This window comes from Nonomuraea marmarensis (assembly GCF_043197025.1).
Lineage (GTDB): Bacteria > Actinomycetota > Actinomycetes > Streptosporangiales > Streptosporangiaceae > Nonomuraea > Nonomuraea marmarensis.
This window is the reverse complement of record NZ_JBICRM010000015.1, coordinates 114060-213670: the sequence shown is the minus strand read 5'-3', so window position 1 is coordinate 213670 and position 99611 is coordinate 114060. Positions and strand designations below refer to the sequence as shown.

At 68.9% G+C, this 99611-nt stretch carries 103 protein-coding genes, 3 tRNA genes and 4 pseudogenes (1 of these 110 only partly in view); 54 read left to right on the top strand and 56 right to left on the bottom strand.

The window, feature by feature from the left end:
- The first annotated feature begins 130 nt into the window (after positions 1-130).
- The 4 genes from ACFLIM_RS25305 to ACFLIM_RS25290 all read left to right on the top strand — a co-directional run bounded on the left by ACFLIM_RS25305 (position 131) and on the right by ACFLIM_RS25290 (position 2399).
- The gene (locus ACFLIM_RS25305; protein ID WP_393169423.1) at positions 131-481 is read left to right on the top strand and encodes a hypothetical protein; all 351 of its coding nucleotides are present in this window, start codon (positions 131-133) and stop codon (positions 479-481) included.
- 229 nt (positions 482-710) lie between these two features.
- A complete protein-coding gene (locus tag ACFLIM_RS25300) occupies positions 711-1859 on the top strand; it encodes an SMI1/KNR4 family protein (RefSeq protein WP_393169421.1) in 1149 nt (382 codons plus the stop codon).
- A gap of 50 nt (positions 1860-1909) precedes the next feature.
- Positions 1910-2155 (top strand): recombinase family protein, encoded by a 246-nt coding sequence (locus ACFLIM_RS25295; RefSeq protein WP_393169419.1) that lies wholly within the window; start codon positions 1910-1912, stop codon positions 2153-2155.
- Between the two features lie 10 nt (positions 2156-2165).
- On the top strand, positions 2166-2399 hold the full coding sequence (locus ACFLIM_RS25290) for a hypothetical protein (protein ID WP_393169418.1): 234 nt from the start codon (positions 2166-2168) through the stop codon (positions 2397-2399).
- A gap of 47 nt (positions 2400-2446) precedes the next feature.
- Here ACFLIM_RS25290 and ACFLIM_RS25285 read toward each other — a convergent pair whose 3' ends face one another.
- The 4 genes from ACFLIM_RS25285 to ACFLIM_RS25270 form a co-directional block, all read right to left on the bottom strand.
- The gene (locus tag ACFLIM_RS25285) at positions 2447-3136 is read right to left on the bottom strand and encodes a winged helix-turn-helix transcriptional regulator (RefSeq protein ID WP_393169416.1); all 690 of its coding nucleotides are present in this window, start codon (positions 3134-3136) and stop codon (positions 2447-2449) included.
- Between the two features lie 111 nt (positions 3137-3247).
- Positions 3248-4771: an IS1182 family transposase gene (locus ACFLIM_RS25280; protein ID WP_393169414.1), complete on the bottom strand. Its 1524-nt coding sequence runs from the start codon at positions 4769-4771 to the stop codon at positions 3248-3250.
- Between the two features lie 71 nt (positions 4772-4842).
- Entirely contained in the window at positions 4843-5532 is a 690-nt protein-coding gene (locus tag ACFLIM_RS25275) for an alpha/beta fold hydrolase (protein WP_393169412.1), read from the bottom strand.
- Positions 5529-6485 (bottom strand): LLM class flavin-dependent oxidoreductase, encoded by a 957-nt coding sequence (locus ACFLIM_RS25270; RefSeq protein WP_393169411.1) that lies wholly within the window; start codon positions 6483-6485, stop codon positions 5529-5531. The genes ACFLIM_RS25275 and ACFLIM_RS25270 overlap by 4 nt, the downstream gene beginning before the upstream one ends.
- Positions 6486-6586: 101 nt before the next feature.
- On the opposite strand from ACFLIM_RS25270, the gene ACFLIM_RS25265 reads away from it, so the two are divergent.
- Both ACFLIM_RS25265 and ACFLIM_RS25260 read left to right on the top strand, forming a co-directional pair.
- Complete coding sequence (locus ACFLIM_RS25265; RefSeq protein ID WP_393169409.1) at positions 6587-7021, top strand: organic hydroperoxide resistance protein; 435 nt, start codon at positions 6587-6589, stop codon at positions 7019-7021.
- A gap of 650 nt (positions 7022-7671) precedes the next feature.
- Positions 7672-8139, top strand: a pseudogene (locus ACFLIM_RS25260) (DUF4158 domain-containing protein); the annotation flags it as partial.
- A 173-nt stretch (positions 8140-8312) separates the two neighbouring features.
- On the opposite strand, the gene ACFLIM_RS25255 reads toward ACFLIM_RS25260, so the two are convergent.
- A complete protein-coding gene (locus ACFLIM_RS25255) occupies positions 8313-9206 on the bottom strand; it encodes a LysR family transcriptional regulator (protein ID WP_393169407.1) in 894 nt (297 codons plus the stop codon).
- Positions 9207-9322: 116 nt separating this feature from the next.
- Here ACFLIM_RS25255 and ACFLIM_RS25250 point away from each other — a divergent pair, with 116 nt between their 5' ends.
- A complete protein-coding gene (locus ACFLIM_RS25250; RefSeq protein WP_393169405.1) occupies positions 9323-10480 on the top strand; it encodes an FAD-dependent monooxygenase in 1158 nt (385 codons plus the stop codon).
- A 205-nt stretch (positions 10481-10685) separates the two neighbouring features.
- Here the strand turns inward: ACFLIM_RS25250 and ACFLIM_RS25245 are convergent, their stop codons facing one another.
- Entirely contained in the window at positions 10686-10928 is a 243-nt protein-coding gene (locus ACFLIM_RS25245; RefSeq protein WP_393169403.1) for a hypothetical protein, read from the bottom strand.
- 8 nt (positions 10929-10936) lie between these two features.
- Here ACFLIM_RS25245 and ACFLIM_RS25240 point away from each other — a divergent pair, with 8 nt between their 5' ends.
- Complete coding sequence (locus ACFLIM_RS25240; RefSeq protein ID WP_393169401.1) at positions 10937-11569, top strand: GNAT family N-acetyltransferase; 633 nt, start codon at positions 10937-10939, stop codon at positions 11567-11569.
- Between the two features lie 81 nt (positions 11570-11650).
- Here ACFLIM_RS25240 and ACFLIM_RS25235 read toward each other — a convergent pair whose 3' ends face one another.
- The gene (locus ACFLIM_RS25235; protein ID WP_393169439.1) at positions 11651-12283 is read right to left on the bottom strand and encodes a TetR/AcrR family transcriptional regulator; all 633 of its coding nucleotides are present in this window, start codon (positions 12281-12283) and stop codon (positions 11651-11653) included.
- 134 nt (positions 12284-12417) lie between these two features.
- On the opposite strand from ACFLIM_RS25235, the gene ACFLIM_RS25230 reads away from it, so the two are divergent.
- The 6 genes from ACFLIM_RS25230 (at position 12418) to ACFLIM_RS25205 (ending at position 18714) form a co-directional block, all read left to right on the top strand.
- Positions 12418-13278 carry an SDR family oxidoreductase gene (locus ACFLIM_RS25230; protein WP_393169399.1) on the top strand — a complete coding sequence of 287 codons (861 nt, stop codon included), beginning with the start codon at positions 12418-12420 and terminating at the stop codon, positions 13276-13278.
- Between the two features lie 263 nt (positions 13279-13541).
- The gene (locus tag ACFLIM_RS25225; RefSeq protein WP_393169397.1) at positions 13542-13949 is read left to right on the top strand and encodes a hypothetical protein; all 408 of its coding nucleotides are present in this window, start codon (positions 13542-13544) and stop codon (positions 13947-13949) included.
- A gap of 181 nt (positions 13950-14130) precedes the next feature.
- Entirely contained in the window at positions 14131-16011 is a 1881-nt protein-coding gene (locus tag ACFLIM_RS25220) for a CocE/NonD family hydrolase (protein WP_393169395.1), read from the top strand.
- Between the two features lie 112 nt (positions 16012-16123).
- Complete coding sequence (locus tag ACFLIM_RS25215) at positions 16124-16495, top strand: hypothetical protein (protein WP_393169393.1); 372 nt, start codon at positions 16124-16126, stop codon at positions 16493-16495.
- A complete protein-coding gene (locus ACFLIM_RS25210) occupies positions 16495-18027 on the top strand; it encodes an FAD-dependent monooxygenase (RefSeq protein ID WP_393169392.1) in 1533 nt (510 codons plus the stop codon). Before ACFLIM_RS25215 ends, ACFLIM_RS25210 begins: the two co-directional genes overlap by 1 nt.
- A gap of 105 nt (positions 18028-18132) precedes the next feature.
- Positions 18133-18714, top strand: a complete 582-nt coding sequence (locus ACFLIM_RS25205) for a VOC family protein (RefSeq protein WP_393169390.1) — start codon at positions 18133-18135, stop codon at positions 18712-18714.
- Here the strand turns inward: ACFLIM_RS25205 and ACFLIM_RS50365 are convergent.
- From ACFLIM_RS50365 to ACFLIM_RS25190, 3 genes and pseudogenes are all read right to left on the bottom strand, one after another.
- Positions 18711-18851: pseudogene (locus tag ACFLIM_RS50365) on the bottom strand (IS982 family transposase); the annotation flags it as partial. The gene ACFLIM_RS25205 and the pseudogene ACFLIM_RS50365 sit on opposite strands and share 4 nt — an antisense overlap.
- Before the next feature lie 439 nt (positions 18852-19290).
- Positions 19291-19515 carry a hypothetical protein gene (locus ACFLIM_RS25195; protein ID WP_393169386.1) on the bottom strand — a complete coding sequence of 75 codons (225 nt, stop codon included), beginning with the start codon at positions 19513-19515 and terminating at the stop codon, positions 19291-19293.
- 66 nt (positions 19516-19581) lie between these two features.
- Entirely contained in the window at positions 19582-20313 is a 732-nt protein-coding gene (locus tag ACFLIM_RS25190; RefSeq protein WP_393169384.1) for a GNAT family N-acetyltransferase, read from the bottom strand.
- A gap of 291 nt (positions 20314-20604) precedes the next feature.
- Between ACFLIM_RS25190 and ACFLIM_RS25185 the strand changes: the two genes are divergently transcribed.
- Both ACFLIM_RS25185 and ACFLIM_RS25180 read left to right on the top strand, forming a co-directional pair.
- On the top strand, positions 20605-21273 hold the full coding sequence (locus ACFLIM_RS25185; protein ID WP_393169437.1) for a helix-turn-helix domain-containing protein: 669 nt from the start codon (positions 20605-20607) through the stop codon (positions 21271-21273).
- Positions 21274-21733: 460 nt separating this feature from the next.
- Positions 21734-21952, top strand: a complete 219-nt coding sequence (locus ACFLIM_RS25180; protein ID WP_393169382.1) for an EF-hand domain-containing protein — start codon at positions 21734-21736, stop codon at positions 21950-21952.
- Positions 21953-22573: 621 nt separating this feature from the next.
- Here the strand turns inward: ACFLIM_RS25180 and ACFLIM_RS25175 are convergent.
- From ACFLIM_RS25175 to ACFLIM_RS25135, 9 genes are all read right to left on the bottom strand, one after another.
- Positions 22574-23086, bottom strand: coding sequence for a hypothetical protein (locus ACFLIM_RS25175; RefSeq protein ID WP_393169380.1), 513 nt, complete (start codon positions 23084-23086; stop codon positions 22574-22576).
- Positions 23083-23436: a hypothetical protein gene (locus tag ACFLIM_RS25170; protein WP_393169379.1), complete on the bottom strand. Its 354-nt coding sequence runs from the start codon at positions 23434-23436 to the stop codon at positions 23083-23085. The genes ACFLIM_RS25175 and ACFLIM_RS25170 overlap by 4 nt, the downstream gene beginning before the upstream one ends.
- Before the next feature lie 53 nt (positions 23437-23489).
- Entirely contained in the window at positions 23490-23876 is a 387-nt protein-coding gene (locus ACFLIM_RS25165) for a hypothetical protein (RefSeq protein ID WP_393169377.1), read from the bottom strand.
- Positions 23877-24000: 124 nt separating this feature from the next.
- Complete coding sequence (locus ACFLIM_RS25160) at positions 24001-24231, bottom strand: hypothetical protein (RefSeq protein WP_393169375.1); 231 nt, start codon at positions 24229-24231, stop codon at positions 24001-24003.
- Positions 24232-24291: 60 nt separating this feature from the next.
- Positions 24292-25074, bottom strand: coding sequence for a phosphotransferase (locus ACFLIM_RS25155; protein WP_393169373.1), 783 nt, complete (start codon positions 25072-25074; stop codon positions 24292-24294).
- Positions 25071-25871 carry a class I SAM-dependent methyltransferase gene (locus ACFLIM_RS25150; protein ID WP_393169371.1) on the bottom strand — a complete coding sequence of 267 codons (801 nt, stop codon included), beginning with the start codon at positions 25869-25871 and terminating at the stop codon, positions 25071-25073. Before ACFLIM_RS25150 ends, ACFLIM_RS25155 begins: the two co-directional genes overlap by 4 nt.
- A 29-nt stretch (positions 25872-25900) precedes the next feature.
- Positions 25901-26410, bottom strand: a complete 510-nt coding sequence (locus ACFLIM_RS25145; RefSeq protein ID WP_393169370.1) for a topology modulation protein — start codon at positions 26408-26410, stop codon at positions 25901-25903.
- 56 nt (positions 26411-26466) lie between these two features.
- Positions 26467-27297 (bottom strand): radical SAM protein, encoded by an 831-nt coding sequence (locus ACFLIM_RS25140; protein ID WP_393169368.1) that lies wholly within the window; start codon positions 27295-27297, stop codon positions 26467-26469.
- Entirely contained in the window at positions 27294-28145 is an 852-nt protein-coding gene (locus tag ACFLIM_RS25135) for a hypothetical protein (RefSeq protein ID WP_393169366.1), read from the bottom strand. The genes ACFLIM_RS25140 and ACFLIM_RS25135 overlap by 4 nt, the downstream gene beginning before the upstream one ends.
- Positions 28146-28641: 496 nt before the next feature.
- Here ACFLIM_RS25135 and ACFLIM_RS25130 point away from each other — a divergent pair, with 496 nt between their 5' ends.
- Both ACFLIM_RS25130 and ACFLIM_RS25125 read left to right on the top strand, forming a co-directional pair.
- Entirely contained in the window at positions 28642-30447 is a 1806-nt protein-coding gene (locus tag ACFLIM_RS25130) for a hypothetical protein (RefSeq protein ID WP_393169364.1), read from the top strand.
- Positions 30444-30860, top strand: coding sequence for a hypothetical protein (locus ACFLIM_RS25125; protein ID WP_393169362.1), 417 nt, complete (start codon positions 30444-30446; stop codon positions 30858-30860). Before ACFLIM_RS25130 ends, ACFLIM_RS25125 begins: the two co-directional genes overlap by 4 nt.
- A gap of 175 nt (positions 30861-31035) precedes the next feature.
- On the opposite strand, the gene ACFLIM_RS25120 is transcribed toward ACFLIM_RS25125, so the two are convergent.
- Both ACFLIM_RS25120 and ACFLIM_RS25115 read right to left on the bottom strand, forming a co-directional pair.
- On the bottom strand, positions 31036-32034 hold the full coding sequence (locus ACFLIM_RS25120) for a CU044_5270 family protein (protein WP_393169360.1): 999 nt from the start codon (positions 32032-32034) through the stop codon (positions 31036-31038).
- Positions 32031-32606, bottom strand: a complete 576-nt coding sequence (locus ACFLIM_RS25115; protein WP_393169358.1) for an RNA polymerase sigma factor — start codon at positions 32604-32606, stop codon at positions 32031-32033. The genes ACFLIM_RS25120 and ACFLIM_RS25115 overlap by 4 nt, the downstream gene beginning before the upstream one ends.
- 477 nt (positions 32607-33083) lie before the next feature.
- On the opposite strand from ACFLIM_RS25115, the gene ACFLIM_RS25110 reads away from it, so the two are divergent.
- The 5 genes from ACFLIM_RS25110 to ACFLIM_RS25090 are packed head-to-tail and all read left to right on the top strand — an operon-like array spanning position 33084 to position 35309.
- Positions 33084-33311, top strand: a complete 228-nt coding sequence (locus ACFLIM_RS25110; protein ID WP_393169357.1) for a hypothetical protein — start codon at positions 33084-33086, stop codon at positions 33309-33311.
- A 2-nt stretch (positions 33312-33313) separates the two neighbouring features.
- The gene (locus ACFLIM_RS25105) at positions 33314-34486 is read left to right on the top strand and encodes a nucleotidyltransferase domain-containing protein (RefSeq protein WP_393169355.1); all 1173 of its coding nucleotides are present in this window, start codon (positions 33314-33316) and stop codon (positions 34484-34486) included.
- A complete protein-coding gene (locus tag ACFLIM_RS25100; protein ID WP_393169353.1) occupies positions 34458-34895 on the top strand; it encodes a hypothetical protein in 438 nt (145 codons plus the stop codon). Before ACFLIM_RS25105 ends, ACFLIM_RS25100 begins: the two co-directional genes overlap by 29 nt.
- Before the next feature lie 37 nt (positions 34896-34932).
- Positions 34933-35127: a hypothetical protein gene (locus tag ACFLIM_RS25095; protein ID WP_393169351.1), complete on the top strand. Its 195-nt coding sequence runs from the start codon at positions 34933-34935 to the stop codon at positions 35125-35127.
- Positions 35112-35309: a hypothetical protein gene (locus tag ACFLIM_RS25090; protein ID WP_393169349.1), complete on the top strand. Its 198-nt coding sequence runs from the start codon at positions 35112-35114 to the stop codon at positions 35307-35309. Before ACFLIM_RS25095 ends, ACFLIM_RS25090 begins: the two co-directional genes overlap by 16 nt.
- 73 nt (positions 35310-35382) lie before the next feature.
- Here ACFLIM_RS25090 and ACFLIM_RS25085 read toward each other — a convergent pair whose 3' ends face one another.
- Together ACFLIM_RS25085 and ACFLIM_RS25080 are read right to left on the bottom strand one after the other, a co-directional pair.
- A complete protein-coding gene (locus ACFLIM_RS25085) occupies positions 35383-35592 on the bottom strand; it encodes a hypothetical protein (RefSeq protein ID WP_393169347.1) in 210 nt (69 codons plus the stop codon).
- Positions 35593-35753: 161 nt separating this feature from the next.
- Positions 35754-36857 (bottom strand): hypothetical protein, encoded by a 1104-nt coding sequence (locus ACFLIM_RS25080; protein ID WP_393169346.1) that lies wholly within the window; start codon positions 36855-36857, stop codon positions 35754-35756.
- A gap of 269 nt (positions 36858-37126) precedes the next feature.
- Here ACFLIM_RS25080 and ACFLIM_RS25075 point away from each other — a divergent pair, with 269 nt between their 5' ends.
- Positions 37127-40813 (top strand): NACHT domain-containing protein, encoded by a 3687-nt coding sequence (locus ACFLIM_RS25075; RefSeq protein ID WP_393169344.1) that lies wholly within the window; start codon positions 37127-37129, stop codon positions 40811-40813.
- Positions 40814-41831: 1018 nt separating this feature from the next.
- Positions 41832-43397 (top strand): tyrosine-type recombinase/integrase, encoded by a 1566-nt coding sequence (locus ACFLIM_RS25070; protein ID WP_393169342.1) that lies wholly within the window; start codon positions 41832-41834, stop codon positions 43395-43397.
- Between the two features lie 209 nt (positions 43398-43606).
- Here ACFLIM_RS25070 and ACFLIM_RS25065 read toward each other — a convergent pair.
- Positions 43607-43680, bottom strand: a tRNA-Arg gene (locus tag ACFLIM_RS25065).
- A gap of 532 nt (positions 43681-44212) precedes the next feature.
- On the opposite strand from ACFLIM_RS25065, the gene ACFLIM_RS25060 reads away from it, so the two are divergent.
- Both ACFLIM_RS25060 and ACFLIM_RS25055 read left to right on the top strand, forming a co-directional pair.
- Positions 44213-44995 carry a phosphotransferase gene (locus tag ACFLIM_RS25060; protein ID WP_393169341.1) on the top strand — a complete coding sequence of 261 codons (783 nt, stop codon included), beginning with the start codon at positions 44213-44215 and terminating at the stop codon, positions 44993-44995.
- Positions 44979-45917: a cobalamin biosynthesis protein gene (locus tag ACFLIM_RS25055; protein WP_393169339.1), complete on the top strand. Its 939-nt coding sequence runs from the start codon at positions 44979-44981 to the stop codon at positions 45915-45917. Before ACFLIM_RS25060 ends, ACFLIM_RS25055 begins: the two co-directional genes overlap by 17 nt.
- Positions 45918-45977: 60 nt before the next feature.
- On the opposite strand, the gene ACFLIM_RS25050 is transcribed toward ACFLIM_RS25055, so the two are convergent.
- From ACFLIM_RS25050 to ACFLIM_RS25040, 3 genes are all read right to left on the bottom strand, one after another.
- Positions 45978-46211 (bottom strand): hypothetical protein, encoded by a 234-nt coding sequence (locus tag ACFLIM_RS25050; RefSeq protein ID WP_393169337.1) that lies wholly within the window; start codon positions 46209-46211, stop codon positions 45978-45980.
- 89 nt (positions 46212-46300) lie between these two features.
- On the bottom strand, positions 46301-47095 hold the full coding sequence (locus ACFLIM_RS25045) for an exodeoxyribonuclease III (protein ID WP_393169335.1): 795 nt from the start codon (positions 47093-47095) through the stop codon (positions 46301-46303).
- A 97-nt stretch (positions 47096-47192) separates the two neighbouring features.
- Positions 47193-47816 (bottom strand): hypothetical protein, encoded by a 624-nt coding sequence (locus ACFLIM_RS25040; protein ID WP_393169435.1) that lies wholly within the window; start codon positions 47814-47816, stop codon positions 47193-47195.
- Between the two features lie 20 nt (positions 47817-47836).
- On the opposite strand from ACFLIM_RS25040, the gene ACFLIM_RS25035 reads away from it, so the two are divergent.
- Positions 47837-47992 (top strand): hypothetical protein, encoded by a 156-nt coding sequence (locus tag ACFLIM_RS25035; protein ID WP_393169442.1) that lies wholly within the window; start codon positions 47837-47839, stop codon positions 47990-47992.
- Positions 47993-48009: 17 nt separating this feature from the next.
- Here ACFLIM_RS25035 and ACFLIM_RS25030 read toward each other — a convergent pair whose 3' ends face one another.
- Complete coding sequence (locus ACFLIM_RS25030) at positions 48010-49575, bottom strand: ABC transporter substrate-binding protein (RefSeq protein WP_393169333.1); 1566 nt, start codon at positions 49573-49575, stop codon at positions 48010-48012.
- Between the two features lie 167 nt (positions 49576-49742).
- On the opposite strand from ACFLIM_RS25030, the gene ACFLIM_RS25025 reads away from it, so the two are divergent.
- Complete coding sequence (locus ACFLIM_RS25025; protein WP_393169331.1) at positions 49743-51629, top strand: sensor histidine kinase; 1887 nt, start codon at positions 49743-49745, stop codon at positions 51627-51629.
- Positions 51622-51978, top strand: a complete 357-nt coding sequence (locus tag ACFLIM_RS25020; protein ID WP_393169329.1) for a DUF742 domain-containing protein — start codon at positions 51622-51624, stop codon at positions 51976-51978. Before ACFLIM_RS25025 ends, ACFLIM_RS25020 begins: the two co-directional genes overlap by 8 nt.
- Here ACFLIM_RS25020 and ACFLIM_RS25015 read toward each other — a convergent pair.
- Complete coding sequence (locus tag ACFLIM_RS25015) at positions 51956-53362, bottom strand: MFS transporter (protein ID WP_393169327.1); 1407 nt, start codon at positions 53360-53362, stop codon at positions 51956-51958. The two genes, ACFLIM_RS25020 and ACFLIM_RS25015, sit on opposite strands and share 23 nt — an antisense overlap.
- A 74-nt stretch (positions 53363-53436) precedes the next feature.
- Here ACFLIM_RS25015 and ACFLIM_RS25010 point away from each other — a divergent pair, with 74 nt between their 5' ends.
- Positions 53437-53904, top strand: a complete 468-nt coding sequence (locus ACFLIM_RS25010; protein WP_393169325.1) for a MarR family winged helix-turn-helix transcriptional regulator — start codon at positions 53437-53439, stop codon at positions 53902-53904.
- Here the strand turns inward: ACFLIM_RS25010 and ACFLIM_RS25005 are convergent.
- Genes ACFLIM_RS25005 through ACFLIM_RS24975 form a run of 7 tightly spaced genes read right to left on the bottom strand, consistent with a single transcriptional unit; the run spans position 53897 to position 61795 of the window.
- On the bottom strand, positions 53897-54769 hold the full coding sequence (locus ACFLIM_RS25005) for an ABC transporter ATP-binding protein (protein ID WP_393169323.1): 873 nt from the start codon (positions 54767-54769) through the stop codon (positions 53897-53899). The two genes, ACFLIM_RS25010 and ACFLIM_RS25005, sit on opposite strands and share 8 nt — an antisense overlap.
- A complete protein-coding gene (locus ACFLIM_RS25000; RefSeq protein ID WP_393169321.1) occupies positions 54766-55587 on the bottom strand; it encodes an ATP-binding cassette domain-containing protein in 822 nt (273 codons plus the stop codon). The genes ACFLIM_RS25005 and ACFLIM_RS25000 overlap by 4 nt, the downstream gene beginning before the upstream one ends.
- On the bottom strand, positions 55584-56504 hold the full coding sequence (locus ACFLIM_RS24995; protein ID WP_393169319.1) for an ABC transporter permease: 921 nt from the start codon (positions 56502-56504) through the stop codon (positions 55584-55586). The genes ACFLIM_RS25000 and ACFLIM_RS24995 overlap by 4 nt, the downstream gene beginning before the upstream one ends.
- Entirely contained in the window at positions 56501-57517 is a 1017-nt protein-coding gene (locus tag ACFLIM_RS24990) for an ABC transporter permease (protein WP_393169317.1), read from the bottom strand. The genes ACFLIM_RS24995 and ACFLIM_RS24990 overlap by 4 nt, the downstream gene beginning before the upstream one ends.
- Positions 57518-57520: 3 nt before the next feature.
- On the bottom strand, positions 57521-59140 hold the full coding sequence (locus ACFLIM_RS24985; RefSeq protein ID WP_393169315.1) for an ABC transporter substrate-binding protein: 1620 nt from the start codon (positions 59138-59140) through the stop codon (positions 57521-57523).
- Between the two features lie 23 nt (positions 59141-59163).
- Positions 59164-60732 (bottom strand): hydantoinase/oxoprolinase N-terminal domain-containing protein, encoded by a 1569-nt coding sequence (locus ACFLIM_RS24980; protein ID WP_393169313.1) that lies wholly within the window; start codon positions 60730-60732, stop codon positions 59164-59166.
- Positions 60725-61795, bottom strand: coding sequence for a DUF917 domain-containing protein (locus ACFLIM_RS24975; RefSeq protein ID WP_393169311.1), 1071 nt, complete (start codon positions 61793-61795; stop codon positions 60725-60727). Before ACFLIM_RS24975 ends, ACFLIM_RS24980 begins: the two co-directional genes overlap by 8 nt.
- A 217-nt stretch (positions 61796-62012) precedes the next feature.
- On the opposite strand from ACFLIM_RS24975, the gene ACFLIM_RS24970 reads away from it, so the two are divergent.
- The 6 genes from ACFLIM_RS24970 to ACFLIM_RS24945 all read left to right on the top strand — a co-directional run bounded on the left by ACFLIM_RS24970 (position 62013) and on the right by ACFLIM_RS24945 (position 67815).
- Positions 62013-62085 (top strand) — tRNA-Met (locus ACFLIM_RS24970).
- A gap of 3 nt (positions 62086-62088) precedes the next feature.
- Positions 62089-62161 (top strand) — tRNA-Arg (locus tag ACFLIM_RS24965).
- 16 nt (positions 62162-62177) lie between these two features.
- On the top strand, positions 62178-62612 hold the full coding sequence (locus tag ACFLIM_RS24960; RefSeq protein ID WP_393169309.1) for an RpiB/LacA/LacB family sugar-phosphate isomerase: 435 nt from the start codon (positions 62178-62180) through the stop codon (positions 62610-62612).
- A gap of 379 nt (positions 62613-62991) precedes the next feature.
- On the top strand, positions 62992-64155 hold the full coding sequence (locus tag ACFLIM_RS24955) for an amidohydrolase (protein WP_393169307.1): 1164 nt from the start codon (positions 62992-62994) through the stop codon (positions 64153-64155).
- Between the two features lie 27 nt (positions 64156-64182).
- Positions 64183-66678 (top strand): Tex family protein, encoded by a 2496-nt coding sequence (locus ACFLIM_RS24950; RefSeq protein WP_393169304.1) that lies wholly within the window; start codon positions 64183-64185, stop codon positions 66676-66678.
- Between the two features lie 114 nt (positions 66679-66792).
- A complete protein-coding gene (locus ACFLIM_RS24945) occupies positions 66793-67815 on the top strand; it encodes a hypothetical protein (protein WP_393169302.1) in 1023 nt (340 codons plus the stop codon).
- Between the two features lie 33 nt (positions 67816-67848).
- Here the strand turns inward: ACFLIM_RS24945 and ACFLIM_RS24940 are convergent, their stop codons facing one another.
- The gene (locus ACFLIM_RS24940; RefSeq protein WP_393169300.1) at positions 67849-68577 is read right to left on the bottom strand and encodes a TetR/AcrR family transcriptional regulator; all 729 of its coding nucleotides are present in this window, start codon (positions 68575-68577) and stop codon (positions 67849-67851) included.
- A 97-nt stretch (positions 68578-68674) separates the two neighbouring features.
- Here ACFLIM_RS24940 and ACFLIM_RS24935 point away from each other — a divergent pair, with 97 nt between their 5' ends.
- Together ACFLIM_RS24935 and ilvD are read left to right on the top strand one after the other, a co-directional pair.
- Entirely contained in the window at positions 68675-69889 is a 1215-nt protein-coding gene (locus ACFLIM_RS24935) for a saccharopine dehydrogenase family protein (RefSeq protein WP_393169298.1), read from the top strand.
- A 73-nt stretch (positions 69890-69962) separates the two neighbouring features.
- Positions 69963-71612 carry a dihydroxy-acid dehydratase gene (gene ilvD, locus ACFLIM_RS24930; RefSeq protein ID WP_393169297.1) on the top strand — a complete coding sequence of 550 codons (1650 nt, stop codon included), beginning with the start codon at positions 69963-69965 and terminating at the stop codon, positions 71610-71612.
- 212 nt (positions 71613-71824) lie between these two features.
- On the opposite strand, the gene ACFLIM_RS24925 is transcribed toward ilvD, so the two are convergent.
- The 7 genes from ACFLIM_RS24925 to ACFLIM_RS24895 form a co-directional block, all read right to left on the bottom strand.
- Entirely contained in the window at positions 71825-72265 is a 441-nt protein-coding gene (locus tag ACFLIM_RS24925; RefSeq protein ID WP_393169295.1) for a hypothetical protein, read from the bottom strand.
- A 153-nt stretch (positions 72266-72418) separates the two neighbouring features.
- Positions 72419-73312: a sigma-70 family RNA polymerase sigma factor gene (locus ACFLIM_RS24920; RefSeq protein ID WP_393169293.1), complete on the bottom strand. Its 894-nt coding sequence runs from the start codon at positions 73310-73312 to the stop codon at positions 72419-72421.
- Positions 73313-73321: 9 nt separating this feature from the next.
- Positions 73322-73708 (bottom strand): STAS domain-containing protein, encoded by a 387-nt coding sequence (locus ACFLIM_RS24915; protein ID WP_169789150.1) that lies wholly within the window; start codon positions 73706-73708, stop codon positions 73322-73324.
- A 44-nt stretch (positions 73709-73752) separates the two neighbouring features.
- Positions 73753-74730: a phosphotriesterase family protein gene (locus ACFLIM_RS24910; protein WP_393169291.1), complete on the bottom strand. Its 978-nt coding sequence runs from the start codon at positions 74728-74730 to the stop codon at positions 73753-73755.
- Between the two features lie 58 nt (positions 74731-74788).
- Positions 74789-76207: a methionine--tRNA ligase gene (locus ACFLIM_RS24905; protein ID WP_393169289.1), complete on the bottom strand. Its 1419-nt coding sequence runs from the start codon at positions 76205-76207 to the stop codon at positions 74789-74791.
- 146 nt (positions 76208-76353) lie between these two features.
- The gene (locus ACFLIM_RS24900; RefSeq protein ID WP_393169287.1) at positions 76354-76812 is read right to left on the bottom strand and encodes a universal stress protein; all 459 of its coding nucleotides are present in this window, start codon (positions 76810-76812) and stop codon (positions 76354-76356) included.
- A 79-nt stretch (positions 76813-76891) separates the two neighbouring features.
- Positions 76892-77518: a DUF998 domain-containing protein gene (locus ACFLIM_RS24895; RefSeq protein ID WP_393169285.1), complete on the bottom strand. Its 627-nt coding sequence runs from the start codon at positions 77516-77518 to the stop codon at positions 76892-76894.
- Between the two features lie 217 nt (positions 77519-77735).
- Between ACFLIM_RS24895 and ACFLIM_RS24890 the strand changes: the two genes are divergently transcribed.
- Both ACFLIM_RS24890 and ACFLIM_RS24885 read left to right on the top strand, forming a co-directional pair.
- The gene (locus ACFLIM_RS24890; RefSeq protein WP_393169283.1) at positions 77736-78086 is read left to right on the top strand and encodes a MerR family transcriptional regulator; all 351 of its coding nucleotides are present in this window, start codon (positions 77736-77738) and stop codon (positions 78084-78086) included.
- Positions 78083-79057, top strand: a complete 975-nt coding sequence (locus tag ACFLIM_RS24885; RefSeq protein ID WP_393169281.1) for an aldo/keto reductase — start codon at positions 78083-78085, stop codon at positions 79055-79057. Before ACFLIM_RS24890 ends, ACFLIM_RS24885 begins: the two co-directional genes overlap by 4 nt.
- A gap of 8 nt (positions 79058-79065) precedes the next feature.
- Here ACFLIM_RS24885 and ACFLIM_RS24880 read toward each other — a convergent pair whose 3' ends face one another.
- Positions 79066-79986 carry an anti-sigma factor RsbA family regulatory protein gene (locus ACFLIM_RS24880; RefSeq protein ID WP_393169279.1) on the bottom strand — a complete coding sequence of 307 codons (921 nt, stop codon included), beginning with the start codon at positions 79984-79986 and terminating at the stop codon, positions 79066-79068.
- A 182-nt stretch (positions 79987-80168) separates the two neighbouring features.
- Here ACFLIM_RS24880 and ACFLIM_RS24875 point away from each other — a divergent pair, with 182 nt between their 5' ends.
- Positions 80169-80723, top strand: coding sequence for a DUF1707 SHOCT-like domain-containing protein (locus tag ACFLIM_RS24875; protein WP_393169277.1), 555 nt, complete (start codon positions 80169-80171; stop codon positions 80721-80723).
- Here ACFLIM_RS24875 and ACFLIM_RS24870 read toward each other — a convergent pair.
- The 4 genes and pseudogenes from ACFLIM_RS24870 to ACFLIM_RS24855 all read right to left on the bottom strand — a co-directional run.
- A complete protein-coding gene (locus ACFLIM_RS24870; protein WP_393169275.1) occupies positions 80693-81805 on the bottom strand; it encodes an aromatic ring-hydroxylating oxygenase subunit alpha in 1113 nt (370 codons plus the stop codon). The genes ACFLIM_RS24875 and ACFLIM_RS24870 overlap by 31 nt on opposite strands.
- Before the next feature lie 63 nt (positions 81806-81868).
- Complete coding sequence (locus ACFLIM_RS24865) at positions 81869-82111, bottom strand: hypothetical protein (protein ID WP_393169440.1); 243 nt, start codon at positions 82109-82111, stop codon at positions 81869-81871.
- Positions 82112-82240 (bottom strand): annotated as a pseudogene (locus ACFLIM_RS24860) (FAD-dependent monooxygenase); the annotation flags it as partial.
- 268 nt (positions 82241-82508) lie between these two features.
- A pseudogene (locus ACFLIM_RS24855) lies at positions 82509-82964 on the bottom strand (FAD-dependent oxidoreductase); the annotation flags it as partial.
- A 51-nt stretch (positions 82965-83015) separates the two neighbouring features.
- On the opposite strand from ACFLIM_RS24855, the gene ACFLIM_RS24850 reads away from it, so the two are divergent.
- The 3 genes from ACFLIM_RS24850 to ACFLIM_RS24840 all read left to right on the top strand — a co-directional run bounded on the left by ACFLIM_RS24850 (position 83016) and on the right by ACFLIM_RS24840 (position 85604).
- A complete protein-coding gene (locus ACFLIM_RS24850) occupies positions 83016-83579 on the top strand; it encodes a TetR-like C-terminal domain-containing protein (protein ID WP_393169273.1) in 564 nt (187 codons plus the stop codon).
- Positions 83580-83668: 89 nt separating this feature from the next.
- Complete coding sequence (locus tag ACFLIM_RS24845; RefSeq protein WP_393169271.1) at positions 83669-84043, top strand: hypothetical protein; 375 nt, start codon at positions 83669-83671, stop codon at positions 84041-84043.
- 91 nt (positions 84044-84134) lie between these two features.
- Positions 84135-85604 (top strand): DUF2079 domain-containing protein, encoded by a 1470-nt coding sequence (locus tag ACFLIM_RS24840; RefSeq protein ID WP_393169269.1) that lies wholly within the window; start codon positions 84135-84137, stop codon positions 85602-85604.
- On the opposite strand, the gene ACFLIM_RS24835 is transcribed toward ACFLIM_RS24840, so the two are convergent.
- Positions 85580-86677, bottom strand: a complete 1098-nt coding sequence (locus tag ACFLIM_RS24835; RefSeq protein ID WP_393169267.1) for a glycosyltransferase — start codon at positions 86675-86677, stop codon at positions 85580-85582. The genes ACFLIM_RS24840 and ACFLIM_RS24835 overlap by 25 nt on opposite strands.
- Positions 86678-86715: 38 nt before the next feature.
- On the opposite strand from ACFLIM_RS24835, the gene ACFLIM_RS24830 reads away from it, so the two are divergent.
- From ACFLIM_RS24830 to ACFLIM_RS24820, 3 genes are all read left to right on the top strand, one after another.
- A complete protein-coding gene (locus ACFLIM_RS24830; protein WP_393169265.1) occupies positions 86716-87534 on the top strand; it encodes a PIG-L deacetylase family protein in 819 nt (272 codons plus the stop codon).
- Between the two features lie 49 nt (positions 87535-87583).
- The gene (locus ACFLIM_RS24825) at positions 87584-88645 is read left to right on the top strand and encodes a lysylphosphatidylglycerol synthase domain-containing protein (RefSeq protein ID WP_393169263.1); all 1062 of its coding nucleotides are present in this window, start codon (positions 87584-87586) and stop codon (positions 88643-88645) included.
- A 78-nt stretch (positions 88646-88723) separates the two neighbouring features.
- On the top strand, positions 88724-92119 hold the full coding sequence (locus ACFLIM_RS24820) for a BTAD domain-containing putative transcriptional regulator (protein ID WP_393169261.1): 3396 nt from the start codon (positions 88724-88726) through the stop codon (positions 92117-92119).
- Here the strand turns inward: ACFLIM_RS24820 and ACFLIM_RS24815 are convergent.
- Positions 92088-92603, bottom strand: a complete 516-nt coding sequence (locus ACFLIM_RS24815; protein ID WP_393169259.1) for a hypothetical protein — start codon at positions 92601-92603, stop codon at positions 92088-92090. The two genes, ACFLIM_RS24820 and ACFLIM_RS24815, sit on opposite strands and share 32 nt — an antisense overlap.
- 133 nt (positions 92604-92736) lie before the next feature.
- Between ACFLIM_RS24815 and ACFLIM_RS24810 the strand changes: the two genes are divergently transcribed.
- On the top strand, positions 92737-93252 hold the full coding sequence (locus ACFLIM_RS24810; RefSeq protein WP_393169258.1) for a DedA family protein: 516 nt from the start codon (positions 92737-92739) through the stop codon (positions 93250-93252).
- A 13-nt stretch (positions 93253-93265) separates the two neighbouring features.
- Here ACFLIM_RS24810 and ACFLIM_RS24805 read toward each other — a convergent pair whose 3' ends face one another.
- The gene (locus ACFLIM_RS24805) at positions 93266-93481 is read right to left on the bottom strand and encodes a YegP family protein (protein WP_393169256.1); all 216 of its coding nucleotides are present in this window, start codon (positions 93479-93481) and stop codon (positions 93266-93268) included.
- Positions 93482-93621: 140 nt separating this feature from the next.
- Here ACFLIM_RS24805 and ACFLIM_RS24800 point away from each other — a divergent pair, with 140 nt between their 5' ends.
- Positions 93622-94428, top strand: coding sequence for a D-alanyl-D-alanine carboxypeptidase family protein (locus ACFLIM_RS24800; protein WP_393169254.1), 807 nt, complete (start codon positions 93622-93624; stop codon positions 94426-94428).
- A gap of 15 nt (positions 94429-94443) precedes the next feature.
- Here the strand turns inward: ACFLIM_RS24800 and ACFLIM_RS24795 are convergent, their stop codons facing one another.
- Positions 94444-94965: a hypothetical protein gene (locus ACFLIM_RS24795; RefSeq protein ID WP_393169252.1), complete on the bottom strand. Its 522-nt coding sequence runs from the start codon at positions 94963-94965 to the stop codon at positions 94444-94446.
- A 43-nt stretch (positions 94966-95008) separates the two neighbouring features.
- Between ACFLIM_RS24795 and ACFLIM_RS24790 the strand changes: the two genes are divergently transcribed.
- Positions 95009-95215 (top strand): hypothetical protein, encoded by a 207-nt coding sequence (locus ACFLIM_RS24790; protein WP_393169250.1) that lies wholly within the window; start codon positions 95009-95011, stop codon positions 95213-95215.
- A gap of 197 nt (positions 95216-95412) precedes the next feature.
- On the top strand, positions 95413-95694 hold the full coding sequence (locus tag ACFLIM_RS24785; protein ID WP_393169248.1) for a hypothetical protein: 282 nt from the start codon (positions 95413-95415) through the stop codon (positions 95692-95694).
- Positions 95695-95698: 4 nt separating this feature from the next.
- Here ACFLIM_RS24785 and ACFLIM_RS24780 read toward each other — a convergent pair whose 3' ends face one another.
- The 3 genes from ACFLIM_RS24780 to ACFLIM_RS24770 all read right to left on the bottom strand — a co-directional run bounded on the left by ACFLIM_RS24780 (position 95699) and on the right by ACFLIM_RS24770 (position 97780).
- Positions 95699-96136 (bottom strand): group II truncated hemoglobin, encoded by a 438-nt coding sequence (locus ACFLIM_RS24780; RefSeq protein ID WP_393169247.1) that lies wholly within the window; start codon positions 96134-96136, stop codon positions 95699-95701.
- Between the two features lie 71 nt (positions 96137-96207).
- Positions 96208-97017: a TrmH family RNA methyltransferase gene (locus ACFLIM_RS24775; protein ID WP_393169245.1), complete on the bottom strand. Its 810-nt coding sequence runs from the start codon at positions 97015-97017 to the stop codon at positions 96208-96210.
- Positions 97010-97780 (bottom strand): DUF4184 family protein, encoded by a 771-nt coding sequence (locus ACFLIM_RS24770; RefSeq protein WP_393169243.1) that lies wholly within the window; start codon positions 97778-97780, stop codon positions 97010-97012. The genes ACFLIM_RS24775 and ACFLIM_RS24770 overlap by 8 nt, the downstream gene beginning before the upstream one ends.
- A 260-nt stretch (positions 97781-98040) precedes the next feature.
- Between ACFLIM_RS24770 and ACFLIM_RS24765 the strand changes: the two genes are divergently transcribed.
- Complete coding sequence (locus tag ACFLIM_RS24765; RefSeq protein WP_393169241.1) at positions 98041-98595, top strand: hypothetical protein; 555 nt, start codon at positions 98041-98043, stop codon at positions 98593-98595.
- Between the two features lie 201 nt (positions 98596-98796).
- Positions 98797-99611: the 5' portion of a substrate-binding domain-containing protein gene (locus tag ACFLIM_RS24760; protein WP_393169239.1), read on the top strand. 955 nt of this gene lie beyond the right edge of the window; only the first 815 of its 1770 coding nucleotides appear in the window; it begins with the start codon at positions 98797-98799; the stop codon falls past the right edge of the window.

The following is a 99611-nucleotide window of genomic DNA, read 5'->3' as shown; positions in this document are numbered from 1 at the left end:
TCGCGTTAAACCTGATCCGGCTGGACGCCTGGTGGAACGACCACCCACTCGATCGGACCCGCACCAGCCACCTCGCCCGGCTGGAACTCGCCCTTGCCTCGTGATCACGAATAAGCCACCAGGGTCCCTGGTGGAGACAAAACACACCCCGGTGCCCCGCTTCATCGCCTTCACCAGCCAAGGCGGCATTCCCCAAGATCTCAACGCTCGGCTGACCAAACTGAATTTCACGATCTACAAGGCGTCCGCGGCACTTCCGAGAAGCGTGGACGGCCACGCCGAGCAAGCGGCGGCGGGGTTACGGCAGAACGTCCCAGCGCAGATCAGGGACTTAGGCGGCCGGATCACCAATGTCGTCAGCGCTTTCTCCACCGTACAGATCTGCTCGCGGGTATGCGCGGACAGGCTGAACAAGTTCATCGCCGACCCCCGCAAGAATGTTCAGCCAACCACGAATGGAATGATCGCGGGAGGCAGATAGACAAAGAATTCCTGCGCAAGGCGAGGGAATTCTTCGGTATCCGGGGACTCGTGGCCACCACGGTCGCGTCCCAGGCTTTCATCGCGGGATTCTTCCAGGGCAGGGGCGGCTCGGCCGGGAGGGTGAGAGGACGATAGGCAAGGACTCGCCCAGGCCGTGCGACCGACCGTGGCCGCACGGCCCGGACGTGTCCTTGACCCCACCGGCCACGGTCCCCAGGATGGAGCGCATGACCGAGGACGAGCTCGTCGAAGCGATCCGCACGACCCCTGAGCTCCTGCCTCCCGCGGCGCCGGAGGCGGTCGCGGAAGCGGAGCGGGCCATCGGGCACCCGCTTCCCCCGCTGCTGCGCCGCCTGTACCTCGAGGTGGCCAACGGCGGCTTCGGCCCCCGGGATGGGATATTGGGGGTGGCCGGTAGCGAGTACGAGCACCATGGCGAAGTCGCCGACATCGTCGAGATGTATCAGGGCACCCGCGCCGATTGGCCCGGCAGGTTGTGGCTTTTCGACTGGGGTTGCGGGATCTGGTCCGTCGTGGATTTACGGGATCCGGCCGGCCCGATGTGGATATGGGACCCGAACATCGATGCATCCGTCTATCCCGATGAATCTCCGATGACTCCGCAAAACATGACGCTGGCCGAATGGCTCGCCGAGTCCGTCAAGGGCAATCTGGTGAAGGCCTTCGAAACCTCGGATCTCGGCGCCGTCGCCGAACGCAGGCGCCAGTTCGACGCGCGTCCCGGCGAGCTGGACTACACCCCGCCGGAGTGCCTGGACGACGACGAGATCGTACGCATGATCTCCGGGCTGCCCGGCCTGACCCCACCGGCGCCGGAGGCCGCGGTCACCGAGGCGGAACGGGTCTTGGGATTCTCGCTGCCGCCCTTGCTGCGCAGAATCTACCTGGACGCGGCCAATGGAGGGATCGGGCCGGGCCGCGGCATCCTCGCGCTGCGCACGGCGGACACCGATCCCCTCACCGATATCGTCACCTGCCATCGGACCTGGATCTCCGGCCCGGACCCTTTCGTCCCTCCGGGCCTGATCTGGCTCTGCCCGTGGGAGCCGGCGATCTGGTCTCTCGTGGACTGCCGTGATCCGGTGGGGACCATGTGGATCTGGGATCCCATGGGCCCGCACCTCCCGCCGGACCGGCCCGGCGAGGAGACGGCGGCCGGAGCGTTGTCGCCGCACCACATGACGCTTGCCGAATGGCTCACCGAATGGCTGACGGGCTCGTTCACGAAGGATTTCCGACCCGCCGACCTGCGCGCCGTCGCAACCCGCAGGGCCCCTGATCACGGGCGAGCTCCTGCCTCGATCGCCCCGATGCAGGTCAGCAGCCATCATCGCGCAGAGTGTCAAATCATGTGACAGCAACCCCGGTTCATCATTCCACTAGTACTGGGAGGCCTCAGATCGACGTGCTCCTGCGGGCTGGCGTCGACCGGGCCAACAGCCATCTCGACAAGGCGTCCGGCGCGAAGGCCTCCCGCCCGAAACTCGATCTCGTCCTGCAGTTGCTGCGCGAGGGCGACGCGTTGAAGGTCACCCACCTGGACCGGCTGTCTCGGTCAATGCTGCATCTGGTGACGCTCGGCGCGGAGCTACGGGAACGGAAGATCGGCCTGCACGTGATCGAGCCAGGGCATCGACACCGACACCGCTGAGGGCCGAGCGATGTTCGGGATGCTCAGCGTCCTGGCCGAGCTGCAGCGTGAGCTGATCCTGGCGAACACGATGGACGGGCTCGCCTCAGCGCGGGCCCGCGGCCGGGTCGGCGGCCGTCGACCTCGGTTGAGCGAGGACCAGGCGGCGCTTGCCCAGGAGCTGTACGACGCGGTGTACGGACACCTGAACAAGGAGACCACCGTGCCGCAGCAGCCGAAGACCTCGTCAGCGGGGCGAGGATGATGTAGGCCTCCTCTTCTGGCCCCTTTGCGCAGGTCGCAGGGCCAGCTTCATGACGCGGGGGCTTGTGCCGCTGATCGGGTTTGCGGGCGTGGGAGGCGGAACAGCTGGTGCAGTCGGCGCAGGGACTGTTGGTCGCCGGAGGCGGAGGCGGTGCCGTTGTTGATCGCTTCGGCGAGGGTTGAGCGGCCGGCGGCGAGGTCGCGGAAGACCGCGCCGCCGATCGTGATGATCACGTCGGGGTGCTGGGCCGGGCCGTGCACCGTTTCGATGGTGCCGTCGTCGATACGGGCGTGGAAGATCTCCTCCTCGACGCGAAACTCATACAGTGCGTGCAGGCCGGCAGCCGCCTCGGCGTCGAAGCACGCTCTCAGGCCGAGTACGGCCCAGCCGGGGTGGAAGGTCTCCTGTTCGAGGGGTTCGTCCATCGCCCATTTGAGGCCCCACCGGGCCAGCGCCAGCACTGCGGGGCCGAGCTCCTCGCCGGCCTGGGTGAGGGCGTAGGCGGGGGTGCGGGCCGGTGGAGGGAGGGTGACCTTGTGGATGAGTCCTTCGCGTTCGAGGTGCTTCATCCGGGCGGCCAGCAGGCCGGTGCCCAGGCCGCGCAGGCTGTGTTGCAGGTCGCCGAAGCGTTTGGGGCCGGTCAGCAGCTCACGGATGAGTAGAAGGGTCCAGCGTTCCCCGATGAGGTCGAGGGTGCGCGCGGTTGCGCAGTATTGGTTGTAAGTTCGCTGTTCCACTTCAGCATTCTAATCCTGAAGCTTCTCGTTATTGAACTGGCCTGCGTGGGCCTCTAGGAATGTCCTGAAGATCTTGCTGGTTGGGTCGGCGTGAGCTGGCTCACCCTCTTGCTATGCAGTGATCGGTTTGAGGGTCCAGGTGTTGTTGGTGTGGGTGAGTCCGAGGTTGATCAGGCGGCGGAGGTTGAGGGCGGCGGCGCGGTGGTGGAGCCAGCGGTCGTTGGCAGCGGTGCCGCGGTAGGGCAGGCGGCGGTTGCCGCGGGCGACGAGCCAGGCCACGGCGCGTTCGACCATGGGTCGCCAGCGTCGGTAGTCGTCTTGCCAGGCGGGGTCGGTGGCGGCTTGGTGGCGGGCGGCGGCCTGCAGGTCGTGGTGCGGGCGGATGGTCAGGATGCGGCCGGTCGTGGCGGTGGTGCAGCGATCATGCAGGGGGCAGGTGGCGCACAGGCCGGTGAAGGTGGCGCGGCGTTGCTGGTAGCGGCCCGAGGGGGCGGCGAGGGGGACGGTGTGGCCGGCGGGGCAGGTGACCGTGCCGGCGGCGGTGTCGATGGCGAAGTCGTCCAGGGTGAACCCGCCGGCCACGGCGGGCTTGAGCGCGGGTGGTTTGATCAGCAGATGGTGCCCTGCGGCGGTGAGGGTGGCGCGCAGTTCGGCGGCGGCGTAGGCGGCATCGGCCAGAATCTGCAGCACTCCGCGCTCGCCGGCGAGCAGGTCGGGGGCAACAGCGGCCTTGTGGTGGACGGCTCCAGCACCGGGGCGTAACGCCACCGCGGTGAACAGTCCGGTCTCCGGTTCGACGGCCAGGTGGGCCTTGTAGCCGTCCTCGCGCTGCTGACCGCTCTTGTGGATGTGCCGGGCCTCGGGATCGACGGTGGAGATGATGCGGTCGGGTGCGGTGCGGCGAGCGATCCGCCACCGTCCGTCGGTGCCGTCAGAGCCATCGGCGGGCTCGACATCCTGGCCCGCGATCAGGGCCAGCAGGCCGACCGCCCCTGCGGCCGGCTCGTCCAGGTCCCGGCCCCTCAGCCGCTCCAGCAGGGTGAGCGCGTCGGTGACCAGCCCGCTGACCAGGGCATTCTTGGCTTCCTCGTCGTCCCAGGCGATCTTCGGCTTGCCCGGGTCGGTGTAGTCGTGAGCGTGACAGTGCGCCGCCACCAGCGCACTCGCGCCGGGCACCTGGCGGGCCACCCGGCGGATCGCAGCGATCAGCTGGGTGATGGTGTCCTGGGTGGCGACCGCATCCAGCAGCACCGCCGAGTCCAGCGCCCGCCGCGTCCGGCCGGCCAGCACCCCGGTCTGCTCCACCACGGCGCGGACGGTCTGAAAGATCCGGTCCGGATCCGAGGAGCGGGCCAGCCGACGCCGGAAGTAGGTCAGCAGAGACGGATCGAACCCCTGGTCATGCAGGCCAAGCCCGCAGGCGGCTTTCCACCGCAGATCGAACCGCAGCGCTCCGACCGCCTCCTCATCCGACAGGCCGTGCAAAGCCTGCAACACCACCACCGTGGCCAGCAGGCCCGGCGGCACCGACGGACGTCCGTTGACCGGCGCGTACATATCCGCGAACGCCTGCGACGGAAACAACACCCGTCGGTGCTCGGCCAGGAACGCGAACACGCTCCCGGCCGGGATCATCTCCCGGCATACGACCCATCATGACCCGAGTCTGAATCCCGAAACTCCGCCTGACCAGACCGCCAAGATCTTCAGGACATTCCTAGAAGGAGACGGGCCAGCGCCTGCGGGTCGGTGAGCATCACGTCGTGCGGGCCGTCCAGGGCGATGGACTGGTAGCCGATCGCTGCGGCGAACTGGCCGAAGGCATAGGTCTGCGGTCGGCAGTAGATGCCTGTGCCCGGTATCCGGTTGACTGCTCCGCTCAGCCGGGTCGTCTCGGCGAAGGTGCGCAGCGGCTGGGGCCGCAGGCGCTGGGCGAGCCAGGCCGCGTCGTCGGGGTCGGTGATGCCGAACATCGCCGGAGCCGGGGCAGGGATCTGGTCGTCCACGGTGGTGCGGGCGGCGGCCTGGATCGCGTGGACGAAGGTCTCAGGTGCCAGGCCGAACATGCTGGCGCCGTCGTCGCCGGCCCAGCCGTCCACCAGGATGACGTGGTCCACCAGATCGGGCCGCAGGTCGGCCGCCTGCCGGACGACCAGGCCCGCGTAACTGTGCCCGACCAGCACCAGATCGTCTCTCAGGGCGTCTGCCAGGGTGTCATCGGCTGCGGCGTCGAGGGCCGCGATGACCTCTTGGACGTGCGTGTGCAGGCCGACGTCGCCGTCCAGGGTGAGGGCAGGAGCGATGGTGCGCGCTCCGGCTTGGTGCAGCAGCGGGGTGAGGCGGTCCCAGGCCCAGGGGCCGTGCCAGGCGCCATGCACGAGGACGAAGGTGGTCACGGGTGTCCTTCCGTACCGATCATGGGGCGAATCAGGGGCAGGACGCAGCTGGCGAACCCTTCCATGCCCGCGTGGTGGTCGTCGACGGCCAGGCGGATCACCACGTGGCGTGCTCCGGCACTGGTGTAGGCGTTGAGCCAGTCGGCGGCCTCGTGTGCCGTACCGGCGAACATGGCCTGGACGGTCTCGACAACCTCCAGCGGGGCGTTGTAGTAACGCTCGATACTCGTCCGCAGACGCCTGCGCGCCCGCTCAGGGTCCTCGTCCAGGCACAGCGTCGCGTACAGCGCGGGGGTGAGCGTGCGGACCGCCGCCTGCTGGATGACGGCCAAGTCGCGAGCATAATCCTGCGCGGCGGGCGGATAGGGCAGCCAGCCGTCGGCCAATCGCGCCACCCGCCGCAGCGCCGGTTCGCCGCCTCCGGCCAGCCAGATCGGCGGACCTGTCGGCCGGGTCGGCGCAGGAGCCAGCCTCACGTCGCGGAAGTTGAAATGCAGCCCGGTGAAGGAGACCGCTTCTGCGGTCCACAGCCGTCGCATCGCCTCGATCGACTCCTCTAGGCGGCTGATGCGGCGCGGGAAGGCGACACCGACAGCGGCGAATTGGGCCTCGGTGTGGGGGTTGGGGAATCCGCCACCCATACCGACGATCAGGCGGCCGTCGGCGAGCCGGTCCAAGGTGGCGAGTTGGTGCGCCAGCAGGATCGGATGGCGCAGCGCGGGCAGCAACACCGCGGTACCGAGCGTGATGCGCCGGGTGGCGATGGCCACGGCCGCCAGCAGGAGCAGCGGGTCGGCGCGTGGCCTGGTCACGGGGCTGTCGCCGGCCCAGACGGAGTCGAAACCCAGTGATTCGGCGCGGCGCGCCTGATCGATCAGATACTCCGTTTCGTGGTCGCCGCGGACGGCCTGATCGCGTGTCGGTAGCAGGTAGCCGATTTTCAATGGAGCCATGTGGTCACCTCTCATGGTCGTCAGGTTTCCTGATCTTAGATGTTGACTTCCTATTTTTGAAGTCTAAGATTCACTTTCAGGAATCTAGAGAGGAACGTGTCATGACGAACGCGCTTTACACTGCACAGGCCTCCGTGACCGGCGGCCGAGCGGACGGCCACGGGCGTACCGCTGACGGCAGGCTGGACGTGAACCTGCGCCAGCCCAAAGAGTTGGGTGGGGACGGTGAAGGAACCAACCCCGAGCAGCTGTTCGCCATCGGCTACGCCGCCTGCTTCGCCGCCTCACTGGCGCTGGTGGGGCAGCGCAGGCAACTACGCGCGGATGACGCGGCGATCGACGCGAAGGTCATGCTCATCCCTGCCGGCAACGGCGGATTCAAGCTGGGTGTCGAACTCGAGATCGGGCTGCCGTCGATCGCCGACGCCGCCCAGGCCTGCGACCTGGTCCGGGTGGCGCACCAGGTGTGCCCCTACTCCAACGCCACCCGCGGCAACATCGACGTGGGCTTGGTCGTCAACGGCACGCGACTGTGACACCCCGCCGTGCGGTGGGGTTCGCCTTCATAGGCAAGCGCACCCGCCGCACGGCGTGTGCGTGCTTCACCACTATGGCTGACCTGCAGAAACAGGCTTAGCGTACGGTTGCGTTCGCTGGACCGGAACCGACCGGCCCATAGGCGCGCCGATCCGCTCTGGGGGTGCGCAGGTAGCCATTGAGCGTGGTGCGCTTGACGCTGATCTCGTTGGCGATCTGCTGGACGGTGTACAGCCGTTAACCATCAAGATCTTTCTCACCTACCAGTATCGCCCCGGGAACCTGCTGGACGACGTCCGCGGCCGATGGCTCACCGGTGGGTCTTCCCGCTGTACGGGGCGCGTGCCTTCATCCGCGACGACGGCGCCATCAACCTGCGGCGCGGCACCTGGAAGGCGACCTTCCGCTGAACGGCCCCCGCGACCGGCCGCCCCGAAGATCACGATTGGTGATCAGTGCGACTGGACTGCTCCGGTATGGATCTTCGGGTGGGGGCTGACCTGCGACAATTCCGCCGATAGCTGGATAATGCGGGTTCGCCCGTCCGTCCGCTGAACATATGTCGGCTGCGCCTTCACCCCTGCGGGGTGGGGCGCGCTGTCGTCTGTCATAGGGGGCTTCGCGATGGCCGGTCAACTTTCTCACTGAGGAACAACGGAGCCTGTGGGGCCGCTACAACGCTGTCCCCGACATCACCCAGCTCGGCGGGTTCTTCCACCTCGACCCGACCTCGCGGCGGCGGGCGATGGCCGCCAACGGCGCCCGTAACCAGCTCGGCTACGCCGTCCAACTCGGCACCGCACGGTTCTTGAACTGCTTCCTGGACGACCCCGAGGACGTCCCGGCCGCGGTCGTCGACTACGTCGCCGAACAGCTCTACTCGCGGCACATGTTCATCTGGCTGACCTTCTCCCAGACGCTGGAGGCGGTGATCGCCGGCTGCGAGCAGGCGTGGCGGTTCTTCGGCGGAGTGTTCCAGGTGCTCATTCCCGACAACCTGAGCCCGGTTATCTGCGATGCCGACGCCATCAACCCGACCTTCACCGCAGGCTGTGGGCGATCGCCCCGCAGAGGGAGTGACATGCTCAAGCGGCCCGTAGTCAGACGGCCGTGGTGAGCTACGCCCACGGCAGTTCTTTCGTCACGGTCGCCCGGACGACGTCGGCCCCACCGCTCCCGCCATGCCGTCGATCTGCTGATATGGCCTGCAGCTTCTCCAAGGCGGGCTGAACATGCTGTCGTACGTCCGGTCCGCCGAGGCGCTTGTGGGTTCTCCGTATTGTTCGGCGATCAGCTCTTCTGCGCGAGGGGGCCGAGATCGCGGACGACCTCGGACAGGGCCCGGATGAGCTCGTTCTCCGTCTCGCTGCGCCACACCAGCGCGTACGGCAGCGCCCCTATGTCGGTGATGGGCAGGTAGGCGATGTCCGGCCGTACCCAGTAGCGGGTCATGTGGGCGGGGAAGAGGGTGACGATCTCGGCCATGCTGGTGAGGGTGATGGCCTCTTCGGCGTCGCGTACGGAAGGGCCGCGCTCGATCGGGCGGCCACGGCGAGTCTGTGGCGGCGCGTAGGCGTCGAACCAGTAGTCAGGCCCGGCTTCGCTGTCAGGGTGGGAAAAATCGGCGACCATCTCCAGTGAGACCGACGTGCGCCGGGCAAGCTCGTGGTCGACGGAGACGGCCAGCACCCGTGGCTCGGCGAACAGGGCCGGGCCCACGATGATGTCGGGCTCCTCGACGGGCAGCCAGGTGACCACGACGTCGACGTCCCCGCGGCGCAGCGCGGCGAAGGCGTCGCTGAACTGTGTGCGCTGGATGCGCAGCCGCCACTGCGGGTGACGGATGCGGAAGACGTCCCAGTAGGGGCGCAGATCGTAGGCGTTCATGGGGAGCATGCCGACGCGCAGCGTGCCGGTGATGCCCTGGGCGGCCAGTTGGGCGCGCTGCACGCTGTCTTTCAGCCCGGCGTAGAGGGGCCGCAGGTCGTCGCGGAGCTGGCGGCCGACCGGGGTCAGCCGTACCGTGCGGTTGTTGCGCTCGAACAGCGGGGCGCCGATCTGCCGCTCCTGCTTCTGGATCGCCTGGGTGACGCGGGCAGGCGACAGGCACAGCCGGGCGGCGGTGCGGCCGAAGTGCAGCTCCTCGGCCAGGGTCAGGAAGATCTCGATGTCGCGCAGTTCCATGCCTGTGCTTCGTTTACTCCCACTGAAGATGATCTTTCGGGATTCGTCGTTGTTCCGGGTGCTCACCGTACTTGATCCTCGGAGCGTACGGATCGCTCGTTCGATGGAGCATGTTGATGGACGTCCTCATTTCCGGCGCCGGCGTCGCCGGGCCCGCTCTGGCGTACTGGCTGCGCCACCACGGTGTCATCCCCACCGTGGTCGAGCGCGCCCTCCAGGTGCGCGCGGGTGGGTACGCGGTGGGCTTGCGCGGCGAGGCGTTGGACGTGCTGGACCGCATGGCCCTGCTGGAGCAGGTCAAAGCGCTGGACACGCACATGGGCGACGCGGCGTTGGTGGACCGTGACGGCAACCAGTACGCCACCCTCCCCGCGGCGATCTTCGCGGGCGACCTGCAGATTCTCCGGGGTGACCTGACTGGCCTGCTGTATGAGGCCACCCGCCTGGAGGTGCAGTACGTCTTCGGCGACTCGATCGCCGGCCTGGAGCAGGACGCCGGCGGCGTGCGGGTCACCTTCGAACGCGGCCGGCCGCGCCGCTTCGACCTGGTGGTCGGCGCCGACGGGCTGCATTCGCGCACCCGCTCGCTGCTGTTCGGGCCGCAGGCGCGGTTCGTCCGGCACCTGGGCATCTACACGGCGATCTTCAGCCTGCCCAACCACCTCGGCCTGCGAAACACCGGCCGACTCCACAGCATGCCGGGCAAGGCGGCTGGCATCTTCAGCGCCCGCGACAACACCGAAGCGCGGGCGGCGCTGCACTTTGCCTCCGGGCCGCTGGCCTGCGACCGCTACGACGCCGAGCAGCACAAGCGCATCGTGGCCGAGCAGTTCGCCGGAGAAGGCTGGCAGCTCCCGCGACTGCTGGAGGAGATGAGCAGGGCGCCGGACCTCTTCTTCGACGCCAACGCCCAGGTCGAGATGGAGTGCTGGTCCTCGGGCCGGGTGGTGCTGCTCGGGGATGCCGGCTACGCTGCGGCGCCGACCTCGGGCCGGGGCGCCTCCCAAGCGCTGATCGGCGCCTACATCCTGGCCGGCGAACTGGCCGCGGCCGGCGGCCACCATGTGGCGGCCTTCGCCGCCTACGAGCGGGAGATGCGCGGCTTCGTCGCCGAGCACCAGCAGATGGGGCGCGAAGGGGCCGACCGGTTCTTCATGGGCACGCCCAACCAGCAGGTGCTCGACATGCTCGCCGCCAACGTACCGGAGGTGACCCGCGCGCAGATCGTCAGGCTCAAGGACTACGCTCCCAGCTTCTCGGCGAAGTGCCCGTGACCGATGGGAACCATGAAAGCCCATCGCCACCAGCAATCACGCAGAACAGGGCGCATCTGCCACCGCGGGCAGCAGGGCGGTACCGGAGGCCGCTGTCCTCCGCTGCTCCTCCAGCCCACCGCTGACCCCCTCACGGGCGTCCTCGATCCAGCTGACTCACCCTCGTGCTCGCCGTCGACCATGCGGCGGCGTGTCAGCGGCCGCGTCAGGATGGCAACGGCCCGGTATCAAAGCGGTCGGCGATGGTGGCTGCCATGCACGATTCAGCGATTGCAGCCTCGGGCTGCGACAAGCATACGAAGACAAGATCGTGCTCGATGGCATCTAGCTGGATGTCCGGTGGGGAAGTCGAGCCGGAGCATAAGCGCCACGGGCTCACCAGGCCCAACTCGCCGCGGCCATAGGCGTCAAGCCGGGACAGGTCTTGAAGATCGAACACTGTAGACAAGGAGATTGATGATGGGACACAGCGGCGGCGTCTCCGAAACGGGGCTGCGCAGGCTGCGTGAGGGGCTAGCGCGGTATGTCGATTTCGGGAAGATTCCCGGGCTGGTGGCCCTGGTCGGCCGGGGCGGCCAGACGCACGTGGAAGCGATCGGGACGATGCGTCATGACGGTGGTGCGCCGATGCTCCGGGACACGATCTTCCGGATGGCTTCCACGTCCAAGCCGGTCACTATGGCGGCGGCGATGGTCCTGCTCGATGAGTGCCGGCTGCGGCTGGATGACCCGGTCGATGAGTGGCTGCCGGAACTGGCCGACCGCGGTGACCTCCTGCTGACCGTGGCCGCACTGCACGGGAACGTGATGGCCGGTTTCACCGAGATCCTCATCCGGGCCGGTGAGCAGCGGCGGGCGCTGCAGTACGACACCGCGGTGGTGCCCAAGCACCGCGGGCACGGGCTCGGCAGATGGTTGAAGGCCGCGATGGTGGGGCGGCTGCGGGCCGAGCAGCCCGGGCATCACCGAGATCGAGACGGACAACGCCCAGGACAACGTCCACATGCTCCCGTCAATCAGCACCTCGGCTTCCGCGAGCATCGCCGCAGCCACGAGTACCAGCTGGACGTGCAAGCAGGGATGAGATGACCGCCGAGAACCGGGCCGTACCATCACCTTCGGAGGTCCCCTGACCCCGACCACTCGATGATCGAACAAGATCGAGAGAACTCAAGGAAGGCTTCGCAAGCCTTCCCGACGCGGACGCAGACCGTTGAGAGCGGTCTCGACGATGCTGTCGGCATAGTCGGGGGTGAGCGCTCCGCTGCGCTGGAGCCATCGGTTGAGCAGTGGTCCCCAAAGCATGTCCACGGCCACGTCGAGGTTGAGGCCCCCGGCCAGCTGCCCTGCCCGCTGGGCGCTGCGCAGTCGTTGTTTCTTCAGCTCTCTCATCGGGCCGTCCAGTCGTTCCGCGTAGAGTGCGGCGAGCGCCGGATCATGGGTGATCTCCGTGTTCAGGGCGCGCATCGGCTCGTCGTAGCGCGGATCGTTGAGTTCTTCGATCGTGGCTCGGAGCACTGTCTTCAGGTCTGCCTCCAGATCACCGGTGTCGGGCAGGGCACTCCCTTCGCCGTCTGGTCGCTCGCTGAGCATGAGGAAGGCATCGAAGAGGACCGCCCCCTTGGAGGGCCACCAGCGGTAGATCGTCTGCTTGCCGACACCGGCCCGTGCCGCGATGCCCTCGATGCTCAGCCTGGCGTATCCCACCTCCTGCACCAGCTCGAATGCCGCGGTGAGGATGGCCCGCCGGGAGACCTCGTTCCGGCGCGTCGTAGTGGAGAGGGGCTTGCGCTGTGTCGTCATGCCGTCGAATCTAACAAAGAACGAGACGAGACGGTCCGTCTTGACCTGGGAAAGAGAAGCCGCTACCGTCATCACTCGTCGAGTCGAGACGGATCGTCTCGACTGGATACGTGCAACCGATTGGAATTCTGCATATGCATACCCCGCCGACCGTCTCTTCCCGCACCTGGTTCATCACGGGAGCCAGCCGCGGCCTGGGCCGTGCGTTCGCTCTCGCCGCGCTGGAGGGCGGCGATCACGTGGCCGCAGCCGCCCGCACCATCACGCGACAGGACTTCGACGACCGGTACGGAGACCGAGTCCTTGCCCTTCCCCTGGACGTGACCGACCGCGACGCGGTGTTCACCGCCGTCAACACCGCCGTCGAGCACTTCGGCCGGCTCGACATCGTGGTGAACAATGCCGGGACCATGTCCTCGGGCATGGTGGAGGAATTCACCGAGGCCGAGGCACGCGCCCAACTGGAGGTCAATCTCTTCGGGGCGATGTGGGTCTGCCAGGCCGTCCTGCCGCACCTGCGTACCCAGGCATCCGGTCACATCGTGCAGGTCTCCAGCATTGCCGCCCTGGGCGGCTTCCCGAGCACCGGCCTGTACAGCGCGAGCAAGTTCGCGCTGGAGGGCATGAGCGAAGCACTGGCGATGGAGGCCGCGCCGTTCGGCGTCAAGCTCAGCATCGTTCAGCCCGGCGGCTACTGGACCGACCTGTACACCAGCATGACGACGACGTCGCCTTTGGCGGAGTACGACCCGTTGCGCGCCGAGCTGGAAAAGCAGTGGGCCGAGGGCTCGATCGACAGCGAGCCGCGTCTGGCCGCCGAGGCACTGCTGAAGCTGGTCGACAGCGAAGACCCGCCGCTGCGGCTGCTACTCGGCAGCATGGTCTACGACCTGGCCTTCGACATCTCCCGCCGGCGGATGGAGACCTGGGCCGCCTGGGAGCAGGTCAGCCGCGCCGCCGAACACGCCGTACCCGCCCCCGAAACCGCCGGTTGACCGGCGGACCGGTGTCACGCGCCCGGTACGCCCGCGCCTGACATGCCCGCCCTCAACCCACGACACCCGACGCGGAGCCCTGGTGGGCGAACCGACGACCGTTTCCGCGACGTTTGGTCTTGGTCCTGTCTGCCTCAGGCCGGGGCCGCCCTCCCGCAGGCGGCTCAACCTGGGCAATCTCGATACCCCGGGCACCAGAAGGACCGCATTCCACCATCCATCCGTTCAACTGCGTTTCGTACATATTCAAGGAGCACACCACCATGTCCATCACCCTGACCGAGCAGGACCAGCTCACCCTGCGCACCGCCGCTTACGGCGCCGTCACGCTGCTGGCCGCCGCCGATGCCGCCGGCAAGCCCCACAGGATCGCCACCAACGGCTCCATCGCCCTGTACTCCGCCACCGGCCTGGTCGGGCACGTGCTCGCTGACAAGTCAACGGGCGTGAACCTGAACGGCAAGTCCGTAGCCGCAATCGCCGACCATGTGCTACCGGCCCTGACGGCAGCCATGAGTCTGCTCAAGGAGCAGGATCCGGTAGAGGCCGACAACTTCCGCAGCACCGTCATCGTCGCCGTCGAAGCAGCCGCCCGCACCCACCAGGGCGAGCCCAGCCCCACCCTGGCCGACATGACCCGCAAGATCACCGAAGCCCTCGACGCCGCTTGAGGGCATGCCGACCCGCGCAGCTACAGCTTGTCACGCGGTCCTGTCCGGACCCCGTGACACGGCGGCGTGGCGGGTCGGGGAGGGGGCGAACCCCGCCGGGGCGGCCAAGCGCTGTGCCGGGCCATGCCCGGCGGATTCGACCTCGATGACTTCGCCATCGACACCGCTAGAAGGGGTACACATGTCAATCTCGCAGCGGCGAGGGTCCTTCGCCGCGGTCGCACTCGCGACCGCGCTCGTGGTCGTGGTCGCCAATGCTCCCGCCGCATCCGCGACGGCGAAGTCGGCGATCGAAGTCTCCGGCGGGCTGACGCAGCCCGTCTTCTCCTACCAAGACGCGATCCGCGAGCACGTCCGGGTGCAGTCGCCGGTCGACAGCGACGGCGACGGCAAGAAGGACCTGGTCCGGGTGGACATCATCCGCCCGAAAGAGTCCGGTTCCGGGCTCAAAGTCCCGGTGATCATGCACCAGAGCCCGTATTACGACCAACCGGGCGTCGGCTTCGAGCTGGATCACAAGAAGTACGACGCGGACGGGAACCTGACGAAGTTTCCGCTCTTCTACGACAACTACTTCGTGCCGCGCGGGTACGCGTTCGTGTCCGTCGACATGGCCGGTACCAGGTTGTCGGACGGCTGCCCGACCTCCGGCGGTCCGTCCGACGTGCTGGGCGGCAAGGCGGTCATCGACTGGCTGAACGGCCGGGCGACCGCCTACGACGCCAAGGGCGCCGCGGTGAAAGCCTCCTGGACTACCGGACGCACCGGGATGATCGGCCATTCGTACGAGGGATCGCTCGCCATCGGCGTCGCCGGCACCGGCGTGCGGGGGCTGGAGACCATCGTGCCGCTCGCGGGCCCCAGCAGCTGGTACGGAATGTGGCGCGCGAACGGCACCCTCACGGATTTCAAGGGTGGGCAGGAATGGTTGGCCGAACTGGTCGACGAGGACCCGGACGAGAAATGCGGGGCGGTGCACCAGCGCATGAGCGAGGGCTCGGATGACGCCACCGGCAACTACAACGCCTACTGGCACGAGCTCGACTACCGGACCGGGCCGGTGTCGAAGGTGCGCAACGTGCGCGCCAGTGTCTTCTCGGTGGTGGGGATGCAGGATCGGAACGTGATGGCCGACCAGTTCTCCACGTGGTGGGCCGGGCTGCCCCGCACGGTGCAGCGCAAGGTGTGGGTGACGCAGTACGGGCACCTCGACCCGTTCTGGGCCCGCCGCGAGGTGTGGGTCAACACCCTGCACCAGTGGTTCGACCACGAACTGATGGGCATCGCCAACGACATCATGCGCCAGCCCCGCGCCGACGTGCAGCTCGGCCCCGACCGCTGGATCACCCAGGCCGACTGGCCGGCACCGACCCGGACGCGGACCTTGCGACCGCAGCAGGACGGCTCACTCGCCGGCGCGCCCTCGAAGGGAAGCGGCAGCTATCTCGACACCAAGCAGACCGAGATCGCGATGGCCGGCGACCCCGCCACCTCCAACCCCAACCGGCTGGCCTTCCTGACCCCGCCGCTGAACAATGCGCTGCGGCTGTCCGGAACGCCGTCGGTGAGCCTGCGCCTGAAGCTGGACAAGCCGACCGCCAACCTGGGCGTCATGCTCGTCGACTACGGCACCGACACCCGCATCCACGGCGTCGACCCCAACAAGGGGCAGGGCCTCAAGCTCATCGACGGCGAAGACTGCGTCGGCCAGAGCACGGCAGATGACGACGGCTGCTACCAAAGGGCTGCCGACAACACGGTGACCTCCGGCTTCCAGGTGGTCACCCGAGGTATCATGGACGCGCAGAACCACAGGTCGCTGAGCCACCCGACCCCGCTGATGCCGGGCAAGGCGTACCAGATCACCTGGAAGATGCTGCCGCAGGACTACGAGTTCAAGGCCGGGCACCGGCTCGGCCTGGTGCTGACCGGAACCAACGCCGATCTCGGCGAGCCCGCCCTCGGCGACGCCGAGACCGGCACCGGGACCAAGGTCACCGTCGACCTGGCCGGCACGTCAGTCTCGCTGCCGCTGGTCACCGGTACGCCCCGCGGGAAATAGCCCGATCGATCTGCACGTACGGCCGGCTTCGCCACCGGGCGTGTCATCCGCGTCCCGGCCGGCATCGCCCACGGCAACCGGGGCCGGGGCCGGCCACAGCCCCGACCCGAACGTGGAGGTGGTCGCTCGCGACCCCGTGAAGGACGTCAGGCAGCTCAAGACGGAGACCGGCAAGGGCATCCAGCTCGTGGGCGGAGCCGAGCCGGCCGGCGCCCTTCACCACATCAAGGTGAACCCGGTCACCGCTGCGACAGGCATCCCGCTGGTCGCGGGCAAGAACGGCGCCGGCCGGCGCCGCTTCGCCTTGACCGACCACATGATCCCCGACAGCGGAGTGGCCATCCTCACCTACAGAACCGCCCCAGCGCCACCGCCTGACGAGACGTCGCAACAATCGTCAGCCAAGGCCAGAACCTACCGAAATGGGAGTAACAAAATGCGTGTGTTGTTGTCGACGAAAAACCGCGAGGGGAGTGGCCAGTAATGGACGCCGATGTGATCATTGTGGGTGCCGGCCCGACCGGGCTCATGCTGGCTGCCGAACTGCGTCTGGCAGGTGTGCGGCCGCTGGTGCTGGAGCGGCAGCCGCAGCGCCGCGAGACCCCGAAGGCCGGTGGTCTCGGCGGGCAGATCCTGGAGCTGCTGCGCTACCGAGGCCTGCTGGAACGCTTCGAAGCAGCCTGCACCGACCCTGCCCCAGCTCCCCGCTTCCCGTTCGGCGGCGTGCATCTGGACTTCACCCAGCTGGCCGATCCGCCGATGCACGCCCTGCCGCTGCCGCAGCAGCTGCTCGAGCGGCTGCTCGACGAACGCGCCGGCGAGCTCGATGTCGACATCCGCCGCGGACACGCGGTGACCGGGGTGAGCCAGGACGCCGCCGCGGTGACCGTGGACGTGCGCGGCCCGGACGGGCCGTACCAGGTGATCGCCCACTACCTCGTGGGATGCGACGGCGCACGCAGCCGGGTCCGCGACTGGGCCGGCATCGGCTTCCCCGGCACCACTTATCCGGAGGTCAACCGGCTGGCCCAGGTCACCCTGCCCGACACGGTGACCGTACTCGGCAGCGGCGGCCTCGACGTCCCCGGCTTCGGTGCGATCCGCGCGGGTTTCACCCGTACCGATCACGGTTTGTTCGGCATCGGAGCATCGCCTGACTCCCAGGTCGTCTCCCTCTACACCATCGAAGACGAGACCACCGAGTACGACGACGACACCCCGATGACCGTCACCGAACTCCAAGACAGCCTCCACCGCGTGCTCGGCGTGCACCTGCCCGTGGCAGAGGCGATCCGGCTGTCGCGGTTCACCTTCAAGGCCCGCCAGGCCGAGCGATACCGCCACGGGCGGATCCTGCTGGCCGGTGATGCGGCGCATCTGTTCCCGGCCACTGGGGTGGCACTCAATGCCGGCATGCTGGACGCGGTCAATCTGGCCTGGAAGCTGGCCGCCGATCTCCACGGCCACGCGCCGGCCGGCCTGCTGGACACCTACCACGACGAACGCCACCTCGCCGGCGCCCGCACCATGCTGCACACCCGAGCTCAGGTCGCATTGCGGCGCGGGCATGATGCGGCCGCCGAGGCGCTGCGGCAAGTCTTCCAGGAACTGCTCGCCGACGAGCAGCCGCTGCGCCGCATGGGCGCGCTGGTCGCCGGCACCGACATCTGCTACCCGATGCCCGGCCCCAACCACCACGCGCTGGCCGGCACCTTCGCCCCCGACCTCACCCTGCACACCGACCAGGGCGTCACCAGCGTCGCCGACCTCCTGCACCCCGCCCGGCCCATTCTCCTCGACCTCGCCGACCGTCCGGAACTGCGCGAGATCGCCCGCGATTGGGGGCAGCGCGTGGATATCCACACCGCCAAGACCGACCAGCGACCGGCCGACGCCCTGCTGATCCGCCCCGACGCCCACATCGCCTGGGCCGTACCCATCGACGAATCCGCCGACAGCGCCACGCCCGCGCTGCGACAAGCACTCTCGGGCTGGTTCGGCACGCCCCTGAGGTGAGCCAAGCATCGGCCGGATGCAAGACAGGCGGCCTGACCGCGCCCGGCGATATGGGGCGGGGCCACCTGCTTAGCAGTTAGATGGTCGATACACGGCCTCCGGCCGATGCGACCGACCCGCAAGGGCGAACCGAAGCGGCCCGGAGCCGAGCTGTTCAGACCACTGCGGCAGGTCATTGAGTCGGTCAACGAGACCTTCAAGGGCCAGTTCAACCTCGAACAGCACCACAGCACCACAGCCGCACACCCGTCCGCACTGCCTGGGGGAGTAATGACCAGTAGGTTCACCGAGTTGGTTGTCGACTGCCACGATCCGGAGCGCCTCGCGGCCTTCTGGTGCGCGGTCCTGGACTTCAAGGTGATCGACCGGAGCGAGGGCAAGGTCGAGATCGGCTCCTGGGAGCCGACCGTCGAGGAGGTCCGGGCCCGCCAGATGCCGCCCACCCTGATGTTCATCCGGGTGCCCGAGGGCAAGACCGTGAAGAACCGGCTCCACCTCGACGTCAGCCCGATCGACGGCAGTACCGACGACGAGGTGGCCAGGCTGCTCGGCCTCGGCGCCGCCAAGATAGACGTGGGCCAGGGCCCCGGCTGGAGCTGGGTGGCCATGGCCGACCCCGAGGGCAACGAATTCGATGTCGTGCGCACCCTGGCACCGTCCAACTACATGATCGGTCCCAAGGGTTAGTGGTCGTAGGCGGTCAGTGAGCGCAGGACGGGCTGTCCGCTCTGGTCGTTGTGCCAGATGGCGGTGGTCAGCGTGAGGATGCGCTGTATGACGCGGGCGACGACGCCGGCGGGTGTGCGGCCGTGGTGCCGTAGCAACCGGATCACCTTCACCCCCGCCACCCGCGCCGAGCAGGTTCGCCACGCCCTGACGATGCGGCTGCGGGTGCTCCTCGGCAACGCACGGCTGAGCCAGCTCCTGGGAGGAGCAAGCAGATGCGCCTGCGCAATGAGGCCTTAGCCGCCGCCTGACCCGCCACGACAATCTGAGGTGACCTCGCGACGGCACCCACGACCCGTCCCCGCTCAAGGCCCAGCACCGTCCACGCGCTGATCAGCTCATCCTGCTCCCATTCGGTACGCATCACGGAGCTCCCCTCCGGTCGATGGCCATGAACAGCCCGTTCATAGTCGAGAAGGCCGAGGTGGTTACCGCGAGGTATGCACTATTGAGATCGCTACGTTCTGAAACTGATAGCTAACTCTTCGCATTACGCGCGAGCGATCCGCAGGACTCGTAGGGGTGGCGGCTCGCCAGCTATAGGAGGTCCAGGCCGTGTCGTCGGTCACCGGGCCGGCGGCCCGGCAGGTCGGGCACAGGCGGGTCACGGTCGCCGACTCGCTGGCGGTCATGCTCCCACCCCCGAGCGGGGTAGCGCGCAGGTACGGGTGCGCCATCCTGCCCCGCTTCGTCGTGCAGGGCCTCGATGAGGAGCAACGCCACCATCACGTCCTCCTCCAAACCGTCGTTCAGAACTTTCACAAACGCCTCCTGATAAACAGACGCCCAAAGCTCCAAACGTTGACAACGGGCGCACGGCGAACTCGGTTACCCGCCGCGGTGCACGCTGCCTGGCTGGAAACGGCGGAAGAAGAAGCGCTCGTCGGCGCCGGGCAGGATGCTGGAATGAACGCCGAAGACCATCCACATGTCCATCGGCGCTCTGGCCTCCATCACGTCGAAGCCCTGGCAGCGGTAGAAGGCGCTCAGCCCGGGCGTGGGCGGCATCGCGCCGTACAGCAGCAGGTCGCCGCAGTGGACGTAGATCTGCTGGCAGCGCTTGAGCAGCGCCGCGCCGATCCCGCGGCGGCGTTCGGTCTCGGCCACCGCCACCGCCTTGATCTTCGCCAGGCCGATCGCACCGAGCATCACCACCCGCCGCTGCGCTTCGGTCGGATCAGCGCGAGCCGGAATGACCTGCAGGTGATCGTCGGCCACGTTGAGGGGCGGGTAGGCGATCAGCGTGCCGACGATCCCGCGGTCGCGATGCTCGGCGACCAGCACCAGCGCGGCGTGCAGATATGCCTGCAGCGGATCGTCGAAGTGGCGGGCGAACTGCTCGGCCAGATGCCGATGGAAGGCGCCGGCGCCGCCGCGCAACCCGCTGCGCAGGGCGGCGCCCGCGATGTCGGCCGTCACCGCCTCCCGTAGCACGTCCTCGATCCGGACGCCGGCCAACGGGACCAGTTCGGCCATGGCCGGCAGGTCACCGGCCCGGGCCTGCCGGATCCGAACACCGGCGGCGTCGGACCAGCCGTTGATCAAAGCCTTCTCGCTCAAGGCCTCGGGCTTCTTGCGTGCCCTCAACCGGCTCCCCTTGCTCACCGCGTCGCCCTTCAGACGTCTGTTGCCGCAACCCTGCCGGAAGGTCTCGGCCGTTCTCACTCGCCTGGAGCGAGATCCGGCAGGGTGTGGGTGGGCATGGGCCGTACCGCGATGCCCGGCCCGTCGAACCGCTCGGCCCTGTGATGTGCCAATACTCGTACAGGGCTGTTGACCTGCGGTTTATCCTCGCTACACGTGTGCTTCCGCTTGCTGTATCTGATCTTCGTTCGGGGTGTGCGCTGGCTGATGTTGCCAGCTCGCAGCGACGCCTCCAAGGAAGCGGAGATCCTCGTACTTCGGCATGAGGTGTCGGTACTGCGCCGTCAGGTCGCTCATCCCAGGCCTGACTGGGCCGACCGAACGATCCTGGCCGCGCTCATCCGGCACCTTCCACGGCGGCTCCGGGGGCATCGGATCGTGACGCCGGGCACTTTGCTGGCCTGGCATCGCAGGCTGGTCCGCCGACATTGTAGGCATCCGAACAACACGGGTCGGCCGCCGATACCTGACGATGTGCGTGAGCTGGTCATACGCTTGGCGAAGGAGAATCCCCGATGGGGGTATCGAAGGATTCAGGGTGAGCTGGCCGGGCTGGGGCATCGCGTGGGAGAGGGGACGATCCGCCGGATCCTGGCCGCGGCCGGGGTCGGCCCGGCGCCACGCAGGGACTCACCGACCTGGCGACAGTTCATGGTCTCCCAGTCCTGTGGCCTGGTACAGCGCCGAGTTGTTGGCCCGAAAGAGCTCTGCACCCCACAGGAGAGGAACGCCGCACGTCATCTGCACCAACAGGAGGGACCCGACCACCAAGGCAGTCCAACGGTGAATGGCCGCGAAAGATCAACGAACCGGCTCTGGACGCCGACCGCGGCCTCCCTTGGTTCCAACCTTCGCCGTTGGCGTGGGCGCGGGTGAGCTCTGGGGGGTACCAGCATCAGTCCCGGCGACGATCTTGCCTTGATCGTCGCCGAGGCCATCACCGATTCGGCCCGGTCCGCCGCCTATATTCTGCATGTCCCATAGGAGACACCGCAGCGGTCAAATCCGTCTATGCCCGGGTACTGCTTATCGTCTGAGATCCTAGACATTTTACCTTTCCCATGCTTTCCACCAGGAGGTGACCCGCGCAGGCAGCCGCCCATGGCCGTCTTCGACCCTGGCGAGCGCAGGTTGTCCAGATAGGTGCGGTACGGGTTCCGGATCGGGTCCACCCGCACCACGGAGTCGCCGGCGAGCAGCTCCCCGCCAACGGGGACGACGCGGGCGGGCAACCGGTCAGTGGTCGTCACAGGTTTCTCCTCGCGCGGGGTACAAGCTCGTGCTTCGATGTTGCTTTGTCCGTACATCGCATGAATCGCATGATGAGAGGTCACCCATGCCAGATCTTGACGACCCGACCGCCACGTTCCAGAAGTTCGACAGCGACGGGGACGGATACATCACCCGCGAGGAGTTCGCGCTCGCCATGAACGCGCTTGGCGAGGAGGTCACCGCCGCTGAGCTCGACTCGATCTTCCATGCCTCGGACCAGCGCGATGGGGACGCGGACGCGCGCATCTCGTTGGCGGAGTTCCTGGTGGCCTGGAACAAGTGACGGCGCGCCTGCCGGTCGTAAACGATCAACCGGTTGCCCCGGCAGGCCAGCACTCGGTAGTCCGGCGCACTCCGCCTGAGACCTGCCGTCTCAGCCCGCCCACCAGGTCTCGCGCGTGCGCGCGCGTTAGCCTCCCGAAACTCCCGGGGCAGGGTCTGACCTTTGGTCAAAGGGTCCTGGGTGGTGGGGGTCATGAGGGTCTCCGTGGGGTCATGGCGGCGATGTGGACGCCGTAGGCGAGTACGCAGGCTGCTCGGACTACTGGGGTCGTCTCGCGCTCCATGGCGGGGCGGATGAGGGTTCCGCAGGTGCAGGTGATGTTGCCGGTGTCGCGGTCCATTGCTTCGGGTGCGTGGAGGAAGGTGGTGCCGTCTGGGGTGACCGTGGGGGCGTGTCTGGGGCAGACGTTGGTGCCGCCGAGGTGTCCTCTCTGGAGCGCCAGCCTGGCTCCAGTTCGCCGGTCTCGTACATGTCGATGACGTCGTATGACTTTGGGGCAACCTGCGGCGACGCAGCGGCGGATACCGGGCGGCGCGATGGTGATCTTGTTGAGGGCGGCGTTGATCGCGGTGGTGCGGTACTGGAGGGGGTTGGAGCCGTCTGCGCGGAGGACCTGGCCGGCTAACCAGATGTCGCCTGGCGGGTATTCGCTTGGGCCTGCGTCGCGAGGTACATAGCGAGAGGGCGGACGCGTTGGGGGGAGGCGCCGGCGGGGATGTAGACGAGGCGGCCGGGCTGGAGTTCGTCGAGTGTGGGCGTGGTCAGTCCGTATCGCACGTTCTCGTGGGTTCGTTCGGGGTGTCCCGCTGACAGGGAGCAGATGATTTCGCCGGGGTATGGCGGCCCCGGGGAGTCCCACGCTTCGCACGAGGGGCCGCCCTGGCGGGCGGACTCCTCCTGGTCTTCCAGGTCACGCTGGAGGTCCTCTGCCGCTTGGGCTTCGGCGCGGTATTTGGCCCAGGCCCGTTTCGCGCTGGCGGAGCGGCGTTCGCGGGTGGCGGCCCGCTTGGCGACCTGCTCCGGGGACGCCAGATGCGCCTCACGTTCCTGCCTCTGCTGCTCGGAGAAGGCTTCGACGGCGCGGATGATCCCGGCCATCATGTCGCCGGGTGGGGGCGGGGATGCTTCGCTCACTGCCGCTCCTTTGCATGGTTCTGGGCCTCCTGGGCGTCGATGTGCTGCCTGACGGCGTCGTCCTTCGGCGGGGTGGGGCAGTAGTGCTCGTTGAACGGCGTGACGGGGATCGTGTCTACTCGTCCGGCGTGGCGTATGTCTGTGGTCAGTCGGACACTGCGGGTGCAGCCGCAGGGCAGTTGCCAGAGGACCACGCCGATCCCTGCTCCGGAGGTGGCGAGTTGGTCGGCGTGTTCGGCGATGAGGGCGACGTGGGCGTGGTCGAGCACGGTTGCGTGGGTGGCGCCAAGGTCGGTGACGGCGCGGATGGCTCGGCGGGGGATGCCGAGGGCGGCGATGGCGTCCTTCATGCGCTTCGTTCCGGGGTTGCATGGTGGGCTCCGGGTCGGCCGGGGCGGCTGAACTATTCGGGTTCGACCTGGCCGCTGGCGAGGAGGGCGATGGGGCCTCCGGGGTCGGCGAGTTGGTAGATGGCGGCCAGGCGTTCGATCAGGATGGAGGATTCGTCCGGAGCCCGGAGTTCCACGGAGTTGATCGTGTAGGCGGCGGTGATGCAGAGCTGCTCGTCGTCCGCCCAATAGCCGTCGTTCTTGGGCAGGGTGATCGCGGTGGCCATGGGGTGGAAGCCGTAGCGCTCCACTGCGACGTCGGGGCGGATGCGCCACTTCAGGTACGGGCGGCCGTTGGGGATGTTGAGCCGCTGCCACGCGGGGTACTCGTCGAGGTATGCGGTAAGGGTGGCGCGGTCGGCGTCGAAGGGGACGAGCGCGGGGGCGTTGCTGTGGGTCACGTCGTGCTTTCTTCCGGTGGTCGCATGGGGACCATATGGGCGATTAGTTCCTGGAATCTTTCATTCCAGCTACTAATGCTGTGGGGCTTGTGAGGACGTTGAGACGAGCGATTGCCTACAGATTTCAGGCGTTGTCGAGGCGTCGCCGCACGCCGTCTACGAAGTCGGCGGGGGCGGTCAGGTAGATGGGCGTCCCGTGGGTGTCAGTGCCGATGGAGACGCGGGGGTTGGCGGCGCTCGCAGCGGCGTTGCGGCGCTGGTTCCGGCGAGTGAGGAAGACGAAGAGAAGCGTGGCCGCCTTGATCGTCAGGGTGATGGCGATGGTGGCGATCTGGAGTAGCGGCGATGGTGTCACGCTCCTGGTTGTGCACGATCACGCAGACCACGTTGCGCCTGTTCATGACGGCGGCGTTCGTCACGGTGCGGGCTCCTTCCCTCCGCGGCGCAGGAGGTGTTCGGTGATCCAGGCCGGTCGGACGGTGTGCCAGCCGAACCGGTATCCGTTGGTCCCCATGTACGGCGTGGTCAGGATGTGGTGGAACTCGGTCCATGTCGCGAACTGGCGGGCAGAGCACCGCCTCAGCTCTCGGTCTCGCAGGCGGCGGTTGTAGGTATCCACGGCCTGCCGGACGATGTCCCCTGGGAGGGGGCCCACGGTCATGGCGGTGGTGACGATGAGCTTGGCCAGGTCGTATCCGAAGGGCGCCAGAGTGAGGGAGTCGAAATCGACTACGGCGATGGCGGTGCCGGTGATGAGGAAGTTGCGCGGGTTGGCGTCCTTGTAGAAGGCGGCCGGTAGGTCGGCTGCTTCCTGAAACCAGGCGTCGGCCGCCTCAGGAGTGAGTAGGGATTGCGGTATCGCGCCGGAGGCGAGCAGTTCATGAAGGCGCTCGCGGCGGCCTTGGGCGAAGGCGGCGATGGTGATACCGCTCATAGTGTGGGGTTTGTCCAGGTGGGCCCCGTGGAGTGCGCGAGTGTAGGCGGCCGCGTGCTGGCGGCCGAGTAGGTCAGCCAGGGGCAGCAGATCGCCAGGGCCGACGTGTCGTCCCGGTAGATGCTCGAAGTCGATCTCGGTGGAGCGGACATCGACGATTGCTGGAATGCGGATGCCGGGGATGGCGTGCGCGATCCACCGGTAGTGGTCCTGGGCCGTCTGCCGGACCTGGGTGCCGGCGTACGTCTTGGTGAAGACCTTCATGGCCGCGTGGCCACAACGTAGGTGACGGTGGAGGTGGTTTCGAGCGGGCCGTTGCCGATGGTGGTTTTCAGCTGTCCGGCGATCTCGGCGGGGGTGCCGGGAAGCTGGAATCTGGGGGTGGTGGCGGCGTAGGCGGCGATATGGTCGGCGTCGGCGAAGCGGAAGTGGTGCTCGTCGTGGATGACTTGCTGCACGTGAAGAGAAGTGGCGACGATGTCGGCCTGGTTGTCGCTGTGGAAGGTCTCATACAAGCTCGGCCGGTTCCCAGCGTCGAGGTCCAGGCCGCTGGTGGCGATCACCTCGCTGAGGGTTTGGTAGCTGTCGGCGGACTTGGTGACCGTGATCGACATCCCGCCGGGGACTAGGCAGCGGGCGATCTCGGCGATGGCCGTGGCCGGATGGGGCGAGTGGTAGAGGCAGAACGCGGCCACGATCACCATGGCGCTAGCGTCGGCGAGCCCGATGGCATGGAAGTCGCCTTGCAGAAACTCCACACCTGCGTGTCCGGCGAGCCGATGTTCCGCGTCGGCCAGCAGGGCCGCGGACTGGTCGAAGGCGATCAGCCGGGGCGGGGCGAGCCGCCTGGCCAAGGCGAGGGTGCTGGTGCCCCTCCCGCAACCGATGTCCACAACGGTGCCTCGAGGTCCAGCGGAGGCGAGATCGGCGATGACGGTAGCGGGGTGGCGGCCGCTGATCTTGGCTCGCCTGAGCGCGCTGGTGCGCTGGGCGATGCGGGCGGCATCGCCGTATAGAGCGTCGCGGATGCAGTCGGGGTCGAGGAACGGGTTGGCGATCATGGGGCCTTCCCGGTGCAGAGGGGATTAGGTCATGTCTGGTCGGCGACCGTGGTCAGGAAGCGGCGAGCGGCCCGGCGGCTGGTCAGGGTGACGATGCGGGCCTGGGTGGCGTGCTCGGCGATGAGTGCCCGGACTCTGGGCCGCATCTGGCGCCGGTAGCCGAGGACGTAGCGGATGAAGCCCCAGTGGATGCGGTCGTAGACGCCCTGTTCGGTGTGCTGGCCGCCGCGGTAGCGCAGGCGGCGCTGGAGGATGCCCCACAGGCACACGAGTGGGGGGATATCGAGGAAGACCACGGTGTCGGCGCTCGCCAAGCGGATGGGCAAGGTGGAGGCGAAGTTGCCGTCGATCACCCATTGGGGTTCGGCGACGAGCTTCTCTTGGATCGCGGCGAATTCCTCCGGCGGCAGTGGCTTCCAGTCGGCGTCGTAGTAGATGCCGTCGAGGTGGGTCATGGGGGCGTCGATGAGGGCGGCGAGCTGGCGTCCCAGGGTGGTCTTGCCGCTGCCGCCACAGCCGATGATGGCGATCCTCTGCATGTCGTCACAGGTTACCGAGGTGGGAGACGGGCGGAGTCGAGGCTGCATCGTGTCGTTCATGCGGTGACCAGGGCGGCGCTGTCGAAGTCGAAACGGACAGCGCGGCCAGGACCGGCGACTTCCGCGCAGGACAGGTAGACCCGGCCATCGGGTGAGATCTCCAGTTTTTCGATGACGTCGCTGGGCGGTGGGCATCGCTCCGGCAGGAGGATGTCGGTGTTCACCGACAGGGGCGCCAAGTCCATCGCGGTCAGCTGCTCGTGCAGGTGCTGAGTCTGGTCCCAGGTGACTGGCGTGACGCCGTTGGTGGCGGCGTTGCCGACCGGGCGGACCCGGTGCAGGGTGAGATCGCGGGCGCCCAGATCCCGCAACCGCTCGGCTAGCGCGGGCACAGTCCCGATGTTGTCCGCGGTAAGGGTGCAGGTGGCACCGATCGACGTGCGCTGGGCGGCCCAGGTCAAGGTGTCGAACGCCGCGTCGAAGGAACCGGGGCGGCGAATGCGGTCGTGGATCTGTGCCGTGCCGCCGTCCAGGGACACCCGCAGCATGTCCAGGTGATTGGCGCATCGTGTCAGCATCGCCCGGCGTTTGTAGCCGTTGGTGCAGATCTCGGTCCGATAGCCGAGCAAGCGAGCGGCGCCCAGCACCGTCGGTAGCCCCTCGAACAGCAGCGGCTCGCCGCCCAGCAGGCACACCCAGTGGCAATCGAAGGCAGTCTGGAAGTAGGCGAGAGCAGCGCTGGCCTGCTCGATGGTCACGGTGTCGGGCCGCTTGAGGTCCTCGCCGTGGTAGCAGATGGTGCACGAGAAGTTGCAGCGGAACAGTAGCTCCAGGTACAGCTTGTCCACTCGCTTGATACCGGGCAGGACGGACATCGGGGTGTTCATACGAAGCCTCCTTCGAGGAGCAGCTGCGGGATGGGACGGCCGGCCAGGACAGCCGAGATGGTGCGGATCTGGTGAGAGAGCCGGAACGGGTCCAGCCGCTTGACGCATCCAGCGATCAGGTCAGCGTGGGTCCTGCTCCTGGCGATACGGGTCAGTGTCGTGAGGGTGGTTATGAGCTCGTGTGCGTCCGCGATGATCAGCTCACGTGGTGCCACGATGTCGGCCGAGCGCAGGCTGGCAGGAACAAGAGGAAGGCACCCGGCGAGGACGGCCTCGAACAACCGTTGAGTGAACTGGCCGCTGCATGCGTACCGGTCGGGTGCCAGCAGCACCGTCGCCACTGACGAGCGGTAGGTGGGGCCGACTTCGGTGAAGGGGATGCGGCCGGTGAAGTTCACGTGGGGCCAGCGGGCGGTGTCGGTCCATTTGCCGGCCACCCGGTGGGCGACGCGGGCGGCGGCTGGCGCGAAGTAGGTCGTGAAAGCGGTATCGCGGCCGTACTGGTTGCCGATGTAGATCAGCGGCAGCGGCCGGTGCTCTGCCGCCAGCGCGGCGGGGTCGGCCTGGTCGATGGCGTCGTCGGCGATCGGGAACAGCAGGCTCACCGCGCCCGGCGAGGGATGTAGTGCCGCCTCGCACACGGTGACGTGCCCGAGGCTCCGCAGCCTGTCATCGGGCGGCAGTTGCTGGTCTTTGTCCCACAGCACGGTTCGGATGGAGAGTCGGTGGGTGTAGTGGTCGAGAAGCTCCTGCTGCCGGTGCAGGTCACAAGTGTGAGTGGCCGCGCCGCATGGGGTGGTGTTGCGGCCGGGGATGGGCCAGCGCCATTCGAGGAACAGGGCGTCCACTGCGGGGAACCCGGCATCCCACGTGTAGGAGGCGGTCAGGTCGGTGTCCGCCTCGTTCAGGTCGCGGTTGGCCTGGAGGAAGACGATCTCGTGCCCAGCGCGTCAGCGACGCCGACCACACCGTTGTCCGCCTCCTGGTGAAGAAGGATCTCGCTCCGTGACTAGCCTCGCCGTCGAGAACGACCCGTATGTCCTGGACCTACCTGGCTCGGACACCCTCGTGGTGCTGTCCCAGTGGATCAGCCGCGGGAACACACACCCGAACTCCCGCTACGGCGATCCCACCTGGTCTCTGGCTCCGCTCGTCGACAATCCCAGCACCAGCCTGCGCAAGATCCATTGGAAGCACTGCCCGGCACCCCTGCTCGGCCAGGTGAAGTTGGCGGCCTGGACGATGATCAACGGTCGGCTCCGGCCCACCTATCTCCAGGACCGAGGAGGCCAGGCCCGGCCTCGGACGTCCGCCGCAGACATGCGGGAGACCTGCAGCACATGGTTGTGGCTGGCGCGCTGGCTGCATGAACGCCGGATCACCAGTCTCGCCGACTGCACCGAAGATGTGTGGCGGGCCTACCTTGCCGAGCGTTGGCAGGGTGGTGTGTCCCGCGACCACGCGAAAAGGGTTTGCACCTATTTGACGGACCTGTGGGCATTCGACCATCTCAGTGCCCAGCCCGCGGGCATCTCCCGGCCGCCGTGGGACACCGAGGGGGTCGACGACTTCCTCCCCGCGGCCGACGGCTCAGCTCGCGGGGAGAACAACACGGAGCCGCTGGACCCGCATGTCCTCGGTCCGTTGCTGGTCTGGGCGATCCGGTTCGTCGACGACTTCGCCGACGACATCCTCGCGGCCTGGGCTGAGAGGCGTCGCATGTTCACCGTCGCCGAAGCCAACCAGGCCACACCGGAGGGCCGGGCAGCTCTCGCGGAGTTCCTCATGCCTCGCGTCCGGTCGGGCCAGGCGCTTCCTGCTGTCCGGTGGCAAGGCCAGCCGAGGCTGGCCCGCACCTACGTCTCCGCCCTCACCGGCGCAAGCCTCAGGCAGGTCGAATGGTTCAACGACCACCACCAGTTCCCCGCCCAGGTCGCCGAGCGGCCGGGGCCGTGTCCTTTGGGGGTGCCGGTTACCGGCCGGATTGGCGATAAGCCCTGGCGCGAGCACATGGACTTCGACGAGGTCGCCGAGCTGATGCGACATCTCGGCACCGCTGCCGCAATCACCTGTTGCTATTTGACCGGCATGCGTCCGCAGGAGATGCAGGGTTTGCGGTCCGGCTGCTGCCCCGACCCCGAGCCGGCAACTGACGGCACACCCGGACGGCATCTGATTCGCAGCCGGCACTACAAGAACGTCGCCGACAACGACGGCAACCACATCTCCGCAGGTGACGAACGCGAGGTTCCGTGGGTCGCCATCACCCCGGTCGTCCGCGCGATCCGTGTCCTGGAGCGTATGGTCCCCGAAGGAGAGCTTCTGTTCAGTGCCGCTCACCACGACTTCACCGCGCAGCGTGGTCACCACGGAGCGCTGAAGAACGGCGCGTTGAACCACCGGATCGATGACTTCGTGGCCTGGGTGAACCGCGAGGCCGAGGGCCAGGGTATGCCGGAGCAGATCGTTCCCGAGGACTCGCACGGGGCGATCGGAATGTCCAGGTTCAGGCGAAGCCTGGCCTGGCATATCGCCCGGCGGCCGGGCGGACTGATCGCGCTCGCGATCCAGTACGGCCACATGCGCACCGTCCTGGACGCCCGGGTCTCCAGCGGTTACGGATCCCGCAGCCGCGGGGGAATGCATTCCGTCCTCGACGTCGAGACCGCTCTCGCGGCGGCCGACACTGCGGCGAAGCTCCGCGACCAGGCCGCGGCCGGGGAGAAGATCTCCGGCCCTGCCGCCCGCCGGGCTCTGACCGCCGCCGCTGACACCCCGCGGTTCGAGGGGCGGATCGTCCCCGCGACGTTCGCGAGGAAGGCTGCCAAGTTCCTCGCCCGGGATGGCGTGGTCCTGTTCGACAACCCGGACGCGATGCTGATCTGCGCGTTCAAGCGGGACAACGCGCTCTGTGAGCCTGCCCCGGGAGCGAACGCGCCGAGGCAGCACGACTGCCGGCCCGGTTGCGGGAACGCCGTCCGCACCGACACCCACGCCCGTCTCCTGCGCGAGCGCGCGGACGAGATCGACCAGCTCGCCGACGCCTCACCAGGTCCGCTCAGTCGACGGCTCAGGGCGAACGCCGAGCGAGCCCGCGCCATTGCCGACACCCACGACGCCACCGCCCAGACCGCGAAGGCCCTCACATGACCACACAGCCCCGGCACGACGACGAGCGGACCCGCATCCGCGAGGCGATGGACCGGCTCCTCGCTGGGCAGCCCATCGCCTCTGACGGGAGTCTCACCGTCAAGACTCTCGCCGCCGAGGCCGGCGTGCACCGCATGGCCCTCATGAAACGGCATGCCGATCTGAAGAACCACTTCTACGAACGCGTCCGGAATGAGACCCCGCAAGTCCCCGAATCCGAGAGGAAACTGCGGGAAACCGTCACCCAGCTCAAGACAACCATCAAGAACCAGAAAGCCGAAATCGAAGAACTCCGCCAGCAGGTCACCCGACTCACCCTCGCCAGCGCCGTTCTCACCCAAAGGAAGGAGACCCTGCCACCGCCCACCCTGGACGGTGACAATGTCATCGCGTTCCGCCCACCCATCACATAACCGCCACAGCGAAGGAGCCGCCGCAAGCAGGCGCCTCCAGGCAAGCCGCTGGGCGGGCCCGGGCGGAGGCCCTCGGCGCTAATGCCTCGGCCGGTCCGTCCGCTACTCGTGGACGGACCGGCCGAGGCGTTGATCGAAGATCAGCGACTCTAGCCTGAGCGCGACACGCAAGGGGTCATGGCCGCTCCCCGGCCTGGTCCACGACGCCGATCGCGACGCGGGTGAAGATCGACCAGGTCGTTCCCTTCTCGATGCTCCACTCCAGATGAGGGGGAACGGGAACCTGCTTGCCGTCCTTCATGGTGAACCTCAGGGGGCCGTTCGGCTTGGGGTAACGCTCCTCGTGGTCGGTGATCGCCGTCTCCCGCCGCGCCCGGTAGGCGTAGGTCACGGGATCCAGGAGAATTTCGACCTTGCGCCAGCCTTCGGCGACCTGCGAGACCGACACCGCCGGACGTCCCTCGGTGTCGGTCGCCGTCTCGTCCACTGTCACCCCGGGCAGCTTGGCTATCGCCCGGAAGATCGCGGCTTCATGCTCCGGAGAGACGAGGTTCTGGCTGAGGGTCACGGCGAAGCGCAGGAAGATCCACTCGTCGTCGGCAGGGCCCGCATCCTGGTAGAGCTCACGGTATTTGGCCAGGAGTGCGTCAGGGTCGGTCGGCAGCGAGGCCAGCAACGCGTAGGTGTTCTCCGGCGTCCTCTCACCGGGATTGGAGGTCCGCAGCTCACCGTCCACCAGATAACCCACCCGCTTGCCGTCGGCCCGGGTCCAGAACGGTTCGACCGTCTCCGGCAGCGGTGTCTGCGGGGTGATCCGTTCGCCCTGGCCGATACGGCCGATACCCTTGCCCCAGACCACGACACGGCTCTCGGTGTAGATCCACTGATCGCCGCGGGGCGGCGTGAACTCCTTCTCCTGTACGGCCGCCGCGATCCTGGTCAGCACCACCTGAGCGTTGGCGGCGGGCAGCGTGCGCTCTCCCTGGAACACGCTCACCCCGGTCGTGATGATCACGGCGGCGGCGGCCACCGCCAGCGCCCGGACCGCCCATCCGCGCCTGGGGCGTGGACGGCCGGCGCGGGCCAAGAGAGCCGCCCGGGCTGCGGCTTGGGCGTCGGGGGCTGGCGGCGCCGGGCGCGCCCAGTCATCGCGCAGCCTCTCCAGGTCGTTCATGATCCGTCCCTTTCCAGTGCGGCTTGGACTTTTCTGCGGGCCCGGTGCAGCCGTGAGCGGGCCGTTCCGGCCGGGATGCCGAGCGCGCTGCCCGCTTCCTCCGAGGTCAGCTCCGCCCAGGCGACCAGGAGCAGCACGTCCCGATCGCGATCGGCGATCTCAGCCAGTGCCTCGGCGAGCCGGCGCGTGCGGGCTCCCGCGTCGACGGCCCCGGCGACCTGGTCGGCGTGGTCCTCCACGGGGCTGTCGGCGCCCGCCTTGGCCAGGGCCCGGTACTGGCGCACTTCGGCGCGATGATGGCGGGCGATGAGGTTGGAGGCGATGCCGTACAGCCAGGGCCGCGCGTCGGCGCGGGAGACGTCGTAGCCTGCCCGTTTGTCGAAGGCGATGAGGAACGTCTCCGCGGCGACGTCGTCGGCCAGGCCCTCGCCTAACCTGCGCGCGGCATAGCCGTGGATCTCGGGGTAGTAGCGGTCAAATATGGCGGCGAAGCGCTCCGGCTCCCGCCGGGACTGTTCGATGATCACGGCGTCCGCTGCTTGGGCCGGCAGCGCGCGTGACATCGAAGTCATCTCTCGATCCCTGGGTTCACACCGGTTCTTCACCGATCAGGAGACAAGTGTTCACGACGTCCACTCACCGGACCCTGGCTGAGGTAGAACTCATCGGGGCCGGGCCACCCTATGGGACGGCGTCCGGAACGCGATCCGGGGCCACGCCCCACGGGCGCGGCCCCGGATGGAGATCGGCCGGATGCCAGTCGGCGCAGATGGCGAAGACCTTACCCAGCGGGCGGCGAGGGTCGGAGATGAAGGCGTCGGGGCCTCCGAATGCCCGTATGAGCACCCGGCCCGGCCCCCGCAACACGCTGTGAGAGCTGGTCAACGTGCCATACGTGCCTGAAAAGCTCATCTTGCTCTGAACTGCAAGAAGCGGGGGACAGAGGTCAACAATCCCAAATAACAGTGCCCTCACCCCGTCCCAGGACCTCCCAATCAACCCGAGAAACTGAACATAAGAACTTGACAGGGAAGGGGACGGTGTCGGTGATGCCGTCCCATTCGGCCACGGTCCGGCACTTCGTCGGCAAGGAGAACGTGCTCCGCATCAACCCGACCGTCCCGACCGGGGCTGTCGCGCTCGACAAGATCGACATCCAGACCCTCTACGGACTCGCCGGCCACGTCAGCCGCGACGCCTCCCCGGCCGTCCACCGTCGCTTCTGCGACCACAGCGCGCCGGTGTTCGCCCCCTACTACTCCGCACGCGAGGAATGACAATGGACGCGCTGATCAAGGCGCCGAACCTGGACACGCTCTCCGGGATGCTCTCCGATCTGATCAACGGCGCCGTCGAACTGCTCGACATCTCGCCGCACCTGCACGAGACGGCCGTCGAGCGGTACGAGGAGGTCGGCGCCTGGCTGGCCGACAACGGCGGCACCGACTGGAAGATCTACCCGCAGGGCTCGTTCCTGCTGGGCACGGTCGTCCGTCCCTTCCGCCTAACCGGCGAGTACGACATCGACCTGGTGTGCTGGCTCCCGCTGGCCAAGGAGAGCACCACCCAGCAGGAGCTCAAGGATCGCGTCGGCGGCCATCTGACGGCCTACCGCAGGTGGAAGGTCCGCCAGGGGCACGCCGACAGCCCCCTCAACATCGAGTCCAGCCGCCGCTGCTGGCAGCTCGGCTACTACGGGTTCCATCTGGACGTCCTGCCCTCCATCGCCGACATCGAGCGCCCGCCCACCGGGATCCTGCTGACCGACAAGAACCTGCGGGCGTGGCAGCGCAGCAACCCTCGGGGCTACGCCGCCTGGTTCCAGGATCAGGCGAGGCCGCGGCGCGTCATCGAGGCCAAAGGCCATCCCGGCGTCGCGGACGTCCCGGCCTGGCAGACCCGCAACACTCTCCAGCGGGTCGTGCAGGTCCTGAAATGGCACACGATGCTCATGTTCGAGGACGACCCCGACAATCGGCCGCCGTCGATCCTGGTCACCACCCTGGCCGCCCACGCCTACCAGAGCGACATCGACCTCTTCACCGCCCTGCGCAACGTCCTGGACGGGATGCCGCACTTCATCACGAAGCCCGGCGGCACCTGGTGGGTGCCCAACCCAGCGCACCAGGGCGAGAACTTCACCGACAAGTGGAACGAATACCCCGAGCGGAGGGTCGCGTTCTACCGGTGGTTCGACGAGATCAGGAGGCTCGTCGACGGGCTGGCCGCCATGGAGGGCAAGGGCTACCGGGACGTGTTCGCTCGCATCACCGAGTCGTTCGACCGTGCGCCGATGCACGCCTCGGTCCAGCGGGTCGCCGCCCGCCTCGGCAGCCACAGCAGTGACCTCCGGCTGGACCGGACCGGCGCCCTGTCGGCGTCCGCCACGGCGACCGGCCCCCACACGGGCCGCCACACCTTCTATGGCCAGCACCCCGCGCCGCGCAGTTAACCTGGGGCGGCAGGCTGCAGCCATTCACGCAGTCCTGCCGCACGCCCAGACCCGCATCCACAAGGGCCGCCTGTGGTGCAGCGTCACCCTGCAGCCCGCGCCGATCTGCCGGGTCTACACAGTGCAGGTGACCTACCGGCACCGGGGGCGGCCTCATGTGATCGTCACCGACCCTGAGCTGGAGCTGCACCCGCGCGCCACCGCGCTGCCCCACGTCTACCCGGGCGGCGATCTTTGTCTCCACCTGCCTGGGGAATGGAACGACAGTATGTACCTCGCCACGACGATCCTGCCGTGGACGAGCGAATGGCTTCTCCACTATGAACTCTGGCTCGTCACCGGCCGATGGTCGGGTAGCGGCCACGATCACGCCGTCGCGAACGAAGACGCGGCCTGGCCGGGCGGATGAACGACCTGGCGCATCGCGGAGCGCCTCTTCGGAGGAGTTGCCCGCCTCGCCATCCGGCTTCGAGATCGGCTCCCTCTGGGGACAGATCCCTGTCGAGCACCTGCAGGTAGCACTCAAGGCTCTCGAACCCCAACTGAAGCGCGAGCACGAGTTCCGCATGAAGCAGCTCGACAAGAAGGAGAACGAAGTGGCTGCCCGGCGGCGCACGCGCTCCAAATGGCCGGGATCGTAGCCGGGCTTGTCCTGGCGGCCAGCATGCTCGGCATCAATGGGCAACCGGGGCTCGCTGCCCTGCTCTCCGGCCCGAGCATCATCACCCTGATCAAGGTGTTCATACTGCGGAAGTCGGACAAGAGCGACGCTGCAGCAGCCGCCGAAGCGAGCAAGGCAGCCGTCCGGAATCTTGCCCCGTAACGGCCGTTTGTAGCTATGTCGAGAACACGGCCATATCTGGCATTGCACCTGCCGATGATTACATCCGCCCAGATCACGGCCATGTGGACGCCGCGTGGCGTGCGCGAGCTCCGACCACCCGCAGAAGAAGACGTGCGGCATGGTGATCGGTCGTGCTCCTTCGTCTGGCCCACTTGCCCGTCACGAACGCCTTCGCGCGTTGCGGTTGCTGCCCCTGGGCGATCGGGACAAGGACGTCGAGATTCTCGCCCTGCACCACCAGATCGCCGTCCTGCACCGGCAACTCGGCGACGACACCAAGGTGAGATCGCGCCCGAAGACCGGGCCTTTCTCTAGCAGCACCTGCGCGATCAGACGCCGTCACCGCCATCCGTCAGCCAAGCTGGCACCACACTGCCGCACGGAGCGCCGCCAGGAAGAGCCGCGACCTGGCGCGCCGAAGGGCTAGGGCGCGGACGTCTCGTTCGAGGCCTGCAGCACGATGAGGAGTTCCTGAAGCAGCGCGTTGATGTACGAGCGCGGCGGCAGGTCGTCCATGCCGATCCGGCTAGGGCCGGTACGGATCTGCCGGTGCAGGACGTCGTCGCTTGGGTTGCGGTATTCGGTGAGCCTCTTGACGTACCTGGCGTCGGTCGTGCCCCATTTGTGGTTGGCAACGACATGGGCGAAGGTCGTGCGCCCGAATGCCGGGGGAATGTGGTCGAGGATTGCGCGGAGCAGCATGTGGCAGGCATAAGGTTGGTTGGCCGCGTAGTTGCCGTTGAGCTCCCGGGCTAGGCCCACCAGCTTGTCCAAGCTCCAGTGGCAGACGGAGTCCAGTTCCTCGAGTTCCCTGATGAGATCGAGGTTGACGTAGGTCGGCTTCGGCAGGGCGATCGGCTGAGCAGCCCGGCCGATCGGTGAGGCGGGTGTGGTGGGGGCGTCTAAATGGGTGCCCCAGTCGGTGACGATCTCGCTGGCCTTCGCGACGTACCCCTGCAGGTCGGTTGCCTGCCGGTACTTGAGGATCTCACGGGAGATGTCGCGGGTCCATGAACCGCCAGGGGTACGTGAGGAAGAGGCTCCCCAGGTCGCGGGCTCGCCGTCCAGGATGTCCGGCAACCCGGCGAGGAACCCGGGCGGCAGGTTCGGGAACGTCAATCCGACCTCAACCGCCTCCAGCATCGGCCGCGCGGATTCCGTGGGAGTTGGGGTCGACTGCCGAAGTCTCGCGATCATGTGGTGCAGCACGCGCAAGAACGGGTCCGCGATGAGCGGACGCAGCTCGGGCAGAGGCAGCGCTGCCGCGACGGTCAATCTGATGATGTCGGCGTCACCGATGTGATGCTGGGGCGCGGAGGTGAATCCGTAGGACGGACCGGTCATGCCTGCGAAACCGACGCGCGGCAGAGATTTGAGGAGCTGCTGAGCATCGAGATCCCGGCGATCGAGCTGGTTCTGTACGAAGTACCAGGTCGGCCAGGCACTCGAATCCGCATATGCCTGGGCGATCGTGAACAGCAAGAGGATCTGATCGTCGGTCAGCTCGGAATGAAGATTGCTCACCATGTCCTTTCTTGCTCGCCGGCCCCGGTGCGCGGCCACGTCGCGTAACTCTAGCTATCGGCAGCTGTGAGTGTGTAGACATGCATCGTCCGATGCCTCGTCGGACAGCAGGGCGCGACCTCCAGGACAAACGACTCTTTCGTGCGTCGTAGTACATCTACATACCTTGATCTTGGCTGAGGCGTCCTTGTGATCCATCACGATGATGCAATGCCGCTTTCTCCCTACACTGAAGGGTCTCAACAGTGCCGTAGGGACGGTCGAGCCGGAGCATGACGGATCGCAGAAGCAGTAACTCGTGGAAGTACCTGTATGAGCGGCTGGGCGAGAAGCGGTTTCAGCAGTTGTGCGCGGCCCTGCTGAAGGAGCGCTCCCCGGAGGTGACCTGTTATCCCGTGGGACAGCGCGACGGCGGTCGCGACATCACGCACTTAGGACCCGAGAGGTTCCTCATCTACCAGGTCAAGTGGACGTCTGACCGGCTGCAGGATCCAGTGCCCTGGCTGGAGTCCGCCATTACGGGCGAGGCGGCCAACATCAGGCGCTTAGTCGCCGCGGGGGCGCGCGAGTACCTGCTGATGACCAACGTGGCCGGTACCAGTTACCCAGGGCGTGGCACGATGGACCGGCTTGAGGAGAAACTCGACAACCACTCGCGGACGTTCGGGATCGCGATGAGATGCGAGTGGCAGAGCGATCTCGACGCCCGGGTGGATGCCGCCTCCAGGGAAGTGAAGTTCGCGTACGGCGACATGCTTGCGGGCTATGACCTCGTGCGATATCTGCTGGAGTGCGACCGGCTGGAGGTGCGTGAGCAGGAGCTGCGCAATCTGCTAGTGAAGGTCATCGCCACCCAGTGGGAGCAGGACGCGAAGGTCAAGTTCAAACAGGTCGAACTGGACTCCCATCGCCTAGTCGACTTGTTCGTCGATGTGGAGGCGCGCCAGATCTCGGCGCCCCGCCCCATCGCGCCCTCGGGTGGGTCCGTGGCAGGCCAGCTCTCGTTCGACGATGACGAGGGCCAGATCGTGGGAGGCGCCGCACAGTATCTGGTGGACAAGCAGCACCCGTTGACGTTGATCCGTGGAGAACCCGGTCAGGGCAAGTCGACCCTGGGGCAGTTCGTGTGCCAACTGCATCGCGCCGCCTACCTGGACCGAGCGCCGTATGTCGGCGACAACGGCCAGTTCACCATCATCGATCCACGGCTGCCGCTGCGGGTCGACCTGAAGGATTACGCGGCTTGGCTGGAGGGTGATTCCCCCTACGCCACCAGCGACACCCCACCGGCGGCCAGGCCTCGAGGGGCGGCCTCCTCCTCGCTGGAGTCCTTTGTGGCCTACCTGCTGTACGCGCACAGCGGCGGGCTTGCCGTCAGCGTGGCAACGGTCAACGAGATCTTCAGCCGCTTCCCGCTGCTCCTGGTGCTGGATGGGCTGGACGAAGTCGCCAAATCGCGCATCCGCAGGCAGACCGTCGTCGAGATCGAAGCGTTCGCGGCCCGTCTCTCCGTCAACCGGATCAGCCCTCAACTGATCGTCACGACCCGGCCCAATGCCTCCGGGCTACCTGAACCCTCCTCGGAGCTTTTCCGCGTGCTGGCATTGGTCCGGCTGAATCCAGCTCTGCGCACGGCCTACCTGCGTAAATGGGCCGATGCGCGCGGTATCTACGGGGCTGAGCGCCGCGCGCTGCAACGGACTTTCGATCACCGGTCCGCCGAGCCGCACATCGCCCAGCTCGCCGAGAACCCCATGCATCTGACGATCTTGCTCTACCTGATGTACAAGCGCGGCGAGTCGGTCCCCAGCAAACGCACCGAACTTTATCGCTCCTACATGGAGACCTTCCTGGATCGAGAAACCGAAAAGAGCCGTGTGGTCCAGACCTACCGCAGCGAATTGGAGCGGGTGACGGCCTTCCTGGGCTGGCACATGCACAGTAACGCCGCGCGCGGCAACACTCGCATGACCGCGAAAGAGATCAAGAAGACGCTCAACGCGCACCTGTACGACATCGACGCTGATACCTCGCTGGTGGAGCAGCTGTTCACCGGCGTGACCGACCGCGTGTGGGCACTGGCCAGCAAGGTGCAAGGCACCTTCGAATTCGACGTGCAGCCGGTCCAGGAGTACTTCGCCGCCAAGTACCTATATGAGGTCGCCAACGCTCCCGGCGGACGATCAGCCCTCCTGGGGTACCTGCTCCGCCGCCCGTTCTGGTGGAACACCGCTCGGTTCTACGCCGGGTTCGCCACCATCAACGAGCTTCCCGCCCTCTTAGAAGAACTCCAAGAACAGCAGGAAGCTGGCCAACACCCGGGACAGATCCGCCAGGCGATCTGGTCTCTGCTGGCTGACGGCGTGTTCACCCCGCGCCCGCGAACCCAACAACGCACCGCCCGACTACTGCGCGACGACCTCAGCATCCAACTGCTGATCCATGCTCTGGACACGGGCGGCCAGTTGGTGGCGCTGCCAGCCGACCGGGGCGGAGCTGACCTGGTAGAGGTGCTGTGGCAGGACGTGGCAACCGATCCGACCCGGCCGCTGACAGCCGAGCGGATGCGATTGGCGCATTGGCTTCAGCCCGATCGCGACGCCTTCGGCACCTGGTGGCTGCCCTACCTGGATCAGGCACTGGGCACAGGCAACGAGATGCCCTGGTTGGAGGCGGCCATCCCGTGGAACGGCGGGCGGCTATTGAGCGCTGACCATGCCAACCGACTCGTGATGGACGACGCACAGGCTCCTGCGACCGCACTGGCCGCAGGTGTCCAGGCCATCCCCGACTCGCCGCTGGAACATCGACTGGTTACTGCGGTGCTGGGCGGCTTGTGCTCACATCGGGTGAGCGAGCAGGTAGCCGGGTTCGCTGGCGATCTCCTCAAAGCCCTCGATCCCCGCAATTTCCTCATCATGGCGGCCCGGGACCGCAACGCCCCACTCGACGCCGGCCGCTCCCGGAACCCGGCTCATCTGAGCCAAACCCAGATCACGGCGGCCTGGCGACGACTCATCGCCCGCGACCCGCGCTTTGAACGAGTTCGTGAGGCGCGTCGGTTCCTCAAGGGGCAAAAGGACACCACCTCGCCGTGGGGGAACACCGCCCGCGAGCTGGCGGGCATTGTCGGGCCGTGCTGGCTGGCGGCCGAGATCGCCATCATCGGCGCCGCCGCCTCCCGCCAACGCTGGATGACAGGTGGCGACATCTCCTCCGGCTCCCAGCCCTTCGGCGCCGCCCCCGACTACGGGCGGTTGCTGCAAAACCTTCGAGCGGCGCATACCGATCCTGAGTGGTGGCGCGAACAACTCCGAACCCACCCCGACCCACTCTCGCGCGGTGCGTGGGCTCTCGCGCTGGTGTCGGTCGCCGACGGCGCCGTCGTTCGAGAGTGCTTAGCTGATCTCGATGCAACAGTCGGTGTGCTGCCACGTGCTCTGAGCACCGCGCTGATGCTGAGCTCCAGCCGCCTGGGCGCGGCCTACTTTGCCCGGCGGCTCTCCGGCCAGATTCTCGCCGATACCGTCGCGCTCTCAGCGCAGACTTCCCTGTTGATCGCCCACCATGAAGACCTCTCCGCTACGCGCTGGCCCCCTTGTCAGCCACTGACCACGTCGCGGCTGATAGAGATGGTCAGCTATGGCGCTGCTGCTTGGCCCGCTCATTACGCGCTGACGGCGCGGATGGTGCACGACGCCACGTCCGAACACCTGGACGGACTCAGCACACTAGGGCCCACGGACCTGCACATTGGCGATCTGTCGAGTCTCTCACTTCAACTTCCCGACCTCGTCGCCACACCGATTCCCTTGGGGCACATAAAGATCATACTAGAAGACCCCGGACACTATCCTCGATCCTGGGTCAACGCCGCCGACCTGCAGCTGTCCCGGCGGGATCAGGCCCCCCACCTGGGACAAACAGCAGAAAGCGAAGGCTGGTTCAGCCTCGACTGATGGTTAGCCGATGCGCTCCCCCAACTAGCGGCCAGCCATGGAGACACAAAAGCTGGCGACTTTAATCCGCAGGCGCGCTGACTCCCCAATGACCGTCGCTCGCATCCTGCTGGCCGCCATGGCCGTTCGCTCACCGGGTCGAAGCAGGCAACCGCCGGTCGAGGACGGGGAGTGTGCACCGGATACGGATGCTTTGTCCGGTGATCATGATTGAACCTTTGCTTCGCCCGCGGTCCGAATCCGGGCCTGATCGCGGGTATTTATATAGGTGACAGGGATCAGGTGGTCCAGGTGATCGGGCCACACCGACATGACTTCACCGCACGACACCGCAACACCACCGAGCCACATCATCCGCCGTGCCACGCGAACCGCGGACCATAACGTTCAGCACGACCGACGGCGCTCATCTGCCGATCGAAGCGCCCCATCGGGCAGCGGCTGCGCGGTCATTCCAGGCCGGCGCCCTGGAAACGGCTTCTCATCTCGCTCGCGCGCATGGGTGCGTTCCTGCGGCGAGAGCCGTCCTTGCTCTGTGGCGACTCGAAGCGAAGAGTGCTGAGCCGGCGGCGACGCCGTGCGGAGACCGCCGACGCCCCCGGCCCGGCGATGACCGTCGGATTCGGCCTTGACCATTGCCATCCAGGTGGGCGTCGATACGCCCTGTCCGGCACGGCCATCGATGCGGCGGGGTGACGACCACAGGCGTGCTCGCCCGATTCACACCACCGCATCGGCCGCGCCGGACGGGAACACGGCGACCCCGGCGCTCCACACCGCACAGACGGCGGCACGGGCGACAGGACCGCCGTGCACCCGTAGCCAGCCACCACCGGGGCCATGGCTGAACGGGATAGCGCGGGATGCGTGTCTGGAACAGGACTACCGAAGGCACGCCCTTCGAACAGGGCGATCAGTCCCTTCACCGGCCACTTCCAGAGCTGAGCGCCACCCGCCCCTGCTCACCACGACACCGGCCCCGCCCGACAGCACCGAAGAGAACAGGACAGGCACCACCATGGCCGAGGGACGCACCTTCAAACGCTGCTCCTGCCGCGACGCCAACGGCAAGGCACTCGGGCAGCAATGCCCCAAGCTGCGCCGCGCCGACGGCGGATGGAGCTACCGGCACGGCATCTGGAACTACCAAATCGAACTCCCACCCGCACCCGACGGCAAGCGCCGCGGACCGCTGCGCCGCGGCGGCTTCGCCACCCAGGACGCCGCCAAGGACGAACTCAGCCGCGTGCGTGACCTCCTCGCGCTGGCCGACCCTCGCGAGCCCGCCACCCGTACCCAGATCGCCGACCTGATCAAACGCACCCTGGCCGAGACCGACACCCTCCCGGACGCGGAAACAATCCGCCGCAAGATCAAGACCGGGCAGCATCTCACCCAGGAGATCACCGTCGAGCAGTGGCTGGCCGAGTTCCTCAACCGCAAACGGAAGATCGAGAAAACCACCCGACGCTCCTACGAAGGCCACATCCGCCTCTACCTCACCCCGTATCTCGGGCGGCTGCGGTTGGACCAGCTCAAGGTCAGCGACATCGCGTTGATGTTCGAGCAGATCGAGGAGTTCAACGACACCATCGCCGAACGCCGCGCCGACCCCGACCCGAAGGTCCGGGCCACGGTGAAGTACCGGCGGCCGATCAGCATCGCCACCATGCACCGCATCCGCGCCACCCTGCGCCACGCGCTCAACATGGCCATGCGCCAAGACCGCCTCATCGACTTCAACCCCGCCGCCGTGCTGGAGATGGCCGCCTACACCCGGCCCAGGCCGCTGGTGTGGACCGAGGACCGGGTCCGCGGCTGGCAGGAAGACTTCCGCACCTACCGGGAGGCGGAGAAGCAACGCCGAGGTGGGCGTCGGGTCGATCCCATCGACGCCTACACCAGCGTGCCGCGCCCATCCCCGGTCATGGTGTGGACGCCCGCGCACACCCGCCGGTTTCTCAAGGAAGCCAAGGCTCACCGCCTGTTCGCCCTCTACCAGCTGATCGCGCTGCGCGGCCTCCGCCGGGGCGAGGCGTGCGGGCTGCGCTGGAAGGAGGTCGATCTCGACCGCCACACCCTGACCGTGAACTGGCAGCTCGTACAGCTGGCCTGGCAGGTTCATGAGGGCACCCCGAAGACCGACGCCTCGGTCCGAACCATCGCCCTGGACACCGACACCGCGCAACTGCTGCGTGCCCATCGGCAGCAGCAACTCCAGGAACGCCTGGCCATAGACGAAGCGTGGACCGACAGCGGGTTCGTCTTCACCCAGCCCGACGGCAACCGGCTCCACCCCCAGCACATCTCCGACCAGTTCCTCTGGCTGGCCTACCTCGCCGGCCTGCCACCCATCCGCCTTCACGATCTCCGCCACGGCGCGGCCTCACTGATGCTCGCGGCCGGGGTGGAGATGAAGGTGGTGCAGGAGACCCTGGGCCACACGTCCAGCGCGTTCACCGCCGACACCTACACCTCCGTCTACCCGCAGGTGGCCATGGCCGCGGCCGAGAAGACCGCCGCCCTGCTCTTCGGTAAGGAAGATCAGGCCGAACCGGGCAAAGTCATCTCGCTGAGGAGCTGAACAGTCGGATTAAGCATCCGGCCCCGCATTCGCCGCCTGCTCGCGGCGAGGCGGGGCCGCTGCTCTTCCCGCAGCAGTCGGACATGGTGAATGGATCATGGTGTGTGCGGGGTTGGTGCGCGCGAGCACGCATGGAGCACGCAAACGCCAGAAGAAAGTTCTAGAACGCATCCGATCCCGCATCACCGCAGGTCAGAGCATGATCAAAGCGCGCCCTGCAGGATTCGAACCTGCGACCGTCGGATTAGAAGTCCGGTGCTCTATCCAGCTGAGCTAAGGGCGCTCCCGCCTTATTGTGCATGATCCGGCGACTTGTCATGCACACGTTTTCCCCGTGTCAGTCTGTCAGGCCGATCACACCCCACATACAGCATCCCCAGGGCAGCCGGTGGCATGTCTGGCCGTGTGGCTTCAAGGAGGATATCGGAGGTTGCCAGGTAGAGGAGGAAACGGGAGAAAGCCCTAGGTTCGTCCGATTGGTACGCGGTGTCGATCAGGGCCCTGGCCATCCACAGCCTCCTGACCGGGTGGTGCTGGTGGTCAGGCCGAGGTCTGGCCGGGCGTGGTGGTGAGTGGGCATCGTTGGTCGTGGGCGTTGTGTGTGTCCATCCGGCTACGCCCGGCATCACGCATGTGGCGGTGCTCACGGATGGGTGGTTGCGGTCGGTGAACAGGCCGCGCAGGAGCCTTGTGGGGAACGTCGCCGGCGGGAGCTGGGTGGGCATGAAACGCCAGGCTGGTGGGTCGATGGTGTGGCATCCGGGATGGGAAAAGCCCGGGCGGGGGTGGCGCAAAAGGGTTTAAGCTCTCGTGGCATGGTCGCGACGCTCCTGCATGAGATTCCCCTGCAGGGCGGGGACGTGACTGACGGGGTGGTGCGGGTCGGAGACACCGTGCGCAGACCGGCCAGTACGTCGACACCCGCCGTGCACGCCCTGCTCAGGCACCTTGAGGCCGCCGGGTTCGAAGGTGCGCCGAGGGTGGTGGGGATGGATGGGCTCGGGCGGGAGATCCTGACCTTTGTTCCTGGTACGACCGGGCTGTGCCTGGCCAGCGTGACCGATGAGGCTCTGATCGGGCTGGCCCTCTTGCTGCGCGAATACCACGATGCGACTGCCGGGTTTCCGCTGACGGCAGAGGGCTGGGCGGGCGGATCAAATGACGACAAAGCGCCAGAAATCATCGGTCATTGTGATCTAACGCTAGATAACGTGATTTTTCGGGCGGGGCAGCCCCACGCGCTGATCGATTTCGACTTGGCCCGCCCAACTACCCGGCTCTTCGACATTGTCACCACCCTCAGGCACTGGGCCCCCATCGCCGACCCCGTCGACCGCCCTCCGCTCCTCCGCAATCTCGACGTCGGGGCTCGGCTGCGGCTGTTCTGCGACGCGTACGGCGTCCTCCCCCGCGACCGCCGCCGCCTGCTCGAGCTGGCCAGGATCCGCTTCCACCGGTCCTACACCGCCATGCGCACCCGCGCCGCGGCAGGCGGCAACTGGGCCATGATGTGGGCGGGCGGCGCGGGCGAGCGCATCCGCCGTGCGGCCTCCTGGCTGGACGTGCACGAAGATGAGCTTCATGCCCATTTGGTATGACCCCCTGGGCCTCGCCCTCGGCGTGGCCCTCGACCAGTTCCTCGCCGACCCCCGCAGCACCGCCCACCCGGTCGCTCTGTTCGGACAAGCCTCAGCAAAACTGGAAAAATCCCTATATAAGGACAAAAAAGCGCGCGGAGTCGTACATGTCGTCGTATGTGTCGGCGGCGTCACCGCCCTCGGCGTGCTGGCCCAGCGGGTTCCGAGCCGCGCAGCCCGTACGGCCGTGACCGCCGTCGCCACCTGGGCCGTGCTCGGCGGCACCACGCTCGCCCGCGAGGGCGCCTACATGGCGGACGCCCTCGAACGCGACGACCTGGAACGAGCCAGGGCCAGGCTCCCGCACCTCTGCGGCCGAGACCCCGCCCACCTGGAGGCGCCGGAGCTGGCGCGGGCCACGGTCGAGTCGCTGGCCGAGAACACCTCCGACGCCGTGGTGGCCCCGCTGTTCTGGGGCGCGGTGGCGGGGGTGCCGGGGCTGCTGGCGTACCGGGCGATCAACACGCTGGACGCCATGATCGGCCACCGCTCCCCCCGCTACGAGCGCTTCGGCTGGGCCGCGGCCAGGCTCGACGACGTGGCGAACTACCTGCCTGCCAGGGTGACGGGCCTGCTCACGGCCCTGACCGGCCCGAACCCTGGGCGTGCGCTGACCGTACTCAGACGGGACGGCCACCGGCACCCCAGCCCGAACGCGGGCAGGTGCGAGGCCGCGTTCGCCGGCGCGCTCGGCGTCACGCTGGGCGGCACGAACGTCTACAGCGGCCGCACCGAACACCGCCCCACCATGGGCGAAGGCCCCAAGCCCGACGTCAGGGACATCCGCCGCGCCGTCCGCCTGACGCGGGCGGTGAGCCTCGCCGCCGCGGGCGTGGCCGTACTGACCGCATGGACCTTACGACGCGCCCGCGCTCCGCATTAGGGAATTGCGCCGCCAGTGCCACGCCGCGCAATTGCGCGGTAATTAGCAAATGGCCGCTACTCACATTACGCGGTTCAGGTTGAGTACGATCCAGATCACGAATATCGCGACCAAGGTAATCCCGATCATCGACCTGGCCGCGTTGTGCGCGACCTCCTTGCGTGTCGTGACCTGCCTAGCGCTCTGCTTCCAGACCTGACGCATAATGATCATGGTCTGGAAGCGGCGGCCGAGGGCGAACACGGCGAGAGCGATGATGATGAATAAGATGACGCGACCGTCTGCAGGTGCCACGGAGATCCCCCTGTGGGCCTTGAAGAGTTAATGCCCCCGAAACTTTTGAGAACTCAGGATACTCGGACGGCCGCGGTTTGTAATTGAATTTATGGTCCGAGATCCACCACGATCGGCGCGTGATCGGACGGGCCTTTCCCCTTGCGGGCCTCGCGATCGACGTACGCCGCCCGCACCCGCCCCGCGACGTCCGCACTCGCGTAGACGAGGTCGATGCGCATCCCCTTGTTCTGGTGGAACATCCCGGCCCGGTAATCCCAGTACGTGAACGGATGCGGCCCCTTCATCGGCGTCGGCACCACGTCGTGCAGCCCCAGGGCCCGCAGTTCGGTCAGCGCCTGGCGTTCGGCGGGCGTGACGTGGGTCGAGCCGGCGAACAGCGCGGGATCCCACACGTCGGCGTCCGTCGGCGCCACGTTGTAGTCACCGCAGGCCACCAGCGGTGAGCCGAGCTCGGCCGCCAGCGCGTCCCGCAGCGCCGCGAACCAGGCCAGCTTGTAGGCGTAGTGCGGCGAGTCGACCGTGCGCCCGTTGGGTGCGTACAGCGACCACACCCGGATCCCGCCGCAGGTCGCGCCGATCGCGCGCGCCTCGGGCCGGGCCGCGCCGACCCCGTCGAGGTCCCCGAATCCGGGCTCGCCGGGGAAGCTCGGCGTCACCTCGTCCAAGCCCACCCTGGACAGGATCGCGACGCCGTTCCACCGCCCGTCGCCGTGGGCCGCGGCGGCGTACCCCAGCGCGCCCACCTCGGCGGCGGGGAACGCCGCCACGGAGCATTTGGTCTCCTGCAGGCAGACGATGTCGGGCTTGACCTCGGCCAGCCATTCGAGCAGGCGGGGCAGGCGTGCCTTGACCGAGTTGACGTTCCAGGTAGCCAGGCGCATGCCCCTTAGCCTGCCACCGCCGACCCGGCTACGGCACCCGGACTCGAAGCCGCGAGCCTTCGCACACCTCGACCGGGCCGGGCACCGGCCTATCAGGTCAGGCCCGGGTGCGCTCCACCCCCACAGTGATCTCGTTGCCGAGGCGGCGGCCGGTGAGCAGGTCGAGGTCGTCGCCGCTCCAGAACCTGCCCGGGTCGTACCAGTTGGGGCGGCGACCGCCGGCCAGCAACCCCATCTCCTCGTAGGTGACGGCCACGACCTCGGCGCAGTAGGCGCTCTCCAGCGTCGCCTCCCCGCGGCTCCTGCGCGGGACGCGTCCTCTGGCCCAGCGGGCGGCCAGCCTGGCGGTGGAGGGGAACGGGGTGCCGTCGAGCCGGGCGACCGTGCGCAGGGCCGCGTCCTCCATCTCCGGCGTCGCCTGCGGTTCGAGCTGGCGCAACCAGGCCCGCTGGTGGTATCGGTCGGCCCACACCGTCACCGCGTCCCGCAGGTCGTGCAGCTGCACGCCGCGGTGGTGGGTGCCCGCCCACAGGTCCGGCAGCGACCTGCCCAGCTCGGCGTGCCACATCATCGGCGGCAGGTCCTCGATCACGATGGCCATGCCGACGTGGTTGACCGGGCTGTTGGTCATGGTCTGGATGGCGCGGTCGGGCACCGAGCGCCCGCGGAAGACCCACAGATCGCCGGTCCTCGTCACCTTGACGGCCTCGTCGAGAGTCAGCACACCATTAGCCTAGGCACATGCGCTGGTGGAAGATGCTGGGACTGGCCGGGATCATGGGTGTGGCGGCCACGGGAGTGGTGATCGCGCGGGCCGAGCGCCGCCGCCGCGCCTACACCCCCGAAGAGATCAGGACGCGCCTGCGCGAGCGGGCCGAGGGAGCGCCAGGAGCGTAACGAGGCCGTGAACACGGTCAGCCGGAGGGCCGCAGGTCGTAGACGAAGACCACGTCCGGATAGGCCGGGTTGTCGTCGTATCCCTGGACCCCGCCCAGGTAGGCGCGCTGGTAGTTGACCACCCAGGGCATGGCCGCCGCCGCGCGCTGGTCGAGCACCCGTCTCGTGGCCTGCTCGTACGCGCGTTGCGCCGCCGTCCTGTCGGTCACCGTCAGCTCGGGCACCGTGTCGAGCAGCGCGTCCAGGCCCTGGTCGTCGAGGTAGGCCAGGTTGAAGGCGGGCGGGTTCCCGCTGTGGAAGACGTTGCCGAACCACGAGTAGCCGTCGGCGTAGTCGGGCCACCAGTACATGACGAAGATGTCCTGGCCGCGTTTCTTGCCCAGCTCCCATTGGGCGTTCCAGGGCATCGGCCTGGCCTCGATCGTGACGTTGAGCGGCTGCAGCGCCGTCGCCAGCTTCGTGGCGAGCAGCCGCCAGTCGGTGTCGCCCTCGCCGTACGTCAGGCGCAGCCGCAGCGGCCTGCCCCCGGGACCGTAGCCGGCTTTCTGCAGCAGCTGGGCCGCCCCGTTCAGGTCCTGCCGGGGCACGCGGCCGGGCACGTGGCCCGTCAGCCCCTCCGGGATGACGCCGCTGACGGGTGCGACGGCGCCCTTCAGCTCCTTGATCAGCCCCTGGTAGTCGACGGCCTTCTGGACCGCGCGGCGCACGCGTACGTCCTTCATCGGGCCGCTCGCGGTGTTGAACAACATCATCGCCGTCTGGAACGACGGCCGCTGCGACGTGCGCACGCCCGGCGCGGCCGAAGCCCTCGCGAACAGGCGCGGGCTGAGCCGCGCCACGAAGCTCGCCTCGCCGCGCTGCAGCAGCCGGTACGCCTTGTCGGGATCGGGCACGACCCGGAACTTCACCGTGCTGTAGTGCGGCCTGCGCCACCCACCCCAGTATTCGTCGTACGCCTTGAGCGTGAGCTCCTGCTCCTTGCCCTTCTGCCAGCTCGCCACCGTGTACGGCCCCGACCCCGCGTCCTTGCCGGCCTGGAACCACTTCCCGAGGTCGGGCGCCGCCTTCGTGTCGTAGATGTAGGCCGCGTACGTGGAGGAGGCCACCAGGTCCAGGGGCACGGAATACTTCAGCGCGAACGTCACCGTGGCCGGGCCCTCCACTCTGATCGAGGAGACGGCGTCCCAGATGTAGGAGGCGCCGGTCTTGGCCTTCATGGTGCGCTCGATCGACGCCTTGACCGCCTCGGCGTCCAGCGGCCTGCCGGTGTGGAAGGTCACGCCGCGCCGCAGGTTGAACGTCCACGTCCGGCCGTCCGACGACGCCCGCCACGACGTGGCCAGCCGCGGGGTGGACTTCTTGGTGACCGGGTTCCAGAGGGTGAGGGTCTCGTAGATGTTGTGGAAGGCGATGATCTCGCTGGAGTAGGACCTGCTGGGGTCCCACTCGGTGACGATGTCCAGGTTCTTGACGTAGACGAACGTGGACTCGCCCGCCGGCGCCTGGCGTGCCTCCTCTGGGGGAGGCGAGGAGCATGCCGCGAGGATCATGAGCGCGGCTGCCGCTACGAGACGACGGCGCAACGCATCTCCCTCTGTCGGCTACCCGGGGAAACCTACTCCAAGATCAAGCAAACGGGGGCGCCGCGTCCAAAAGTCCCGAAAAATTGGGCAATCTGGTGATCAATTGCTATCCTCGGGGCTTGTCCCGTCCGGGGTTGCCAGCAGGGGACCGACCGGAGTGAGGTGCCATGGGTCGTAGCCGAACGATCCGCATGAAGATCATCGGACTACTACTGGTGCCGCTGACCTCCATGGTGGTGTTGTGGGGGGTCATCACCGCCGTCACTGCCAGCGAGAGCTTGGAACTGCGCCAATACAAGACACTCTGGACGAACCTCCGCGTTCCCGCGTACAAACTGATCAACGAGATCCAGAATGAGCGTCTTGTCTCGGCCGAGCTTCTGCGGAACACGGTGGGCAAGTCAGCCGTGACCGCCCAGCGCAAACGTACCGACTCAGCCAGTGACTCGTTCAAGCAGCTCTCCAGCAACTCCAAGGACAGATCGGAAGAGATCCGCACACAGGTGGACGCGGTGTACACGCAACTCGACAGGCTCGATGCGATCCGAGGAGAGATCGACACGGGTCTGTCCGACCGTCTGCACAGCTCCGAGGCCTACAACGCGGTCATCGACACGATCTTCGGCCTGCACCGGCGGGTCGCGTTCATCGACGACATCCCGATCTACGAGCAGTCCCGCGTGCTTATCGACATCGCCTATGCGAGGGAGCTGCTCACCAGGGAGCAGGCCATCGCGTTCGGGCCCACCACGCCCGCGGAGCGCCGGCAGTTCACGCAGTTCGTCGGCAACCGGCGCTTCCTGATCGACCAGGCGCTCGGCGAGCTCGACCCGACCCTGCGCGACACCCACGTCACCCTGATCACCTCGCCCGCCTACCAGCGGATGCGGATGATGGAGGACCAGATCGTCGCCGGCGCCGCGCCGCAGAGCTGGCTCAAGACCACGGAGGGGCTGGCCAAGGCGTTCCTGGACGCGCAGATGCGGGCCAGCGCGATGCTGAACGGGCGCGCCGACCCGGTGGCCGACCAGGTGCTGTCGAGGGCGTTCCTGCTGACAGGCACGGCCCTGGTGCTCGTGCTCGTGTCCATCGCGTTCTCGTTGCGCATGGGCACCCGGCTGTCGAAGGAGCTGGGCGCGCTCAGGCTGGCCGCGCTGGAGGTGGCCCAGGAACGGCTGCCGCACGTGGTCGCCAAGCTGCGCAAGGGCGAGACGGTCGAGATGCCTGAGTTGTCGGTGGCGAGCACCACGGTCGAGATCGCCGACGTCGGGCAGGCCTTCTCCACCGTCCAGCAGACCGCCGTGGAGGCCGCGGTCGGCCAGGCGCAGCTCAGCGAGGGTGTCGGCCACGTGTTCCGCAACCTGGCCAGGCGCAGCCAGACGTTGCTGCACCGCCAGCGCATCCAGCTCGAGGACATGCAGCACCGGGCGACCGACCCGGACGCCCTCGACGACCTGTTCCGGCTGGACCACCTGACCACCCGCATGCGCCGGCACGCCGAAGGCCTGATCATCCTGTCGGGCGCCACTCCCGGCCGCGGCTGGAGCAAGCCGGTGCCGCTGCTCGACGTGGCCCGCGGCGCGGCGGCCGAGGTGGAGGACTACCAGCGGGTCACCGTCGAGCCGATGTCCGGCCAGCGCCTGGCCGGACCCGTGGTCGGCGACGTGATCCACCTCATCGCCGAGCTCATCGAGAACGCCACCGTCTACTCGCCCGTGCACACCCCGGTCATCGTGCGCGGCGAGGAGGCGGCCCGCGGCTTCATCTTCGAGGTGGAGGACCGCGGACTCGGGATGAGCCCAGAAGAGCTGGCCGAACTCAACGAGCGGCTGGCCAGCCCACCGGAGTTCGACCTGGCCGACAGCGACCGGCTCGGCCTTTTCGTCGTCTCCCGCCTGGCCGCCAGGCATGACATCCGCGTGACGTTGCGCGGTTCACCATATGGAGGGACCACCGCGATCGTGTTGATCCCGGATGAGCACGTGGCCGAACCAGAGGCCCCCGTGAACGTACAAGAGCCCGCTCGACCCATGCGGGTGGTGCGAAGTGACTGACGAGCGCTGGCTGGACGAGGACGCCGGTCCGATCGTCCCCGCCTACCTGCTGACCAGGGGCCGTACCGTGCCCGCGAGCGAGGCCATCGACCTCATCGCGGTGATCATCACGTCCGGCGGGCTGACGCCGCCCATCGGCCTCGGCCCCGAGCATCTGATCATCCTGCAGAAGTGCACGAAGCCGACGCGGCTCGTGGACGTGGCCGCCGAGCTGAACCTGCCCATCGGCGTGGTCAGGGTGCTGGTCGGCGATCTGCACGCGCAGGAGCTCGTGCAGGTCGAGCTGCCGCCGCCCGCCCCGGACGCCAAGGTCCTGCTGGAGGTGATCAGCGGGCTGAAGGCGCTGTGACCACTCTGCGGTTCAGTACGCCGAACACGGCCGCGAACACGGCGGCCACCGCGCCCGCCACAGCGGCGACGCCGAAGACCCACTGGTAGCCGTGTACGCCCGGCTGAGCGGCCAGCACGGCGGCGATCACCGCGCCCGCCGTACTGGCGCCCACGATGCGCACGAGCGCGTTCACGCCCGCCGCCACGGCCGTCTTCGCCGGGGCCACATGCTCGACCGCCATCGTGCCCAGTGCCGCGTACCCGATGCCCAGGCCGATGCCCAGCAGCGAGGACGCCACGTACAGGTCGGCCGGGTGGTCGTGCGCCACCACCAGCCACACGGCCGCCAGGCCCGTGACCAGCGAGCCCGCCGCCACCATGGACGAAGCCTGGAACCTGCGCATGATCCGGCCCGCGAACAGCGAGATCACCAGCATGAACAGCGTGCTCGGCAGCAGGTAGAGCCCGACCTGCAAGGTGGATGCGCCGAAGCCGTACCCGGTGCCCTCGGGCACCTGGGCGAAGCCGGAGACGCCGGTCATGGTGGTGAAGAACGTGAAGCCGAGCAACATCGAGGCCACCGTCGCGCCGACCGTGCCCCTGTGCACCAGCATCGACATCTCGACCAACGGCTCCGCCACCTTGCGCTCAACCGCGACCCAGACGGCCACCAGCACCACCGCGGCCGCGAAGAGGCCGAGCACGCCCGGCGAGGTCCAGCCCCACGAGCCGCCCTCGCTGATGGCCAGCAGGAGCGCGACCAGCCAGGCGGTCAGCAGCGCGGCGCCGATCAGGTCGGGGCGGCCCTTGACGGCCGGGGCGCCGTCGCGTACGAGGAAGGCCACGATGACGGCGGCCACCAGCGAGATGCCACCCGTTATCCAGAACACCAGGTGGAAGTCGCCGGAGGCGAGCCCGGCCAGGATCATCCCGCCGCCGCTGCCGAAGCCCATCGTCGCGCTGAGCACGCCGATGCCGCTCGCCAGTTGGTGCCGCGGCAACGTGTCGCGCACCACTCCGATCGACAGCGGCACCAGCGCTGACACGAAACCCTGGAGCACACGCGCCACGATGAGCCAGGCCAGCGACGTCGCCAGGGCGGCCATCACCGAGCCGATCACCAGGAGCGCCAGGGCGCCGAGGATCATGCGGCGCCTGCCGTACATGTCGCCGAAGCGCGACAACAACGGCGTGGAGACCGCGGCGACCAGCAGGCTCAGCGTGAGTGTCCAGGTCACGGCGGTGAGCGAGGCGTTCAGCTCGCGCTGCAGCACGGGAAGCAAGGGGACCACCGCGGTGTTCTGCAAAGCGGCGATGGACGCCGCGAAGGCCAGCGAGACCACCGCGGGCCAGGGATTCTTGGTAGACGTTTCGCTTGTCGGGGGTGCGACTACCGTCGCCATGTCCGGCTCCTTTTAGGTAACTTAGGTAAGTAACGAGAACCGATGATACATACGTAAGTTAGGTAAGCAAACCGATGGACGAAGATCTCAACAGGACGGTGTCGGCCTTTCGCGCGCTCGTGACCACGCTCAACCGCGGCAAGACGCACGAGCGGCTGACCGAGGCGGCGGGCGTCCGGCTGGACCGGCCCGACGTGCAGATCCTCGTCCACCTGCTGGACGCGGGCGAGCCGCGCAGGATCGGCGCGATCGCCGAGGGGCTGCAGGTGGAGAGCCCGCACGTGACCCGGCACGTCGCCGCGCTGGAGCAACGCGAGCTGGTCGAGCGGGTACGCGACCCCGACGACGGCAGGGCCTGGCGCATCGCGCTCACCGAGGAGGGAGCCGAGGTCGCCGCCCGATGCCGCAACGTGACGACGGAGTGGTTCCTGGGTGCGCTGGGCGACTGGTCCGAGACGGATCGGGCGGAGCTGGCCAGGTTGATGGGAAAGCTCTCGGACGACCTGTGCCAGCACCTGCGCGCCCGGCTCGTCATCAAGTGACCAGTACGTCCTCCGCCCGGTGACAGGCCACCTGACGACCCCGTATGTCCCTCAGCGCGGGCGCCTGCTCGCATTCGGGCACCGCCAGCGGGCAGCGCAACCTGAACGGGCACCCCGACTCCGCCGGTACGGCCTCCGTCCTCCCCTTGGCCTCGGGCGGGGAGCCGCCGAGCTTCGGCACGGCGTCGCGCAGGGCCTGGGTGTAGGGGTGGGCCGGGTTCGCCAGGAGGTCGCGCGTGGGGCCCGACTCGACGACGCGGCCCGCGAAGAGCACGTGCGAGGTACGGCAGAGCCGCTCCACCACCGCCAGGTTGTGGGTGATGAGGAGGCGCTCGGTGTCCAGGCCGGCCAGCAGGTCCAGGATCCTGGCCTGGACCGTGACGTCGAGGGCGCTGGTGGGCTCGTCCAGGATGAGCAGGCTCGGGTCCACGGCCAGGGCTCTGGCGATCACCACGCGCTGGCGCTGGCCGCCGGAGAGCTGGTGCGGTTTGCGGGTGGCCAGGTCCGGGTTCAGACCGACCTGTTCGAGGAGGGTTTTCACCCTGTGTCTTGCGCTTCTGGGCAGGGCCTCGGCTATGGAGGTGCCGATGCGCATCCTGGGGTCGAGTGCTTCGGCCTGGAAGACGGGTTGGACGTCTTTGCGGAACTTTCTCAGGTCCGTATTTTTCAGTGTTTGGTCGCCGTACCAGATATTTCCGGACATGGGGGTGAGGAGGCCCAGGAACGCGCGGGCCAGGGTCGTCTTGCCCGAGCCGCTCTCCCCGATCAGGCCGACGCCGCCCTCGGTGATGTCCAGGGTCACCTCGTGCACGACCGGCCGCCTGCCGTACCCGAGCGTCACCCGCTCGGCCCTGAGCACGGTCACGGCAGCGCCTCCAGCAACTCGCGGGTGTAGGGGTGTTGTGGGTCGGCCAGCACCTGGGCGGCGGGGCCCGACTCCACCACCGCGCCGTCCTTCATGACGAGCACCCGGTCGGCGATCGTCGAGACCAGGGCCAGGTCGTGGGAGACGAGCAGGAGCGCGAGCCCGCGTTCCGCGCGCAGCCTGCGCAGGACGCCGACCACCTCGGCCTGCACGGTCACGTCCAGGGCGCTGGTGGGCTCGTCGGCCAGGATCACCTCGGCGCCCAGGGCGATGGCCAGGGCGATGGCGAAGCGCTGGGCCTGGCCGCCGGAGATCTCGTGGGGGTAGCGGCGCAGGATCTCGCGGTCGAGCATGACCGCCTCCACGGCCTCCGCCATCACCTCCTCCAGCCGCCCCTTACCCCTTCCGACGGCGCCCGAGGCGTCGCTCTCCGCACTGCTTCCGTTGCCGCTGCGGGCACCGTTCCCGGGAGCGGCACCGACGCCGTGGAGCTTGAGGGCGCGGCGCATCAGGACTCCGAGCCTGGTGGCGGGGCTGAGCGCGGTCTGCGGGGACTGCATGACGAGCGCCACCCTTGCGCCCCTGATCTCCCGGAGGCGGCGGGGCGAAGCCGTCAGGACGTCGACGCCGCAGACCCGGATGTGTCCCGAAATTTCGGCATCTGGGGCCAGACCCAGCAGCGAGAGCAACGTGGTGGACTTACCTGATCCGCTCTCCCCCACGATCGCGACGCACTCACCCTCGGCCACGTCAAGCCGGGGAACGTCGGCCACGAGCCGCCCGCCGTACCGCACCTGGAGGTCGCGCACCTCGATCATTTCACCGCCCTTCGCGGGTCGAGCGCGTTGCGCAACCCTTCACCGAGCACGTTGAACGCGAACGCCGTCACCAGGATCGCCAGCCCGGGAAAGGTGACGACCCACCAGTTCGTGGTGAACAACGTCTGCCCCTGCTGCACCATCAACCCCCACTCCGCCGTCGGCTCCTGCGCCCCGAGCCCCAGGTACGACAGCGCCGCCGAGGTGAGGATCACGCCACCACCGTCGAGGGAGAGCTGGACCAGGACGGGCGTGAGCGAGTTCGGCAGCACGTGCCGCAGCACGATCAGCGGCGCCGGCACGCCGAGGCACCTGGCGGCGTCCACGTAGCTCCGGGTGGCGATCGAGGCGGCCACGGAGGCGGCCAACCGGGTGTACCAGGGCCACCACGTCACCGCGATGGCCAGGACAACGGTGTTCACGCTGGGCTGCAGCACGACCGCCAGCGCCAGGGACAGCAGCAGCGCAGGGAAGGCCAGGAACACGTCCGTGACCCGCATGATCACGTCTCTGATCCAGCCGCCCGCGTATCCGGCCACCACGCCGAGGCTGACCCCGACCAGCGCCGACATGCCCAGCACCGCCACGGCGATGAACAGCGACGTGCGGCCGCCGTACAGGATCCTGGTGAGCACGTCCCGCCCGACCTGGTCGGTCCCGAACCAGTGCGCGCCGCTCGGCGGCAGCAGCGCCTCCAGCGGCTTCGGCTCGTCCACCGGGTACGGCGCCAGCCACGGCGCCATGATCGCGGCCAGGACGACGAGCACGAGGAGCACGGCCCCGAACGCGGCGAACCGGTCGGGGATCCTGGGCAGCGTGCGGCGCAGCGGCGCGGCTCCCACCTCGGTCATCGGCGCCTCCTCCGTCGTCGGGCCGGCGTCCCTGGGCGTCATCGGGTCCCCGTCCCCGGCCGTCATCGGGCCCTCGTTCGCGGGTCGACGAAGCCCTGGAGGATGTCCACGATCAGGTTGGCCAGCACGTACACCAGGGCGACCAGGAGGGTGACGCCCGCGATGGCCGGGGTGTCCCGCGCTTTGATCGACTCGGCGGCGTAGCGGCCCAGCCCCGGCCAGTTGAAGACCGCCTCGACCAGGAAGCCGTTGACGATCGCGTACGCGAAGACCAGGGCGATCAGCGACAGGACGGGGTTCAGGGCCGGTCTCAGGGCGAATCTGGTCAGAATGGACGTCTCGCCGAAGCCGAGCGCGCGTTCCATCCTGGCGTGGTCCTGGCCGGACTCCTCGATGAGGGCCGCCCTGGTCATCTGGGCGATGACGCCCGTGGGGTAGGCGGCCACGACCAGGGCGGGGAGGATCAGGTGCTGGAGGGTGCTGGTGAAGATGGGCCAGTTGCCGGTGATGAGGGCGTCGACGATGGTGATGTTCGTCCAGAGGGAGAGGGGGCTGGTGGTGTCGAGCGCGGAGTCGTACTCGCCGGCGATCGGGAACCAGTCCAGGTTGCTGGCGAAGACCGTCTGCAGGGCCAGGGCCAGCCAGAAGACCGGTACGGAGACGGCCAGCATGCTGCCGAACCGCACCCCCAGGTCCGGAAATTTCGTCTTGTAGCGGGCGGCGAGCACTCCGACCGGGATGCCCACGATGACCGCGACGAGCAGAGCCGTACCGACAAGCTCAAGAGAAGCGGGGAACGCGAGATACAGGTCGTCGCGCACGGGTTGCCGGGTACGCAGGCTGACGCCCCAGTCGCCGGTGATGAGGTCGCGCACGTAGTTCAGCAGCTGCACGGCGATCGAGTCGTCCAGCCCGAACCGCTCGCGCGCCTCGGCGAGCTGCTCGGGCGTGGCCTTCGGCCCGGCGAACGCGACCGCCGGATCCCCCGGCACCAGCCGCATGACGGCGAACGTGAGCACGACCACGCCGGCCACGACCAGGAGAGCCTGACCGAGCCGGCGGGCCAGATAACGGAGCATGAGTCAGCTTGCGCGCTTCAGGTCGTAGAAGAAGACCACGTTGGGATAAGCGGGATTGTCCACATATCCCTGGACGTCAGCGCTCAGCGCGCGTTGGTATTTCTGCACGTACGGCACCGCCACCGCCGCCTGGTCAGTGATGATCTTCTTCTGCAGGTCCTGGTACGCCTGGTCGGCCTTGAGCTGGTCGGTGGCCGTGAGCTGCGGCAGCGCGTCGATGGCCGAGTCGATCCCGGCGTCCTTCAGGTACGACAGGTTGAACTGCGGCTTGTCCGCACTCTTGAAGACGTTCAGGAACCAGGAGTAAGCGTCCGGATAGTCCGGATACCAGTACATGACGAAGATGTCCTGCCCCTCCTTCTTGCCCAGGTCCCACTGCGCGCTCCAGGTCATGGGCTTGGCCTGCAGGGTCACGTTCAGGTTCTTCAGCGCCGAGCTGAGCAGCGTGACCAGCAGCTTCTGGTCGTCGTCGCCCTGGGCGTAGGTCATGCTGAGCTTGAGCTCGGGGAGGTCGGGGCCGTACCCGGCCTCCGCCAGCAGCGCCTGCGCCTTGGCCAGGTCCTGCTTGGGCTCCAGGCCGGAGGCGTAGCCGAGCAGCCCCTGCGGCACCAGGCCGCTGGCCTTCTGGCCCGCGCCCTTGAGCGCCGCCGCCAGGCCGTCATAGTCGATCGCGTACTGCAGCGCCTGCCGGATCCTGACGTCCTTCGTCGGGCCTCCCGCCGTGTTGAACAGCACCAGCAGGTTCTGGAACGACGGCGACTGCGAGGTCTGCACGCCCGAGGTCGTACCGGCTTGTTCGAAGAGCTGCGGGTTCAGGCGTTGTACGAAGTTCACCTCGCCTTTCTGCAGCAACTGCCACGCCGTGGTGATCTCGGGGGTGACCCTGAAGGCGATCTTCTTGTACTGCTCCGGCTTCCAGCCGCCCCAGTAGCCCTCGAACGCCTTCAGCGTCAGCTCGGTCTCCTTGCCCTTCTGCCAGGAGTCGATCGTGTACGGGCCGGTGCCGGCGGTCGTCTTGCCGTCCTCGTCCACGGCGTCCACGTCGTAGATGTAGGCGGCGTAGCCGGAGGAGGCGACCAGGTCGAGCGGGGTGGCGTACTTGAGCGTGAACTTCAGCGTGGCGGCGTCCACGGCCTCGATCTTGTCCACCGAATCCCAAATGTAGGCCGCGCCCCCCTTCTTCTCCATCGTCCGCTCGATGGCCTTCTTGGCGGCTTCGGCGGTGAGCGTGGCGCCGGAGTGGAACTTCACGCCCTGGCGGAGCTTGAACGTCCACTCCTTGCCGCCGTTCGCCGAGGTCCACTCGGTGGCCAGGCGCGGCTCGGCCTTCTTGGTCTGGGAGTTGTACCTGGTCAGGCCCTCGTAGATGTTCGACATGGCGACGATCTCGTTGGAGTAGGAGGTCGCCGGGTCCCAGTCGGTGACCACGTCGAGGTTCGGCACGTACACGAACGTGCTGTCGTTGGCCTGGGCGGCCTGCGTGGCCGCCGGTTGACTGCCGCCGCTCGACTCCGGCCTGGGCGTGCCTCCGGCGCCGCGCACCTGGCCGCCCGCGCACGCGGATGCGGTCAGGGCCAAGGCACCGGCGACCCAGGCGACTAGCAGACGCTTGTGCCAGCGCATGGTGGGGGGATCCTTTCGATCATTCACCGGGCGAGTGGTCCGGCTGCTTTGACGTGTACCCGCACGGCGGGCTCGGAGAGGTAGCTCAGCGGCACCTCGAGGAGGTCGACGATCTCGACGCCGGCAGGATCCGCCCCCGCCGTCACGGCCCGCGCCGCTGCCTCCTCCTTGGCCCTTTCTATCGCTTCTGACCGGCTATCGCCCGCTGACAAGATCGTATCGACTCTGCCGCTCGCGAGCGCGATTCCGGCACCCACGGCGTTGGCCACTTCGGCGTGTTCCGGGCGGATCACCTGGCTCACGCCGGGGATGCGGTCGGGCAGCAGGAATGCCCCGCCTCCCACCGCGACCAGGGGTCTGTCGGTTTTGCCGAACGCCATCCGGTCCACGGCGTCGACGACCATCTCGTCTGCGATCGCCACCGCCCTTTCCAGGGTGTCTTCGTTTTCTTCCGACATGTCACGTCTTAAGGTTTCCAGGCGCTCGCGCCACCCTTCGGCGTCGCGCGGGCTCCGGCCGGCCGCGACGGCCGCGTCGGTCATCGTCATCGTGTTCCCGCCGAAGACCAGCGCTTCCCGGACGATCCGGTAGCCGACGGAGTCGGGCCCGATGCCATGACTTCTGACCATCGTGCCGCCTCCGAGCGCGATAGCCAGGATGTCGGGCATGCGGAAGTTCGTCAGCACCCCGCCGATCTCGACCGCCGCCGCCGACTCCCTCGGGAACCCCCCGGCCAGCACGCCCAGATCGGTGGACGTGCCGCCCACGTCCACCACGATCGCGTCCGCCACACCGGACAGGAACGCGGCTCCGCGCAGGGAGTTCGCGGGGCCCGAGCCGATCGTCGACACCGGCAGCCGCGCGGCGTGCTCCACCGTCATGAGCGTGCCGTCGTTCTGCGCCAGGTACGGCTTCGCGCCCAGCCCGCGTTCGGCCAGCGCGGTGACCAGGGCGTCGGTGACGTGCCCTGCGACGCCGTACAGGGCGGCGTTCAGCACGGTGGCGTTCTCGCGTTCGAGCAGCCCGAGCGAGCCGATCTCGTGGCTCACCGAGACCGGCAGGCCGTACTCGGCCCCGATCAGCTCCTCGACCAGGCGCTCGTGCTCGCTGCTCGCCGGGCTGAACACGCTGGTGACGGCCACGGCGTCCGCCTCCACGCCGTCCAGGAAGCGGCGGACCGCGTCGAGGTCGGGCCGGCTGATCTCGCGGCCGTCGACGTAGTGGCCGCCGGGCACGATCGCCTCGCCCGCCGAGACGGCCTTGCGCAGGTCGCCGGGCCAGTCGGAGAGCGGGGGCACGGCGGTGGTGGCGGGCGCGCCGAGCCGCAACACGGCGACGCGGCCGAGGCCCCTGCGCTCCAGGATCGCGTTGGTCGCGTGCGTGGTGCCCAGCATGACCCGGCCGATCCGGACGGACTCGTCTCCGAGTTCGGCCAGTACCGCGTCCAGGGCGGCGCGCAGCCCCTCGGTCACGTCCGGGGTCGTCGGCCGCTTGGCCTTGGCGATCACGCGGCCATCGGCGTCCAGCACGACCGCGTCCGTGTTCGTGCCGCCGACGTCGATCCCGATCCTGAGCTCCGGCAGGTCAGCCACGCGTCATCAGCTCCTCGACCGGAACGTAGTCCAGCTCGTATCCGAACGCCCGGGGCCCGGCCGTCTCCAGCCCCTTGGGGGTGCGCCAGAGCGGGTCGCAGGGCCAGGCGAGCACCGTGACGCGCTGGCCGTACCTGAGACTCTCGGTCTGGATGGCGGCGGCGGTCTCGGTGTCCACGACCGTGATGAGGTCTGGCACCATGGCCTTGACCTGGTCGTTCTCGATGGCGACCAGGTTCTCGTTCTGGAGCTCGATGGTCAGGCGGCGGCCCCGGTCGTCGCCGGTGCCCTCGATCGCGGCGGTGCCGCGGACGAAGCCGCCCGTGGTGCGCCGGTTCACGTCGGTCAGCTTGCCGGTGATCAATCTGACGGCTCCCAGCCGGTCCTGGAGTGCGCGGAGCGGGTCCGGCGTGCCCTCTGTGGCCCGGCCGACCTCGAGCGCGCGGGTGACCGTACCCTCGATGACCGCGCCCCGCGCCTGTGCGGCGGTGAGCACGTAGTCGGCCATCAGCGCGTGCGACCCGGCCGCCACGCACACGGCGCGCGCCAGGCGTTCGGACCAGAGGCCGTCGATCGGGCGGATGGTCACCACGTTGCCCACGATGTCAGACATGATCACCAGGTCGGCGGGCAATCCCGCCACGTACATCGACACCATCTGGACCTCGGGAAACGCCCGCCCCATGCCGTCCGCGTCGAGCAGCGGCAACCCGAGCTGGGCGGCCCAGGCGACGGGGGCGACCCCGTTGGAGCCGCCGATCTCGGAGGACATGACCGCGCTCGGCGGCCTGCCGAAGAGCCGCTCCACCTCCTCGGCGATGCGCTTGGGCTCGTCCTCGCTGTGGATCATCTCGTGGCTGACGGTCGGCGCCCCGATCCCGGACAGCGGCACGACCAGCGCGTCGTCGGCCAGATCGGCCAGCTCGACCAGCGGGACCTCGCCGTACTCACGGATGGCCCTGATCGCCGCCAACGATCCGGTACGCACGTCTCCCCCGCCCCCGGTGCCCAGAACGGCACATCCCCGGGCGAGAGCTGGGATATCACTCACACGAATGCTCATATGGGTGCACAACCAAGCACATGCCACCTCATTTCGCCAGTCCGGCGCCTGTTGCGGAGAGTAAAATCAATTGCGAGGCCCTCCCCAGATCGCCATGCTCGATCCAGGCACCGATCTTCTGGAAGGACGTCCTCATGGTCACCCGGCGAATGCGCATGCGGCGCCGTACCGGTGTGTCCTGGGGAGCCTGACCGTCTTCCCTGCTTTGTCACACCAAGGCGGGTGGGGGCGCTGGTGTGCCCACCGGTTTCATAAACCGGACCAGGCGGGTTCGATTCCCGCACCCGCTACGAGCCCCCGTGGCACAGCGGAGAGCGCGCCTGTTTCCGAAGCAGGAGGTCGCTGGTTCGATTCCAGCCGGGGGCGCTGGTACACCTGTGTTATGCGGATCTCGGTGGCGGCGGACAGCAAGGACGGGGTGGCCGAGCGGGTCGTGTCGGAGCTGCGCGAGCGGGGGCACGAGGTGGTGACCCACGGCGCGCTCGACGACGGCGAGCGCGACGACTGGGCGTGGGCCTGCGAACTCGCCGCCAGGGACGTGAGCGAGGGGCGGGCCGACCAGGCCGTCGTCTGCTGCTGGACCGGCACGGGCGCGTCGATCGCGGCCAACAAGGTGCCCGGGGTCCGGGCCGCGCTGTGCGTGGACGCCTACACGGCCGGCGGCGCCCGCAAGTGGAACGACGCCAACGTGCTGGCGCTGAGCCTGCGGCTCACGTCGGACGTGGTGCTGGCCGAGATCCTGGACGCGTGGCTGGGCGGGCGGCCGAGCACGGACTCCGCCGACGTGGCGAACGTTTCCCATCTCGACGAGATCTGACTACCCTCCTTGGGCATGTCGAATTCACGGTGTACGCATTGCGGTGAGGATGGGCTGGAGGCCGGGTTCATCATGGACTCGGGTGATGGGGCCAGAGGGTTCGCCAGATGGGTCGAAGGGGCGCTTGAGCGCGGGGTGTTCGGCGGGGTCAAGCTGGTGGGGCGCCCGAAGTGGCAAATAGACGGATATCGCTGCCGATACTGCTACCACCTTGAACTCTTCGCGGGCCACCCCGCCTGACCGGGCGGGCAGCACTCCGTTCCCGGCCACCGCTCCTGCCCCCTGACCCGCCGGCTTTGTAGCGGACCGCCGCCCGCGATCCAGAACCGTCACACTCGCGGCAGAGAAATCGTCGGTGCCGCCGTTTAGGGTGCTTGGCATGACCGACGTCCTGCTCCGCGGCGGGTTCCCCTGGGGCCTCGACGGACCTGCCGACATCCTCGTCGGCGACGGCCGGATCCACCTCGTCGCCCAGGGCATCGACGCGCCCGGCGCCCTGGTCATCGACATCGGCGGGCAGCTCGTCCTGCCCGGCCTGGTCGAGGCGCACTGCCATCTCGACAAGACCCTCTATGGCGGGCCGTGGGTGCCCCACTCCGCCGACGACACGCTCGCCGGACGCATCGGCAACGACCTCGGCCGCCGGGCCGAGCTGGGCGTGCCGAGCGTCGCGCGGATCGGCGCGCTGCTGGAGCGCATGAGCGCGGCGGGCACCACGCATGTGCGCACCCACACCGACATCGACCCCTTGGTGGGGCTGCGGGGCGTGCAGGCCGTGCGCGAGGCCGCCGCGGGCTCCCCCGTCGACGTGCAACAGGTCGCCTTCCCGCAGCACGGCGTGCTCACCAACCCGGGCACGGCCGAGTTGCTCGAAGAGGCGCTCAAGAGCGGCGTCGAGGCGGTCGGCGGCCTCGACCCGGCGGGCATCGACCGCGACCCCGTGCGCCACCTCGACCTGATCTTCGGGCTGGCCGAGCGTTACGGCACGCATCTCGACATCCACCTGCACGACGGCGGTTCGCTGGGCGGGTGGGAGCTCGAGCTCATCACCGAGCGCACCAAGGCGCTCGGTCTGGGGGGCAGGGTGACGGTCAGCCATGCGTACGCGCTCGGCCAGCTCGACGAGGCCTACCAGGACCGGCTGGCCCAGGGCTTCGCCGAGGCGGGCGTGGCGCTGGCGACCGCCGCCGTCTACAGCTTCCCCGTGCCGCCGATCAAGAAGCTGCGGGCCGCGGGGGTGACCGTCACCTGCGGGCACGACGGCATCCGCGACCTGTGGGGCCCCTACGGCAGCGGCGACATGCTGGAGCGGGCGATGCACGTCGCCTACCGCAGCACGTTCCGCAGGGACGAGGACATCTCACTCGCGCTGGAAGCCGCCACATATGGCGGCGCCCGCGCGCTCGGGCTGGAAGGATACGGCTTGGCTCCGGGTGACCGGGCCGACCTGGTCGTCGTGCCGTCCGGGAGCGCGGCGGAGGCCGTGGTCGTTCACCCTGCGCGCACTCTGGTCATGCAGGACGGCGTAGTCCTGCACAATTGACCGGCGGGACCATCGAAAGGCAGGCAAGTGCTCTCTATTCACCAGCGGATCGCGGCAGAGCTCGACGTACGCGACGGGCAGGTGCAGGCGGCCGTCGAGCTGCTCGACGGCGGCGCGACCGTGCCGTTCATCGCGCGATACCGCAAAGAGGCCACCGGCACCCTCGACGACGCGCAGTTGCGCACGCTCGAGGAGCGGCTGCGCTACCTGCGCGAGCTCGAGGAGCGCAGGGCGGCGATCCTGGAGTCGATCGAGTCTCAGGGCAAGCTCGACGACGAGCTGCGCGAGCAGATCATGGCGGCCGAGACCAAGGCCAGGCTCGAGGACATCTACCTGCCCTACAAGCCCAAGCGGCGCACCAAGGCGCAGATCGCCCGCGAGCTGGGGCTCGAGCCATTGGCCGACCAGTTGCTCGCCGACCCTTCGCTCGACCCGGCGGCGACGGCCGAGGGGTTCGTCGCGGAGGGCGTGGCGGACGCGGGCGCGGCACTGGAGGGGGCCAGGGCGATCCTGATCGAGCGCTTCGCCGAGGACGCCGACCTCATCGGCGGCCTGCGCGAGCAGCTGTGGACCCGCGGGCGGCTGGTGTCGAAGGTCCGGGAGGGCAAGGAGGAGGCGGGGGCCAAGTTCTCCGACTACTTCGAGTTCGGAGAGCCGTTCACGAAGTTGCCCTCGCATCGGATCCTGGCGATGTTCAGGGGGGAGAAGGAGGAGATCCTCTCCGTCGCCCTGGAGCCCGACGACAGCCCCGACTACGAGTTCCGCATCGCCTCCCGGTTCGGCGTCTCCGACCAGGGGCGTCCGGCCGACAAGTGGCTGGGCGAGACCGTGCGCTGGGCCTGGCGCACCCGCATCCTGGTGCACCTGGGCATCGACCTGCGGATGCGGTTGTGGCAGGCGGCCGAGGACGAGGCGGTCCGCGTCTTCGCGACCAACCTGCGTGACCTGCTGCTCGCCGCTCCGGCGGGGACCCGGGCGACGATGGGGCTCGACCCGGGGCTGCGCACCGGGGTGAAGGTGGCCGTGGTCGACGCCACGGGCAAGGTCGTGGAGACGGCGACCATCTACCCGCACGAGCCCAAGCGGCAGTGGGACCAGTCGCTGGCCGCCCTGGGGGCGCTCGCGCAGCGGCACGGGGTCGAGCTGATCGCCATCGGCAACGGCACCGCCTCGCGCGAGACCGACAAGCTGGCCGGTGAGCTGGTCCAGCACATGCCGTCGGTGACCAAGATCGTGGTCTCGGAGGCCGGGGCGTCGGTCTACTCCGCCTCGCCGTACGCCTCGCAGGAGCTGCCCGAGCTCGACGTGTCGCTGCGCGGCGCGGTCTCCATCGCCCGCCGGCTGCAGGACCCGCTGGCCGAGCTGGTCAAGATCGACCCCAAGTCGATCGGCGTCGGCCAATACCAGCACGACCTCGCCGAGTCCAAGCTCTCCCGATCGCTCGACGCGGTGGTCGAAGACTGCGTCAACGCCGTGGGAGTCGACGTCAACACGGCGTCCGCGCCGCTGCTCACGCGCGTGTCGGGCATCGGCTCCACGCTGGCCGAGAGCATCGTGCGCCACCGCGACTCCAACGGCCCCTTCAGGAGCCGCACCGCGCTGAAAGACGTGTCGAGGCTCGGCCCCAAGGCGTTCGAGCAGTGCGCGGGCTTCCTCCGCATCCCGGGCGGCGACGACCCGCTCGACGTTTCGAGCGTGCACCCGGAGTCCTATCCGGTGGTGCGCCGCATCCTCGGCTCGGTCAAGACCGACCTGAAGTCGTTGATCGGCAACACGGCGGCGCTGCGTTCGATCAAGCCGGATGACTTCACGGATGAGACGTTCGGCCTGCCGACGGTCACCGACATCCTGCGCGAGCTGGAAAAGCCGGGCCGCGACCCGCGACCCGCCTTCAAGACCGCCACCTTCAAGGAGGGGGTCGAGAAGATCTCGGACCTGACGTCCGGGATGATCCTGGAGGGCGTGGTCACCAACGTGGCCGCCTTCGGCGCGTTCGTGGACGTCGGCGTCCACCAGGACGGGCTGGTCCACGTCTCGGCCATGTCCCGAAATTTCGTGAAGGACCCGCGCGACGTGGTCAAGCCTGGCGACATCGTCCGCGTCAAGGTCCTGGACGTGGACATCCCCCGCAAGCGCATCTCCCTGACCTTGCGCCTGGAGGACGAAACCACCAAGCAGCCTTCGGGCGACGGCCCCCGCAAGTCAACCGGCCGCCAGGGCAGCCCTCGCGAGGACAGCCCTCGCGGTGAGGGTGGCCGCGGAGGTGGCGGTCGCGGCGACGGCGCCCGGGGTGGCGGCGGTCGTGGAGATGGTGGCCGCGGCGATGGCGGCCGCGGCGACCGTGATCAGCGCGGGCGCGGCCAGGGCGGTCGCGGCGACGGCCAGCGGGGCGATGGTGACGGAGGCCAGCGCGGCCGGGGCGACGGACAGCGCGGTGGCCAGCGCCGCCAGGACCGCCCGGCCCCGACGGGCGCGATGGCCGAAGCCCTCCGCAAGGCCGGCTTGGGCGGCGACAACCGCTAGCCCAACGGCAGCGCGCCGGAGCTCACGATCGGCCGGTACGCATCACGTGCCGGAACGCGCGGACGGGCTCCCGCTCCGCTGATCCCGCAGCCGCAGCGGCGGTACGGTCTAAGGGTGAGCACGACGACGTTCGAGACGGCGGTCAGCCAGGCCCGCGACCTGCTCAGGTGGCGTTCGCCCCTGCGGACGGAGCTCTGGGCCGCCAGGCTCACGGCCGGTCTGGAGCCCGGCGAGGTGGGGCCGTTCCTGCGGCGGTTGGCGGCGGACGGCGGCCCGGAGTCACGCCTCGCCCTCGCCGCCCTGGCAGCGGTCAACCAGGCCGCCGAGTCCGGCTCCGACGCCGGCACACCGCCGGCCGCGGCTGACGACCAAGACCGGGGCGATCGGCCGTACACGACAGCCGGGAGCGGGATGGCGGAGACGCTTCCCGGGTGGGTGCGGCGGATGGGGCGGGTGACGTGCGAGGGCGCGTGGTACGGCAAGGCGGGCCCTTTCGGCGAGCAGACCCTGGCGGCTCTGTCCTTCCGCTACGAGAACGGCAAGGAGCCGCACCTCCTCGTCGTCGGGATCGACCAGGTGAGCGGCGGGCTGGCCGTTGACGCGCTGGTCGAGGAGGTGAAGTTCCTCGACGATCTGGACCTGCGGCCCGCGGACCCGGGGGTGGTCGCGGGGCGGGTGCTGGACGCGTTCGAGCTAGGTGATCGGATCATGGGGGCGCTCGTCGCCGACACGCTGCCCGCCTATCGGCCGATCGCGCTCGCCCGGGCTCTCGTGGTGCCCGATCTCGTACGGCCGGCGCCCGACGACACGGTGAGCCGGTTTAGGGAGCTGCCGGACCTGCCCGGTGCGCGGGAGGCGTTCGAGAAGCTGGCCGAGTTCCTTGGTGATCGTCCTTTGTGGTGGAGTCCGGCGCGGGTCACGCAGTTCCTGACGTCGTGGTTGCCCAGGGAGGCCATCCTGACGGAGGCGGGGATCGCGGCGATGCCGGAGGTGGTGCGGGCCTGGAGCCGATTCTCCGGAGCGCATTCCGCGGTGCTCGGGCAGGTCGAGCTGGACGCACCCCGGCTGCCCGCCCTCATGGCCGACGAGTCCCTGGCCGGTCTGGGCAAACGCATCGCGCAGAACCGCCGCCACTGACTCCGCGCGCACCGCCAGGTCGTGACTGGGTGCTCAGCCGCGGGGGTGTGGCGCTTCTGGCGTCCGTCCGGTGAGCTGGGCGGACGCGCTGGACAGCAGCATGTCGAGTGCCGTCGGGTAGGCGCTGTCGTTCATGCGGGCGACCAGCAGCGGCGCCGTCGCGGCGATGTTCGGGTGGGTACGCGCCGGCAACCGCGCGTACGTGTCCCGCCACACCTCCTCGTCGGCCTCCCGCGCCGCCGGGGGCAGGGCCAGCGTGGCCGCGTCGAGGATGGCGAAGGCCAGGCTCTGGTCGATGAACGCGTGATAGATGCGGACCGCGTCGGCATCGGCGAACCCGGCCCCGCGCAGGATCCCGAGGATCGTCTCGTCGCTCGCCACCTCGTTCGGGCGGCCCGTGACCCGGCTGGCCGTCAGCAGGGCGGCCTGCGGGTGGGCGAGGTAGGCGTGGTGCACGCGCAGGCCCACATCGCGCAGGTCGGCCCGCCAGTCGCCGGTGGGCCGCCAGTCCGCCATCGCGTTGCCGAACAGCTCGTCCGCGATCGCCAGGATCAGGTCGTCCATGCCGCGGAAGTACCGGTAGACGGTGCTGGCGTCGGCGCCCAGGGCGAGGCCGAGGCGGCGGGCGGTCAGCCCCGTCGCGCCGTGCTCGCGCAACATCCGCAGCGCGGTCTCCACGATGAGCCGGTGCGTCAGCACCTGCCCCTGCTTGGTGGGACGCCGCCGCCTCCGTGCCGTCTCCCCTATCACCCGCTTGGCCATATGTCCCCTTATGCCAACACCATTGACGTTGATAACCCTACTGACATTGGATGAACGACACATCCCCAAAAATCCACATAAAAGGGGCTTTATCGTCATGCGTATCCTTCTCGTGGGAGCCGGCGGCGTGGGAACCGCCATCACCCGGATCGCGGCGCGCCGCGAGTACTTCGACCATATGGTCGTCGCCGACTACGACCTCCCCCGCGCCAAGTCGGCCGTCGCCGCCGCGGCTGACCCCAGGTTCACCGCGGCCAGGATCGACGCGGCCGACTCCGCCGCCGTCACCGCACTGCTCACCGAGCACGAGTGCGACATCCTGCTGAACGCCACCGACCCGCGTTTCGTCCTACCGCTGTTCGACGCCGCCCTCGCGGCCGGGGCCGACTACCTCGACATGGCCATGTCGATGTCGAAACCGCACCCCGACCGCCCGTACGAGGAGGTCGGGGTCAAGCTGGGCGACGACCAGTTCGCCCGCGCGGCCGAGTGGGCCGCGAAGGGCAGGCTGGCGCTGGTCGGCATGGGCGTGGAGCCCGGTCTCGCCGACGTCTTCGCCAGGTACGCCGCCGACGACCTCTTCGACGAGATCGAGGAGATCGGCATCAGGGACGGCGGCAACCTGACCGTCGACGGCTACGACTTCGCCCCGTCGTTCAACATCTGGACCACGATCGAGGAGTGCCTCAACCCCCCGGTCATCTACGAGAAGGACCGCGGCTGGTACACCACGGAGCCGTTCAGCGAGCCCGAGGTCTTCGACTTCCCCGACGGGATCGGGCCGGTGGAGTGCGTGAACGTCGAGCACGAAGAGGTGGTGCTCGTCCCCAGGTGGATCCCCGCCCAGCGGGTGACCTTCAAGTACGGCCTCGGCGACGACTTCATCGACAAGCTCAAGACCCTGCACGCGCTGGGCGTGGACAGCACCGAGCCGGTCGCGGTCAGGACGGACCTCGGCACCGCCAGGGTGGCGCCGCGCGACTTGGTCGCCGCCGTGTTGCCGGACCCGGCGGAGCTGGGCGACCGCATGCACGGCAAGACGTGCGCGGGCACCTGGGTGAAGGGGCGCAAGGACGGGAAGCCACGCGAGGTGTACCTGTACCACGTGGTGGACAACCAGTGGTCGATGAGCGAGTACGGCTCCCAGGCCGTCGTCTGGCAGACCGCCGTCAACCCGGTCGTCGCCCTGGAGCTGCTGGCGAGCGGGAAATGGCAGGGCGCGGGCGTGCTGGGTCCGGAGGCGTTCGAGCCTCGGCCGTACCTGGACCTGCTGGTGGAGTACGGCTCACCGTGGGGGATGCGCGAGCAGTGAGGGGGCCGGAGTCGGGCGTCCGGACGCGGCGCAGGATCATTGGTGCCAGGACCCGTACACCGGAGGAAAGCTCTTGAGCATCGCCGACGACCCGGACCGCGCACCGGCCCGATCCCACCTGTACGCCATGGGCATGTCGGATGAGGACATGCGCCGCCCGACGGTCGGCATCGCCACCACCTGGACCGGCACCATGCCGTGCAACCTCACCCACCGCGAGCTGGCCGCCCACGTGGCCGAGGGGGTGCGCGCGGCGGGCGGGACGCCGATGGAGTTCAACACCATCGCGGTCTCCGACAACCTCACCATGAACACGCCCGGCATGCGCGCCTCACTGATCAGCCGCGAGGTCATCGCCGACTCGATCGAGCTGATGGGGCGAGCGCACGAGTTCGACGCCCTGGTGGCCATCGTGGGCTGCGACAAGACCGTGCCAGCCGCGATCATGGCACTTGCCCGGCTGGACGTGCCCTCCGTCGTCCTCTACAGCGGCAGCATGATGCCGGGCCGGTGGCGCGGGCGCGACGTCACCATCCAGGACATGTGGGAGGCGCTCGGCGAGCGGGCTGTCGGCCGCCTGGACCAGTCGGACCTGGACGACCTGGCCAGGCACGCCTGTCCGGGCGCCGGCACCTGCGCCGCCCAGTACACCGCCAACACCATGGGCAGCGTCGCCGACTTCCTCGGCCTGGCGCCGTTCGGCGTCGGCGACATTCCGGCCGTGGCCGAGGCCAAGAACGCGGCGGCCAGGCGCGTCGGGGAGATCGCCATGGACGCGCTCGCCCGCGACGCCCGCCCCTCACGGGTGCTCACCGAGGGCGCCCTGCACAACGCGATCGTCTCGGTCGCGGCCATGGGCGGCTCCACCAACGCCGTCCTGCACCTGCTGGCCATCGCCCGGGAGGCGGGGCTGCCGCTGCGCGTCGACGAGATCGGCGAGGTCTGCCGCCAGGTCCCGATCATCACCGGGCTCAAGCCGAGCGGCGGCGACCACACGGCCGCCGACCTGTGGCGGGCCGGCGGCACGTCGCTGGTGGCCCGCCGCCTGCTGGAGGCCGGGCTGCTGCGCGAGGACGTCACGCTGGTGGACGGCCGGACGTACGCCGACGTCGCCGCCGACGCCCAGGAGGCGCCGGGCCAGCAGGTCGTGGCGAGCGCGGCGAAGCCGTTCAAGCCGCGTGGCGCGCTGGCCATCCTGCGCGGCTCGCTCGCGCCCGACGGGTGCGTGCTCAAGCTGGGCGGCAAGGACGACTTCCGGCACGAAGGGCCGGCCAAGGTGTTCGACTCGGAGAACGAGTGTCTCGCCGCCATCGACGAGGGGCGGATCGTCCCCGGCGACGTCATCGTGGTCCGCTACGAGGGTCCGGCCGGCGGCCCCGGAATGCGCGAAATGCTCTCGATCACCGGTCCGCTCGTCGGCCGGGGCCTCGGGAGCTCGGTCGCGCTGGTCACCGACGGGCGCTTCAGCGGGGTCTCGCACGGGCGGGTGATCGGGCACGTGGCTCCGGAGGCGTACCACGGCGGGCCGATCGCGCTGGTCCAGGACGGCGACACCGTGATCATCGACAGCGCGGCGGGAACGCTGGACCTGCTGGTGCCCGAACCGGAGTTGGCCGCGCGCCTGGCCGCCTGGCGCCGGCCGGAGCGGGTGGTCGAGCGGGGGGTGCTGGCGAAGTACGTCGCCACGGTGGGCTCCGCCTCGGACGGCGCGATCACGGCCTGACACCGGGCGGACGGAGTAGCCGATGGGGGCGGCTATGCTGCGCAGAGACGTTTGGCCGTCCCCCAGAGAAGGAGACCTACGCGATGTACAAGGAGTTCGCTGTCGAGGCCGTGATGTGGCTCGTCCCGGTCGTGGTGCTGATCGGACTGGCGGTCCTCGTCACATCGTGAGCCGGGAGGCCGGCCGGGGAGCGGCCGGCCTCCGGCGGTCACTCAGTTGTAGTACCTGTAGGACACGTACGTGCTCGCATACCGGTCGAAGCGGCGCTCGCCGTCCAGAGCTTGATTGTAGAAGCGTGCCAGCGTGGCGGTGCGTACGGTGCAGCCTGCCCAGCGGACCTTACGCGCCCTGATGCTGCCGACGTAGTCGTAGCACGATCCGGCCTTCCGGCCGTCGATCTTGAGGCTGACGTTGAGCTTCACGTTGAAGAGGTTCTTACGCGAGATGTTCGTGATGCGGACCTTGATGCGGCAGGTGTCCTCGCACTTGCCGAAGTAGACCTTGGTGCGGATCAGTTGCGGCCTGGCGGTGGTGGCTTTGGCCGACGTCGCCGTGGACGTGCTCGCCGTGGACGACGTCGCGCTGGCGGGCGCCGCCATGAGCGTGGTCGCGGCAGCCGCCACTAAGACCGTGCCGGCAAGACTCATGATCATATGTGCCCCCTGTGCACAAGACAGCCGCTTCCCCCTGTAGGCAGCGACCAGTACCTGATCGACACATATCAAGAATCCGGATATGCCAACATTTCACCAAGCACATCCGATACGAAACGGTTATCTGCTTACGTCGGGCTTATCGGGTCGCGCCTACGATGCCCACGCCAGTAAGGGGCCGCCCTCTCTGAGCCGTTTCAGCGCCTGTTTCTCCAGCTGGCGGATGCGTTCCCGGGTCAATCCGAGGTGTGCCGCTATCTCGGTGTACGTCTGGGCCTCCTGCCCGGCCAAGCCGTACCGGAGCCTGATGACGAACGCCTCGCGCGGCGGCAGCGTCGTGACCACCTGGTGGAGCTCGGCGCTCATGGCGCGGCGCTCGGTGACCTCGTGCACCTGCGGCCCCTCCTCGTCGGCGATCATGTCGCCGATCCGGCCCTCGCCGTACTCGCCGACCGGGACGTCCAGGCTGACCATCTCCTGGCCCAGCCGCCGTAACGCGGCGACCTGCTGGGGGGTGCGCTCGGCCGCCACGGCGAGCTGGGCGTCCGTCGGCTCGCCGCCGAGCTGGGCCGCCAGTTGCCGCTCGACCCTGATCAGCCGTGACAGCTCCTCCGCCACGTGGATCGGCAGCCGTACGGTGCGGCTCTTGTCGTGGATGCCGCGTTCGATGGCCTGCCGGATCCACCACATCCCGTACGTCGAGAACTTGAAACCCCGCGTGTAGTCGAACTTCTCCACCGCCCTGATCAGTCCGAGGTTGCCCTCCTGGATGATGTCGAGCAGCGGCAACCCGCGGAAGGAGTAGCGCCTGGCGGCCGAGACCACCAGCCGGAGGTTGGACCTGATCAGCAGGTCCTTGGCGCGCTGCCCGTCGCGTACGACGTCTTCGAGCTCAGGCGTGCCCCTGTCACGCTCGATCAGATGGCCCGCGTACAGGCCTGCCTCGATCCGCCGGGCGAGATCCACTTCGTCCGCGGCGGAGAGCAAGGGGGTCTTTCCGATCTGCTCCAGGTACGTGCCGAGCAGGTCGGGCTCTTCGGCCGACATGCACGGGGACTACCCGGTAAACGGCGGCGAATTCCCGGCTTCGTTGAGTTCTGCGATGGCCAGCTCGGCCGTGCTGCGGATGTCGAAGAACTTGTCCAGCGCGGTGATCGCGAACAGGTGCTTGCACCTGCCGTTCAGCCCGGACAACAACAGCCGCCCGCCCGAGGCGGTGACCGCCTTGTGCAGGTAGACCAGCACGGACAGGCCGGAGGAGTCGCAGACGCTGACGGCCTGCATGTCGATGACGAGCAGCGGGGGCTGGGTGAGATCGAGGGCCTTGGTGACGCGATCGCGAACCTCCGCCGCGGACCCGAAGTCGAAGTCCCCAGTCAGCCGCGCGATGACGCAGGGTCCCTGGAGTCCGAGGCTGATCGACAAGGCCTGCTCCGAAGTCACCCAGCTCCACCTACCCGTGCGTTGCTCTCCCGATCTCCACTACTTTACGAGAAGTAGCGCTTCGGGTTGAACACCAGCATCTGCTCAATCTGGTCATCGGTCACACCCGAGTCCAGCAGTGCGGCCAAGACGTCGTCGTGAATGTGATCGTAGCGCCAGTTCGGCGCGAGCGTGCTTCTGGCCTCGTCCCAGGCACCGCCGAAATAGTCCATGAAGCAGGCGGTGTCGTGGCTGAGGACCATCCGATCGGCGTATCCGCGCTGGCAGAGCGCCGCTACCGTGGCCACGCGCTGCGCGGTCGGATTGTACGCATCCAGACCGAATCGGTCCATTCCGAGTATCGCTCCTGTATCGGCCAGCCGCATGAGGTAGTCGAGGTCGTTGCTGTCGCCCGCGTGCCCGACGACCACCTTCGTCAGATCGACCCCCTCCTTGGCGAACAGGTCCAGCGCGATCAGGCCGCTGCGGGTGAAGGCGTTGGTGTGCACGGTGATCGGTGCCCCGGTGCGCCCGTGCGCCTGCGCGACGGCCCGGCAGATGCGCTCGACGCCGGGCGTCAGGCCCTTCGCCTCGACCACGCACTTGAGGAACGCGGCCTTCACCCCGGTGTCGGCGATGCCGTCGGTGAGGTCGCGCACGAAGTCGTCGATCATCGGGTCAGGACCGTCGATGAACAGGCCCGGGCCGCGGTGCTCGTACTGGTGCGGGAGCTCCTCGAAGGAGTAGATGCCGGTGGCCACGACGATGTGCAGGCCGGGCACCTGCTCGGCGATGCGCTGGATGCGCGGGATGTAGCGGCCCAGCCCCCACACGGTCGGGTCGACGATCGTCCGCACGCCCTTCGCGGCCACCGCGTTGAGCTTGGTGACCGCGTCCGCCACCCGGAACTCCTCGTCCCACCAAGCACCTTTGCCGTAGTTGTCCAGGTGCTCGGTGGCCACGACGAAGATGTGCTCATGCATCAGCGTCTGTCCGAGTTCGTCGACGTCCAGGGGTCCGCGGAGGGTGTTGACGGTGGGCATGAGCGCCTCCATACCGACTGGTCTGTTCGCGCCAACGTAGGCTCCCGCACGACCTCCGTCAACCAGCGCCACTCGAACCGGCGAGGCGGCGGAACAGCGGCTCGGGCGACGGCAGCCGCTCCCCGCTCACCGCCGCGGCCACCCGCGCCGCCGCCGTCGGCAGGAAAGGCTCCAGTTGTCCGGCCAGTTCCCGGCACGCGTGCACCAGCGTGCCCAGCGACACCTCCTGGTCGGCCCGGGTCTGCCGCCACGGCCGAGTCCTTTCGACGTACTTGTTGGCCTCCTCGACGATCGCCCACACCGCCACCGCCGCCCGCCGGAAGTCGAACTCCGCCAACGCCTCGTGCACCGCCCCCGACACCTCGACGAGCGGCTCCCCGGCAGGGGGAACGTGGCCGTCCAGGAACCGGTGAACCATGGTGACGACCCGGTTGACCAGGTTCCCCAGCCCGTTGGCCAGGTCCTCGTCCGCCCTGCCGATCAGCCGTTCCGCGGTGAAGTCGGCGTCGCCCACCCGCGGCACCTCGCGCAGCAGCCACCACCGCACGGCATCGACCCCGTACGCGTCCACGAGCGCCGCGGGATCGGCGGCGTCGCCAGACGACTTGCTGATCTTGCGACCGCCCACCGTGAGGTAGTCGTGCACGAAGATCCCGGTGGGCAGCGGCTTCCCGGCGGACAGCAGCATCGCCGGCCAGTACACCGCGTGGAACCGGATCACGCCCTTACCCACCAGATGGACCTTGCGCCCCTCGGCCACCCACCATCGCCGGTAGTCGTCGCCTTCGAGCGCGGTGACGTAGTTGGCCAGCGCGTCCCACCACACGTACACCACCTGGCCGGGATCCCCCGGCACCGGAATGCCCCAGCCGCGGGCGCGGGCGGCGGACCGCGAGATGCTGATGTCGTCCAGCCCCGCCTCGACGAACGCCAGCACCTCGTTCCGCCGCGCCGCGGGCTCGATCCTGAGCCGCCCGCCGCGGATCAGCTCCAGCAGCGCATCCTGATAGCGGGACAACCGGAAGAACCAGTTCTCCTCGGACACCCGTTGCAACGGCGCCTCGTGCCCATCGGGACAGGGCCCTTCCGGGTAGAACTGCTCGCAGCCCACGCAATAAAGCCCTTCGTAGTGCCGCTGGTAGAGGTCGTGCTCAGTGGCCGCCCAGATCCGCTCGACCCCCGCCCGATGCCCCGGATGACTACTCGTACGGATAAATGCGTCGAAAGACAGATCTAGCGGTCGCCGAAGCCCCTCGAACGCGGCCGCGTTCCGGTCCACCAGCTCCCGCACCGGCACGCCCTCCGCCTCGGCGGCCAGCACGTTCTTCAGCGAGTTGTCGTCGGTCCCCGTCTGGAACCGCACGGGCTCGCCCCGCCGCCGGTGATGCCTGGCCAGCACGTCGCCTTGGACGAGCTCCAGAGCGTGCCCGAGGTGCGGCCGGGCGTTGACGTAGGGGATGGTCGTCGTGATGTACATCGGATGCCTCCAAGGGGCCCCGGACACGACGAGAGGCCCCGGTTCGCAGGGCCTCAACAAGACGTCGCCGGTGAAACCCCTCAGGGGGCCATCATCACCAGGCAGGTCGTCATGTCCTCATAGTAGCCGCCGGAGTCCGCCGGCGATCAAGTGCTTTCCTCCGGGGCGGGCACCACCAGCACCGGCCGGCGGGCGTGGTGCAGCACGCGGTTGGACGTGCTCCCGAGCAGCAGCGAACGCACCCCGCCGAGCCCCCGCGTGCCGGTCACGATGAGCTCGGCGTCGATCTCGTCGGCCACGTCCACGATCGTCGCCCAGACCGCCACCGAGTCCACGTCGCAGCGCGGGGTCGCGTCCAGCCCGGCCTGGCGGGCCAGGTTCGCGCCGCGCTGGGCGAGCTCGGTCATCGCCTCCCCGATCGCCGCGTCCCCCGCGCCGGTCTCGTCGGACGCCATCATGAGCCCGGCCGAAGCCCTGGCCGCGGCCATCGCCAGCCGCTCCCACACGGTCAGCACGACGGCGCGCTGCCCTGGCAGGATCCTGCCCGCGAAGGAGATCGCCTCCTTGGCGTCATCAGAACCGTCGTACGCGATCAGAATCGTCATTCCAGTCACTCCCAAGTCGAGGCGTCGGGCACTTCCTCTTTCCTGAGCAGCCCGTTTCACGCCCGGCATGCATAAAGGGCTACGCCATGATCGGCGAGACGCCCTGCGAGCGCCGGGCCGACGGCCTGAGCATCGACAGCCCGGCCAGCGCCAGCACCCCCAGCTCCGTCACCACCACGACCCGCTGGGTCAACCCGGCCGGGATGTCGTCGTTGGTGAGCGGGATGCCGAACATCCGCACCACGTACGGGACCACGACCAGCAGCAACGCCCCGAGGGCCAGCCCGCTGAGGATCCGCACCGTCTTGGCGTACCGGATCCGGGCCTTGGCCAGCAGCAGTCCCGCCACGGGCATCACCAGGAAGGCCGCGAAGGCGGCGTAGCGGTGGATGCCGCCCGACATCGACAGTGGCACGCCGGGCCGGTCGGTGGGAAAGGCGCCGATCAGGAACATGCTCGCCCCCCACGCCAGCAGCAGCGCGACGACCCAGCGGCTCATCCCGGCCCGGCGCAGCGCCTCGGCGATCAGCGCGGAACCCACCGCGAACAACGTCAGCGAGGCGGGCAGCAGCCAGCCGGACGCCTGGAAGGCGTACTCGCTGATGACGCTGTGCATCGGGTCGAGACCCGCCTCGGCGTGCAGCGTGAGCATGGCGCCGGTCCCGGTGCCGATGGCCGCGAATCCACTGACAAGCAATCTCCTCATGCCTACAAAAGTGGTGGAAAGCGGCTTCGCGGAGTATCGGAGATGGACCCGAACCGGCCCTGAAGGATCCCTTAATACCTTGGTCGGACCTTCCCCTGAGGACCTCACCTGACCTGTGCGAAGGCGACCCTGGGTAGGGCTCGCCCCCTCAGGGTGGGTACGGGGTCCGCCACCCCCGATTTGACTTAGAGCGCACTCTAAGGGCGAATCTGGATGCATGACGATCCAGGAGGCCGCGCAACGGTCCGGCCTGACCGCTCACACGCTGCGCTATTACGAGCGTATCGGGCTGATCCAGTCGGTGGGCCGCAACAGCAGCGGCCACCGGGACTACGCCGAGCAGGACCTCCAGTGGCTGGAGTTCCTCACCAAGCTGCGGACGACGGGCATGCCGATCGCCGACATGTGCCGGTACACGGAGCTGCGGCGCATGGGCGGCCACACCGCCGACGAGCGCAGGGAGATGCTGGAGCTGCACCGCGAGCGCGTGAGGTCCAGGATCGCGGAGCTCACCCAGGACCTGAAGGTGCTGGACCACAAGATCGACAGTTACAGGGGACAGGCATGAACAGGCGCACTCTCGGAAACGGCGGCCCCCAGGTCTCGGCGCTGGGCCTGGGCTGCATGGGCATGTCCGAGTTCTACGGCCAAGGCGACGAGAAAGAGTCGATAGCCGTCATTCACCGCGCCCTCGACCTTGGCATGAATTTTCTGGACACAGCCGACATGTACGGCAAGGGAGCCAACGAGGAGCTCGTCGGCCGTGCCATCAGGGACCGGCGTGACGAGGTCGTGCTGGCCACCAAGTTCGGCGTCAAGCGCGAGGGCGCCTCCCGCTCGATCGAGAACAGCCCGGAGTACATCAGGGCTGCCTGTGACGCCTCCCTGCTGCGCCTCGGCATCGACCACATCGACCTCTACTACATGCACCGCCGCAACCCCGAGGTCCCGATCGAGGAGTCGGTCGGCGCCATGGCCGAGCTGGTCAAGGAGGGCAAGGTAGGCCACCTCGGCCTGTCGGAGGTGAGCGCGAAGACGCTGCGCGCGGCGGCCTCCGTGCATGCGATCGCCGCCCTGCAGAGCGAATACTCGTTGTTCACCAGGGGCCTGGAGGCGGAGATCCTGCCGGCGGCCAGGGATCTGGGTGTCGGGCTGGTGGCGTACTCGCCGATCAGCCGCGGCTTCCTGACCGGCACGCTGCCACCCGCCGACCAGCTTCCCGACGATGACTTCCGCAAGTGGTTCCCGCGCAACTCGGGCGAGAACGCCGCGCACAACGCGGCGCTGGCGGCCGAGGTGAGGAAGATCGCCGACGCGGCCGGGGTCACCGCGGCGCAGATCTCGCTGGCGTGGCTGCTGGCGCAGGGCGACGACGTGGTGCCGATCCCGGGCACGAAGCGGCTGACGTACCTGGAGGAGAACGCCGCCGCCGCGGACATCACGCTGACCGCCGAGCAGCTCGACGCGCTGGTGGCGGCCGTGCCCGCGGACGCCGTGCGCGGCACCCGCTATCCCAGCATGTCGGAGATCGAGCGCTGACTCCCGCGTCAGGGGGCGTCGAAGTAGACGCGGATGGCGGTCGCGCCGGCCCGGGTGTGGACGCGTACGAGATCGCTGAGGAGATTGACGATGAGCAGCCCGCGCGAGCCCGCGTCGCGCGGGTCCACGGGCCTGCGGCCGACCAGCGGGTCGGTGATGTGGCCCGTGTCGCTGACCTCGCACACCAGCCGCCCGTCCGCGGCCCAGACCCGGATCACGCCCGAGCCGCCGCCGTGGTCGAGGCTGTTGGCGCCGAGTTCGGCCACCGTCAGCCGGATGTCGTCGAGCCGGTCCTTGCCGAAGCCCATCTCGGCGGCCCGCCGCGCGGCCAGGGCGCGCGCCGCCGACAGGTTGGTACGGTCGAAGCGCAGCGAGACGAACTCCCCCGGCTCCTCCAGCGGCCGGTTGTACCCGTCGACCACCAGCTCGGGCGCGTAGTCGGCGCTGCGCCACTCCCCCGTGCCGTCGCGCAGCACGGGATGGGTGCGCGCGGCCTCCTTGATCACCTCGGGCGCCAGGCGCACGGCGTCATACGGGCACAGGATCGTGACGTGCCGGCCCGCGAACGACAGGTTGATCAGCGCCTCGTGCTGCGCGCACGCGGGATATTCCGCCGCGCTGCGGCCCGGCCAGATCGGCTCGCCGATGATCCGCACGTGCCGGCCGGGATGCCGGTCGGCGAAGTCGCGCAGCACGGCGGGGATGATCCGCCCCGGGTTGCGCCCGGCCTCCCCCATGTCGAGCAGCAGCACCGCCTTGGCCTCCCCGCCCAGCGCGGCCTCGATCATGGCGAGATTTCCGGCGGGAACGGCGACCGCGACCGGCTCGCCGGCGGCCAGCCCCTCGCGCACGAAAGCCGTGATGGCAGCCACGTATTCCCGGTCACTCCGGTAGAAGAGCGCTGGATGCGAGAACGGCTCGGCCAACATGAGAATCTCACGCTACCCAACGATGATGACTTCATGGCAAAGCGTTGGGTACCTAACCTGATGTGAAGAGAGTCCAGGTCGTCCACCGCCTTCGCAGGGAACGCCGGCTGCGTCCCCTCGATCTGCGCACCCCATCTGGCCGACGTCTCCCGTTCTGAGCGTCACGAACCTATGCTCGGGACATGTCGGAATTGCAGATGCGGGTCTCCGACGAGGACCGGGAGCGCACCGCGCAACGACTGCAGCGCGCATTCAGCGAGGGCCGTCTCACCCACCTGGAGCTCGAAGACCGCCTCGAGATAGCCCTGACCGCGAAGACGTACGGCGACCTGCTCGGCCTGATCACCGATCTGCCCGACGAGCAGCCGCCCGTCAGCGACGTGATCGAGCTGGAGTCGAAGAACGGCCACCTCAAGCGCTCCGGCGACTGGGCGGTGCCGCGGCGGCTGCGGGTGACCTCCAAGTACGGCAGCGTCGAGCTCGACCTCTCGGAAGCCGTCGTCATCCACCCGGTCGTGGACATCGAGCTCGACCTCACCTACGGCTCCGCCAAGATCATCCTGCCAGAGGGCGGGGTGGCGAACGTGGACGCGTTCCAGAGCGACTGGGGCCACGCCGCGACGGGCGACGTGCCGAGCAGGCCCCGCCCCGGTGCCCTCTACGTGGTGGTCAGCGGCCGGACGAAGTACGGCGGGCTCACGGTGCGCTATCCGCGCAAGCGCTGGTTCACCCACTGATGGAAGATCGAGATGTGGTGCTCGCTGGGCACGAGCACCCCGCCGTCCCGGTACGCCCGTGACGACATGCCGGGCTGGGTCCGCTCGCAGGCGTCGAAGTCCTGCTCGTTGACCCGGTGGAACAGCTCGACCGACGACGACACGTCCGCCCCGGAGGCGACCACGTCGGGGTGGTAGAGCCAGTCGCATTCGACGACCGTCCGGTCGGCGGCCATCGGGAACATCCGGTGCAGGATCACGTGGTCGGGCACCAGGTTGACGAACACCTGCGGCTTCACGGTGATCGCGTAGTAACGCCGGTCCTGGTCCTGGGACACGTCGGGCAGCTTGCCGAAGCCCGCGCTGCCGTCCACGGTGAACCCCTCGGCCCGCTCGGCGAACTCGGCGCCGTGGCCCACGTAGTACTGGGCCGCGTAGCCGCTCGCGAACTCCGGCAGCACGGCGGTCAGCTCGGGGTGGATGGTGGCGCAGTGGTAGCACTCCATGAAGTTCTCGACGATGAGCTTCCAGTTGGCCCTGACGTCGTAGACGATCCTGCGGCCGAGGGTGAGCTTGTCCACGTGGTAGCGCTCGATGGCGGCGGGGTCGCCGAGCCGTTCGGTGGCCGCGTACGTCACCGTCTCCTCGAACGAGGGTGGTTCGTCGGCCAGGCACACCCACGCGTACCCCAGCCATTCGCGCAGGTGCACGGGGACCAGGCCGTGTTCCACGCGGTCGACGTCCGGCATCTTCACCAGGTTGGGGGCGGCGGCGAGGCGGCCGTCGAGGTCGTAGGACCAGGCGTGATAGGCACACCTGATCGTCCGCTTCACCTCTCCCTGCTCCTCCAGGCACAACCGGGCGCCGCGGTGCCTGCACACGTTGAGGAAGGCGCGCAGCCGGTCGTCGCGGCCGCGTACGACGATCACGCTCTCCCCGCCCACCTGGACCGTCCTGAACGCGCCCGGCTTGGGCAGGTCCTCGGCCCTGACCGCGCAGAACCAGAGGCTCTCGAAGATCTTGGCCTGCTCGTCCTCGAACACCTTGGGGTCGGTGTAGGCGCGGCCGGGAAGCGTGGAGATCAAGCTCGACGTGGTGGTCAACCGACACCCCTTGTTGCGTATTACGCACCGAGTTGCTCTATATGCGACATCGTCAGGCGACCTTCACGAGGCTGTCAAGAGGTAGTTGCTGGCCCGGCGCAACCACGCCGTATAGAGCCTGGTCACCAATCCGTCGGGGAGCAGCCCCGCGGTCGGGCGCTGCCAGCTGTTGGTGCCCTCGGTGGCGGCCAGCCGGGCGGGCCTGCGGACGACCTTGGACCGCGCCCGCTCATAGGCGCGCAGGTCACCGAGCGAGCGCGCGAGCAGCCAGGCGTCCTCCAGCGCCTGGTTGGCGCCCTGGGCCATGGTGGGCGGCATGGTGTGCGCCGAGTCCCCGGCCAGCGTGGTCGGCCCCCTGCCCCAGACCGCCGGGATGGACTGCCGGTGATGCGGGAAGAAGTCCAGCTCCGTGATCGTCTCCAGGATGCCCGGCACCGGCTGCGCCCAGCCGCCGAACCGCTCCCGCAGCCGCTCCAGCACGTCGGGATCGTCGTCCCAGAAGGGCCTGCCGGGCGCGGACCTGACGTCGAACCACCACAACAACCGCCCCCCCGCCCGCCGGGATCAGCCCGCAGAGCCCCTGCCGGCCGGGGATCATCACGGCCCTGCGCAGCCCGGTCAGCGCGGTAGGGATGGTGGTGAACCCCTGCCAGGTGACCCAGCCGCTCAGCTCGGCCGGATCCTTGCCCCACAGGGCCTCGCGCACCACGGAACGGCGGCCGTCCGCGCCCACGAGCACGTCGCCGCGTACCGTGCGGCCGTCGGCCAGGCGCAGCTCGGCCCGCTCGGGCACCACGCGCTCGGCGGGGACGCCATAGGTCACCGGCACCCCGTCGGCGAGCAACTCGACCAGCTCAGCGCGGGCCACGTGCACGACGGGATGGCCGTAGCGGCGCTCGGCCGCGGTCAGGTTCATGGTGAGCAGCCCGCGCCCGTCCGGGGCCCAGGACTCCAGGGTCTCCAGCCGGCGGCCGACCGTCGAACAGTCGGCCTCGAGCTCGTCCAATATGGCCGTGCTGCCCGGCCAGAGCGTGACGGAGCCGCCCGCCGTGCGCAGCTCCGGGGCCTCCTCGTACACCTCGGCCTCGTGTCCCGCGTTGATCAGACCGCGCGCCAGGGCGAGCCCCGCGACTCCCGCGCCCACGACGATTACCCTCATAAGCAATCCCTGTTTTTGAGACTCGCGATATCAGATACTAGGAGTATCACAATGTCTGTGCGCGGCCGCAAGCCCGACCCCACGGTCGACCACCGCATCAGGCAGGCCGCGACCGGGCTGGTGCTCAGCCACGGCCTCGACTTCACCATGGACGACGTCGCCGCGGCGGCCGGCGTGGGCAGGGCGAGCGTGTTCCGCCGCTACGCCACCAAGCGCGACATGCTGCTCGAAACCCTCGCCGGCTTCATGAACACGCACGTCGCCATCCCCGACACCGGCTCCCTCGAAGGCGACCTGCGCGTGGTCGTCTCGGACACCCTCGCCCTCTGGCAGCGCGCCGACGTGGCGCGCATGGCCAAGCAGGTGTACGGCGAGGCCGGACGGGACCCGGCGGTCGCCGAGATCATCCGCACCGGGATGCGCACCCGGATGGAACGGTCATGGGTGGTGTACGAGCGTGCCATCGAACGCGGCGAATTGCCCCCGAATGCGGACCTATGGCTGCTCACCGATATGTTCGCCGGGTTCGTCGCCTACCGGGGGCTCCTGGATCTTCCACTGCCCGAGCCGGAGGAAATCGTGCAGGTCCTCCTGCACGGCTTTACGCCCGCTTGATACTCATGGTGTTAGTGGGGTGCAAGTGACGGTCAAGTAGGGGCCCATAATGTTCCCTTCGTTCGCTAAACCTACGAAGGGCACGGAAAATGACACCCCCTCGTCGTCGCTTGGCCGTCGCGGCCGCGACGCTGACCCTTGCCGTTCTCACCACCGCCTGTGGTGCTCTCGGCCAGGCTGTCGACTGCAACAGCGCCGCCACCGAGGCCAGCAAGATCATGACTGACTGGAGTTCCACGGTCACCAAGAACGCCACGGACACGGACGCCATCGGGGATGCGTCGAAGACCGCGGCGGACAAGACCAAGGAGCTCGCAGGCAAGTACGACGGTGACGTGGCCGCCGCGCTGAACGACCTCGCCTCCGGGTTCGAGACCATGCAGAAGGGCGACCTGGCCGGCGTCTCCGAGTTCACCGGCAAGATGCAGGGCTTCTCCACCAAGATCACTTCCGCCTGCTCCTGATGAGGCCCGCGGTCGCCGCTCCACCTGTGGGGGGCAGGCTGGTGCGGCGGCCGCGCCATGTTCGGGCGGAATCGTTCTACTCTTGCTGCCCGTGACGGGTGACACGCTGACGGCGCGTCCGGGGGCGACCACCGCCGGCTCCCCATGGAGGATCAGGTTCTCCGGCCACCGTGTGCGGGTGGGCGCGATCGCGCTCCTCGCCGCGGTGGCCTATTCCGTGCTCGGCCTGGTCAAGCTGGCCACCTACCGGGCGACCACGTTCGACCTGGTGATCGTGGACCAGGCGGTGCGCAACTACGCCGCCTTCCGCCTGCCGTACATCCCGGTGCGCGGCACGTTCTCCGGGCGGGGCATGGACTACCTCCAGCTCGCCGACCACTTCTCGCCCATCTACGCGCTGCTGGCGCCGTTCTACTGGATCCACGACGGGCCCGGGACGCTGATCGTGGCGCAGGCGGTGCTGTTCGCCGCCGCGATCCCGTTCCTGTGGCGCTTCGCCAGGCGCGTGCTGGGCGTCGTGCCCGCCTACCTGGTCTCCGTGGCGTACGCGCTGTCGTGGCCGGTGGCGCAGGCGGTCGCGTTCGACGCGCACGAGGTCATGTTCGTCCCCGTGCTCACCGCGATCATGATCGAGCGCTACCACGCGGGGCGCAACCGGGCCGCGTTACTGGCGATGCTCGCCCTCCTCCTGGTCAAGGAGGACATGGGGCTCATGGTGATCGGCGTGGGGTTGTGCCTGATCGTCATCGGCGACCGGTGGCGCGGCGTGCTCTGCGTGACGTTCGGACTCGGCACCGTGCTGCTCGTCCGCGGCCTGGTGAGCTCGGTCTTCGGCGGCGACGCCAAGGACTACTGGGCCTACGGGCATCTCGGGGACGAGATTCCCGGCGCGGTCCTGGGGATCATGCGCGATCCCTTCGCCGCCCTGCTGCTGCCGTTCAGCGAGGAGGCCAAGGTCGACACGTTGTTCCTGCTGGTCTGGCCGACGTTGTTGTTGTGCCTGCTCTCACCGCTGTCGCTGGCGGCGCTGCCGCAGGTGCTCGAACGCATGTTGTCCGACCGCGCCCAGTGGTGGCAGGCCGACTTCCAGTACAGCGCCTTCACCGTCGTGATCCTCTTCTGCGCGGGCGTGGACGGGCTGGCGAGACTGCTGCGCTGGACCAAGCGCTCGCACGACGCCTCGCTCAAGCTGGCCTGGTCGGCGGCGGCCTGCGTGGTCGCGCTCACGCTGGTCCCCAGATTCGCGATCGACCAGCTCTACCATCCGGCCTTCTACCACGAGCCCAAGGCGGCGGCCGCCGCCGAGGCTGTCAGCAAGGTGCCCTCCGGGGTCACCGTCGAGGCCGTCAACTCCGTCGGCCCCGCCCTGACCTCCAGGACCACCGTCCTGCTGTGGACGGCGCAGTCGCACGGCGCGCCGTGGGTGGTGGCCGACACCGCGCGCTGGGACTTCCCCTTCGGCTCCGCGGACGAGCAGCTCGCCGCGGTCGACGACCTGCAGGCCAACGGTTACGCGAAGGTCTTCGAACGCGACGGCTACGTGGTGCTGCGCCGCGACTGAAGCGCCTCCTCGTAGGCCCCCGCGAACCCGCCGAGGACCGTGGGCCAGGAGCCCGCGGCCGGCGGCGTCGACCGGTTGTGCGCGGCGATCGACTCGCGCAGCCCCGCGTCCACGCACAGCCGGGCCACCGCGCGGGACAGGTCGCCGAGCGTGCGGCCGAGCAGCCCCTCGGTGCCGTGCTTGACGAAGTCGGCGACCCCGCTCTGCGCCCTGGCCACGACGGGCGCCCCCGCCGCCCGCGCCTCCAGCGCCGCGATGCCGAACGACTCGCGCGGCGCGGGCGCCACGAACACGTCGGCCGTCTCCAGCACCTTGGCGATCTGCTCTCTCGTGAAGCGGCCCGGCAGCGAAACCCAGTCGGTCATGCCGTGCCGGGCGAGAAAACGTTCCATCTGCCCGCGAGCGGGACCGTCGCCGACGATCGTGGCCCGCATGGGGATCCGGGCGGGCACCCGCGCCCGGGCCGTCTGGAGCAGCCTCAGCAGGCGCACGGGCTGCTTGCGCGGCGCCAGCCGCCCCACCGCGACGATGTGCACCTCGGCGCGCCGGTCGGGAGTCCCAGGAGGCGGCGCCCAGCCCGACAGGTCGAGGCCGTTGGAGACCACCCGCACGGGCACCTCCGGCCCCGCCACCGCGCGGATGGGGACCGCGGCGGCGTTGCTGACCGTGGTGGCCACCAGCCCCCACCCCTGCCAGCCGAACACCAGCCGCAACAACCGGTAGAGCGCCCCCGTGACCGGGTCCCACATGCTGTGCACGGTCACCACGCAGGGCACTCCCGCCCGCGTCGCGGCCCGCACGCCCATCCAGGCGAACGGCGAGACCGCCCCCGTGTGCACGTGCACCACATCGGGACGGGTGGCGGTGATCCGGCGCGTGAGATGCCCGACCCCGAACGGGTGCACCGGCAGGTCGAACGGCATCCTGGCGACGATCCTGTGCACGCCGGGCAACTCCTCGCCCCCGGTCGCCGTGGCCACCGACACCTCGTGGCCGGCCTCCCGCTGCATCCGCACGAGATCGGCCACCTGGACCTCGATCCCCCCGAGTCGCGGCAGGTAACAGTCACTCACGTGAAAGATCCGCACCCCTCCCAGACTAATCTGGGCGTGTGCCTCCACGTACCGCTGTGTTCTTCCATGCCCATCCCGACGACGAGGCCCTGCTGACGGCGGGCACCATGGCGATGCTCGCGGCCGAGGGGCACCGGGTGGTGCTCGTGGTGGCCACCGCGGGCGAGCGCGGCCTGGCCGAGATGGAGCCGGGCGAGGCGCTCGGCGAGACCAGGCTGAAGGAGCTCTACACGTCGGCCGCGCTGCTGGGCTGCGCCCGCGTCGAGTGCCTCGGCTACGGCGACTCGGGGCTGCGGCCCAAGGGCGGCATCGCGGAGGAGCGGCCCGACAACGCCTTCATCGACGCCGACTCCGAGAAGGCGGCCAAGGCACTGGCCGCGATCCTGCAGGAGGAGGACGCCGACCTGCTGGCGATCTACGATCCGGCCGGCGGCTACGGGCATCCCGACCACGTGCAGGTGCACCGGGTGGGCAAGCGGGCGGCGAAGATCGCGGGCACGGAGATCGTCCTGGAGGCGACGGTCAACCGCGATCCGCTGGTCCGGCTGCTGCGGCTGGCGGGCCGGTTCTACAAGTTCCCGCCGGAGTTCGACGTACGGACGTTCGAGAGCGCGTACTCGTCGAGCGAGACGATCACCCACCGGGTCAATGTCCGGAAATATGCGAAACAGAAGCGAGCGTCCATGGCCGCGCACGCCTCCCAGGCCAGCGGCGGCGACAGCGACCGCACGCTCGCCGTCATGCTCAAGGTCCCCCGCCCTCTCTACCGCCTGGTCTTCGGCACCGAATGGTACGTCCGCCGCGACCTTCCCCCAGGCACCCGCCTGACTCATCCCTTCGACCGGTGGCCCAAGTAATCCCGCAGAACGACGAGGCCCCGGCCATAACCCGGCAGACTGGACCCCGATGAAGAACAAGTGGCTCCAGATCACCCTCTCCGTGCTCTCGCTCGGGCTGGCCGTGCTGCTCGTGGTCTACCTGCCGCAGATCGTGCGCACGCTCACCGGCAAGCCCGTCTCCTGGGCCGAGATCGGCAGGGTGTTCGGCACGCTCAGCGGCGGCGAGATCGCGCTGATGGCCGCGTTGTGGCTGCTGAGCCTGCTGGCCTACACGTTCGTGCTGACCAACTCCCTGCCCGGACTCAACAACCTGCAGGGCCTCACACTCAACGCGGCGGGCAGCGCGGTGAGCAACCTGCTGCCGTTCGGCGGGGCGGTGGGGGTGGCGGTGTCGTTCGCGATGACCAGGGGCTGGGGTTTCGCCAACCGGTCGATCGTGGTCATGGCGCTGGTCAGCGGCATCTGGAACACGTTGTTCAGGTTCATCCTGCCGGCCGTCGGGATCGTCGCGCTGCTGATCGCGGGGAAGGCGGCCACCCCGCAGATCGCCGGGGCGGGCTGGACGGGGGCCATCTCCATCCTCGTGCTCTGCACGATCGTGGCCGTCGCCCTCTACTGGGACCGCGCCGCCACCGTGCTCGGCCGCGCGCTCGACGGCATCGCCCGCCTGCTGCGGCTGAAGATCCACGCCTCCGAGGCGTTCCACAAGCTGCGCGCCGACACCGCCGGGGTGGTCAGGAGCAGGTGGCCGGGGCTGTCGCTGGGCATGGTGTTCTTCCTCGGCTTCCAGTGGTCGATCATGGCGGTGTGCCTGCATGCCACCGGCGCCTGGCCGGGGCTGGCCCAGTCGATCGCCGTCTTCGCCCTGTCACGCGTGCTCACCAGCGTCCTGCTCACGCCGAGCGGCGCGGGGATCATGGAGGGCGGGGTGGTGCTCCTGCTCACCGAGGGCTTCGGCGTGGGAGTCGCTCCCGCGACCGCGAGCGCATTGCTTTTCGGCTTCTGGACTTACACTATCGAGATCCCGTTCGGCGGCCTGGCTCTGGGCGCATGGGCGCTCCTGCGCAGGCGCAACGGCCGGAACGCCGACGCGGAGCCCCCGTCCGCGATCTCGAAGGCCACCCGGTGACAATCCCAAACCCCTCACGTGCTAATCAACCACGGGCCTTGTGCGTGATTCATAGGCCCGCATAGCGTGGCGGCTGACATGGTGGCGTTCCGAGTTCTGGGGCCAGTCGAGGCGTACGAATCTGACGACGAACTCGACCTCGGCGGGTTGCGGCAGCGGGCCGTCCTCGCCCGACTCCTCGTGGCCAGGGGTCAGGTCGTGCCGGTTGACACACTTCTCTACGATCTGTGGGACGACGACGCGGCCAAGGGCGCGCAGTCGGGCCTGCAGGTCTACATCTCGCGCCTGCGCCGGGTGCTGGAGCCGGGCCGGCCGCGCGGCGGGCCCAACCGGCTGCTGGTGACGGTCGCGTCCGGCTACGCCTTACGGGTGGCCTCCGACCAGGTCGACGCGCTCAGGTTCGAGCAGCTCGTACGCGCTGCCGGCGAGCACCTCGAGGAGGGCGACCCGCAGTCCGCCCGCGGCCGCCTGGAAAAGGCGCTGGGCCTGTGGCGCGGCACGCCTTACTCCGACTTCGCCGACCAGCAGTGGGCCGAGGCCGAGGTCAACCGGCTGGCCGAGCTGCGCGTCGTGGCCCGCGAGCGGCGCGCCGACACCGGGCTGCGGCTCGGCCTGCACGCCGAGACCGTGCCCGACCTGGAGGCGCTCACCACCGAGCACCCGCTGCGCGAGGAGGGCTGGCGGCTGCTGGCGCTCGGCCTCTACCGCTGCGGCAGGCAGGGCGACGCGCTGGCCGCGCTGCGCAGGGCCAGAAACATGCTGGCCGACGAGCTCGGCATCGACCCCGGGCCCGCGCTGCGCAAGCTGGAGTCCGACATCCTGGCCCAGGCGCCCGAGCTGGAGCTGGTCGTTCTCGCGCGACCCCCGAGGCCCGCGCCGGTCACCGACACCTGGCCGCCCAGGCCGGCCGCGCCCGTCGAGCCGCCGCCGCTGGAGCCGGAGCCGTTCGTGGGCCGTGACGCCGAGCTGGCCAGGCTGACCACGACGGCGTCGCGCACGGGCCGGTTCCAGGTCGCGATCGTCACCGGGGTCGCGGGCGCGGGCAAGACCACGCTGCTGCGCCAGCTCGGCGGCAAACTGGCCGGCGACGGCTGGATCACCGCCTCCGGCGCCTGCCCCGACTCCAGCGCCACGCCGCCCGGCTGGGCGTGGGTGGAGATCCTGCGCACGCTCATCGGCATGACGGGCGCGGGCGAATACGCCCAGCTGCTCGCGCCGCTGCTCGACGACGCCGCCCCAGACCCCGACGAGGACGAGGTGTCCGGCGGTTTCCGCCTGCACCGCGCGGTCGGCGGCTACCTGGCGGGGGTCGCGCGCAGGTCGCCGGTGCTGCTGACGCTCGAAGACCTGCACTGGGCCGACGACCAGACGCTCGCCCTGCTGCGCGCCCTGCCGAGCCTGCTGGCGACCAGCCGGGTGCTGCTCGTGGTGACGTGCAGGGAGAGCGAGCTCGACGACCGCCAGTCCGACGTGCTGGCCGCCCTGGCCCGGCTGGGCCCGGTACGCGTGGGCCTGTCGGGGCTCGACCCCAAGGCCGTGGCCGAGCTGGTCAAGGCCACCTGCGTACGCGAGATAGAAGAGGATGCGGTCGAGTCGATCGTCGAACGCACCGGCGGCAACCCGTTCTTCGTCCGCGAGACCGTGCGCCTGCTCGACGCGGAGGGCGCGGCCGACCGGGCCAGCGCGACCGAGGTGCTCTCGCAGGTGCCGTCCGGGGTACGCGACGTGTTGCGGCGGCGCATCTCGCGGCTGCCCGCGGGCGCGCAGCAGATCCTGCTGCAGGCCGCGGTGATCGGGCGCGACGTCGATCTCGACGTGCTGGTCACCGTGGCGGGCGACGAGGAGTCGGTGATCGAGGCCGTCGAGGCGGCGCTGCTGGCCGGGCTGGTGACCGAGCCGGGGCCCGGGCTGCTCAGGTTCGACCACGACCTGGTGCGCGACACGATCTACTCCGACGCCTCCAGGCTGCGCCGCACCAGGCTGCACGCGGCCGTGGCGGCGGTGATCGAACAGCGCACGCCGTCCGACGTGGCGGCGCTGGCCCACCACTACTTCCTGGCCGACGCGGCCGAGAAGGCGGTCCACTACGCGGGGCTGGCGGCCGAGCAGGCCGAGCGGCGCTTCGCCCACCGCGAGGCGGCCACGCTGTGGGAGCAGGCCATCGCGGCGTTCGATCGCTCGCGCAACGAGGAGCAGGGCAGCGAGCAGGAGCCGGAGCGCGCCAAGGAGCGGCTGCGGCTGATGTTGCGCCAGATCAGGGCGCTGGCCCTGTGCGGCGACATGACGGCGGCCAGGCTGCTGCGGCGCCAGGCCATGGACGCCGCGCTGCCGCTGGGCGACCTGGAGATCACCGCGAAGGTGGCGGCCTCGCTGGCCGTGCCGCACAAGGGCATGGCCCGGGACTTCACCCGCACCGCGTGGGAGATCGTGGACGTCACCGAGAAGGCGCTCATCGAGCTGCCCGCGGGCGAACAGCGGCTGCGGGCCAGCCTGCTGACGACGCTCGCGCTGGAGCTGGAGGGCTCCTCCTCGCCCGAGCGGGGGCGGCAGGCCTCGCTCGAGGCGCTGGAGCTGGCCAGGCAGAGCGGCGACCCGGCGCTGATCGCGGCGGCGCTGAGCGGGCGGCTGCGCCAGTCCTACGACATCCCCGCCGTGGACACGCGCGAGAGCATCGGCAGGGAGCTGCTGGAGGTCGCACAGCGCTCGGGGCAGATGGCCACGCAGGCGCTGGCGCACCTGGTGTTGCTGGAGTGCGCGGCGGCCAGGGGCGAGTTCACGGTCGCCGACGAGCACGCGGCCGCCGCCGACCAGCTGGCCAAGCAGTACGACCTGTCGGCGCCCGCCGCGGTCGTCGTCTGGTACGCGGGCCAGCGGCTGATGATCGCCGGCGACTACGAGGGCGCGGAGCGGGCCTACCGCGAGGCCGCCAGGATGACGGCGCGGGCGGGCATGCTCGAAGGCCGCCAGGACCTGCCGCTGATCACGACGTTCTGCCTGCACCTGGTGGCCGGCCGGGCGGCCGAGACGGTCGACCGGCTGTCCGCGGCCCACCTGCGCGGCGCCAAGTGGACGCTCGACGCCTACGCGCTGGCCCTGGCCTCGGCCGGGCACCTCAACGACGCCAAGGCCGTGGCCGCCACCCGGCCGCCGGTGCGGCCCGACTTCCTCTACGAGCTGGCGATGACCTGGCGGGCCCTGGCCGGCATGCTGCTCGACGACCGGGAGCGGATGGTCGACTGCTACGACAAGCTCAAGCCGTTCGCCGACCGGGTGGCGGGCGCGGGGACCGGGGTGGTGGCGCTGTGGCCGGTGGCGCTGACGCTCGGCGACCTCGCCGTGCGCCTGGGGCAGCCGGACGCCGCGCGTGACCACTACAAGAAGGCTCTGGAGGTGGCCGAGCGGGTCGGCGTGCCGCGCTGGGTGGAGGCGGCCCGGCAGTCGGTCAGCAGCTCACCTGGAAACGGTCGCTCTTGACGACCTTGGTGTCCTCGATCGACAGCTCGACGCGGTACCAGCCGGCGTTGCCCGAGACCTGGGGCCGCCACTCGACGGTCTCCGTGGCGCCCGCGAAGCCGTCGTAGTCCACCAGGTACGTGCGCCACGTCTTGGTGGCCGGGCTCCAGCGGGCGAGCCGCCAGCCGTACGAGACGGACTGGCCGGGCTCGGCGTTGACGACGCTGCGGGCCACGTACGACTTGGCGCAGCTCGCGGTGCCGCCGGTCAGGACGCTGACGGTGATCTTGCCCGCCTTGGCGGGGGCGACCGTGGCCTGGGCCGGGGCGGTGATGGGCACCTCGCGGGCCGACAGGGTGATCGTGCCGGTGGGCTCGGTCGCGGAGCTGGCGTTACTGTAGGCGGAGAAGCCGACGTACGCGCTGGTGAAAGCGAGGGCGGCCACGAAGAGCTTGGCCGCGTTCGCGGTGCCACTGGCCAGGACGGCTGCGCTTCTCGTGGTCATCTTCAACACCCCTTTTGCTCACCCATAGAGTGGGTCAGGGTGGTTGAGTCCTGGTTGTCGGCCGGTTGCACCTTTTGCCGGGGGCTTGCAAGCCGATAAGGTAAGGCTGACCTAAGCGTCGGAGGGGTGGGGGATGATCGACATTGCCGATCCCACGCGGCCGTTCTGGCTCGGCCTGCCGTACTGGCTGGTGGGCGCCGTCCTGATCCTCGCCCTGTTCGGCGCGTTCCAGGTGTACTACTGGGTCGGCCGCAAGCTGGGCGAGAGGCTCTACGACTCGCGCGTCGGCGTCAAGCTGGGCCGCGAGCGCATCGCGAAGATCGAGCGGGTCGTCGAGAAGTGGGGGGCGCTGGCCGTCTACGGGTGCTTCTGGGTGCCCATGTTGCGGCACACGCTGCCGTGGGTGGCGGGAGCGCTGCGCGTGTCCTATCCCTGGTACGTCGTCGCCAGCGCGCTGGGCTGCCTGACCTGGGCGCCGATCTGGTGGTTCGGGCTCACGGCGATCGTGTGGGGGTGGCTGGAGCTGGCCGCGCAGTCGCCGGTCACGGCGGGGGTCGTGGCCGTGGTGGCGGTGGCCGGCGTGTCGTGGTTGGTGGTACGACGCAGGCGGAAGCGGCGCGCCACCGAGGAGAAGGCCCTGGTCTCCTAGCCCTACCTGCCGTTCAGGCCCGGCCGCTCTGGTCGTGGACCCTGAGCTTGCCGCTCTGGTCGTCGATCGTGGCCTCGGGGGCGTTCCTGCGTACCGTCTCGATGCCGTTCACGCAGGCGACCTTGGTCGGGAAACCCTCGCCGACCGCGAGTGTCTGCCCGTTGTTCGCGACGAGCGCGAAACGGAACCCGCCCCGCTCGTCCTGGCTGATGATGAACCTGCCTGCCATGGCCGCCGCCCCCCGCCATATCGGATCTATGATTGATTTACCCCCATCTGATGGTGCCTTACGGCCGAGTTCGGCAAACGGACCCTTGATCTCCTGACACCATGTTTGCCATGCGCATTGGGGGTTTCATTAGCTCTGCCGTGCTCGCACTGGTTGTGGGGGTGTCCTCGCCGGCCATGGCCGCGGACGCTCCGAAGGTGGGGGCCACGTCGGCGTACGTGATCGATTCGGCCGGAACGGTCCACTTCAGCCAGCGGGAGACGCGCCGGGCTCCGGTCGCGAGCCTGGTCAAGGTCATGACGGCCTACGTCGTGCTCCGCGAGGCCCGGCTGAGCGACACGGTCACGATCACCGCCACCGACGTCAAGTACGCCGCCGACGACGGCGCCGCCACGGCGGGGCTGAAGAAGGACGAGCGCCTCACGGTCAGGGACCTGCTCTACGGGCTCATGCTGCCCTCGGGCGCGGACGCGGCCAACGCCCTGGCCCGGCGGTACGGGCCCGGCAAGACGGCCTTCGTCGCCAAGATGAACCGCACCGCCCGCTCCCTCGGCCTGACCGACACCCGCTACACCAACCCGGACGGCATGCCCACGCCGGGCAACGGCGGCTACTCGACGGCCGTCGACCAGGCCAAACTGGCGCAGCGGGCGCTGGCGAGCAGCACGTTCAGGACCGTGGTCGGGAGCAAGGTCCACAAGGTGAGCAAGTCGGCGGCGCACCGGGCGCACACCTGGCGCAACTTGAACAAGCTGCTGTCACGGGCCGACGGGGTGCTGGGGGTGAAGACCGGCTACACCCGTGCGGCCGGGTACTGCCTGCTGTTCGCGGGCGAAAGGCACGGCAGGCGGGTGGTGGGCGTGCTGTTGGACGACGCCGACGAGGGCCGCTTCACGACGGCCGAGCGGCTCCTCGACTACGCCGGGGAACAGATCGCGGGCGGCTGACCGGCGGCGGCGCCGCTAGCCGAAAGTGATGCGGCCGTCGCCGGGCAGGGCGCTCATGCCCTGCGTGGCGCAGCCGAGCAGGGCCGTGGCGGGCGTGATGCCGCCGCGGACGCGCTCGTCCGAGAGCGGGCCCGCCGTGACCGTGCCGGTGAGCAGGCTGTCGGCCGGGCTTTGGGTGGCGAGCTGGTTGGCTCTGATGCGGAGTTCGGAGGTGCCGACGGGGCGGCCGGTCGCGCCGAACCAGGTGATGACGGCGTTGCCGCGGACGTGCCGCGCGCTGGTGCACGAGGCCTGCGCGGTGGCCTTCACGGTGACCCAGCCCGAGCGCAGGTAGGTGGCCGAGCCGTCGGGCGACACGCAGCCGGTGAGCTGGAGGTTGCCGTGGGCGGTGACGCGCTGGGGGGTCAGGCCGACCCGGGGGGTGAAGGTCAGCGGCCGGCCCGACGGGGTGGCGACTTCACAGGCGAGGGCGGACGGCCGGGCCGGGCTCTGCGGAGCCGTCACGGTCGCGATGGCGATGATCCAGGCCAGGTGCATGAGGCCCTCCGGCCGATGCTACGGGTAATCAATCTGTCACATTATGCAGCATCACATCGTACGGCACACCGGATCGAGGCGGTCCGCGGTCCACCTGAGCGAGTGCGCCAGACGTACCCGGACCGTGTCCTACGCCTTCTCCCGGCCCGACCAGCTCAGCGACGGGCTGAGGCGGCGGATCCTCGAGGTGGCCGACGAGCTCGGCTACGCGGGGCCCAATCCGACCGCTCGGTCGCTCCGGCTGGCTTGACGGGGTCAGCCCAGCAGGAGCATGAGCGCCGCCACGGCGGAGACCGCGACGGTGCCGCCGTGCATCCCGTACGAGAGGGCTGGGGAACTGCCTGAGCCGGCCTTGGCGTGAACTTGTGGTGATTTCCCGCTGTGGAGCCGGTCACCGAACGATTTGGTGGGTAGGGTGAGGCCCCACCCCTCCCGAAGGACAACCTCATGGCGCAATTCATCGAGGTCCGTACGACGATCGAGGGTCACGAGAAGGCGGCCGAACTCGCGCACGGCATCCTCCGCGCGGGCCTCGCGACCTCGATCGACATAACCGAAGTGCCGCACCCCGCCGATGAGACGGCCTGGGAGCTCACCCTCATCACGACGGAGCGCCAGGCCCCCACCCTCGAACGCCACATCAGGGAGACCGGCTGCCCCATCGTCAGCCGGCCGGTCACCCACGACATCGACAACTACCCCGACTGGCTCACCGACGGCCAGTCCTGAACGCCTACTCCCACCCCCAGCGGGGCACCTCCCGCAGGGGGTGGAGCTGGTCGTCGGTCTCGGCATGGGAGTTCTGCATCGCCACCTCGCTGCCGAACTCCACATGGGACCGCAGCGCCGCCCTGAACGGCTCATCGTCGGGCAATCCGGCCTGGTCGGCGGCAGCCAGGTACAGCTCGATGAACCGCAGCCGCTGCTCCTCATTGATCTTCAGGCCCCGGTGGGCGTCGATGAGCAGCGGGAACCCGCCCATCTCCCGGGAGAACGTGTCGGGACCGCCGAAGGTCTCGGCCGTGAAGGCGGCCAGGTTGCCGATGTGGCTCGGCCTGCCCTCGCCGAAGAGCGGCTGGAGCATCGGGTCGGCCAGGAGGCTGCGGTAGAAGATCTCGATGAACTTGCGGAGGCCTTCTTCGCCGCCCGCGTGCTCGAATAACGTTTCCATGATTACAGCATTACACGCCTGGTGGAGGGCGTACCAGACCTACTTTCGGGCGATGGCGACCGATGGTTGGGCTATTTCGCCCGCATTAGACCATGGCAGGCGACCGCGGCGGCGGCCACCACGTTCAACGAGTCCACACCCGCCGCCATCGCCGCCGCGCTCATCGGGATGCACACCGCCTCATCGGCCTCCTCCAGCCAGTGAGACGACAGCCCGTCGCCCTCGGCACCCAGCAACAGCGCCACCCGATCCCTCGTCTTGACCGCATCTATAGGGGTGGCCCTCTGATCCGGAGTCAGGGCCAGCGTCTGGTAGCCCGCCTCCCTCAGTTGCGAGAGCCCGGCGTACCAGTCGTCCATGCGCGCGTACGGGATCGAGAACACCGCGCCCATCGACACCTTCACCGCACGCCGGTACAGCGGATCCGCACACCGAGGCGACAGGACGATCCCGTCCACCCCCAGCGCGGCAGCCGACCTGAAGATCGCCCCGACGTTGGAGTGGTCGACCAGGTCCTCCAGGACGAGCAGGCGCCGGCCCCCGCCCTTGAGCAGGGTTTCGACGGCCGGGAGCGGGAGGCGTTCCATTGAGGCCAGGGCCCCGCGGTGGATCTGGAAGCCTGCTATGCCGGACATGATCTCGTCGCTCGCCACGTAGACGGTGGCGTCCCCGAGGACGTCCTCCAGCGCGGTCAGCCAGCGTCGCGTGGTCAGGACCGAGCGGATCGGGTAGCCGGTGCCGATGGCCCGCCTGATCACCTTCTCGCCCTCCGCCAGGAACAGGCCGCGCGAAGCCTCCAGGCTCTTGCGCAGCTCCGTGTCCCGCAGCCGCGTGTAGTCGGACAGGCGCGGGTCGTCCGGGTCGGTTACGAACTCAAGCACCTTCCGATACTGCCATGCGCCGCCTGACCTGCCAGACCGCCGCATAGCCGGCGAGGACCAGGCACAGGCCGATCAGCGTGCCCGCGCCGGTCTTGGTGATCACGCTGGGGAGGCCCAGCTGCGGGCTGGGCTCGTCCACCAAGGGCCAGAGAAACGCGCCCGCGACAACGCCGATCGAGCAGAAAGCCGTGACGACCCACCGCACGCGCGGGCTGAGCTTCAGGCGGTCCGGTACGGGCGCCGCGGCCATCCGGGACAGGCCGCGCCAACCCCACCACAACACGATGGCCAGCCCGATCACGGACGAGACGTATTGGAGGAGGCGGAAGAGTCTGATCACGCCGAAGACGGATACGGATAGCCAGGCGCCCCATTCCATCGGAGCGGTGGAGTGGGTGAAGGAGTCCCACAGGACGTGGGAGGCGGCGCCCACGACCGCGCCGAGCACCATGGGCACGAACCTGAGCCGGGAAGGGGTCAGGAGGGCGGCGCGGCCGGCCAGGGACGGTGGGAGCAGGGAGATCAGCGGGTCCCTGAAGACGCCGTGGAACAGGGGCAACAACACCAGCACAGCGGCCAGGTCGATGGTGACCACGCCGAGCCAGGAGTGCCAGTTGCCGTAGTCGGGCAGGAACGGCAGGAAGATCGGCAGGTCAGGGACCATCGCCCCCAGCGCCAGCGCCCACGGATCGAGGTACCTGCGGACGCGCGGCGAGGCCATCAGCGGCACCATCGCGGCCATATGACTCGGCGTGAACGGCACGAATCCCTCCCCCTGGCCGATCTTCCCTCATCACGAATCCCGCCCCCTGGCGGATCCTCGCTCAATTATCCGGGGAAGCTTGACCGTCCTTTGCCGCCGCCCGACAGAGTTACGGTGAGTAGTGGGTACTGTACGTATCGCTGTCGACGGCCGGATAGCCGGGAATTCGGGGGTTCATGGTGCCTGACCAGCGGATTCATGAGCGTCCGGCCGCGTCAGCCGACTGGTTGCGCGCCGCGCGCAAGGCCCGATCGCTCTCCGTGATCACACTGGCCTGGCTGGGCGTGGAGAGCACGCTCGGCCTGGCCGCGGGACTGGCCGCGCATTCCGTGGCGCTGATCGGGTGGGGGTTGTCGGCGCTGGTGGAGGCGGCGGCCAGCCTGATCGTGGTGTGGCGGTTCACCGGCGCCCGTACGCTCTCGCCGAGCGCGGAGAACACCGCCAGGCGGGCGGTCGCGGTGAGCTGCTGGTTGCTGGCGCCCTATCTCGTCGTTCACGTGGCGCACGACCTGGACGCGGGGCATCGGGCCGTGCCGAGCGTGCTGGGGATCGTGGTGACGTCCTTCAGCCTGATCAGCATGCCGATGCTGGGGATGGCCAAGCGGCGGCTCGGCCTGCGGCTGGCGTCCGCGGCCACGGCCGGCGAGGGGACGCAGAACCTCATCTGCGCGGCGATGGCGGCGGGCGTGCTGGCCGGTTTGTGGCTCAACACCGTGGGCTGGTGGTGGGTCGATCCGGCGGTGGCGGTGGCTCTGGCGGCGGTCGCCGTACGCGAGGGAAGCCGGGCCTGGCGCGGTCACGCGTGCTGCCATTGAACGCAACACGCGTAGCACTCGTACCATTGATAAACGCGACACTGCGGTCACGCCTTTCACCCATAGGCGTAACACTGGGTAATCATCGCATCAAATGGGCTGTTTTCCCACACTGACCGCACCGAGTATCGTTCCCGGAGTATTGCGGAGCATCTCCCGCTAGGGTCTCCGGAAGGTCTCAAGCACACCTAAGAGGACATCGTGGGGCGACACCGCACAGACGAGCTCGACGGCGGATACCGAGCGAACGAACCCCCACCCCGCAGGCGGTCCCGTGGCCGCGGCAGGGTGCTCGTACCGCTGGCCGGGGCCGTGGCCCTGGCCGTACTCCTCGGTGTCGCCGCGTTCGTGATCTTCAATCGCGACCATGACTGCTCGGGCGGCAAGCTGGCGCTGCGCGTCGTCGCGACCCCCGACATCCAGCCCGCGCTCAGCAAGATCGCCGGCAGGTACAACAAGGCCATGCACTCGATCGACAGCAAATGCGTCGAGGTGGCGGTGGCCAAGGAGGCGGCGGCCAAGACCGCGAACGGGCTGGCCGCGGGCAAGGTCACCGCCGACTTCTGGGTGGCCGACTCCAGCCTTCTCCTGGAGAGCGTGCGCAAGACCCCGGCGGGCGGCGCGCTGCCGCAGTCGGAGGGCTCGGTCGCCGCCTCCCCCGTCGTGCTGGCGGCGGCCAAGTCGGCCGCGTCGAAGCTGGCCTCCAGCCTCCAGCCGAGCTGGGTCAGCATGATCGCGGCGGCGAACGTGGCGAACGTGGACGGGCCGGGCCGGAAGGTACGCGTGCTCGCCCTCGACCCGCAGAAGAACTCCGCCGGCCTGGCCGCGCTGCTGGCCGCCGCGGGCATGGCCAAGAAGGCGAAGCAGGACCAGGCGCTGGTGGGTGCGCTGAAGGAGCTGTCCGGCCAGCTCGCGTCCGACCCGACGGCGCTGCTGGCCAGCCTCACCGTGAAGTCGGGCAGCAGGGTGCCGGTCGGCGTCACCTCCGAGCAGGCCATCTACGCCCACAACACGAA

Excerpts from the sequence above, each read along its gene's own strand:
- ACFLIM_RS25300 (WP_393169421.1), top strand. The coding sequence starts at position 711 with ATGACCGAGGACGAGCTCGTCGAAGCGATCCGCACGACCCCTGAGCTC.
- ACFLIM_RS25290 (WP_393169418.1), top strand. The coding sequence starts at position 2,166 with ATGTTCGGGATGCTCAGCGTCCTGGCCGAGCTGCAGCGTGAGCTGATC.
- ACFLIM_RS25280 (WP_393169414.1), bottom strand. The coding sequence starts at position 4,771 with ATGATCCCGGCCGGGAGCGTGTTCGCGTTCCTGGCCGAGCACCGACGG.
- ACFLIM_RS25270 (WP_393169411.1), bottom strand. The coding sequence starts at position 6,485 with ATGGCTCCATTGAAAATCGGCTACCTGCTACCGACACGCGATCAGGCC.
- ACFLIM_RS25265 (WP_393169409.1), top strand. The coding sequence starts at position 6,587 with ATGACGAACGCGCTTTACACTGCACAGGCCTCCGTGACCGGCGGCCGA.
- ACFLIM_RS25255 (WP_393169407.1), bottom strand. The coding sequence starts at position 9,206 with ATGGAACTGCGCGACATCGAGATCTTCCTGACCCTGGCCGAGGAGCTG.
- ACFLIM_RS25250 (WP_393169405.1), top strand. The coding sequence starts at position 9,323 with ATGGACGTCCTCATTTCCGGCGCCGGCGTCGCCGGGCCCGCTCTGGCG.
- ACFLIM_RS25240 (WP_393169401.1), top strand. The coding sequence starts at position 10,937 with ATGATGGGACACAGCGGCGGCGTCTCCGAAACGGGGCTGCGCAGGCTG.
- ACFLIM_RS25235 (WP_393169439.1), bottom strand. The coding sequence starts at position 12,283 with ATGACGACACAGCGCAAGCCCCTCTCCACTACGACGCGCCGGAACGAG.
- ACFLIM_RS25230 (WP_393169399.1), top strand. The coding sequence starts at position 12,418 with ATGCATACCCCGCCGACCGTCTCTTCCCGCACCTGGTTCATCACGGGA.
- ACFLIM_RS25225 (WP_393169397.1), top strand. The coding sequence starts at position 13,542 with ATGTCCATCACCCTGACCGAGCAGGACCAGCTCACCCTGCGCACCGCC.
- ACFLIM_RS25220 (WP_393169395.1), top strand. The coding sequence starts at position 14,131 with ATGTCAATCTCGCAGCGGCGAGGGTCCTTCGCCGCGGTCGCACTCGCG.
- ACFLIM_RS25210 (WP_393169392.1), top strand. The coding sequence starts at position 16,495 with ATGGACGCCGATGTGATCATTGTGGGTGCCGGCCCGACCGGGCTCATG.
- ACFLIM_RS25205 (WP_393169390.1), top strand. The coding sequence starts at position 18,133 with ATGCGACCGACCCGCAAGGGCGAACCGAAGCGGCCCGGAGCCGAGCTG.
- ACFLIM_RS25185 (WP_393169437.1), top strand. The coding sequence starts at position 20,605 with ATGTTGCCAGCTCGCAGCGACGCCTCCAAGGAAGCGGAGATCCTCGTA.
- ACFLIM_RS25180 (WP_393169382.1), top strand. The coding sequence starts at position 21,734 with ATGCCAGATCTTGACGACCCGACCGCCACGTTCCAGAAGTTCGACAGC.
- ACFLIM_RS25170 (WP_393169379.1), bottom strand. The coding sequence starts at position 23,436 with ATGAAGGACGCCATCGCCGCCCTCGGCATCCCCCGCCGAGCCATCCGC.
- ACFLIM_RS25155 (WP_393169373.1), bottom strand. The coding sequence starts at position 25,074 with ATGAAGGTCTTCACCAAGACGTACGCCGGCACCCAGGTCCGGCAGACG.
- ACFLIM_RS25150 (WP_393169371.1), bottom strand. The coding sequence starts at position 25,871 with ATGATCGCCAACCCGTTCCTCGACCCCGACTGCATCCGCGACGCTCTA.
- ACFLIM_RS25145 (WP_393169370.1), bottom strand. The coding sequence starts at position 26,410 with ATGCAGAGGATCGCCATCATCGGCTGTGGCGGCAGCGGCAAGACCACC.
- ACFLIM_RS25140 (WP_393169368.1), bottom strand. The coding sequence starts at position 27,297 with ATGAACACCCCGATGTCCGTCCTGCCCGGTATCAAGCGAGTGGACAAG.
- ACFLIM_RS25125 (WP_393169362.1), top strand. The coding sequence starts at position 30,444 with ATGACCACACAGCCCCGGCACGACGACGAGCGGACCCGCATCCGCGAG.
- ACFLIM_RS25120 (WP_393169360.1), bottom strand. The coding sequence starts at position 32,034 with ATGAACGACCTGGAGAGGCTGCGCGATGACTGGGCGCGCCCGGCGCCG.
- ACFLIM_RS25115 (WP_393169358.1), bottom strand. The coding sequence starts at position 32,606 with ATGACTTCGATGTCACGCGCGCTGCCGGCCCAAGCAGCGGACGCCGTG.
- ACFLIM_RS25110 (WP_393169357.1), top strand. The coding sequence starts at position 33,084 with ATGCCGTCCCATTCGGCCACGGTCCGGCACTTCGTCGGCAAGGAGAAC.
- ACFLIM_RS25105 (WP_393169355.1), top strand. The coding sequence starts at position 33,314 with ATGGACGCGCTGATCAAGGCGCCGAACCTGGACACGCTCTCCGGGATG.
- ACFLIM_RS25100 (WP_393169353.1), top strand. The coding sequence starts at position 34,458 with ATGGCCAGCACCCCGCGCCGCGCAGTTAACCTGGGGCGGCAGGCTGCA.
- ACFLIM_RS25090 (WP_393169349.1), top strand. The coding sequence starts at position 35,112 with ATGGCCGGGATCGTAGCCGGGCTTGTCCTGGCGGCCAGCATGCTCGGC.
- ACFLIM_RS25080 (WP_393169346.1), bottom strand. The coding sequence starts at position 36,857 with ATGGTGAGCAATCTTCATTCCGAGCTGACCGACGATCAGATCCTCTTG.
- ACFLIM_RS25075 (WP_393169344.1), top strand. The coding sequence starts at position 37,127 with ATGACGGATCGCAGAAGCAGTAACTCGTGGAAGTACCTGTATGAGCGG.
- ACFLIM_RS25070 (WP_393169342.1), top strand. The coding sequence starts at position 41,832 with ATGGCCGAGGGACGCACCTTCAAACGCTGCTCCTGCCGCGACGCCAAC.
- ACFLIM_RS25060 (WP_393169341.1), top strand. The coding sequence starts at position 44,213 with ATGGTCGCGACGCTCCTGCATGAGATTCCCCTGCAGGGCGGGGACGTG.
- ACFLIM_RS25055 (WP_393169339.1), top strand. The coding sequence starts at position 44,979 with ATGCCCATTTGGTATGACCCCCTGGGCCTCGCCCTCGGCGTGGCCCTC.
- ACFLIM_RS25045 (WP_393169335.1), bottom strand. The coding sequence starts at position 47,095 with ATGCGCCTGGCTACCTGGAACGTCAACTCGGTCAAGGCACGCCTGCCC.
- ACFLIM_RS25035 (WP_393169442.1), top strand. The coding sequence starts at position 47,837 with ATGCGCTGGTGGAAGATGCTGGGACTGGCCGGGATCATGGGTGTGGCG.
- ACFLIM_RS25025 (WP_393169331.1), top strand. The coding sequence starts at position 49,743 with ATGGGTCGTAGCCGAACGATCCGCATGAAGATCATCGGACTACTACTG.
- ACFLIM_RS25015 (WP_393169327.1), bottom strand. The coding sequence starts at position 53,362 with ATGGCGACGGTAGTCGCACCCCCGACAAGCGAAACGTCTACCAAGAAT.
- ACFLIM_RS25010 (WP_393169325.1), top strand. The coding sequence starts at position 53,437 with ATGGACGAAGATCTCAACAGGACGGTGTCGGCCTTTCGCGCGCTCGTG.
- ACFLIM_RS25000 (WP_393169321.1), bottom strand. The coding sequence starts at position 55,587 with ATGATCGAGGTGCGCGACCTCCAGGTGCGGTACGGCGGGCGGCTCGTG.
- ACFLIM_RS24995 (WP_393169319.1), bottom strand. The coding sequence starts at position 56,504 with ATGACGGCCGGGGACGGGGACCCGATGACGCCCAGGGACGCCGGCCCG.
- ACFLIM_RS24990 (WP_393169317.1), bottom strand. The coding sequence starts at position 57,517 with ATGCTCCGTTATCTGGCCCGCCGGCTCGGTCAGGCTCTCCTGGTCGTG.
- ACFLIM_RS24985 (WP_393169315.1), bottom strand. The coding sequence starts at position 59,140 with ATGCGCTGGCACAAGCGTCTGCTAGTCGCCTGGGTCGCCGGTGCCTTG.
- ACFLIM_RS24975 (WP_393169311.1), bottom strand. The coding sequence starts at position 61,795 with ATGAGCATTCGTGTGAGTGATATCCCAGCTCTCGCCCGGGGATGTGCC.
- ACFLIM_RS24960 (WP_393169309.1), top strand. The coding sequence starts at position 62,178 with ATGCGGATCTCGGTGGCGGCGGACAGCAAGGACGGGGTGGCCGAGCGG.
- ACFLIM_RS24955 (WP_393169307.1), top strand. The coding sequence starts at position 62,992 with ATGACCGACGTCCTGCTCCGCGGCGGGTTCCCCTGGGGCCTCGACGGA.
- ACFLIM_RS24940 (WP_393169300.1), bottom strand. The coding sequence starts at position 68,577 with ATGGCCAAGCGGGTGATAGGGGAGACGGCACGGAGGCGGCGGCGTCCC.
- ACFLIM_RS24935 (WP_393169298.1), top strand. The coding sequence starts at position 68,675 with ATGCGTATCCTTCTCGTGGGAGCCGGCGGCGTGGGAACCGCCATCACC.
- ACFLIM_RS24925 (WP_393169295.1), bottom strand. The coding sequence starts at position 72,265 with ATGATCATGAGTCTTGCCGGCACGGTCTTAGTGGCGGCTGCCGCGACC.
- ACFLIM_RS24920 (WP_393169293.1), bottom strand. The coding sequence starts at position 73,312 with ATGTCGGCCGAAGAGCCCGACCTGCTCGGCACGTACCTGGAGCAGATC.
- ACFLIM_RS24910 (WP_393169291.1), bottom strand. The coding sequence starts at position 74,730 with ATGCCCACCGTCAACACCCTCCGCGGACCCCTGGACGTCGACGAACTC.
- ACFLIM_RS24905 (WP_393169289.1), bottom strand. The coding sequence starts at position 76,207 with ATGTACATCACGACGACCATCCCCTACGTCAACGCCCGGCCGCACCTC.
- ACFLIM_RS24900 (WP_393169287.1), bottom strand. The coding sequence starts at position 76,812 with ATGACGATTCTGATCGCGTACGACGGTTCTGATGACGCCAAGGAGGCG.
- ACFLIM_RS24895 (WP_393169285.1), bottom strand. The coding sequence starts at position 77,518 with ATGAGGAGATTGCTTGTCAGTGGATTCGCGGCCATCGGCACCGGGACC.
- ACFLIM_RS24890 (WP_393169283.1), top strand. The coding sequence starts at position 77,736 with ATGACGATCCAGGAGGCCGCGCAACGGTCCGGCCTGACCGCTCACACG.
- ACFLIM_RS24885 (WP_393169281.1), top strand. The coding sequence starts at position 78,083 with ATGAACAGGCGCACTCTCGGAAACGGCGGCCCCCAGGTCTCGGCGCTG.
- ACFLIM_RS24880 (WP_393169279.1), bottom strand. The coding sequence starts at position 79,986 with ATGTTGGCCGAGCCGTTCTCGCATCCAGCGCTCTTCTACCGGAGTGAC.
- ACFLIM_RS24875 (WP_393169277.1), top strand. The coding sequence starts at position 80,169 with ATGTCGGAATTGCAGATGCGGGTCTCCGACGAGGACCGGGAGCGCACC.
- ACFLIM_RS24865 (WP_393169440.1), bottom strand. The coding sequence starts at position 82,111 with ATGGCCCAGGGCGCCAACCAGGCGCTGGAGGACGCCTGGCTGCTCGCG.
- ACFLIM_RS24850 (WP_393169273.1), top strand. The coding sequence starts at position 83,016 with ATGTCTGTGCGCGGCCGCAAGCCCGACCCCACGGTCGACCACCGCATC.
- ACFLIM_RS24845 (WP_393169271.1), top strand. The coding sequence starts at position 83,669 with ATGACACCCCCTCGTCGTCGCTTGGCCGTCGCGGCCGCGACGCTGACC.
- ACFLIM_RS24825 (WP_393169263.1), top strand. The coding sequence starts at position 87,584 with ATGAAGAACAAGTGGCTCCAGATCACCCTCTCCGTGCTCTCGCTCGGG.
- ACFLIM_RS24820 (WP_393169261.1), top strand. The coding sequence starts at position 88,724 with ATGGTGGCGTTCCGAGTTCTGGGGCCAGTCGAGGCGTACGAATCTGAC.
- ACFLIM_RS24815 (WP_393169259.1), bottom strand. The coding sequence starts at position 92,603 with ATGACCACGAGAAGCGCAGCCGTCCTGGCCAGTGGCACCGCGAACGCG.
- ACFLIM_RS24810 (WP_393169258.1), top strand. The coding sequence starts at position 92,737 with ATGATCGACATTGCCGATCCCACGCGGCCGTTCTGGCTCGGCCTGCCG.
- ACFLIM_RS24805 (WP_393169256.1), bottom strand. The coding sequence starts at position 93,481 with ATGGCAGGCAGGTTCATCATCAGCCAGGACGAGCGGGGCGGGTTCCGT.
- ACFLIM_RS24795 (WP_393169252.1), bottom strand. The coding sequence starts at position 94,965 with ATGCACCTGGCCTGGATCATCGCCATCGCGACCGTGACGGCTCCGCAG.
- ACFLIM_RS24790 (WP_393169250.1), top strand. The coding sequence starts at position 95,009 with ATGCAGCATCACATCGTACGGCACACCGGATCGAGGCGGTCCGCGGTC.
- ACFLIM_RS24785 (WP_393169248.1), top strand. The coding sequence starts at position 95,413 with ATGGCGCAATTCATCGAGGTCCGTACGACGATCGAGGGTCACGAGAAG.
- ACFLIM_RS24780 (WP_393169247.1), bottom strand. The coding sequence starts at position 96,136 with ATGGAAACGTTATTCGAGCACGCGGGCGGCGAAGAAGGCCTCCGCAAG.